Origin of the sequence: Streptomyces sp. NPDC045431 (assembly GCF_040646655.1) — a bacterium.
GTDB lineage: Bacteria > Actinomycetota > Actinomycetes > Streptomycetales > Streptomycetaceae > Streptomyces.
In genome coordinates this window covers 217,929-328,519 of record NZ_JBEZAQ010000003.1, presented here as the reverse complement: position 1 = coordinate 328,519, position 110,591 = coordinate 217,929, and the positions used below count along the sequence as shown (strand labels likewise).

Sequence of the window (110,591 nt, the reverse complement as noted above, 5' to 3'; positions counted from 1 at the left end):
CCGGCAGCGGTTGTGGGCGGGGACGACCCACTTCCGCATCGCGGAGGCCCACCTGTCGGCCCGGCGCGCGGCCCAGGCCGCCCAGCACGCGGAGCAGGCGCTCGCCATCGGCTGCATGGGCGGCGACCGCACCCGTGGCAACGTCCTGACCACGCTCGGGAAGGCGCTGGACAGCCTCGGCCAGATGGACCGTGCGCGCGCCTGCTGGCGGGAAGCGCTCGCCCTGCACGAGCAGTCGGGCGCTCCGGAGGCCGAGGAGGTCCGGGACCTCCTCGCCGACCTCACCATCGCCTGAGGCTCCGATCAGGGCGTTCATCAACTGTTTATCGCCCTCCGGCATGCTCGTCACCAGTCGATCCGTCGCGACGGGGGAGCGGACGGATCGCCGGGACCTCCAGCTCGGGGGGGCAAGCGGTCCCCTAACCTTCTGTCCGGCGGCCCTCGGGGGAGTCGCCGGGCAGAAGACAGCTCACACCAGCACAGCGATCCCACGGGGGAAACACCATGAGCGGCTCCGAGAAGAAGAACCTCGACGACATCACCACCATGGGCGACCACCACATGCCGGCGCCGCCGGCCAAGGAGCCCACCGTCACCACCCTGGGCGACCACCACATGCCGGCGCCCCCGGCGACCACCACCCCCACCACCACCACCGACGAAACCATCGTCACCATGGGGGACCACCACATGCCGGCGCCGCCGGCCAAGTAGACCTTCACCCACGGGGTGCGGCCGCGGCGGTGCGGAGGGGGAGCCGCCGCGGTCGCCGGACGTGGCACGGCACATGAGGGGCCGGACCTTCGGGTCCGGCCCCTCGGCGTTCCCCGTCCTGTGGCGGCGGCCGCGGGGCGGGCGTAGCGTCGGGGGCGAGAGCCTGACCGCAAGGAGGCCGACGATGATCCGCAACGTCATCGGCAGCGTCCTCGCTCTCGTCGGAGCGACGGCCGCCGTCTGGAGCCCCTTCCGTGCCTGGTACGACGGCCGTCTCGGACGCCACTTCCGCGTCGCCGACCTCTTCAGCGGCATCAGCGACAGCCGCTCGGAGCTGTGGGTCTCGATCCTGCTGCCGCTCGCCTTCGGCGCGCTGGTGGCGCTCGTCGGGGTCCTGCTGCGGTCGCGGGTGCTGGTCGGGCTGGCCGCGTGCGTCGTCCTGGGCTTCACCATCCTGTGGATGGTGCGGCAGGCGCAGGTCGCGGACGGGCTTGCGTTCGACGACCCCGGCAGCGCCGGGCTGGGCTGGGGCGTGGTCATCGCCCTGGTCGGCGGGGCGCTGTTGCTGCTCGGCGCCGCGGTGATGGCCGGCCGTCCGCGCCGGCGCCGCACGGCGTACGCCGAGGGCCCGCCCCCGCACGACGACGGGTACGACGCCAGGTACGACGACAGACACGGCGACGGGTACGGCGGGCCCGGCCCCGAAGGGCCGGGACCTCCGCACCGGGTCTAGGTCGTGTCCTAGGGGGCGCTCCGCCCGGTCGCCGTGCCCTTCACCGCGTCCAGCGCGTACACGCACCGGTCCTTGCTGCACGCGTAGACGACGCCGCCGCGCGCCACCAGCGAGCCGGTGATCTCGCCGCCCGTGGTGAGCTTCCAGCGCAGCTGGCCGCCGCTCGCGTCCAGGGTGTACAGGACGTGGTCCGCCGAACCGAAGTGGAGGCGGCCGTCGGCGACGACCGGGCTGCCGATGATGCTGCCGCCCGCGGCGAAGCGCCACTTCGGGGTGCCGGTGACCGCGTCCAGCGTGTAGACCGCGCTGCCGCTGCCGACGTGGATGTTCCCGTTCACGACGAGGACGGGCTCCGTCGCCGGGCGGGACTCGGTGGCGATGCGCCAGCGGTCCTTGCCGGTCGTGGCGTCGAGCGCGTACACCGTGCCGAGGTAGTCGGCGAGGTACACGCCGCCGCCGGTGACCGCCGGGCCCGGGGCGAAGGCGGGCGGCGAGAGGAAGACCGCCGGGGCCTCGAAGTGCCAGCGGACGTGGCCGGACATGTTGTCGACGGAGAGCACGCGGGTCCCGGCGGCGACGTAGACGTATCCGTCCTCCGCCGGGGTGACGCGCACCGGTACGCCGCCGCAGGAGGCGGCGTCGCCGATCGGGTACGACCAGCGCTCGGTGCCCGTGCGGGCGTCGAGCGCGCGCAGGCGGGCGTCCTGCCAGACGTAGACGGTGTCGCCGTGGAGGACCGGGCCGCCCTCGGGCGTCTCGAAGTCGGTCTGGGCTCCGGTGATCTCCCACAGCTTCGCGCCGTTGGAGGCCTCCCAGCCCTGGACGCCGCCGCCGCGCGTGGCGGTGACGACCGTGCCGCGGTCGACCCGGAGGGCGTACACCCAGGCGTCGGTCATCAGCCGCCACCGCTCGCTGCCGTCGAGGGCGTCGAGCGCGTACAGGGACGGCCCGTCGGAGGCGTGGATGCGGCCTCCGGCCACGGCCATGGACCAGGCCACGTCCCGCGTCTTGAACTGGCGGCGGCCACTCGCCACGTCCAGGGCGTGCACCTCGAAGGAGGTGACGTAGAGCAGGTCGCCGTCGACGACGGGCGTGCCCCACACGTCGTTCGACATGCGGAAACGCCAGGGGCGCCAGTGGCCGGGCCCGGCGTTCTCGGGCGCGGGCGGGGCGGCCTGCGCGGGCGGGGCCGACGGGAGCGGCGGGCCGCTGGGCGGGGCGGGGTCGGCGCCGTTCGTCAGGCCGCCGGGCGGGCGGACCCAGCCGGTGGTCGCGGGCCCGGCGGAGCCCGCCGCGGCGAGCGCGGTGCGCGTGTCGGAGACCCGGGGCCCGGGGCCGATGGGGACCCGGGCGCCGGGGAGCTGCACCGGTGCGGCGGGGGCGGGAGCGGCGGCCGCCCCGGCCGGCCGCGCGGGCGGCGCCATCTGGCCCGTACGGGGATCGACGGCGCCACGGCCCCCACCGCTGCGGCCGTCGGCGCCGTCGGCGCGCCAGGCCGCGTCCCAGTCCCGGCCGGGCGCGGGGGCCTGGGCGGGCGGCGCCTGCGGTGCGGGCGGGGCCGGGGGTGCGGGGGCCGGGGGCGGCGGGGTGCTCGGGCGGCCGCCCCGGCGGGCCTCGATCATCGCGGTCGCCCGGGCCGGCAGCCACGCCGACGCCGTACCGCTGTCGTCGCTGCCGCCGAAGAGGTGCGGCGCCAGCTGGGCCTGGAGGTCGGCGGGCGTGGGCCGCAGCGCGGCCTCCATCTGCATGCAGGACTCGATCAGCGGCCGCAGCTCGTCCGGCAGCCCCTCCAGGTCCGGCCCCTCGCGCAGCAGCATGAAGACCGTCTCCACCGGGTTCGCCCCGTGGTACGGCGCGTGCCCGGTCGCCGCGAAGACCAGGGTGGAGCCGAGCGAGAAGACGTCGCTCGCGCCCGTCACGCTGCGCGAGTCCTTCGCCTGCTCGGGTGACATGTACGCGGGCGTGCCCACGGCGACGTTGGTCATCGTCAGCCGGGTGTTGGAGACGCCGGACGCGATGCCGAAGTCGATGACGCGCGGCCCGTCCTCCACGACGAGCACGTTGGACGGCTTGAGGTCGCGGTGGACGAGACCGGCGCCGTGGATCGACTGGAGGGCCTCGGCGATACCCGCCGCCAGCCAGCGCACGGCCGGAGCGGGCAGGGGCCCGCACTCGTTCACTATCTCTTCGAGGGAGGGTGCGGGGACGTACGCCGTGGCCAGCCACGGCACCGCCGCCCTCGGGTCGGCGTCCACCACGGCCGCCGTGTAGAAGCCGGACACCGCCCGCGCGGCCTCCACCTCCCGCGTGAAGCGGACGCGGAACAGCTGGTCCTCGGCGAGCTCGGTCCGTACGGTCTTGATCGCCACGCGCCGCCCCGACGCCGAGCGCGCCAGATAGACCAGGCCCATGCCGCCGGCACCGAGCCGGCCCAGCACCTCGAAGGGACCGATCCGCCTCGGGTCGTGCTGCGTGAGCTGCTCCACTTGCCTGCCACCTCCCCGTAGGGGCCATCAAGGTACGGCCCCGTCGCCCCTGATTCTTCCTGTCCGAGGCGGTGGTTGCGAACCCGGGGGCGGATCGGGGTGTCTCACCTCGATCCGGACACCCGCGTGAGGGTTTCAGGCGGCCTTGGGCTCGGCGAGCACGGCGAAGACAGCTCCCTGGTCGTCGGCGAGGACCGCGATCCTGCCGTACGGGGTGTCGAACGGCTGTTCGGTGACGCGGCCGCCGAGGCGCTGGGCGGCCGCGGCCGTGTCGTCGCAGTCCTCGACGGCGAAGTAGACGAGGAAGTGGGCGGGCATCTCGGCCGGAAAGGCGTCGGTGATCACGCTGCGCCCGCCGATGGCGTTCTCGTCGCTCGCCTGCGTACCGGCGGGGGACCAGACGCGGAAGTCGATCGAGGCGTCGTCGAGGTCCCGCACCTGGAAGCCGAAGACGGTCTCGTAGAAGGAGTCGACGGGGTCCTTCTGCCGCGTGTAGACCTCGGTCCAGCAGAAGGAGTTCGGCTCGCCCTGCTTCTCGAAGCCGTTGTGCGTCCCGGCCTCCCACAGACCGAAGACGGCGCCGCCGGGGTCGACGGCGAGCGCCATCGTCCCGTACGCGCCGACGGGCACGGGGTTCGTCACGATGCGGCCGCCCGCGTCCAGGATGCGGCGGCTGGTGGCCGCGGCGTCGGGGGTGGCGAAGTAGACGCCCCAGACGGTGGGCATCCGGCCGTCCCGCTTGGGGGCGAGGCCGGCGACGCGCTGTCCGTCGCTGTAGGCGTTGGTGTAGCCACCGTGGGCTTCGTCGCCGCCGTCGAACGTCCAGCCGAAGAGGTCGCCGTAGAAGCGCTTGCCCGCCGCGAGGTCGGGGAGCAGCACGTCCACCCAGCACGGTGTGCCCTCTGTGAATGCGGCCATGGAGCTGATCCCTTTCCTCGTCGGGCCCCACAGTCAAGTTAACGGCGCGCCGCCGGTACCGCTCGCTTGTCCACGGGAGTTTTCCACAGCCTGTTGATAATCTTACTTGGCTGGAAACCGCCCTTCGAGGCGGACGGGAGGGGTCCGACCGCGCCCGGAGCCGCCCCCGGCGGAGAATCCCTGCCCACAGGCCCATATGGGCTCTCCATGGCCACCCGGGGACACCCGCGGACGGTGCGTGAAGGGCCCCGGGAGAGCCCCGCACCCCATTTGCAGTCGGCCGAATAGCGCCCTGATCCCCCCTCGGTAAGCTGACGGCATGACAGGACAAGTACGCACCGTCGACGGCCGTGTGGCCGGCCGACGCGGCCAGGCGACGCGGCAGAAGCTGCTCGACTGCCTCAGCGAGATGCTCCGCTCCTCGCCGTACCGGGACGTCAAAGTCATCGACGTGGCCCGGAAGGCGGGCACGTCCCCCGCGACCTTCTATCAGTACTTCCCCGACGTCGAGGGCGCCGTCCTCGAGATCGCGGAGGAGATGACGAGGGAGGGTGGGGCCCTCTCCGACCTCGCCTCCGGCCGCACCTGGGTCGGCAAGGCGGGATGGCAGTCGTCGGAGGAACTGGTCGAGGGCTTCCTCGACTTCTGGCGCAAGAACGACGCCCTGCTGCGGGTGGTGGACCTCGGCGCCGCGGAGGGCGACAAGCGGTTCTACAAGCTCCGCATGAAGATCCTCGGCTCGGTCACCAGCTCCCTCACCGACGCCGTCAAGGAGCTCCAGACCAAGGGCCGGGTCGACAAGGACGTCAACCCCGCGGCGATCGCCGGAGCCCTGGTCGCGATGCTGGCGGCGGTCGCCTCGCACCAGAAGGCGTTCCAGACCTGGGGCGTGAAGCAGAACGAACTCAAGCCGAACCTCGCGCTGTTGGTGCACCTCGGCGTCACCGGCAAGAAGCCCACGAAGTAGCACCCCTCCCGTCCCGTCTCCTGTCGTCGCCCGTCCTGTCACGCGCCGACGGCGGCCGGTCCTCGCGCCCGGCCGCCGCCGGCGTTCCTCTGGGCGACGCACACCGGCGCGGATGATGTCCCCATGACAGAGCACTTCCACGAAAGCCTCCGCTCGCTACGCGTGTGGGACACCGAGCTGCCCGCCTTCGACCCGGACACCGCGCCCGCGGCGCCGCTGCCGCTGTTCCACACGTGGTTCACGGCCGCGGCGGACGCCGGGCAGACCGAGCCGCACACGATGGCGCTGGCCACCGTCGACGCCGACGGGCGCCCCGACGTACGGACGGTGATGCTGCACGACGCCGACGAGCGCGGCTGGCACTTCGCCTCCCACTCCACCAGCGCCAAGGGCCGCCAGCTGGCGGCCACTCCGCACGCCGCGGTCCACTTCTACTGGCCGGTCCAGGGCCGCCAGGTCCGCGTCCGCGGCCGCGTGACCCTCGCCCCCGCCGAGGAGGCGTACGCCGACCTGCACGCCCGTACGACCGGAGCGCTGGCGGCCGCGCTGGTGGGCCGCCAGAGCGAGGTGCTGGACTCCCTGGCCACGCTCGCGGAGGCGGGCGAAGCGGCCTGGGCGCGGGCGGAGGCGGAACCGGACGCGGACGTGCAGACCTGGACCCTGTACGTACTCGACCCCGACGAGGTCGAGTTCTTCCAGGGCGACGCCCGCCGCCGCCACGTACGGCTCCGCTACCGGCGGCAGCGCACCGCTTCGTGGGAACGGGACCTGCTCTGGCCGTAGGTTCCGTCCCGAGCGGCGCAACCCCACGGTCCTCCCCGACGTCGGCATGTATGACCGCAACGACCGAGGGGGATACGCATGGCCGTCACGCTGGGCGAGGAGATCGCGCTGCTGTCACTGGACGACGAGTCGGGTGCCACGAAGGAACGGGCATCCGCCGCGTGGGCGGTCGCGGGCGGCATCCTGCTGGAGCTGGCCATGGCGGGGCGCGTCACCGTGACCGGCGGGCGACTGGCCGTGGTCGACGCCACGCCGACGGGAGACGCCCTGCTCGACGGGCGCCTGCGGCTGCTCACGGAGTGGACGCGGAGCAACCGCGGGCGCAAGGTCACCGACTGGCTGGCCAAGGACCAGTCGAAGGCCACGCAGGCGACGGTGGAGAGCCTGTGCGAGCGCGGTCTCGTGGTCGAGGAGCGGCACCGGGTGCTCGGGCTCTTCCCGGTACGGCGCTATCCGGAGGCCGACGGCTCGGTGGAGCGCGAGCTGCGCGAGCGCCTCGCGTCCGCGGTCCTGGAGGGCGCGCAGCCGGACGACCGCACCAGCGGCCTCGTCGCCCTGCTCCACGCGGCGCGCCTGCACCACCTGGCCTTCCCCGAGCTGCCGCGCAAGCAGGTCGAGGCCCGCATGGCGGAGATCGCCGAGGGCCAGTGGGCGGGCGACGGCGTCCGCGAGGCCATCCGGAACATGCAGGCGGCGCTGGTGGCCGTCACCGTGATCACCGCCGCCACCGCCGCGATCTGACGTCAGGCCGTCGCCGCCCCCGCGACGAACGCCGCCCACGCGCCGGGCGCCACCGCGATGGTGGGCCCGTCGGACACCTTGGAGTCGCGGACCTGGACGGCGTGGGGGCAGGCGGCGACCTCGACGCACTCGCCACCCGTGTTGCCGCTGTAGCTGGACTTGTGCCAGTCGTAGGCGACCTCGACGCAGTCGTCCTCCTCGTTGCTGCTGTAACTGCTCTTGAACCAGGCCAGTTCGGTCTTCACAGCTCCGCCGCCATCCTCTCGATCAGCTCCACGGACTCCCACGGCGTGAGCGCCTGTGCCCGTAGCGCGCCGAAGCGGTCGATGAGCTGGTTCACCTCTTCGGGCTTGGAGATCAAGGTACCGCCGAATTGTCCCCCGATGTACGCCAGGTTCCGTCCTTCCCGGGTGCTCAGCAGCTGCAGCGACCCCGCGATTACCGCGTGCTCGTACCGGTGGGTCGGCATGACCTGCAGGATCACATGCTTTCGTGTACGCAGGCACTCCAGCACATGCACGAGCTGCTCCTTGAGCACCGCGTCCCCACCGAGCGGTCGCTGGAACACCGACTCCTCGACCACGCAACTCATGGGGCGCCTGGGTTTGCGATCAAGCACGGCCTGCCGTTCCAGCCGAGCCTCCACATACTGCTCGATCATCTCCGGCTCGTATGCCGGAACCCGCATCTCGTACAGCGCACGCGCATAGGCCGGCGTCTGAAGCGCGCCGGGAATCACCATGCTCTCGTACGCACAGTAGCTCGCCGCCTCGACCGACGCGCGGACCCAGCTGAAGTACTTCGGCGAGTACTTCTCCTCCTCCATCATCTCGACGCAAGACGCCAGTACGCCCCCGGCGTTCAGCACCCGGTCCGCGTCCACCAGGAACGCCGTCGTCGGGATGCGTTCCGCCCGCTCGTACGCGCCCAGCAGCGACTCCGACATCAGGAGCCGTTCCGCGAGTTCCTTCTGGGTCATCCCCGCCCGGGTGCGGAACTTCTTGACGAGCTCGCCCACATGTTTCCGCGCGGGCGAGGGCTCGCTGTTCGATCCCACCGCCACCACCGTCCTTCCCACACCGGCCCGAAGTGGATCGCGTCCCTCTGGTCACGCTACGCATCCACCCCGATGCTCGTAGCCATGACCAGCGAAAAACTCCCCGATTGGGTACCGGCCTCCGGCATCCAACTGCGTCTGTCCGGCATCCACTTCGACGCGATCCGCGTGCGCGGCGTACGCGGTGAGGCCGTCCTGCACCACCTCGTCGAGGCCACGGTCGGGCGCCCCGGCCCGGTGGTGCGGGAGATCGCCGGCGGGCGGTGGACGTACTTCCTGATTCCGCCCGGCAGCAGCAAGGAGTACACGTGGCCGCCCGGCGCCACCTGCTTCGGGCCGTCCGCGCGGGATCAGTACATCGGCATCCCGGCGCCGCACGGCAGCACGTACCCGCTGGAGTGGCGCGGCGGGCCGCCCGTGGCGGGCGAGTTCGTCGACCCGGAGCTCCTCCACGAGGTGGTCACGGCGCAGCTGTGCGTGTCCCCCGACGCGTAAAGGCGCGTAGAAGAGGGACTCAGGCGTCCGGCTTGCGCGCCTCGATCAGGAAGCGGGACGAGTGCGCCACGAACGGCCCCTCCGCCTCGATGCGTTCGTGCAGCTCGCGCAGCTTGTCCCGGTACGCCTCGACGGTGAAGCCGGGCACCATCCAGATGACCTTGCGCAGGAAGTAGACGACCGCCCCGATGTCGTGGAACTCGGTGCGCAGCCGCTCGCTGCGCAGGTCCACGATCTCCAGGCCGGCCGCGCGGGCATCCGCGCTCTCGTCGTCGGGGTGGCGGGCCCGGCGGACCTCCTCGGGCTGGGGGCCCAGGAAGAACTCGACCAGTTCGAAGACGCTCGCGGGGCCGACGTGCTGGGCGACGTACGAGCCGCCGGGCCGCAGCACCCGCGCGATCTCGGTCCACCACACGGTCACCGGGTGGCGGCTCGTCACCAGGTCGAACGCCTCGTCGGCGAAGGGCAGCGGCGGCTCGTCCGGGTCCGCGACGACGACCACGCCCCGCGGGTGGAGCAGCCGGGACGCCTTGATGATGTTGGGCGGCCACGACTCGGTGGCGGCCATCGTGGGCGGGAACCGCTCGGCCCCGGCGAGGACCTCGCCGCCGCCGGTCTGGATGTCCAGCGCGGCGGACACGCCGGGGTCTGCGAGCCGCGCGCTCATCAGCCGCTGGTACCCCCAGGAGGGGCGCTGCTCGGTGGCCCGGCCGTCCAGCCAGGAGAAGTCCCAGCCCTCCACCGGTACGGCGTCGGCCTCGGCCACCAGGTCGTCGAAGGTGCGTGTCACGCACACCATTCTCCGGCCCGGCGGCCGAGGCCGCGAACTCTTATCGTGGTCGGCTATCGCCGTCGGATCAGGGGTTCAGCACCAGCATCGACGTGTCGTTCCGGTGGTTCGGGTCGAAGGGCAGGGGCTGGGTGCCGTACGGGGGCTTCAGGGCCACCGTGCCCGCGGAGCCGGTGATGACGGTGTCGATCCGCAGCTCGAAGGGGAACGTCACGGTCTGGTTCTCGGCCACCCACATGGGCAGGTCGCACACATAGCGCGGGGCACCGGTGCGCCCGCCCTCGTACCAGTCGCCTTCGAGGGTGCGGGGCTGGCAGACCTCCGGTACGGACGTGACGGTGGCACCCTTGGGGACGGTGAGGTCGACCGCGGCCACCGGGTCACCGGAGCGGAGGTTCGCGATCCACGCCGGGCCCCGGTTGCGGAAGGTCAGCGCCGCCTTGACGGTCTCGCCCGCCGCGCCGCTCGCCTTGGCGCCGCGGACGGCGAAGTCGGCGGTGTTGACGGCCCGGACGTCGACGCCCGTACCGTTGTCCCCGGGTGCCAGGTCCTCGACGCCGCCGCGCGCCTCGACGTTGATGTCGAGCCGCTCGCTGTAGGCGTACGGGGCCACCGTGGCGCGCAGCGGCTCGGGCAGCGTGAAGCTCGCGCCGGGCGCGAGGACGTCGTCGAACGCGCAGTCCACCCGGGTGAAGGGCGCGACGGTGCCGCCCTCGCCGACCGGGGTGCTGGTGCACCGGGGGTCGACCGTGCCGAGGTCGAGGCCGCGCGTCGCGTAGAAGGTGGCCTGGAGGCCGTTGGCGGGCTGGTTGCCGTGGTTGACGACGGAGAAGGGCACGGGCACGGTGCTGCCCGGCTGGACCCCCTCGGCGGACACGGGCCCCTCCAGGACGAGGTCGGGCCCGGTGCCCACCTTGACGGTGGTCTCGTACCCCTCACCCGCCGTGAGCTGACCGCCCTCCATCGTGGTGGCCGCCGTGGCGCTGTAGGTGATGCGCCCGCTGGCCCCGACCGCCGCGTCGGTGACGGCCCGGATCCGGAGGGGCACCTGGGTGGTGCCCGTGAGCGGCACCTCCGGCACGCTGCACACGGCAGTGGTGCCGGACGGCGCGCAGTTCTCGGGCCAGACGACCTCGGCGACGCCGGCCAGTCCGGAGACGTCGACGGTGAGGCGGCCGTCGGTCACCTGGAAGCCGCTGTGGTCGTGGTAGAGCCCGAGGCCCAGGGTGCGGGTCGCGGGCTCCTGTCCGGGGCCGGCCGCCGTGGGCACCACGGTCTCGTACGGTGCCACGATCCACAGCTGGTCGCTGTCGGCGAACGCCGGCGTGGCCATCCCCACGGTGACCAGCCCGGCCGCGGCCATGCACACGGCGCCGAGGCGCACGGTGCGGCCACGGACTCGCCTGGCGGAAGGGGTCGGCGTTGTCATGTGACTCCCTGCGGTGTTCGGCGGATCCGCTCGCCGGATCCGCTCCTGCTGCGATCCGCCGAGCGGATCACCGCAGTACTGGACCACCGAGACTACCGAACAGTTGTACGCATCGGCCGCAAGGGCTGGTTGACGTCCCGTCACGGGCGTCACGCCACGGCGGGGGTCTTCCGGCGGCGGATCACCAGGGACATCAGGGCCGCCGCCGCGCACAGGGCGCCCGAGGCGTACCAGACCACGTCGTACGAGTGGAAGACGTCGCGCGCCACACCGCCCGCGAAGGCCACCAGGGCCGCGCCGACCTGGTGGGAGGCGAGCACCCAGCCGAAGACGATGGCGCTGTCGTCGCCGTAGTGCTCACGGCACAGGGCGATCGTCGGCGGCACGGTGGCCACCCAGTCCAGGCCGTAGAAGACGATGAAGAACACCATCGGCGGGTGCACGGACGGCGCCAGCAGCATCGGCAGGAACAGCAGCGAGACACCGCGCAGCGCGTAGTACACCGCCAGCAGCCGCCGCGCCTCGAAGCGGTCGGTGAACCAGCCGGAGGCGATGGTGCCGACGACGTCGAAGACGCCGATCACCGCGAGCAGCGAGGCGGCGGCCGTGATGGGCATCCCGTGGTCGTGCGCCGCCGGGACGAAGTGCGTCTTCATCAGGCCGTTCGTCGAGGCGCCGCAGATCGCGAAGGTGCCGGCGAGCAGCCAGAACGGGCCGGTGCGGGCGGCCGAGAAGAGGATGGTGACGGCGCGGCGGGCCGCCCCCGGGACGGGCGCGGGCTTGGCGACGAACTCCGGTGCCCCGTACGGCGCGAGGCCCACGTCCGACGGGTGGTCGCGCAGCAGCAGCCAGACGAAGGGGACGACGGCGAGCGCGGACAGCGCGACCGTGACCGCGGCCGGGCGCCAGCCCTCGTGCTCCACCAGCCAGGACAGCAGCGGCAGGAAGACCAGCTGCCCGGAGGCCCCGGCCGCCGTGAGGACGCCCGTCACCAGGCCGCGCCGGGCCGTGAACCACCGGTTGGTGACGGTCGCGGCGAAGGCGAGCGCCATGGAGCCGCTGCCGAGCCCGACGAGGATGCCCCAGAACAGCACGAGTTGCCACGCCGCCGTCATCCACACGGTGAGCAGCGAGCCGGCCGCGATGACGCTCAGCGCGACGGCGACGACGCGGCGGATGCCGAACCGGTCCATCAGCGCCGCCGCGAACGGCGCCGTCAGGCCGTACAGCGCGAGGTTGACGGAGACGGCGAAGCCGATCGTGCCGCGCGACCATTCGAACTCCCGGTGCAGCGGCTCGATCAGCAGGCCGGGCAGCGAGGCGAAGGCGGCCGCGCCGATGATCGTCACGAAGGCGACGGCGGCGACGAACCACGCGCGGTGGATGCGGGGCGGGCGAGGAGGGCGGACGCCGGTACGGGGGAGGGCGTCGGGGGCTGCGACGTGTGCGGGCGTTGTCTGGGTCACGTCACCCACCTTGCCGGGCCGTTGAACCGCCGACCACTGGCCCGAATGACAGCTTTCACTATGATCGGGCCATGTCCCTTCCGCAGCGGCACCGCGTCGTCGTCCTCGCCCTCGACGGTCTCCTCCCCTTCGAACTGGGCATTCCCCACCGCATCTTCGGCCTCGCCAGGACCGACGAAGGCCGGCGCCTGTACGAGACGGTCACGTGCGGTGTGACCGGCGAGCCCGTGCAGACCAATGCCGACTTCGCCATCTCCGTCGCCCACGGACCCGAGCTGCTCGCCACCGCCGACACCGTCGTCGTCCCCGCCTCGTACGAACTGGGCCCGGTCTACGAGGAGGGCAGGCTCTCCGGTGAACTGGCCGCCGCGCTCGCCCACATCCGGCCCGGCACCCGCCTCGTCGCCATCTGCACCGGGGGGTACGTGCTCGCCGCCGCCGGGTTCCTCGACGGGCGGCCGGCCACCACCCACTGGGCGCACGCCGAGCACTTCCAGCGGCTCTTTCCCACGATCAGGGTCGACGCGGACGTGCTGTTCATCGACGACGGCGACGTCCTGACCTCCGCCGGGGTGGCCGCCGGTATCGACCTGTGCCTGCACATCGTGCGCCGCGACCACGGAGCGGCCGTCGCCAACGACGTCGCGCGCCGCACCGTCGTACCGCCGCACCGGGACGGCGGCCAGGCGCAGTACATCCAGCGCCCGGTGCCCGAACCGGCGCAGCGGCATACGACGGCGACCGCCCGCGCCTGGGCGCTGCACCACCTCCACAAGCCGGTGCAACTGCGCGACCTCGCCGAGCGGGAGGCGATGAGCGTCCGCACCTTCACGCGCCGCTTCCGCGAAGAGGTCGGCGTCAGCCCGGGCCACTGGCTCACCCAGCAGCGCGTCGAACGGGCCCGCCACCTCCTGGAGTCGACCGATCTCTCCATCGACCAGGTGGCCACGGACTCCGGGTTCGGCACCGCCCAGTCGCTGCGCCAGCACTTCCAGGCCGCGCTGGGCGTCCCGCCCACGGTCTACCGGCGTACGTTCCGCACGGGCGGAGACGGAACCGGGAAGGGTGGCGGCGCACTCGTGCGCGCCCCGAGCACGGCACGGCGGCCGCCACCGCGGCGATCCGCGTTCGCCGAGGACGAGGACACGGGTGTCGTCACGTCCTCGGCGTCCCCTCGCCGCGTATCGCCGATCCCAGAGTGATCAGGCGGCCACGCGACGTCAACGGCTATTCGAGGGGTGCACCGTGCGGGGCCTGGGTGTGACGGCGCACGAAGGCTCGAAAGCCCCCGGCTCACGCGCCCCTCGGGTCACCACGGGTGCGCCCCGGTCGACCTCGCACCAGATGCGTTTGCCGGCCCCCTCGGCCTGCCATCCCCACCGGTCGGCGAGGCCGTCGACCAGTTCCAGGCCCCGCCCGTTGGTGTCGTCGCCGTCGGCGTGGCGGGGGCGCGGCGGGCAGGAGCTGCGGTCGGCGACCTCCACCCGCACCGTCCCGGCCTCGGCGGAGCCGGCCCCGAAGAGCATGCGCAGCACGGCCGGACAGCCGGTGTGCACGACGGCGTTGGTGACGAGCTCCGAGATGAGCAGCACCAGCGTCTCGGCCAGCGGCTCGTCCTCCCCTATCCCGGAACCGGCGAGCCGGGACCGCGCCCATCTACGCGCGCGCCCCACCTCCGCGGGATCGGGTCCGATCTCCAACTGAACCTGAAGCACCTGCACCGCTCACACCATCCGAACCGGCGGACACATCGCCTCGCGCCTCACAGCGACCACAGCCGAAACAGCCGTCACTGAACGTGATTTCCCTGTGGGACAGCATGGTTGACGTACAGTCACCGCAACAAGCGCTTCGGGCATATTCCCGCGCGAAGGAGTACGGCTGGGGCATACTGTGCGACGCACACGGCGGGTAGTCGAACAGGGGCGCGCATCGGCGCCGGAACGCCCCGGTCTGTGCACCACTCGCATCTCACCGAGCGTACCGGAGCGGGAGGGCGGCCCGGGGTTGTGACGGGTGCGGCGAGGACACGACCCGGTATCGGCGCGCGGTCACTGGCGGTGACCGTCGCGCGCTCCCCCGGCCCGTCAGCCCTCCCGCGTGACGAAGTAGCGGGCGAAGGCGGTGACCGCCTCCTCCGGGTCGACACTCCCGCTGCGGTCCACGTCCAGCGACTCCGCCGTCAACGCCGCGGTGTGCGGCTCGACTCCGAGGACCCGCAGGGCGCGCTCCAGCCCGTCGACCTCCGCGCGGCCGTCGCCGTCACGGTCGGCGACCGCGAGCACGGCGCACACGAAGGGCCGGGCGATCTCGGCGAACCGGTCCGGGTTGTCCCGCAGGCGCTTGACGGCGCCGTGGACGAACTCCGCCCGCGTCACCCGCTGGTCGCCGTCGACGTCGGCGATGCCGGCCAGTCCCTGCCAGAACGCCTCCGCCCCGACCGACAGCGCCTGGCCCTTGTCCGAGCGGAACGGGGTGCCGAACGCGTCCAGCAGCCGGGAGGCCGCGGTGGTGAAGTCCTCGCGGGAGATATACCCGTTGCCGTCCTGGTCGAAGGCGTCGAACCGGTCGGCGATCCGGCGCTGGTACAAGTCCTCTGCGTCCATGCCCGGGAGGGTACGTCGCGAAGGGGTCGGCGTCACGCGGAGAGCGGCTCCGCCTCGTCGGCGGTGGCCGCGTCGACGTCCGCGTACACGGCGAACAGCCGCCGTACGCCCAGGGCCGCGAGGACCCGGTTGACGTGGGACCCGTCGACGGCGCCCTGCGCGGGGAGTATCAGGCGCAGCCGGCCGCGGCAGGAGTGCAGCAGGCGGCGGGCGGCGATGAGCACGCCGACGCCGCTGGAGTCGCAGAACAGCACCTGGGACAGGTCCAGGACGACATCGTGGCGGCCGGCTGCGACGGCGTCATGGACACGGCGGCGGATCACGGGCGAGGAGACCAGGTCCAGTTCGCCGCTGATGTGCAACACGGTCCAGGCGCCGTGCTCGGCTTCGTTCACCGTGAGCGTCGTCACGCGCCGCACCTTTCGTCGTCGAACCGGAGGCGTCGCTTCCTTTCGCGGGCTGCTGCCCAGCCCGCCCGCACTGAAACCCCCTTCGCACGGTCTGACGGTTTCCCGGGCAAAGGCGGGTGCGTTGTCCGTGACGCCCACTACATTCGAAAGGAGTCGGACCGGGAGGGCTCCGTATGGCGAAGGACACACCACCGCGCTGGGACCGCAGGATGCAGCAGCGCCTCGCGCGCGGCGAGGCGGCCGCACTGGGTGAGTTGTACGACCGGTTCGCCTCGCTCGTCCACAACACCGCGCACCGCGTCCTCGCCGACGAGGACGCCGCCGACCAGGTGACGCGCGAGGTCTTCGGCTACGTGTGGGAGAACCCCGACGCGTACGACCCGCGCCGCGAGGGCTCCATGCGCTCGTGGATAGCGCGGCTCACGCGCAGCCAGGCCGTGCACCGGCTGCGGCAGGCGGAGGTGGCGGCGTTCACGGAGCGCGGCGAGGGCACGCCGGAGGAGCTGGAGCAGAAGGTGCGGCGCGCGGCGGTGGCCGCCCGCGCGGACTACATCGTGCAGTCGATGCCGGCGCCGCTGCGCCAGGCGCTGGAGCTGGCGTACTTCCAGCGCCGGGACTACCGCCAGACGGCCGCCGACCTCGGCGTGACGGAGGACGAGGCCCGGCGCCGGCTGCGCCTGGGGCTGCAGTTGCTCTCCACGGCGAACACCCGGCCGGTGGACGGGCGGACGCTGTGACGGGGCCCCTGGACGGCGGCAGCCGGGACGACGGGGAGGACGAGGTGCGGGGCGCGCCGCGCATACCGGCACCGCGCCGGGCCGCCGACGACTACGACCCGCTGCCTCCGCCACCCGCACGGGAGCCCGGGCCCGTACCGGAGGCGGAGCCCGTACGGGAGACGGGTCCCGTGCCGGAGGCGGAGCCCGTGCCGGAGGCGGAGCCCGTACGGGAGACGGGTCCCGTGCCGGAGGCGGAGCCCGTAGCGGAGGAGGGTCCCGTACGGGAGACGGGTCCCGTGCCGGAGCGCGGGCCGGCGCCGTCGTCGCCGCCGGCGCTGCCGCACACGGTGCTCAAGTCGCTGCTGGGCGCGTGGGCGCTGGCGGCCTGCTCGGTCGAGGAGACGGCGGCCGTCGAGGCCCACCTGACCGAGTGCGCGCCCTGCGCGGACGAGGCGCTGCGGCTGCGCGACGCGGTGGCGCTGCTCCACCACGAACGGGACCTGGACCTCGACCCGCTGCTGCGCTCGCGGGTGCTGGAGAACTGCCTGGGCCGCCGCCCGGCCCGCATCCCGGTGCCCGACTGGGCCGGCCCGTACGACGCGGAGACCGCGCGGCTCGACGCGCTGCTGCGGGACATCGGTGACGCGGACTGGCACGCGCCGGTGCGGCTCAAGTGGTTCGAGCAGGAGCGGCAGGTCGGCCGCCGGACGACGGTGGCCGGGGTCATCGGGCACCTCCTGGCGGTGGACGGGCTGGTCGGATCGGCGCTCGGCCTGGGCGACCCGCTGGTGGCGGAGGCCCCGGGCAAGCCGCCGGGCCCGCCCGCGCCGGTCGACCCGTCGGAGCGCACCGAGGCGTACTGGCGCGCCGCGCACCACCCGCCCACGCGCGCGATCCGCGAGCCGTGGCGCGACCAGAGCCACACGCTGATCCGCACGGTCTCCTTCGCCGGGCACGGCGTCGGGGATCTGTCCGTGTCGTACGGCGACTTCGCGCTGCCGATGCGGGACTCGCTGCTCGACCGGGCCTTCGAGTGCTGGGTGCACGCGGTGGACATCGCCAACGCCGTCGACTACCCCTACGAGCCGCCCAGCGGTACGCACCTGCACAGCATGATCGACCTCGCGGCGCGCCAGCTGCCGGCCGCGCTCGCCCACCGCCGCCGGGCCGGGGTCGCGGCCCCGCCCCGCCGGCTGGTCGCGGCCGGCTCCCCGGGCCGCTCGCTCCACCTGGAGGTCGAGGGCTCCGGTGGCGGCCACTGGTACATCGCGCTGGACTCCCCGGCGGCGGTGGGGTGCGCCGAGGAGTCGGTCGCACTGGTGGCGCTGGACGCGGAGGAGTTCTGCCAGCTGGTGGCGGGCCACGTCTCCCCGGAGGAGGCGGCCGTGGGCCAGGACGGCGACCGCGAGGCCATCAAGGACGTGCTCTTCGCCGCGGCCTCCCTGAGCCGGCTGTAGCCGACCGGCCCGGGAGGACGTGCAGGGGTTCCCAGACGTGCAGGGGTTCCTACTCGAAGACGACCGTGCGGCGGCCGTTGAGCAGGATGCGGCGCTCCGCGTGCCACTTCACCGCGCGCGCCAGCGCCTGGCACTCGACGTCGCGGCCGATCGCCACCAGCTGCTCCGGGGTGACCTGGTGGCCCACCCGCTCGACCTCCTGCTCGATGATCGGGCCCTCGTCGAGGTCGGCCGTCACGTAGTGGGCCGTCGCGCCGATCAGCTTCACACCGCGCGCGTGCGCCTGGTGGTAGGGCTTGGCGCCCTTGAAGCTCGGGAGGAAGGAGTGGTGGATGTTGATGACGCGGCCGCTGAGCTGCTTGCACAGGTCGTCCGAGAGGACCTGCATGTACCGGGCCAGCACGACCAGCTCGACGTTCTCGCCGCGCACCAGCTCCAGCAGCTGCGCCTCCGCCTGCGCCTTGGTGTCCTTCGTGACCGGAATGTGGTGGAAGGGGATGTCGTACGAGGCGACGAGCTCGGCGAAGTCGGTGTGGTTCGAGACCACGGCCACGATGTCGACGGGCAGGGCGCCGATCCGGGTGCGGAAGAGCAGGTCGTTCAGGCAGTGCCCGAACTTCGACACCATCAGCACGACCCGCATGCGCTCGTCGGCGCGGTGGATCTGCCAGTCCATGTCGAAGGAGTCGCCCACCGCCGCGAAGCTGGCGCGGAGCTTCTCCACGGTCACCGGGGCCTCGGCCGTGAAGTGCACCCGCATGAAGAAGAGACCCGAGTCCCGGTCTCCGTACTGCTGACTGTCCTCGATGTTGCAGCCGGTGATGAAGAGGTAGCTCGACACGGCGTGCACGATGCCCTGTTTGTCAGGGCAGGAAAGCGTGAGGACGTACTGGTCAGTCATCCTCGCAGGATGCCACATTCCCCCGGCGCTCCCCGCCCCCGGTCCGGGAAACGGACGCCGCCCCCGCGCGAGACCGCGCTGTCGGCAAGACGCCCCCTAGGGGGTGTCTTGTCGATCAGGCCGGATCAGGGAGCGGCGTCTGGTGCCGTGGATCGCAAGGCGGAGGAGGGAGCCACTGCGGAGCATTGGCGACCGACGACAACGCGGCGAGGCGCGGTGCCAGGCGTCGCGAGCCCGGCAAGATCGGCAAGACGCCCCCTACGCCGCACCCGTCATGATCCGCAGCACGTCGAGCGAGCGCGGCGGCTCGTCCGGGTCGTCCCCGTCGTTCACGGCGAGCCGTACGTGCGCGTCCCGCGCCGCCCGCACCGCCTCCGGCCAGCCGTGGTGCGCCATGTACGTGGCGACCGGGGCGTCCGCCCCGACCTGGTGCATGATCCGCAGCACCCGCAGCACGGCCACGTCCACCAGCGCGGCCTCCGCCGAGTCCCGGAATATGGTGCCGACGTACTTCTCGGCGGACCAGTTGTCCAGCCAGGTGTCCTCCACCAGCCGGTACACGGCGTCGGTGACGTCCCCGTACCCCTCACGGCCGGCCAGCCAGCACTCCTGGTGGAACACCGGGTCGGAAAGCATGTGCAGCGCGGAGCGGACGTTGGTGCGCCAGCGCCACCACGGCATGTCGTTGAGCGGCATGCCGCCCATGGTGGAGGAGCGACGGCCGCGACGGGAAGAGTTCACGGAACTGGACACGTTTCGATCGTACGTTCCCCCGCAGTACGGACAGACCGCACCCCGTAATTCACCTCGTCGTCACCGAGCGTTGAACCTTCCACACTGCCGCGTTACCCATGGGGCGGAATTGTGCGGGGCATGACCGGTAGCGGTAACGGCAGGTTCGGCCTCACCCTCAAGGCCGCGACGGCACTCGTCTCGGCCTGTCTCGTCACCGGCTGCGGGGCGATCCCTGGAGCCACGGGGGGCTCCAGGGACCCCGTCACCGTGATGACCTGGGCGCCGGAAGGCACCCGCGCGACCAACATGCCCGGCATGCCCGCCATGGCCCAGGCGTACGCCCGCTGGGTCAACGCCCGCGGCGGCATCGACGGCCACGAGCTCCGCGTCCTGACCTGCAACGAGCGCAACGACCCGGCCGGCGCCGCCGCCTGCGCCCGGCGCGCCGCCGAGGAGGGCGCGGTCGCGGTCGTCGGCTCGTACAGCCAGCAGGGTCGCGCCTTCATGGCTCCGCTGGAGGCCGCCGGCATCCCGTACATCGGCGGGTACGGCGTCTCCGACGACGAGTTCACCAGCTACCTCTCCTACCCGGTGAACGGCGGGCAGCCCGCGCTGCTCGCGGGCAACGGCATGCAGCTCGCCGAGGCGTGCGAACGCGTCTCGCTCGTCCGGCCCGACTCCGTCACCGGCGACAACCTGCCGCACCTGGTCAACTCCGGCCTCGCCCACCGCCGTCACCGCCTGGCCACCGACATCCCGGCCGCCGAGGACGCCGGCGAGTACGCGGCCGAGGCGATGCGGTCCCGCGACCGGGCCGGTAAGAAGGGCGGCTGCGTCACCGCCGCGCTGGGCGAGCGCACCGCCAACTTCTTCGACTCCTTCCGCCGCCTGCCCTCCGACGGGCGCGACGTCAAGGTCTCCTCGGTCCTCGGCAGCGTCGACCAGCCGCTCGTCGACCGCACCGGCGGCGCGAACGGCCCCTTCGAAGGCGCCTACATCACCGGCTGGTACCCGGAGGCGGGCGATCCGGCCTGGGCCCCGATGCGGCAGGTCATCCGCGAGCACGCCTTCGGCGACAACCGCATCGACCCGGCCGACGCGGGCGTCCAGACCACGTGGATCGCGTACACCGTCCTGCGCCGGGTGATCGAGGCGCTCCGGACGGAGGAGATCACCGCCTCCAAGGTCACCCACGCCCTCGACCGCGGCGTGGAGGTCGACACCGGCGGCCTCACCCCCAGGCTGCGCTGGCGCTACGAGGACATGCTCGGCACGCCGGGCTTCCCGCGGATAGTGAACCGGGACGTCACCTTCCAGGTCGTACGCCAAGGGCGCCTGGTCGCGCAGAAGAAGGGCTTCGTCGACACGGGCCCGACCCTGCGCGAGGCACGCTCGCTCTGACGCCGGACGCCGCTCCCTGACGACCGCTCAGAGCTGCTCGGGCTGGCGCGCGGTCAGGCCGTAGGTGGCAGCGATCTTGTTCCAGAGGCCGGAGGCCTGCCGCTTGGCGGCCGTGGCCTCCCCGCTGGCCACGTTGGCCTGGGCGGTCTGCGCGGTGTTGCGCGCGCGGCCGTCCTTGCAGCCCTTCTTGTCCTTCACCTGTGTCGCCCAGGTCGCGTAGTGGTCGTCAGCGGACGCGGACGCCTGCCACGCCTTGGTGAGGGCGGCGGTCAGCGCGGCGTGGTCGGGCAGCTTGTCGACCTTGAGCCCCTGGAGCTTGGTCACCAGCCCCCGGCGCTGGCTCGCGGCACCGCGCAGGTCGCTGGCGGCCTGGTCGAGCTTGTCGCACCGCTTGATGTTCTCGACGGAACGGATCACCGCGCCCCGGCTGTCGCTGCTCTCGGCGAGCAGCTTGTCGAGCGCCTCGGCCTGCTCCTTGACCGGGTCGGCGGCGGCCTCGGGGGCGCTGCCGTCGGCGGGCGCGGGTGACGTGGCCCCGGCGACGCTGGTGTGGTCACCCGTGCCGCCGCCCGCGTCGCCGCCACCGCCACTGAGCAGCGCCCCGGCGCCGAGCCCGACGACCGCGCAGCCGACGACGACTCCGGCGATGAGCATCACCTTCGGCCGCCGCCGCGACGCGGGCCGCGGCTCGTCGTACGCCTCCTGGTACGGCGGCTGGTGCTGCGCGTGCTGCTGGTGTTGCGGGTGCGGCGTGTGCTGCGCGGGCTGCTGGTACGCGGGTGTCCGCGGGTACTGCTGCTGCGGCATGTGCTGCGTGGCGGCCGCGCCCGCGTCGTCGCGGAAGAGGTTGTCGAACTCGGCGGGCGGCTGCCGCTCGTCGGGCGTCCCGGGCCGGATGCCGTACGGCGCGCCGGACGGCTGCGGCGGGACGGGCGGCAGGTACGCCGTCGCCTCGGCGTCGGGCCCGGCGGGCGGCATCGGCCGGGCGACGGGCGGTATGTACTGCGTGGCGTCGGCGTCGGAGGCCCCGCGGGCGGGCATCTCCGGTGGCAGCGGCTGCGCGACCGTGCCGTACTGCGGCTGCGGCTGAGGCGGCTGCGGCGGCTGGTGCTGCTGTGGCGGCAGCGGGTGCTGCGGCTGGTGCTGCTGGTGCTGCTGGTGCTGCTGCGGCGGGTACTGCTGGTGCTGCTGCTGGTACGGCCCCGGCTGGTACGCCCCGGGCTGCTGCTGCGGCGGCTGGTGCTGGGGCCCCGGCTGCTGCGCCTGCGGAGGAGCCTCCTGCCCGCCGCCCGGCGGGCCCCAGGGGCCGCCCCACGGCTGGCCCCCGGCCGGTCCCGCACCCGCCTGCCCCGGACCCTGGCCCGCGCCCCAGGTCTGGCTGCCCTCGGCGGGCAGCACGACACCTTCGTGCGCGGGCCGCGCCGCCGGAAGGTGCGGCTCCTGACCCTGTCCGCTCTGCGTCACCGGGACTCCTACGTGTGTACCTACGGAATCGTCGGTTCACGCTACCGGGTGACTCCCGGCCCGCGCACACCTGTGTGGCGGCAGTAACAAGAACCCTTTCGCGGACGCTGTTAAGCCGTGGTGCCGGGCGGGCGTCAGGCCGCCTGGAGCTCCAGTCGCGCGCCGAATTCACGGACCGCCGGCTCGTCCGCGTACGGCTCCAGCCGGTGCTGGAGGTCCTCCAGGTACTCCGCGCCGCGCGTCGAGCGCAGCGTGCCGAGCAACTGCGCGGCGCGCGTGCCCGTGTGGCAGGCCTGTTCGACCTCACGCTGCTGGAGCTCGGCCGTGGCCAGCAGGACCAGGCCGATGGCGCGCCGCCGCGCCCGCGACTCCGGGTGCCCGTCGAGCGCGTCGCCCGCGGCCCGTGCCGCCTCCGCCGGGCGCCCCAGGTCCCGGTAGCAGTGCGCCAGTTCGTCGGCGAGGTACGCGTGGTCGAAGTGCGCGATCCACGCCGGGTCGTCGCCCGCCTCCGGGTCGGCCCGGTCCAGCGCGGCCACCGCCCGGCCCACCACCTCCTCGCAGGTGCGCGCGTCGCCGAGCAGCGCGTGCCCGCGCGCCTCCGCCGCCAGGAACATCGCCTCCGCCCGCGGCGGCACGTGCCCGCGCGCCCCCTCCTGCGCGGCCCGCGCCAGCTGGGCGATCTCCCGCGGGTTGCCCAGCTGGGCCGCCAAGTGGCTCATGGACGCGGCCAGTACGTACCCGCCGTACCCGCGGTCCCCCGCCGCCTGCGCGAGCCGCAGGGCCTGGATGTAGTACCGCTGGGCCAGCCCCGGCTGACCGGTGTCCACCGCCATGTACCCGGCGAGCTCCGTCAACCGGGCAACCGCGCCGAAGAGTTGCCGCCCGACGGCGTCCCGGTACGAGCCCGAGAGCAGCCCGGACACCACGCTGTTGAGGTAGTGCACGACCACGGGCCGTACGTGCCCGCTGCCGAAGCGGTGGTCCAGCTCCACCAGCGCGTCCGTCATCGCCCGTACCGCCTCGACGTCGGACGTCCCGACCCGCGCCCCGGTCTGCCGCGCCACATGGGCGTCGGCGCCCGTGATGAGCCAGTCGCGGCTCGGCTCGACCAGCGCGGAGGCGGCGACCGTCGAACCGGACAGGAAGTCGCGCCGGCCCACGTCGCTGCGCCACAGCTCGCAGACCTGCTCGATGGCGCCGAGCACCGTGGGCGCGAACTGCAGGCCCACACCGGAGGCGAGGTGCCTGCCGTTGGCCATGCCGATCTCGTCGATCGTGACCGTGCGGCCCAGCTTGCGGCCCAGCGCCTCGGCGATGATGCCGGGGGCCCGCCCGCGCGGCTGCTGGCCGCGCAGCCAGCGCGCCACCGAGGTCTTGTCGTACCGCAGATCGAGTCCGCGCTCCTGCCCGACCATGTTGACGCGGCGGGCGAGCCCGGCGTTGGAACACCCCGCTTCCTGGATGAGAGCCTGCAGCCGTTCGTTCGGCTGACGGGCGACGAGCGGCCTCGCTGCCATGACTACCCCCTGTTGCGCCGGTGATCAGTCCGTTGATCACTGCCCGGCTGATATGCGAAGAATGCAGAAGTTGACGTCGGATCGCTGCCTTGTGCCGAGACAGGCGTCATGCCATGCAATGCCGGTCAATGACGCGCATTGCCATGCAATGACGTGCAATACCTTGCAATGACAGGAGATTGCCATATGTATGGCACGGCTCCCACCGACTGTGGCTACCCGCCGCCCGCTCCCGGCCCTCCCGCGCGCCCCCGGTCGTGCATCCATGCGCCCCGGATGCCGAATCGATGCTCCTCCGCCTCCCCGCCCGCGCCCCGTAACCCCCCGGTTGACCGGTAGTTGAGCTGTCCGTGGAAGAGACCATCGGAGTCACGGACGCCGCGCGGATCCCCCTGCAGCGAGGCGAGCAGCTGCTGGACGTCGCCGTGCGGTACGCGGAAGAGCGGCACTGGGAGGTGTTCCCCGGCACCTGGCTGGAGCCGGTGGACGGTACGGAGCGGTGCTCGTGCGGCGAGGCCGCCTGCCCCGCGCCGGGCGCGCACCCGGCCCGGCCGGACTGGGCGACGCAGGCGACGGGCAGCGCCGTCGCGGCGCGCCGCATGTGGGGGAAGCAGCCCCGGGCGTCGATCCTGCTGCCGACGGGGCGGACCTTCGACGCGCTGGACGTGCCGGAGGCGGCGGGGTTCCTGGCGCTGGCGCGGATGGAGCGGATGGACCTCACGCTCGGCCCGGTGACCTGCACGCCGAACCGCCGGATGCAGTTCTTCGTCCTGCCGGGCGGCGCGGGCAAGGCGGCCGATCTCGTACGGAAGCTGGGCTGGTCGCCCACCTCCATCGACCTCGTCGCGATGGGTGAGGGGAGCTACGTCGCGGCCCCGCCGACCCGGGTCGGCGGCCACGGCGCGGTGCAGTGGGCCCGCCGGCCGACGCCCGCCAACCGCTGGCTGCCCGACGCCGAGGAGCTCATCAGCCCGCTGGCGTACGCGTGTGGGCGCGAGGCGGCCGCTGCCCGCTCCCGGAAGGCCTGACCAGCGGAAACTGCCGGTCTCCGCCCCTGCGCCGGCCCGGGCCCCGTCCGTAGGCTGACCCCGTTGCCAACAGGTACGTACATACGGGGACTACGGAAGGCAGTGACCATGCCGGACGACGACGAGATGAGGGGCGCCGCGCCCGCCGTGCGGGTCGAGGGTCTGTGGAAGAGGTTCGGCGACCACGTCGCCGTGGCCGGGATCGATCTGCTGCTGCCCGCGGGCCGGTTCATCGGGCTCGTGGGGCCGAACGGCGCGGGGAAGACCACGACGCTGTCCATGGTGACGGGGCTGCTGCGGCCCGATCAGGGCCGGGTGGAGGTGGCCGGGCACGACGTGTGGCGCGACCCGGTCGAGGTGAAGGCGCGGATCGGTGTGCTGCCCGAGGGGCTGCGGCTGTTCGAGCGGCTGTCGGGCCGTGAGCTCCTCGCGTACACCGGGCGGCTGCGGGGGCTGCCGGGGGACGAGGTGGACAAGCGGGCCGCCCAACTGCTGGACGTGCTCGACCTGGCGGGTTCCCAGCACAAGCTGGTCGTGGACTACTCGACCGGGATGCGCAAGAAGATCGGCCTGGCGGCGGCGCTGCTGCACAACCCCGAGGTGCTCTTCCTCGACGAGCCGTTCGAGGGCGTCGACCCGGTGTCGGCGCAGACGATCCGGGGGGTGCTGGAGCGGTACACCGCCTCCGGCGCGACGGTGGTGTTCTCCAGCCATGTGATGGAGCTGGTGGAGTCGCTCTGCGACTGGGTCGCGGTGATGGCGGCCGGCCGGATCCGCGCCCAGGGCACGCTCGCCGAGGTACGCGGCGAAGCGCCGTCCCTCCAGGCCGCGTTCCTGGAACTGGTGGGCGCGCAGGGGCGGGACGCGGGCGAGTCGCTCGACTGGCTGGGCGGTGGCCGGTGATCTCGGTCTTCGTACGGCTGAAGCTGTCGCTGCTGCGCAACGGGCTGCGGCAGTCGGCGGGGCGCACGGCCGTGTACGTCACGTCGATGGTGCTGACGCTGGTGTGCGCGGCGGGGCTGCTGCTCGGACTGGTGCTGCTGCGCGGGCACGCGCAGGCGGCCGCGGTGGTCGTGCCGCTGACGGCGTTGCTGGCGCTGGGGTGGGCGGTGGCGCCGCTGTTCTTCCCGGGCGGTGACGAGACGCTCGATCCGACGCGGCTGGTGATGCTGCCGCTGCGGCCGGCGTCGCTGGTGCGGGCGCTGCTGGTGTCGTCGCTGGTGGGCATCGGTCCGCTGTTCACGCTGTGTCTGGCGGTCGGCGCGGGGCTCGCGTTGGCGCACGGCGCGGCCGCCGTGGTGGTGGCGGTGCTGGCCGTACCCCTGGTGCTGCTGGTGTGCGTGGCGTTGGCGCGGGCGGTCGCGGCGGCGAACATCCGGCTGCTGACCTCGCGCCGGGGGCGGGACCTGGCGGTGCTGAGCGGCCTGCTGATCGCGGTGGGCGCCCAGGTCGTCAACTTCGGGGCGCAGCGGCTCAGTCGGTCGGGCGGCCTCGCGGAGCTGGAGCCGCTCGCGGAGGTGGTGCGGTGGGTCCCGCCGGCGTCGGCGGTCGGCGCGGTGGAGTCGGCGGGCGAGGGCGCGTACGGGGAGGCGGCGGCCGGGCTGCTGCTGGCCGTGGCCGCACTGGCCGGCCTGGTGTACGGGTGGCGGCGCAGCCTGGTGCGGCTGATGACGGCGCCGGACGGCTCGACGCTGGCGGCGGCCTCGCGCCCGTCGCGCCGCGAGTCGGCGGCTTCGGCGGGGTCTTCGACGCGGCTGTGGCCCGAGGGGCGTACGGGCACGGTGATGCAGCGGAGCCTGCGCTATGTGTGGCGGGACCCGAAGACCAAGGCGGCGTGGGTGACCTCTTTGGCGATCGGCCTCATCGTGCCGCTGTTCAACGCCCTGCAGGGCACGGGCTCGGTCTACTTGGCGTGCCTCGCGGCCGCGATGCTCGGCATCCAGATGTACAACCAGTTCGGGCAGGACACCTCCGCCTTCTGGATGGTGGCGATGGCGATCTCCTCGACGCGGGACGCCTACGAGGAGCTGCGGGCGCGCGCCGCCGCGCTGCTGCTGATCACCGTTCCGTACGTGGTGCTGGTGACGGCCGTGACGGCCGCGATCCTGGGCGACTGGGCCGTGCTGCCGGAGGCGTTGGGCCTGTCCTTCGGGGTGCTGGGCGCGATGCTGGGCACGGGCGCGCTGGCGTCGGCCCGCTTCCCGTACTCGATCCCGCAGGACAGCGGCTACAAGAACGTGGCGCCGGGGCAGGCGGGGCTGGCGTGGATGTCGCTGCTGGGCGGCATGCTCGCGGCGACGGTGCTCAGCGCGCCGCTGATCGCGCTCACGGTCACGCTGCACGTCACCGGCGCCGCGTCCTGGCTGTGGCTGCTGCTGCCGCTGGGCGTCGCGTGGGGGGCCCTGCTCACCTGGGCGGGGGTGCGGCTGGCGGCGCCGCGCACGGCGGAGCGCCTGCCGGAGATCCTGGCCGCGGTCAGCAAGGGCTAGCCGGCGCCGGGGCCGAGCCCGGCGAGGAAGGGCTCCAGCACCGCGCGCCAGGCGTCCGGGCGGTCGTAATGGAGGAGGTGGCCGGCGTCGGGCACCTCGGCGTACTGGCCGTGGGGCAGGACGCGGACCATCTCCTGCGCCTCCGCACGGCCGAGTTCGCCGTCGAGGCCCCGGACGACGAGGGCGGGGCAGGAGACCTGGGCGAGCGCGTCCCAGTGGGCGTCGTGGACCCAGGTCTCGCGGGAGGTGAGCATCTGGCGGCGGGAGAAGAGCGGGTACCAGCCGTCCTCGCGCTCGGCCATCACCTCGGCGAAGAACTCACCGCGCGCGGGGCTGGGGCGCTCCAGCCGGGGGTCGTCCTCGCCGAACCACTTGCGTACGTCGGCGAGGGTGGCGAAGGGGACGGGCCAGGAGCCGAACCACTGCTCCCACTCGCGCTGGGAGGCGGCACCGAGGGCGGAGGCCCGCATGTCGCAGATGACGAGGGCGCGGACCAGGTCGGGGCGCTCGGCGGCGAGCTGCCAGGCGGTGAGGGCGCCCATGGAGTGGCCGACGAGGATGGCGGGGCCCAGGCCGAGCTGCTCGATCGCGGCGGCGGCGTCGGCGACGTACGCCTCGCGGGTGAAGGGGCCGTCGGCGGGCTTGTCGCTGCGGCCGTGCCCGCGCTGGTCGAGCGCGACGGCGCGGTGCCGCTCGGCGAGCCAGCGGGCGGTGGTGGCCCAGTGCGAGGCGCGGCCCATCAGGCCGTGGAGGAGCAGGACGCCCGGGACCGCTTCGCCCGCCGCCTGGTCCTTGGGCGGGTCGGCGAACTCCCAGGCGGCGAGGCGTAAGCCGTCGGCCGCGGTCAGGTCGATGCGTCGCACCATGCGTCCTGGCACCCCCTTCTCTCTCGTGTGTCTCGCTGTCTCGTACCGACGCCCACAGTATCGAACTCGTATTCGAAAATCGGGTTCCGGGGCATAACACCGCTCGTTCGAGTGACGCCGCTCAAGGATTGACGGGCGTAACCGAGGGGAGATCTTCATCGGGAGGCGGGCCGCTCGGGGAAAACCGGCCCGAGGGGGATGACCCTGAGAGCTCGGGGCTCCGGGTCAGCACAGGGGAGGCAAGGCCCCGGCGCCGAGAGGCGCCGGGGCTTTCCGTATGCCCATGCCAGCGGGGCACGCGGCGTGCCCGCGCGCCCCGGATGCCGGTGCGGCGCATCACCTGCTCCCTCCCCGGGCCCGCGGCCCCGGCGCTCACGCCCTCAGGTCATATGCCGAGCCAAGCGTGGCACGCGGAAGGGTGCGTGCGCTGCGATTCCGGAAGTAACCGCAGGTAAGCCGCCTAGCGCTTGGCGACGAAGACGTGAGACGCGACGTCCGCGCCCAGCTCCGCGGCCTCGCCGCCGCTGCCGACCAGGACTCCGCCGGGGGACTCCGTCACGCTGACCACCGAGCCGGGCTGCACGCCCGCGCGGCGCAGCGTGTACATCAGCTGGGCGTCCGTCTGGATCGGCTCGCCGATCCGGCGCACCACCACGGTCTTGCCCTCCGCGCCCGCGTCGAGCTCGGCCAGAGACACCATGCCCTCGTCGAGGAACGCCTCCGCGCCGGCCTCCTCGCCCAGCTCCTCCAGGCCCGGGATCGGGTTGCCGTACGGCGACTCCGTGGGGTGGCGCAGCAGCTCCAGGACGCGGCGCTCGACGGCCTCGCTCATCACGTGCTCCCAGCGGCACGCCTCCGCGTGGACCTGCTCCCACTCCAGGCCGATCACGTCGACGAGCAGGCACTCGGCGAGCCGGTGCTTGCGCATCACGCGGGTGGCCAGGCGGCGGCCCTCCTCCGTGAGCTCCAGGTGGCGGTCACCGGCCACGGTGACCAGGCCGTCGCGCTCCATGCGCGCGACCGTCTGGCTGACGGTCGGCCCGCTCTGGTCGAGCCGCTCGGCGATGCGGGCGCGCATGGGCACCACACCTTCCTCCTCCAGCTCGAGGATGGTGCGGAGATACATCTCCGTGGTGTCGATCAGTCCGGACATACATGCCCCTCGATTCGTGCGCTGGCCCTGCCTCAATTCTGACGCATCGCACTGACAACCGTCTTCGGTAGGCGGGGAGCCGGTATTGACAGAGCAATGGTCCAGACCGCAACGTGAGCGCGGGACGACCGAGTGGCACGAGGAGAAGGGGCTCCGAGCCGTGGGCGAGAGCAAGCTGGCCGGCCGGTACTTCGACGCCGCGATCGACCTGCTGCGGCGGGTGCGGGACGAGGAGGCGGAGCACGTCGCCGCCGCCGGCGCCGCCATCGCCGACACCGTCGCCGCGGGGGGCCGCCTCTTCGCCTTCGGCGCCGGCCACTCCTCGCTGGCCGCCCAGGACGTGGTCTACCGGGCCGGCGGGCTCGCGCTGATGAACCTGCTCGCCGTGCCGGGCGTCGTCGGTGTCGACGTCATGCCCGCCACGCTCGGCTCCGCGCTGGAGCGCGTGGACGGTCTGGCGGGCGCGGTCCTGGACGCCTCACCGGCCCGCTCCGGCGACCTGCTGATCGTCGTCTCGCTCTCCGGCCGCAACGCCCTCCCCGTGGAGATGGCGATGAACGCGCGCGCCCTGGGCCTGAAGGTCATCGGTGTGACCTCGTTGGCGTACGCGGAGGAGACGAAGTCCCGGCACGTCTCGGGCACCTTCCTGAAGGACCACTGCGACATCGTGCTGGACTCCAAGATCGCGGTGGGCGACGCGGAGCTCACGCACGAGGGCGTGGAGGCGCCGTTCGCGCCGGCGTCCACGGTGGTCACCAGCGCGCTGATGCAGGCGGCGATGGCCGCGGCGGCCGAGGCCCTGGTGGCCCGCGGCATCGAGCCGCCGCTGCTCCGGTCGGGCAACGTCGACGGCGGGCACGAGTGGAACGGCCGCGTGATGAACGAGTACGCGGACCGGATCTTCTTCCGTCACTGAGCCTCCCGGCCCTCTCGACCCGCCCAGCCCTCCCGGCCCTCTCGACCCTCCCGGCCCTCCCGGCCCTCCCGGGCGAACGCGACCCGTACCGTCAGACCGCCCGACGGGGGCGGGTTCGGGGTGGCCGTGGCCGTCGCTCCGTGCGCGTGCGCGATCGACTCCACGATCGACAGGCCCAGGCCCGCGCCCTCGCCCCCGGAGTGGTGGAAGGGCTCGAAGAGGAGCGGGACCGCGTCCGGCGCGGCGGCGACGGGCGCGTACGCCGCCTCCGGCGGCCTGCCGTGGGTCGTCCCGCCCTGGGCGGTGGGCGGCGGCTTCGCCGCCACCCTGGCGATCGGCACGGTGGCCGGCCTCTACCCGGCGGTGCGGGCGGCCCGGCTGTCCCCGACGCTGGCGCTGCACGCGGCGTAGCCGCCGGGGCTCTCCGGCCGGGCCCTCCCCCGGGCCCGCCCCGGAGAGCCGCCTCAACCTCCCGGGCGTCCCCCCAGCGCCGACGCCAGGTCCACCGAGCCCGCCACGCGGACCGCCACGCTCTCCGCGTACGCCGCGTCCGGGCGTTCGAAGGCCGGTCTGGTCGCGCAGCGGAGGAAGGTCACCACACCCAGCGTGCGGCCCCGGCTGCGCAGGACCATGCAGAGGGCGTGAGCCGCGTCCCGGGGCCACTGGCGCTCCGCGGCCCAGGCCTCGGACGCGGCGCTCGCCCGTACCGAACCGGCGCGGTCCACCGCCTGGAGGGCCGGATGGCCGGGGCCGTACCGCACGGGAAGGCCCCCGCCCGCCACGCGGGCGACGGGACCGGGCGCGCCGGAGGGCGACGCCGCGGCGCGTACGAGGCCCTCGCCCCGCGCCGGGTCGGGGCCGACGAGGTCGAGCAGCACGTGGTCGGCGAATCCGGCGAGCGCGAAGTCCAGGTACACGGCCGCCGCCTGCATCGGGTCCTCGCACTCCGCCGCCGCGCCGCCCGCGCGGTGCAGCTGGCTGGAGCGGAACCGCAGCCGGTCGGCCTCCTGTGCCGCCAGCTTGTCCTCGGTCACGTCCTGGAACAGCCAGCCGACGCCCAGCGGTACCGGCTCCTCCGCGAGCGGGGACGCCAGCCGCAGGAAGCCGCTGCGCCAGCACCGTCGCCGCTCGCCCTCCGCCGTCCGCACCGTCACCCACAGCTCGGCGAGCCCCCGGGGCGCGCCCTGCGCCAGTACGTGCTGGAGCGCGCCCTCCAGCTCCTCCACGCCCTGCACCACCAGCTCGCCCAGCGGCCGCCCCAGCACCGCCGTGCGCCCGGCGCCCAGCGCCCGGGCGGCGTGCCCGTTGACCAGGGCCGGGCGCAGGTCGACGTCGACGAGCACGACACCCCAGGCGGCGTCCTCGAACAGCGCCTCGCTGAGCGCGATGGACCGCTCCAGGTCGATCTGCGCGTGCACATCGCTGAACGCGCAGTACACCCCCGCCGGCCGGCCGTCCGCGCCGCGCACACCGGCCGACTGCGTCCGTACAAGGACCCGCCCGCCGTCCTTGCGCAGCAGCGGGAACTCGTGCACCTGCCGACCGGCCGCCCGCATGACCCCGGCCAGCCGCTCCCACACCTCCGCGGCGTCCTCGGCCCGCGCGGCCCACCCGCCGAGCCCGGGCCGTCCGACGGCCTCCTCGGCGGTCCAGCCGAGGATCCGCTCGGCCTCGCGGTTCCAGTGGGTGATCACCCCGTCGGCGTCGAACGCACAGAGCGCCGCGTCCATCCCGTCCAGCAGCGCGGCGAGCAGCTCGTCCGATCCGCGCTCACCGGTCGCCGTCTCGCTCTTGGACGCAGTCATCCCGGCACCCCCTGCAGGACGTGTCCCAACCTGTTCTCCTGTACTCACCTGCGGTCATTGAACTGGAAGGTGACCCAGGACACAGCCCGTTCGCGAAAATGCGTTGTGCGGCCGCCGGACCGGTTCTTACTGTGTGGGCACACAGGAAAGGAGGTGATCCGGAAGTGGTTTCTTTTCGGATGCGTGAGGTGACTGCGGGCTGAGGCCTGTCGTCGCACTCTGTGCAAAAGCGGCAGGCCTCCTGCCGTAATCCCAAGCAGTCACCGGCCCGCGGGCTCGTCGGCACATCCGGCCGACCCCTCCGTCCAGGAGGGAACAGAGCCCGCGGGCTTCTGCGTTTCCCGGCCTCCGTCGTTTCCCTGGCTCCGTCTGAGTAGAAGCCGCACGCGGAGATGAGTACGCGGCCCGGTGTGGGCGGCCGGGCGCGGGCGGCAGCATGGCAGCCATGACGAACACGACCGCGGACACCGCCGGCTCCACAGCCGGCACCACCGGCACCACCGACCCCGCCGACCCCTTCGCCCCGTCCACGGGCGCCGTGCGCGTCTTCGCCGGAATCGGGCTCCTGCTCCTCGCCGTCGCCTTCGTCGCGACCCTCGTCATCGTCCTGAACCAGGCCTACAGCGGCGACGGCGGCAGTGGCCCGCTCATCGGAGCGGCGATGTGGTCGATGGGGCTGTCCGGCCTGGTGGGCCTGGCGGCGCTGTGCGCGCCGCGGGACACGCTGGACCACGCCGTACGCCGCGGGGCGGTGTTCGCGCAGTACGCGTTGGCCTTCGGCGGCCCGGTGCTGGCCGCGATCGACTTCGCCTGAGCGGCGCCCGCCCCGGTCGACGCGTCAGGGCGAGAGGCGCTCCACGCGCCAGGAGGCGTCCTGCCCGACGTAGCGCAGCCGGTCGTGCAGCCGGTTCTCGTGGCCCTGCCAGAACTCGACCGTCTCCGGGGCGATCCGGAAGCCGCCCCAGTGCGGCGGCACCGGCACCTGCTCGCCCTCCGGGTAGCGCGCCGCGAGCTCCTCGAAGCGGGCCAGCAGTTCCGCCCGCGAGGCGATCACGGACGACTGCTCGCTCGCCCAGGCGCTCAGTTGGGAGCCGTGCGGGCGGGTGCGGAAGTACGCGGCCGTCTCGTCGCGGCCCACGCGGGACGCCACGCCGGTGACGATGACCTGGCGGGCCACCGGGTGCCAGGGGAACAGCAGCGAGACGTACGGGTTGGTGTCGAGCTCCATGCCCTTGCGGGAGCCGTAGTTGGTGAAGAAGACGAAGCCCCGCTCGTCGTAGTGCTTGAGCAGCACCGTGCGCGACGAGGGGCGGCCGTCGGGCGAGGCCGTGGAGACGATCATGGCGTTCGGCTCGTGGATCACCCCGCTGCCGGCCACCTCCTTGAACCAGCGGTCGAACTGGTCCATCGGCTCGGCCGCGAGGTCCGACTCCAGGAACTGGGCGGTGCGGTACTGCTCGCGCATGTCGGCGGGATCGAGAGCTGCTGGGTCGAGAGCGTCTGTCACAGAGGCCATCCTGCCTCAGGGGGTGGCTCGTGGATCAGGCCGGGCCGACCAGTCTTCCCGGCACCCAGTGCCACTAATCCTTCCTTCCCGGTTCGGCGGAGTGTGCCGGATGTCACGCTTCCCCGCATCGGGGGAACCCGACAGACTCATGCGCTGGGTCACTGTTCCCTCCCTACGACGGTGCTGGATGACCACCTGCCGTACGGGGTATCACCGCACCCCCGGAAAACACACCGGAACTCTCACCGGAAGACTCACCTCACGAGGAGCCGCCTGATGTCCGACTTCGTACCCGGACTCGAAGGAGTCGTCGCGTTCGAGACGGAGATCGCCGAACCGGACAAGGAAGGCGGTGCGCTGCGCTACCGCGGCGTCGACATCGAGGAACTCGTCGGGTCCGTCTCGTTCGGCAACGTGTGGGGCCTGCTGGTCGACGGGGCGTTCAACCCCGGTCTGCCGCCGGCCGAGCCGTTCCCGATCCCGGTGCACTCCGGCGACATCCGTGTCGACGTGCAGTCGGCGCTCGCCATGCTCGCCCCGGTGTGGGGCCTGAAACCGCTCCTCGACATCGACGAGGAGCAGGCCCGCGACGACCTCGCGCGGGCGGCCGTCATGGCGCTGTCGTACGTCGCGCAGAGCGCGCGCGGGCAGGGCCTGCCGATGGTGCCGCAGAGCGAGATCGACAAGGCGCAGTCCGTCGTCGAGCGGTTCATGATCCGCTGGCGCGGCGAGCCGGACCCGAAGCACGTCAAGGCCGTCGACGCGTACTGGACGTCCGCCGCCGAGCACGGCATGAACGCCTCCACCTTCACGGCCCGCGTCATCGCCTCCACGGGCGCCGACGTGGCCGCGGCCCTCTCGGGCGCCGTCGGCGCCATGTCCGGGCCCCTGCACGGCGGGGCCCCGTCCCGCGTCCTCGGCATGATCGAGGAGATCGAGCGCACCGGTGACGCCGGCGCGTACGTCCGCCAGGCCCTCGACAAGGGCGAGCGCCTGATGGGCTTCGGCCACCGCGTCTACCGCGCCGAGGACCCGCGCGCCCGCGTCCTGCGCCGTACCGCCAAGGAGCTCGCCGCGCCGCGCTTCGAGGTGGCGGAGGCGCTGGAGAAGGCCGCCCTGGAGGAGCTGCACAACCGCCGCCCGGACCGGGTCCTGGCGACGAACGTGGAGTTCTGGGCGGCGATCGTGCTGGACTTCGCGGAGGTCCCGGCGCACATGTTCACCTCCATGTTCACCTGCGCCCGCACGGCCGGCTGGAGCGCCCACATCCTGGAGCAGAAGCGCACCGGCCGCCTGGTCCGCCCCTCCGCCCGCTACGTGGGCCCGGGCCCGCGCAGCCCGCGCGAGATCGCCGGTTTCGACGACATCACCGGCTGACGCCGGTACCGATACGGCGACGGCGCCGGCCCCCGCGCGGGGGCCGGCGCCGTTCGCGTACGTACGCGGGCTCAGAGGCTGATGAGCCGGACACGGTCACCGCAGAGGCGGGACATGTCGTCGATGTCCGACGTCATCATCATGACCGGGCCCGGCTGGCGCCGCGCCATCTCGGCGACCGTGGCGTCGATGGCGTACTTGTGGCCGTGCAGGCCGGTTTCCTTGAGCAGCCGGGCGGCGGCCTTGGCGGACTGCTCGGTGACGGGCTCGACCTTGCAGCGGGACAACAGCCACTGGAGGCGCGGGAGGTTCACACCGTCGTACATCACCTCGACGATGGTGTTGGCGCAGACCACGAGCCTGGCGCCCACGTCGTAGAAGACCTGGATCTTCGTCGTGACTTTCCGGTCCCGGGCGATCCAGGCCGACAGTCCCTCCGAGTCCAGGACGACGGAACTAACGTGGTCGCTCAAGCCGCCCTCGCAGAGTGGTGTCGGCGTCGGCATCGAGCTCCCCGAAGATCTCCGCGCGTGCCTCAGCGAGTTCCTCCTCGGTGAAGGCGCCGTACTCTTCCTGATAGAGCCGCAGCTCCTCACCCAGCAGGTCGTGCCTCACCCGTTCGGCCACGGCCTCCGCCACGAAACCGGACACGTTGTCCGTCGACTTCTTCAGTATCTCCACCAGGGCACTGGGGAGCGTCACGGTGATGCGTGTGGTCTCAGCCATGCGACAAGCCTACCGGAGGCGCGCATACCGCGATATGCACGATCGGGTGAACTCTCCCGTCAGCCCAGCACCTCGTCCAGCAGCTTCCCCCACTGCGCCACCACCCGGTCCCGTCGGGCCCGGTCGTCGGTCAGCAGGTTGGCGAGGCCGAGGCCGCGGGCCATGTCCAGGAAGCCCTGGACCGTCTCGCGGACGCCGGGGCGGGACTCGTCGGCGGCGAGAAGCTCGACCGCGATGCGGTGGGTCTCGCGGCCGACCTTGGCCTCCAGTTCGGTCACGCGGGCGCGCAGCTGCTCCTCGTTGGAGGCGGCCACCCACAGGTGCAGGGCCGCCCGGAACAGGGGGCCCGTGTAGAGGTCCACCAGGGCCGCGACGACCGCCGCGCGGCCCTGCACGGGCAGGGCGCGCAGGGCCTGGGAGCGCTCCTCGGCGACGTACTCGACGGCCGCCGTGAAGAGGTCCTCCCGGGTCGGGAAGTGGTGCTGGGCGGCGCCGCGCGAGACACCGGCGCGTTCGGCGACGACGGAGACGGTCGAGCCCGCCCAGCCGCGCTCGGCCAGGCAGGCCACGGCCGCCTCCAGGAGCCGCTGCCGGGTGGCCCGGCTGCGGTCCTGCTTCGGCGCCTTCGAAGCGTTCGGCGCCTTCGCGGCGGTGGTAGCGGTCGTACCGGTGGTCACAACACCCATGCAGCGTCCCGTCGCTCCAGGAAGGCCGTCATCCCCTCGCGGGCCTCCGCCGAGGCGAAGAGCGAGGCCGAGCGCTGGACGAGATCCTCCGCGTCGCGCTCGAAAGTTTCCAGCACCCTAGCCGTGACCAGCCGCTTGCTCTCCGCCAGCCCCTGCGGCGACGCCCGCCGCAGCCCGTCCAGCACGGGCGTGAGCGCGCGGTCCACGTCCTCCCCGACGACGGTCACCAGGCCGATCCGGGCCGCCTCCGCCGCGTCGAACCGCTCGCCCGTCAGGTAGTACCGGCTCGCGGCCGCCGGGTCGAGGCGCGGCAGCAGCGTCAGCGAGATGACGGCCGGCGCCACCCCGAGGCGGGCCTCCGTGAGCGCGAAGTCCGCCTCCGGCGCGGCCGCCACGATGTCGCACGCGCCCACCAGACCCAGCCCGCCGGCCCGTACGTGCCCGGTCACGCGCGCCACCACCGGCTTGGGCAGCTCCACGATCGCCCGCAGCAGCGCCACGAAGGTGTACGGGCTGGGCGGCGCCTTCAGGTCGGCGCCCGCGCTGAACGTCGGCCCCGCGTGCGTGAGCACCACCGCCCGGACCGCCGGGTCCTTGCCGCAGGCGTCCAGCGCCTCCGCCAGCTCGCCGACGACCCGCGCGGACAGCGCGTTGCGGTTGTCCGGGGAGTCCAGCGTCAGGGTGGTGATGCCGCGCTCGTGCGCGGTGGTGACGAGGCTCGTCATGCGCCCTCCCGTTCCCTCTCCCTCAGTTCCCGGCGGAGGATCTTCCCCGACGCCGCCCTCGGCACGCCCTCGATGAACTCGACCCGCCGGATCTTCTTGTACGGGGCGACCTTGCCGGCCACGAAGGCCATGACCTCGCCTGCCGTCGGTTCCGTGGCGCCCGGCCGCCGTACGACGTACGCCTTCGGCACCTCGTCGCCGTCCTCGTCGTACACGCCGATCACCGCCGCGTCCGCGATGCCCTCGTGCGTCAGCAGCAGCGCCTCCAGTTCGGCCGGCGCGACCTGGAAGCCCTTGTACTTGATCAGCTCCTTGACGCGGTCGACGACGTACAGCCAGCCGTCGGCGTCGACGCGCCCCACGTCGCCGGTGTGCAGCCATCCCTCCGCGTCGACCATCGCGGCCGTCGCGTCCGGACGGCCCAGGTAGCCCTTCATCACCTGCGGCCCCCGGATCCAGATCTCGCCCTCCTCCCCCGCGCCCAGGTCCTTGCCGGGGTCGTCGAGGGACACGATCCGCATCTCGGTGCTCGGCAGCAGCTTGCCGACGGCGCCCGGTGGGGCGTCGGGGGCCGTCAGCGGCACCACGTGCGTGGCGGGCGACAGCTCCGTCATGCCGTACGCCTGCCGTACGGGTGGCAGCCCGAGCCGCGCCGCGCAGGCCCGGGCGAGGTGCCCGTCGAGCGGGGCGGCGGCGCTGAGGACGTACTCCAGCGACGACAGGTCGTAGCGCGTGACCGCCGGGTGCCTGGCGAGCGCGAGGACCACCCGCGGGGCCACGTACAGGCCGTTGACGCGGTGCTTCTCGATCGTCCCGAGGAACTGCTCCAGATCGAAGCGCGGCAGCACGACCACGGTGGCGCCGTGCCGCAGCGGCGCGTTCATCAGCGCCGTCAGGCCGTAGATGTGGAAGAACGGCAGGACGGCGAGGATCCGGTGGCCGGGCCCCACCGGCACCAGCGGGTCCAGCTGCGCCAGGTTGGTGGCGATCGAGCGGTGGGTGAGCATGACGCCCTTGGGGACGCCGGTCGTGCCGGAGGAGTACGGCAGCACGGCGACGTCCTCGTCCGGGTCGATCGCGACGGACGGTTCCGGCGCCGTCGAGCCCAGCATGTCCAGGACGGAGCGGTGCCCTTCCGCCTGGTCGCAGACGAAGATCTCGCGGACGTCCGTTCCGCGCGCGGCGCGCCGGGCCGTCTCCAGGAGCGGCGAGACGGTGACGACCCAGCGGGCGCCGGAGTCCCGCAGCTGCTTGGCGACCTCCTCGGCCGTCGCCAGCGGGTGGAGGGTGGTGACGGACGCGCCGGCGCGCGTCGCCGCGTAGAAGACGGCCGGGTAGACGACGGTGTTCGGGCTGTGCAGCGCCAGCACGTCGCCCTTGCGTACGCCCGCCTCCGCGAGCGCGGCGGCGATGCGGCGGTGGTACGTGTCGAGCTGGGCGTACGTGACGGTCAGCTCGCCCGCGCCGTCGACGAGGGCGACGGTGTCGCCGTACGCGCGGGCGTTGTCCAGGACGGCGTCGTGGATGGGGAGGGACAGGGTCGGGACGTCCGCGTACTCGCTGTGGAACACCATCAACGGCTCCTGTCGGTACGGCGTCGGTGATCAGTACGACTTGGGCAGTCCGAGCGTCTGGTGGGACACGTAGTTCAGAATCATTTCCCGGCTGACGGGGGCTATCCGTGCCACACGTGAGGCGGTGATGAGCGAGGCGAGGCCGAACTCGCGTGTGAGGCCGTTTCCGCCGAGGGTGTGCACGGACTGGTCGACGGCCCGCACGCACGCCTCGGCCGCCGCGTACTTGGCCATGTTGGCGGCCTCGCCCGCGCCGATGTCGTCGCCCGCGTCGTACAGGTGGGCCGCACGCTGCATCATCAGGCGGGCCAGCTCCAGTTCGATGTGGACCTGGGCGAGGGGGTGCGCGATGGCCTGGTGGGCGCCGATGGGCGACTTCCACACCTGGCGCTCCTTGGCGTACGCGACGGCCCGCGCGACCGCATACCGGCCCATGCCGATGGCGAAGGCGGCCGTCATGATGCGCTCGGGGTTGAGCCCGGCGAAGAGCTGGAGCAATCCGGCGTCCTCGTCACCGACGAGCGCGTCCGCCGGGAGCCGTACGTCGTCCAGGGTCAGCTCGAACTGCTTCTCGTGGGCGTGCAGTTCCATGTCGATGGGGTGGCGGCCGAAGCCGGGGGTGTCGCGCGGGACGACGAACAGGCACGGCTTCAGGCTGCCCGTGCGGGCGTCCGCCGTGCGGCCCACGATCAGCGTCGCGTCGGCGATGTCGACACCGGAGATGAACACCTTGCGGCCGGTCAGCACCCAGTCGTCGCCGTCGCGGCGCGCGGTGGTGGTGATCCGGTGGGAGTTGGAGCCCGCGTCCGGCTCGGTGATGCCGAAGGCCATGGTGCGGCTGCCGTCGGCGAGGCCCGGCAGCCAGCGCCGCTTCTGCTCGTCGGTGCCGAAGCGGGCGATGACCGTGCCGCAGATCGCCGGGGACACCACCATCATCAGCAGCGGGCAGCCCGCCGCGCCCAGCTCCTCCAGGACGATGGACAGCTCGGCCATGCCACCGCCCCCGCCGCCGTACTCCTCGGGGAGGTTCACCCCGAGGTAGCCGAGCTTGCCGGCCTCCGCCCACAGGGCCTCGCGGTCGTGCTCGCGCCCGTGGCGCCGCCCGAGGGCGGCGACGGCGGCGCGCAGGGCCTGGTGCTCCTCGTTCTCGGTGACTCCGGTCATGCCTGTTCCTCCTGTACGTCCTGTACGACGGCGAGCAGGGCACCGACCTCGACCTGGTGGCCGAGGGCGGCGTGGAGCGCGGTGAGCGTGCCGGAGGCGGGAGCGGCGATCCTGTGCTCCATCTTCATGGCCTCCAGCCAGACGAGCGGCTGCCCCGCCTCGACCCGGTCCCCGGGCGCCACGTCGGCGACCCGGACGACGGTGCCGGGCATCGGCGCGAGCAGCGAGCCGGGCGCGGCGCGCTCGGCGGGGTCGGTGAAGCGGGGAGGTGCGGTGAGCCGGAACGGCCCCGCATACACGGTGCCGTCGCCGTACGCGGCGACCTCGAAGCGCCGGACGACGCCGGCCACGTCGAGGCGGACGTGGTCGGGCGACACGTCCACCACACGCGTGTGCGGGTGGGACTCGACGGTGAACCGGCCGTCACGGGTGGGGCGGTAGCGGATCTCGTGATCGCCGTAGCGGGCGGTCTGCGGCTGCGACGGCACGTTGCGGAAGGCGCCGAAGCGCCCGGAGTGGCGTGCGGCCTCCGCGAGGGCGGCGGCCACGGCCGCCTCGGCCTCCCCGGGCTCGGGGGCGGTGAGTCCGGGCAGGTGCCGCTCATAGAACCCGGTGTCGAGCCGCCCCGCCACGAAGTCCGGGTGCCGCAGCGACCGCACGAGCAGCTCCCGGTTGGTGGCGGGCCCGTGCACGCGGGCGCGCGCCAGGGCGTGGGCCAGCTTGCGGATCGCCTCCTGCCGGGTGGGCGCGTGGGCGATCACCTTGGCCAGCATGGCGTCGTAGTGGACGCCGACGGCGTCCCCGGCGGCGTATCCGGCGTCCACGCGGAGCCCGTCACCCGCCGGGAGGTCCAGCGCGTGCAAGGTGCCCGTCTGCGGGGCCCACGCGCGGGCCGGGTCCTCGGCGTAGAGGCGGGCCTCCACCGCGTGGCCCGAGGGGGTCGGCGGTTCGGGCGGAAGCGCTCCGCCCTCCGCGATCCGGAGCTGGAGGGCGACCAGGTCGAGGCCGAAGACGGCTTCCGTGACGGGGTGTTCGACCTGGAGGCGGGTGTTCATCTCCAGGAAGTACGCCCGGTCGCCGGAGACCAGGAACTCGACCGTGCCCGCGCCCACGTATCCCACCGCCCGTGCCGCCGCCACCGCCGAGGTGTGCAGCGTCTCGCGCAGGGCGGTGCTCAGGCCCGGCGCCGGGGCCTCCTCGACGACCTTCTGGTGCCGCCGCTGGAGCGAACAGTCGCGGGTGCCGAGCGCCCACACGGTGCCGTGGGTGTCGGCGAGGATCTGCACCTCGACGTGGCGGCCCCGCTCGACGTACGGCTCCGCGAACACCTCGCCGTCGCCGAACGCCGAACGGGCCTCGGCGGTGGCCGCCGCCAGCTCGCCGGGGAGCGCGGCCAGGTCCCGGACGACCCGCATGCCCCGGCCGCCGCCGCCCGCCGCCGCCTTGAGCAGGAGCGGCAGGTCCTCGGGGGTGGCCGTCGCCGGGTCGACGGGGTCCAGCAGCGGGACGTCCGCCGCCGCCATCAGCTCCTTCGCGCGCGTCTTGGACGCCATCGTCTCGATCGCCTTGGGCGGCGGGCCCACCCACGTGAGACCGGCGTCCAGCACCGCACGCGCGAAGTCGGCGTTCTCGGACAGGAAGCCGTACCCGGGGTGGACGGCGTCCGCGCCCGCCGCGAGGGCGGCCTTCACGATCAGGTCGCCGCGCAGGTAGGTGTCGGCGGGTGCCGCGCCCGGCAGCCGTACGGCCGTGTCGGCCTCCCGTACGTGCAGGGCGGACGCGTCCGGGTCCGCGTACACCGCCACCGTGTCGACGCCGAGCGAGCGGCAGGTGCGGAAGACGCGGCAGGCGATCTCCGCGCGGTTCGCCACAAGGACGGAAGTAATCATCAGGGCCTCACATCCGGAAGACGCCGAAGCCGCCGCGCGCGCCTTCGACCGGGGCGGTGTGGATCGCCGACAGGCACAGGCCGAGGACGGTGCGCGTGTCGCGCGGGTCGATGACCCCGTCGTCGTACAGCCGCCCCGACAGGAACAGCGGCAGCGACTCCGCCTCGATCTGCTGCTCCACCATGGCGCGCAGCGCGGCGTCGCCCTCGTCGTCGTACGGCTGCCCCTTGGCCGCCGCCGACGCGCGGGCGACGATCGACAGGACGCCGGCGAGCTGCTGCGGGCCCATGACGGCGGACTTGGCGCTGGGCCAGGCGAACAGGAAGCGGGGGTCGTAGGCGCGGCCGCACATGCCGTAGTGCCCGGCGCCGTACGAGGCGCCCATGAGCACGGAGAGGTGCGGGACGCGCGAGTTGGACACCGCGTTGATCATCATCGCGCCGTGCTTGATGATGCCGCCCTGCTCGTACTCCCTGCCGACCATGTAGCCGGTGGTGTTGTGCAGGAACAGCAGCGGGATGTCCCGCTGGTTGGCCAGCTGGATGAACTGGGCCGCCTTCTGGGACTCGGCGGAGAACAGCACGCCCTGGGCGTTGGCGAGGATGCCGACCGGATAGCCGTGCAGCGTGGCCCAGCCGGTGGTGAGCGAGGGCCCGTACAGCGGCTTGAACTCGTCGAAGTCGGAGCCGTCGACGATCCGGGCGATGACCTCGCGCGGGTCGAAGGGGGTCTTCAGGTCCCCCGGCACGATGCCGAGGAGCTCCTCCGAGTCGTACGTCGGCGGCTCGGCCGGGCCGGGATCGGGGTGCGCCTTGCGGTGGTTGAGGCGGGCGACGATCCGGCGGGCCTGGCGGAGGGCGTCCGGCTCGTCGACGGCGTAGTGGTCGGCGAGGCCCGACACGCGGGCGTGCATCTCGGCGCCGCCGAGGGACTCGTCGTCGCTCTCCTCGCCGGTGGCCATCTTCACCAGCGGCGGCCCGCCGAGGAAGACCTTCGACCGCTCCTTGATCATGACGGTGTGGTCGGACATGCCGGGCACGTAGGCGCCGCCCGCCGTCGAGTTGCCGAAGACGACGGCGACGGTCGGGATCCCGGCGGCGGACAGGCGCGTGATGTCCCGGAAGAGCGCCCCGCCCGGGATGAAGATCTCCTTCTGGGAGGGCAGGTCGGCGCCGCCGGACTCGACGAGCGCGATGCACGGCAGCCGGTTGGCGTACGCGATCTCGTTGGCGCGCAGGGCCTTCTTCAGCGTCCAGGGGTTGGACGCGCCGCCGCGCACGGTCGGGTCGTTGGCGGTGATCAGGCACTCGACGCCCTCGACGACGCCGATGCCGGTGACGATCGACGCGCCGACGGTGTGGTCGCTGCCCCAGGCGGCGAGCGGCGACAGTTCGAGGAACGGCGCCCCGGGGTCGAGGAGCAGCTCGATCCGCTCGCGGGCGAGCAGCTTGCCCCGCGCGCGGTGGCGTTCGACGTACTTGGGTCCGCCGCCCGCCAGTGCCTTGGCGTGCTCGGCGTCGAGTTCGGCCAGCTTGGCGAGCATGGCCTCGCGGTGCGCAGCGTAGTCGGGCCCGGCGGTGTCCAGGCGCGAGGGGAGCACGGTCACAGCAGGGCCTCCGGGATGTCGAGGTGGCGGGCGCGCAGCCATTCGCCGAGGCCCTTGGCCTGGGGGTCGAAGCGGGCCTGGGCGGCGACGCCCTCGCCCAGCAGGCCGGTGACGACGAAGTTCAGCGCGCGCAGGTTCGGCAGGACGTGCCGTACGACGGGTAGGTCGCGTGCCTCCGGGATCAGGTCGCGGAACCGGTCGGCGGTCAGCTCGTGGGCGAGCCAGCGCCACGCCTCGTCCGTCGGCGCCCAGACGCCCACGTTGGCGTCGCCGCCCTTGTCGCCGCTGCGGGCCCCGGCGACCAGCCCGAGCGGCGCGCGCCGTACGGGCCCGGGCGGCAGGGGCTCGGGGAGGGGCGGTTCCGGGACGGGCTCCAGGGGATGGGTGCGTACGGGGGCCGGGACGACCTCGTGGTGCCCGTCCGGCAGCACGGCGGTGTGCGGGACCGTGCCCGCGTCGACGTACTCCGCCTCGAAGACGCCGTACGGGGTGCCCTTGCCGGGGGGCGCGGTCACGTGGAAGCCGGGGTAGCTGCCGAGCGCCAGCTCGACCGCCGCGCCGCTGACCGCCCGTCCCACGACGTCGGGGTCGCGGTCGCGGACGACGAGCCGCAGCAGGGCGCTGGCCGTCTCCTCGGTGTCGGCGTCCTCCCGGTCGGTCCGGGCCAGCTCCCAGCGCACCTCGGCCGGTTTCACGGGGAGCGCGTCCTCGACCTGGGCGCGCACGAGCCGGGCCTTGGCCTCGATGTCGAGGCCCGTGAGCACGAACACGACCTCGTTGCGCCAGCCGCCGAGCCGGTTCAGTCCGACCTTGAGCGCCGGAGGCGGCGGCTCGCCCCGTACGCCGGAGATCCGGACCCGGTCCGGTCCGTCCGGCGCGAGGTGCGCGGTGTCCAGCCGGGCCGTCACGTCGGGGCCCGCGTACCGGGCGCCCGCCGTCTCGTAGAGCAGCTGCGCGGTGACGGTGCCGACGTCCACGAAGCCGCCCGTGCCGTCGTGCTTGGTGATGACGGCGGTGCCGTCCTCGTGGAGCTCGGCGAGGGGGAACCCGGGGTGCCGTACGTCATGGTGGGCGAAGAAGGCGTAGTTGCCGCCCGTCGCCTGGGTCCCGCACTCCAGGACGTGCCCGGCGATCACCGCGCCCGCGAGCCGGTCGTAGTCCTCGGGGCCCCAGCCGAACCACCAGGCGGCGGGTCCGCTGACAAGCGCCGCGTCCGTGACCCGGCCGGTCACGACGACGTCCGCGCCGCCGCGCAGGCAGGCGGCGATGCCGCCCCCGCCGAGGTACGCGTGCGCCGCGAGGACGCCGTCGCGCGGCGCGGGCAGCCGGTCGCCCTCGACGTGCGCGACCCGCACCCCGGGCAGGCCGAGCCGGGCGGCGAGGGCGCGCAGGGCGTCGGCGAGGGACGCCGGGTTGAGGCCGCCGGCGTTGGTCACGATCTTCACGCCGCGCTCGTGGGCGAGGCCGAGGCCCTCCTCCATCTGGCGCAGGAAGGTCTTGGCGTATCCGAGCGCCGGGTCCTTCATGCGGTCGCGGGCGAGGATGAGCATGGTCAGCTCGGCGAGGTAGTCGCCGGTGAGGACGTCCAGCTCGCCGCCGGTGAGCATCTCGCGTACGGCGTCGAAGCGGTCGCCGTAGAAGCCGGAGGCGTTGCCGATCCGCAGCACGCTCACTGGGAGGCTCCCTTGGCGGCGCGGCCGGGTCCCGCCGGTCCGGCGAAGGCCTGCGCGATGTCGAGCCAGCGGTCGGCCTCGGCGCCCTCGGCTCGTACGGCCACGTCGTCGCGGTGGGCCCGCTGGGTGACCAGCAGGCAGAAGTCCAGGGCGGGCCCGGTCACACGCTGGCCGGCGTCCTCGGGCCCGTACGTCCACAGCTCCGTGCCGTCCGGTGCGGTGAGCTCCACCCGGAAGGGCCCGGCGGGCGGGGTCAGGCCGCGGACGGCGTAGGCGTAGTCCCGGGCGCGCACGCCGATCCAGGCGACGTGCCGGAGGCGCGCGGTCGGTTCCCGTACGGCTCCGAGGGCGTCGGCGACGTCCTGGCCGTGCGCCCAGGTCTCCATCAGGCGGGCGGTGGCCATGGACCCGGCGCTCATGGGCGGCCCGTACCAGGGGAAGCGGGCGCCGGGGGGCGCGGCGCGCAGGGCGTGCTGGAGGCGCTCGCGCCCCTCGCGCCAGCGGGCCAGCAGCTCGTGCGGGGGCCCGGCCGCCCCCTCCTCCGCCCCCTGGTCGACGAAGGTGTCGGGCGCCTTCGCCGCCTCGGCGGTGTGCGCCGCGAAGGCCTCCGGGGCGGTGACGGCGAGCAGCGCCGCGGCGTCGGTCCACGCGAGGTGGGCGATCTGGTGGGCGATGGTCCAGCGGGGCGCGGGGGTGGGCGCTGCCCACCGGTCCGGTTCCAGGGGCGCGACCAGCCGGTCGAGCTCCTCGCTCTCGTCACGCAGGTCGTCCAGCAAGGCGTGGGACACGGGGCGCTCCCTCCGGGACACGGGCACGGAAAACGCGGTGCGTGCCCCGGAGCATGACAGCGCCCGGAGAAACAAGCAAGCGTGCTTGCTTTACTTTCTCGCGCTACTTCTTCGCCGCCCGCGAGCGGACCGACCCGATGCTCGCCGCGATGACGAGCGCGATGGCCAGCGCGTCGACGAGCGACATCGCCTGGCTCAGCACCAGGAACCCGGCGGTGGCGGCGATCGCCGGCTCCAGGCTCATCAGGATCGCGAAGGTCGGCGCGGGCAGGCGGCGCAGCGCCAGCAGTTCGAGGGTGTACGGCAGGACGGACGACATCAGCGCGACGGCGAGGCCCAGGCCGATGGTCGACGGCACAAGGAGCTTGCTCCCGGCCTCGGCGATGCCCAGCGGCAGCGTCAGCACCGCCCCCACGGCCATGGCCAGCGCCAGCCCGTCGGCCTGCGGGAAGCGCCGCCCGGTGCGCGCGCTGAAGAGGATGTACGCGGCCCACATGGCGCCCGCCGCCAGCGCGAACACCGCGCCCAGCGGGTCCAGCCGGTCGAAGCCGCCCCCGCTCAGCAGGACCACCCCGGCCAGCGCGAGCCCGGCCCACACGACGTTCACCAGCCGCCGCGAGGCGACCACCGACAGCACGAGCGGCCCGAGCACCTCCAGGGTGACGGCGGCGCCGAGCGGGATGCGGTCGATGGACAGGTAGAAGAGGACGTTCATCGCGGCCATGGCGGCGCCGAAGGCGACGACCGTGCCCCAGTCGGCGCGCCGGTACCCGCGCAGCCGGGGCCGGCAGACGAGCAGCAGCACGACGGCGGAGAGCAGCAGCCGCAGCGTGACGACCCCGATCGCCCCGGCCCGCGGCATGAGCAGCACGGCGACGGCCGCCCCGAACTGCACGGACAGCCCACCGGCCACCACCAACGCGACCGGCCCGAGCGCGCCGCGCCTCCCGGACCCCCCTTCGGGGTGCGCGGCGGAGACCTCGGGGAGCGCGACGGCGGACGCGTCGGCGACCGCCACGTCCGGGCGTGCGGTGTCGTTCACCGGGAGAACCTCGACTTCTTTCTCTTCGACAAGTGCATCAGGGTGCACCCCCAGTCAAACACACTGCACCAAAAGATGAGCCCTCCCTTTTCCACCGTAAGCGTCGTGGGCGGCGGCCTCAGCTCCCGAGCCCCGCCGCCCTCACCTCCGTCAGCCCCTCCGCCAGCACCTCCGCCAGGTGCCGCCCCCGCCGCCCCGCCAGCTGGTCCAGCTGGGTGCGGCAGGAGAAGCCGTCCGCGAGGAGCTCGGTGCCGGGGGCGGCGGCGCGGAGGGCGGGGAGGAGCTGGTCCTCGGCGCAGGCGACGGAGACGGCGTAGTGGCCGCGCTCGAAGCCGAAGTTACCGGCGAGGCCGCAGCAGCCGCCCACCAGGTCGCCGGTCAGGCCCGCGCGCTCGCGCAGGCGGCGTTCGGCGGCGTCGCCGAGGACCGCGTGCTGGTGGCAGTGGGTCTGGCCGGTGACCGGGCGGTCCAGGCGCGGGGGCCGCCAGTCGGGCGCGAGCTCCTCCAGGGCCTGGGCGAAGGTGCGTACGGAGTCGGCCAGGCGGCGGGCGCGCGGGTCGTCGGGGAGCAGCTCCGGCAGGTCGGTCCGCAGGGCGGCGGCGCAGCTCGGTTCGAGGACGACCACGGGGCTGCCCAGGACGGGCTCCATGCTGTCGAGGGTGCGGCGCATCACCGTACGGGCCCGGTCGAGCCGGCCCGTGGAGACGTACGTCAGGCCGCAGCACACCCGGCCGGGCGGGAGCGCCGGGCGCAGCCCCGCCGCCTCCAGGACCGCGACGGCCGCGCGGCCCACGGACGGCGAGAGGTGGTCCGTGAAGGTGTCCGGCCAGAGGAGCAGGTCACCGGCCGTGGCGTCGCCGTGGCGCGCGAACCAGGCGCGGAAGGTCCGGGGCGCCAGCCGCGGGAGGTCACGCTCCGGCGCGACGCCCGCCATCCGCTTGGCCAGCGCCGCCAGCGGCCGCACCCGGGCGGTGGCGTTGAGGACCCGGGCGAAGGGCGCGGCGAGGCGGAGCCACTGCGGCAGCCCGCCCATCGCGTAGTGCGCGGCGGGGCGGAGCCGTCCCGCGTAGTGGTGGTGCAGGAACTCCGCCTTGTACGTCGCCATGTCGACGCCCACCGGGCAGTCGCTCCGGCAGCCCTTGCACGACAGGCACAGGTCGAGCGCCTCGCGCACCTCCGCCGACCGCCAGCCGTCGCGCACCACCTCGCCCGCCAGCATCTCGTGCAGCAGCCGGGCGCGCCCGCGCGTCGAGTGCTGCTCCTCGCCGGTCGCGCGGAAGGAGGGGCACATCACGCCCGCGCCCTGGTTCGGCCCCGCCACCCGGCACTTGGCGACGCCCACGCAGCGGCGCACGGCGGTGGCGAAGTCCCCGCCGTCATGCGGGTAGCCGAAGGCCACGTCCACGGGCTCGCGCGGCAGGACGTCGAAGCGGAGGTTCTCGTCGAGGCGGGCAGGCCGGGCGAGCATGCCCGGGTTCATGCCGCCGTCCGGGTCCCACAGGTCCTTGAACCGGCCGAAGAGGCCGACCAGTTCGTCCCCGTACATCTTCGGCAGCAGCTCCGCGCGCGCCTGTCCGTCGCCGTGCTCGCCGGAGAGGGACCCGCCGTGGGCGACGACGAGGTCGGCGAGCTCCTCCGAGAACCGCCGGAAGCGCCGCACGCCCTCCGCCGACACCAGGTCGAAGTCGATGCGGACGTGCACGCAGCCCTCGCCGAAGTGGCCGAACGGCGTGCCGCGCAGCCCGTGGCCGGCGAGCAGCGCGCGGAAGTCGCGCAGGTACGGGCCGAGGCGCGCGGGCGGGACGGCGCAGTCCTCCCAGCCGGGCCACGCCTCGGTGCCGTCGGTGGTCCGGGTGGCGGTCCCGGCGGCGTCCTCGCGCACCCGCCACAGGGCGCGCTGCGCGGCCGGGTCGGTGACCACGGTGGCGTCCACGGCGTCGGCGGCGCGCACCAGCGCCTCGGCGTGCGCCCACGCCTCCGCCGGGGTCGCGCCGCCCGTCTCCACGAAGAGCCAGGCGCCGCCCCGGGGCAGCGCTCCGCGCGCGGCCGGGTCCCGGACCAGGTCCTCCGCCATGCCCTCGACGGTGAGCGGCCCGTGCGGCAGCAGTCCGGACGCCGCTTCGGCGGCGGCGCTCTCGTCGGCGTACCCGAGGACGGCCAGCGCCCGCGCGGGCGGCGACTCGACCAGCCGTACGGTCGCCTCGGTCACCACCCCGAGGGTGCCCTCGCTGCCGCAGAAGGCGCGGGCGAGGTCGGTGCCGCGCTCGGGGAGGAGGGCGTCGAGGGCGTAACCGGAGATGCGGCGCGGCATCCCGGGCGGGAAGCCCGTACGGATGGCCGCCAGGTGCCCGCCGACCAGCTCCGCCAGCCCGTCCGGCGCGCCGTCCCAGCCGCGCCCCAGGCGCCGTTCGGGGCCGCCGCCGTACGTCACGACCGACAGCGCGCGGACGTTGTCGGCGGTGGTGCCCCAGGCCACCGAGTGGGAGCCGCAGGCGTTGTTGCCGATCATCCCGCCGAGGGTGCAGCGGCTGTGCGTCGAGGGGTCGGGGCCGAAGGTCAGGCCGTACGGGCGGACCGCCGCGCGCAGGTCGTCGAGGACCACGCCCGGCTGGACCACCGCCGTGCGCGCCTCGGGGTCCACCGCGAGGACGGAGCGCATGTGCCGGGTGAAGTCCAGCACCACTCCGGTCCCGGTGGCCTGCCCCGCGATCGACGTCCCGGCACCGCGCGGGACGACGGGCACGCCGTGCGCCCGGCACACCTCCAGCGCGGCGGCCACGTCCGCCGCGTCGCGCGGTGCGACGACCCCGACGGGGACGCGGCGGTAGTTGGACGCGTCCATGGTGTGCAGCGCGCGGGCCGCGGCCCCGAAGTCCACGTCCCCGCGCAGGGCGGCGCGCAGCGCCCGCGCGACCTCGGCCGCGGCTTGGCGGGTGTGCCGGTCGGTCATGGGTCAGGATCCCCCCGCGTCCGCAGGGGCGCGATCATCAAGCGTATGAGTCATGAAAGAAATCCTCATCCGACCTTTCCCAACTGATCGTCAACTCTCCTATAGTGGCCAGAAATTTGCCGCACCCCCGGCACCCCGGATCCCGCCCCCGCCCCGAGGACTGACGACGTGCGCCTTTCCCCCCTCCGCTCCGTACGGGCTCCGCTGGTGTGGGGCCCGGCCGCGGCCGCCGTGCTGACGACGGCCGCGTACGCCCTCGGCACCACCCGCCGGCTGCGTACGGACAACGCGGCGCTCGCCGCCGAGGCCGCCCGCGCCCGCGAGGCCGTGGAACGCGCCCGCGAGGAGGCGGAAGGCGCCCGCGAAGCCGCCGAGCAGGCCCGGCGGGAAACGGAGCGGGCCCGCGCGGAGGCCCGGCGCAGCGAGCGGAACCGGGCCGCCGCCGTGGCCGCCTGCGCCAACGCCGCCGGGCGCATGCAGGCCCTCGCCACGAGCATGCTGGCCGACCTGCGCGAGATGGAGCACCGGCACACCGACGAGGACGTCCTCGCCGACCTCCTCCACCTGGACCACCGCACCGCGCAGGCCGGGCGCCTCGCCGACTCCGTGGCCGTCCTCACCGGCGCCCGTTCGGGCCGCCGCTGGGCGAAGCCGATCGTCATGGAGTCCATCCTGCGCGGCGCCATGGGCCGTATCGGCGGCTACCAGCGCGTACGGCTGCACTCCACCACGGACGCGGCGATCGCCGGCCACGCCGCCGAGGGCGTGATGCACGCCCTCGCCGAGCTCCTCGACAACGCCGCCACCTTCTCGCCGCCCACCGCCGAAGTGCACGTGTACGTCGAGGAGGTCGCCACCGGCCTCGTCGTCTCCGTCGAGGACAGCGGCCTGGTGATGAGCGAGGCACAGCTGCGCCGCGCCGAGCGTGCCGTCAGCGCGGACCACGCCACGGACCCCACCGACCTGACCGCCCTGTCCGGGACGAGGCTCGGCCTCGCGGTCGTCGGCCGGCTCGCCCGCAAGCACGGCCTGACGGTCTCCTTCCGGCCGTCCGCGCGCGGCGGCACCGGCGTGGTGGTGACGGTTCCGCAGGAACTGATCACGCGCGTACGCGTCCCGGAGGCGAAGGCGAAGGCGGAGCCGAAGCCGGAGCCGGAGCCGACGCCGACGCCGAAGCCGGAGACCCCGGCCGAGCCCGCCGCCCCCGAACTCGGCGAGAGCGGCCTGCCCAAGCGCCGCCGCGGCCGTACCCTCGCCGCCGCGCACCGCACGCCGACGGCCACCGAACCCGCCGCGCACCGCACGCCGACGGCCACCGAACCCGCCGAACCCGCCGGGCCGGCCGCCACCACCCGGCCGGTCGACGCGACCGCCGCCACCCGCTTCCACAGCTTCCGCCAAGCGGTACGCACGACCACGGAAGGCACCCCCGAATGACCACTGCCACCACCGACGAGAAGCTCAACTGGCTGCTGGAGGGCCTCCTCGAGCGCACCCCCGGCGCACGCCACGCCCTCGTCCTGTCCCGCGACGGCCTCAAGTTGTGCCGTACCCCCGAGCTCTCCGTCGACCGGGCCGACCAGCTGGCCGCCATCGCCGCCGGCATCCAGTCCCTCTCGCACGGCGCCTCCGTCGAGTTCGGCGACGGGAGCGGCGGCGTACGGTCCGCGATGGCGGAGTTCCACGGCGGCGTCCTGCTCATCGTCGAGGCGGGCGAGGGCGCACACCTCGCGGTGGTCGCCGCCGAGGACGCCGACGTCGGCCTGGTGGGGCACGCCATGAGCGAACTGGTCGAGCAGCTCGGCGAGCACCTGCGCGCCGAGCCCCGCACCCCGTGAGTCCGGGCGGCCACCGGGACGAGTCGCCGGACCGGCTGTACACCCTCACCGGAGGCCGCGCCCGCTCCGGGCCGGACTCGCCGTTCGACCTGGTCACCCTCGTCGTCGCCGAGTCCGACCCGGTGCCCGGCATGCAGTCCGAGCACGCCGCCATCCTGCGCATGTGCCGCCGCCCCACGGCGGTCGTCGAGGTCGCCGCCGAACTGGGCCTGCCGGTGAGCATCGTCCGCATCCTCCTCGCCGACCTGCTCGGTACGGGGCGGATCAGCGCCCGCCACCCCCGTACGCCGACGAACCCGTCCGCGTACGTCCTCCCCGACCCCGACATCCTGGAGCAGGTGCTCGTTGGACTACGCAGCCTCTGACGCCGCCGCCGACGCTTCCCCCGACGCCTCACCACGGGCACCGCTCTCCAGCACCGCCGACAACGGTCTGAAGATCGTCATCGTCGGCGGTCTCGGTGTCGGCAAGACCACCCTCGTCCGCTCCGTCAGCGAGATCCGGCCCCTCGACACCGAGGAGACGATGACCCGCGCGGGCGAGCCCGTCGACGACGTCACCGCGGTCGGCACCAAGCGGTCCACCACCGTCGCGTTCGACTTCGGCCGCATCACGCTCGACGCCCGCAACGTCCTGTACCTCTTCGGCGCCCCCGGTCAGGAGCGCTTCTGGTTCCTGTGGGACCGCCTCTTCTCCGGCACCCTCGGCGCGGTCGTCCTGGTCGACACCCGCCGCGTCGCCGACTCCTGGTACGCGATCGACCGCCTGGAGCACCACGGCACCCCGTTCATCGTCGCCTGCAACGACTTCGGCGGCCCCGTCCACACCGAGGCGCAGATCCGCGAGGCGCTCGATCTCGCCGACCACGTACCGCTGGTGGAGTGCGACGCCCGCGACCGGTCCTCCAGCAAGTACGTCCTGATCAACCTCGTCGAGCACCTCCGCAGCCTGCACCGGGAATCCAGACCATGACCGCACCCGCCCCCGCACCCGCCCCGGTTCCGCTCTCCGGGCCCCGCTTCCAGACCGACCCCGCCCGCCTCTACCGCGAGCTGCGGCGCGACCACGGCGCCGTCGCCCCGGTCCTCCTCGACGGCGACATCCCGGCCTGGCTGGTGCTCGACTACCGCGAGCTGCACCGCGTCACCGGCGACCCGGTCCTCTTCAGCCGCGACTCGGCCCTGTGGAACCAGTGGGACCGCGTCCCCGCCGACTGGCCCCTGCTACCCATGATCGGCCGGGACCAGCCGTCCATCCTCTACACCGTCGGCGAGCGCCACCGGCAGCGCGCCGCGATGGTCGGCCACGCGCTGGAGTCCGTCGACCCCTTCACCCTGCGCCGGTACGCCGAGGAGTACGCCGACGGCCTCATCGACGCGTTCTGCGGCAAGGGCGAGACCGAGCTCATCGGCCGGTACGCCATGCTGCTGCCCGTACGCGTCCTGGTGAAGATCTACGGCGTGCCCGACGACCAGGGCCCCGGTCTCGTCACCGCGCTCAACGACATGATCGACGGCCGCGAGCGGGCCCTGGCGGGCCAGCGCCACCTGGCCAGGGCGATGTCCGCGCTGCTGGCCGCCAAGCGGGAGGCGCCCGGCGACGACGTGGCGTCGCGCATGCTGGCCGACCCGTCCGGCTTCACGGCCGAGGAGATGGCGCAGGACCTGATGGTGATGATGGCGGCCGGGCACCAGCCGACCGCCGACTGGATCGGCAACTCGCTGCGCCTGATGCTGACCGACGACCGGTTCGCGGCCTCGCTCTCCGGCGGCCGGCACAGCGTCGCCGAGGCCATGAACGAAGTGCTGTGGGCCGACACCCCGACGCAGAACGTCGCCGGACGGTGGGCCTCCCGCGACACCCGCCTGGGCGGCCGCGACATCAAGGCCGGGGACCTGGTGCTGCTGGGCCTGGCCGCTGCGAACTCCGACCCCCAGGTGCACATCGACAACTCCGCCCTCACCGGCGGCAACGCCGCGCACTTCTCCTTCGGGCACGGCGAGCACCGCTGCCCCTTCCCGGCGCAGGAGATCGCCGAGGTCATCGCCCGTACCGCGATCGAGGTGCTGCTGGACCGGCTGCCCGACCTCGACCTCGCCGTACCGGCGCAGTCGCTGACCCGGCGCCCCTCGCCCTGGCTGCGCGGCCTGACCGAGCTGCCCGTGACCTTCACCCCGACCCCCGCCCTCGGAGGCACCGCATGACCGCCGAACCGACCGTCGCCGAACCCATCCCCCTCGACCCGTTCGTCACCGACCTCGACGGCGAGAGCGCCCGGCTGCGCGCCGCCGGTCCGCTGGCCCGCGTCGTCCTGCCGGGCGATGTGCCCGTGTGGGCGGTCACGCACCACGCCGAGGCGCGCGAGCTCCTCACCGACAAGCGGCTCGTCAAGGACATCAACGTGTGGGGCGCCTGGCGGCGCGGCGAGATACCGCCGGACTGGCCGCTGATCGGGCTGGCCAACCCCGGCCGTTCGATGCTCACCGTGGACGGCGAGGACCACCGGCGGCTGCGTGCCCTGGTGGCGCAGGCGCTCACGCCGCGCCGCGTGGAGCGGATGCGAGAGCGGATCACCGAGCTGACGAACGGCCTGCTGGACGAGCTGGACCGGATCGCCGCGGGCGACCCGGGCGGCACGGTGGACCTCAAGGCGGCGTTCGCGTACCCGCTGCCCATGTACGTCATCAGCGATCTGATGGGCATCGATCCGGCGGACCACCCGCGGCTGAAGGTCCTCTTCGAGAAGTTTTTCTCGACGCAGACGCCGCCGGAGGAGGTCCTGGCGACACTCGGCGAGCTGGCCGGGATGATGGCGAAGGTGGTGGCCGCGCGCCGCGCCGAGCCGGGCGACGACCTCACCAGCGCGCTGATCGCCGCCTCGGAGGACGGCGACCACCTTGACGACGAGGAGATCGTCTCCACGCTCCAGCTGATGGTGGCGGCCGGCCACGAGACGACGATCTCCCTCATCGTCAACGCCGTGGTGAACCTCTCCACCCACCCGGAGCAGCGGGAACTGGTCCGTTCCGGTCAGGTCGGCTGGGACGCCGTCATCGAGGAGACGCTGCGCTTCTCCACCCCCACCTCGCACGTCCTGATCCGGTTCGCGACGGAGGACGTCGAGGTCGGCGGCCGCGTCCTGCCCGCCGGCGAGGCGCTGATCGTGTCGTACGGGGCCATCGGACGCGACGAGCGGCAGCACGGCCCCACGGCGGGCGTCTTCGACGTCACCCGCTCCCCCATCCGGCACATCTCCTTCGGGCACGGCCCGCACGTCTGCCCCGGCGCCGCCCTGTCCCGGCTGGAGGCGGGGGTGGCGCTGCCCGCCCTGTACGAGCGCTTCCCGGGGCTGACGCTCGCCGTGCCGGCGTCGGACCTGCGCAACAAGCCGGTGCTCACGCAGAACGACCTCTTCGAGCTGCCGGTGCGGCTGGCCTGAACCCCCGGCCGCCCGTCCGCCCGTCTCATTTTCGTGTCTCACCCGACGGACACGGCGTTCCGCCGTGTCCGTCAGCGGTTAGGCTCCGGCCGTGGCTGAGATCCAGATTCCCACCGACATCAAGCCCGCCGACGGCCGTTTCGGCGCGGGCCCCTCCAAGGTGCGTACGGAGGCGCTGGACGCCCTGGCCGCCACCGGCACGTCCCTCCTCGGTACGTCGCACCGTCAGGCCCCGGTCAAGAACCTGGTCGGCGAAGTCCGCGAAGGCGTACGCGCGCTCTTCTCGCTCCCCGACGGGTACGAGGTGATCCTGGGCAACGGCGGCTCCACCGCCTTCTGGGACATCGCGACCCACGGGCTCATCGAGTCGAAGTCGCAGCACCTCTCCTTCGGCGAGTTCTCCTCCAAGTTCGCGAAGGCGGCCAAGCTGGCGCCGTGGCTGGAGGAGCCGACCGTGATCTCCTCCGACCCGGGTACGCACCCCGAGCCGCGGGCCGAGGCGGGCGTCGACGTGTACGCGTTCACGCACAACGAGACCTCCACCGGTGTCGCCGCCCCGATCAAGCGCGTCCAGGGTGCCGACGAGGGCGCGCTGGTCCTCGTCGACGCGACCTCCGGCGCGGGCGGCCTGCCGGTCGACATCACCGAGTCGGACGTCTACTACTTCGCGCCGCAGAAGTCCTTCGCCTCCGACGGCGGCCTGTGGATCGGCGTGTTCTCCCCGGCGGCGCTGGAGCGCGCGCAGCGGGTGCACGCGTCGGGCCGTCACGTCCCGGAGTTCTTCTCGCTGCCGACCGCGATCGACAACTCGCTGAAGAACCAGACGTACAACACCCCGGCCCTCTCCACCCTCTTCCTGCTCAACGAGCAGCTGAAGTGGATCAACGGCCAGGGCGGCCTGGACTGGTCGGTGCGCCGCACCGCCGACTCCTCGCGCACGCTCTACGGCTGGGCGGAGGAGTCCAAGTACGCGGCTCCGTTCGTCTCCGACCCGGCGAAGCGCTCGCAGGTCATCGGCACCATCGACTTCTCGGACGAGGTCGACGCGGCGGCGGTCGCCAAGGCGCTGCGCGCCAACGGCATCGTGGACACCGAGCCGTACCGGAAGCTGGGCCGCAACCAGCTGCGCATCGCGATGTTCCCGGCCGTCGAGCCGTCGGACGTCGAGGCGCTGACGAAGTGCATCGACTACGTCATCGAGAAGCTCTGACGGTACGCATACGTGTGAGGGCCCGGCGCGGGAAGGCGCCGGGCCCTTCCGCATGCGGCCGATAACCGCTCTATCGGCTCCGGTTGCCCGTCCTTACCATCCGTAACGCGCAGATTGGCATGCGCACACCATCCACGGTTGGACCCCCCACTTCGACCGAAGGCAACCGATCGGAGAACCATGTCCAGAGCAGCACGAGCGACCGCCGTCGGCAGCGCGGCCGCGGCCTTACTGGCGTCCGTAGCCGTCTCCCCCGGCGCCTCCGCCGCCACGACGCGGGCCATCGTCGCCCCGCCCGACAAGATCGTCATCGAGATCGCGACCGTCAACGGCTCCGGCTGCCCGCTCGGCACCGCCGCCGTCGCCGTCTCACCCGACAACACCGCCTTCACCGTCACGTACAGCGACTACCTCGCCCAGGTGGGCGTGGGCGCCGAGCCGACCGACTTCCGCAAGAACTGCCAGCTGAACCTGGTCGTCCACGTCCCGCAGGGCTTCACCTACGCCGTCGCCAGCGCCGACTACCGCGGCTACGCCAGCCTCGCGGCGGGCGCCTCGGCGGTCCAGAAGGCGTCGTACTACTTCCAGGGTTCGCCCAGCACGGTCGCCAAGTCCCACCCGTACAAGGGCCCGTACGCCGACAACTGGCAGGCGACGGACTCCACCGACTGGGCGCAGCTGGTCTGGGCGCCCTGCGGCGAGAAGCGGAACTTCAACATCAACACCGAACTGCGGGTCAGCGCGGGCACCTCGGACCCGACGAAGACCAACAGCTTCATCGCCATGGACTCCACGGACGGCGACATCAAGACGGTCTACCACCTGGCGTGGAAGCAGTGCCCGAGGTAAACCGCCTCGGGTAAACCCCCCGGTAGACCGCCCACCGGCCGGGCGGGCCCGCGCCCCCTCCGCGGGCCCGCCCCCTCGTCACCGCGAGAGCCGCTGGAACCGGCGCACCGCCAGCGGCAGGAAGACGGCCGTGATCACCAGCGGCCACACCACCGCCATCAGCACGGCGTTCTCCTGGATCCAGCTGCCGTCGCCGCCCACCGGGTTGCCGAACAGCTCCCGCGTGGCCGCCGCCGTCGAGGAGATCGGGTTCCAGGCGGCGAGCGTGCCCAGCCAGTCGGGCATGGTCCCGGGCTGGACGAACACACTGGAGATCATGGTCAGCGGGAACGCCACCGCGAACAGCCCGCCGGCCGCCTCCGGGTTGGGCACCAGCAGCCCGAGCCAGATGCCGACCCAGGTCAGGCAGTAGCGCAGGAGCAGCAGCAGCGCGAAGCCGGCCACCGTCCCGAGGAACCCGCCGTCCGAACGCCACCCCATGGCGAACGCCGTCGTCGCCAGGATGGTCAACTCGGCCCACGCCACGATCAGATCCGTCACGCCGCGGCCGGTGACCACCGCCGACGGGGCCATGGGCATGGAGCGGAACCGGTCGATGACGCCCTTGTCGGCGTCGGTGACCACGGCCGTCGCGGTGTTGATGAAGCCGAAGGCCATCGTCATCACGAACATGCCGGGCATCAGGAAGTCCCGGTAGTCCGCGGCCCCGCCACCGCCCGGCGGCTTCATCGCGCCGCCGAAGACGTACCCGTACAGCAGGACGGACAGGATCGGGAAACCGAGCTGCCAGGCGATGAGGACGGGCTTGCGCTGGTAGTAGGTCAGCTGGCGGCGTACGACGTTCCAGCAGTCGGCTATCGCCCAGTAGGCGCGGCCGCGCCCGGCGACCGGCTCCAGGGTGTCCGTGCTCATGCCACCGCCTCCTTCTCCTCGGTCGCGTGACCGGTCAGGCGCAGGAACACGTCGTCCAGGCTCGGCCTGCGCAGCCCGATGTCCTCGACCCGGACCGCCTCGTCCTGCAGCGTCCGCGCCACCTCGGTGAGCGCCGCGACCCCGTCGGCGACGGGCGCGTGGACCCGCCGCTCCAGGTCGTCGACGCGCGGCTCGCCCGCGCAGACCCGGGCGACGGTCTTGGCGACCCTCGGCAGGTCCGCCGCGTCCACGGCCACCACCTCGATGCGGTCGCCGCCGACCTGGCGCTTGAGCGCCTCGGGGGTGTCGTCGGCGATGGCGCGGCCCCGGTCGATGACGGTGACGCGGGAGGCGAGGCGGTCGGCCTCCTCCAGGTACTGCGTGGTCAGCAGGACGGTCGTGCCGCCCGCGACCAGGTCGCGCACCGCCTCCCACACCTCGCCGCGCCCGCGCGGGTCGAGCCCGGTCGTCGGCTCGTCCAGGAACAGCACGCGCGGCGCCAGGATCATGGAGGCCGCCAGGTCCAGGCGCCTGCGCATGCCGCCGCTGTAGCCCTCCACGCCCTTGTCGGCGGCCTCGGTCAGGCCGAACCGCTCCAGCAGCTCCGCGGCGCGCTGCCGAGCCCGCCGTCCGCCCAGGTGGAACAGCCGCCCGAACATCTCGAGGTTCTGCCGGCCCGTGAGGACCTCGTCCACGGCGGCGTACTGGCCGGTGAGCCCGATCAGGCTCCGTACGCGCCGGGGGTCGCGGCCCACGTCGACGCCGGCGACCTCGGCGCGCCCGCCGTCGAAGCGGCGCAGGGTGGCCAGCACCCGCACCGCCGTGGTCTTGCCCGCACCGTTCGGCCCGAGGAGGCCGTGCACGGTGCCGGGGCGGACGGCGAGGTCGAAGCCGTCCAGTGCCCTCTTCTCCCCGTACCGCTTCTCCAGGCCCTCGGCCCGTACCGCCCAGTCGTCCATGACACCCTCCCCGTCGAGAAACTGAGTACACCGTACCCAAGCGAGCGTACACCGTACCCAGTTTCTGTCGAGCGAGAAGGGCGGGGGTCCGGCGGGGAATTACGCTGGCCCCATGAGCAGCCAGAAGACCACCGGCGGCGGCGTCACGGCGACGACCGGCAGCGGCGACATCACCCGCAGCCTTGAGCTGCTCTGGGACGCCGGGGAGCCGCCCGCGCGCGGCGCGCGGGGGCCCAAGCGCGGCCTGACCCTCGACCGGATCGTCACCGCCGCGGTCGAGGTCGCCGACGCGGAGGGCCTCGACGCCGTCTCGATGCGCCGCCTCTCCACCGAGCTCGGCGCCGGCACGATGTCGCTGTACCGGTACGTCCCCGGCAAGGCGGAGCTGCTCGACCTGATGCTCGACCACGTCCAGGGCGACGCCCTGGACTCCCCCGCCCCGCCGCCCGCCGACTGGCGCGCCGCCGTGGAGTTCCTGGCCCGGGAGCAGCTCGACCTCTACCGCCGCCACCCGTGGCTGCTGAAGGTCAACCAGGCCCGTACGGTCCTCGGCCCGAGCGCGCTCCGGGAGTTCGAGCGGTCCCTGCGGGGCCTGAAGGGCATGGGGCTGAGCGATCCGGAGACCCTCTCGGTGATCATCACCGTCCAGAGCTTCGCCGCCGGTATCGCGCGCCTGGAGGCGCAGGCGGTGGAGGCCGCCAAGGAGACCGGAGTCAGCGACGAGGAGTTCTGGACGCGCCAGGGCCCCTTCCTGGTCCGCGCCATGGAGAGCGGGGACTACCCCCTGATCGCCGCCCTCTCCGAGGACACCTTCTCGCCCGACGTCGACCACTTCGGCTTCGGCCTGCGCGCCCTGCTGGCGGGCTTCGAGGCCCTGGTGTCCGCCCGCCCCACTCCGCAGGCCGCACCGCCGGACGACGCCGCCTGACCAGGTGCGCCGGCCTCGCCTGCGGCTGTGCGTAAGCGAGTTGGCCGCCCAGGCGCAGGTGAGTACGCGTACTCATGCCCCGAGGTGGCCGCTCTCCGGATGATGTGTGCATGCGAAAGAACACTCTCCCGAAGTCCGTGCTGGTGGCCGCGCTGGGCTGCCTCCTCCTGTCCGCCTGCGGCACCCAGAAGGCCGCCACCGACCAGGCGGCCCCCGCGGGCAGCGCCGCCTCGGCGCGTGCCGTGCCGAGCACCTCGCCCTCGCCCAGTGCCCCGTCCGGCCATAGAGATCCGGAGATGCGGTTCATCGACTTGATGGGCCAGACCCTGCAGGCCTGCTCCCCCGACGCCCCCAGTGACAAGGGTGGTGGCGAACCGCCTGTGCCCGACGGCCTGGTGCTCGAGGAGGAGCCCACCCGGATCTACGGGCCGGGCGAGACGCCCCCGCCCGTCCCGGGCGACGCCGAGGACGTCCCCGTTCCCCTTCCCTCCGACGCCCCCGAGCCGCCGAGCCCCGCCCCCGGTTCCCGCAAGCCCGCGCCGGTCGAGGTGCCCCTGACCGGTGTCGAGCAGTGCTTCGCCGACCAGCACGCGGACCGCGTCGGCAAGGCGTTCAACACGAGGACGACCGACTACGACGCGATGCGCACGAAGCTGATCGCCCTCGACTACCCCGCCTCGCGGGTGCACCGGATGCCGGACCACGGGGGCGCTCCCCGGGTGCGGGTCGACCTGCGCTTCATGGGCAGCCACGCGGCCCTGGAGGTCACCGGAACCGGCAGCGGAGTGATCGTGGAGACGTTCGGCGCCCCCGAGACGGAGGACGTGAAGCTGACCGACGTCAAGCGCAAGCCCCGGCTGGACACCACCCAGTGAGGACGGAGCCGGCGGTCAGCGACGGGACGAGGGACGCGTGGGCGGCGTGATGCGCACCCGCTTCTCGGCGGGCGCCTGCTCTATGTCGTCGAGCTGCGCGGTGATCGTGGCGCGCAGATCGTCGTCGTCCTCGAAGTGGTGGTCCTGGAAGAGCGTGTAGCCCGTCCACATCAGGTTGGCGCACACCCGCGGCGGCACCCCGCCGGTCCGGGCACCCATGCCGACCAGCGCCACGGACCCGATGGAGCCCGGCGACTGCTCGTTCTGCCGGTGGATCGCCTGGAACGCGGCGGCGCACGCGAGCGCGACGTTCAGGGTCTCGCTCACGTCCTGCGCGGACCGCTCCATCGTCGGCGTGGAGATCAGATACTTCGGGTTCACCGCCCCGGACGGCACGCACACCGCGCTGCCCACCGGCAGCCTCCCCGCGAACCGGTCGCGGATCGCCCGCTGCACCCGCAGCTGGATGCCCGCTCCGAGGTACCGCTTGACGACGGCGTCGACGCCGCCGTCCATCCGCCCCCGGGAGTTGGTCGGGCTCACCCACGCATCGACCTGCTCATCGAGGATCGACCCCCTGCGGATCTCGACCTCGGGCGTGTCGGCGAACGCCGCCCGCCACGCCTCCACCACATCCGCGTTGACATCGGTCAGCACGACCCTGAGCGGCGCCTGCACTCGGTCCACGGTCATCGTCCACTCCCCCATCGAGCAACGGTTCTTCCACTGCCCACGACGCTAGCGCCCGCCACTGACAACCGGCCCTTTTACTGAGGTATGTGATGGTTCGTCACCAACGTCCCACTGTCACTGCCCGGTGCTAGCGTCCCGCTCCAGTTTCGCGACCGACGAGATTCGGAGCCCTTCACCATGAGCGATTCCCCCACCCCGGCCACCCCCTCCACCCCGGACCCGGCCGACCCGCTGGCCCTCGCCGAGCTGTTCAAGGGCGGCGGCGAACCGTGGCTCCCGCTGCTGAAGCCCGTCATCGAGGCGCAGCCCGGCGCGGCCGGCTTCATCGGCCCCGACCGCAGCCCCGAAGTCGTTCCCGTCCGCGAACTGACCTTCCAGGCGCTCAAGCCCCACCCGCCGCACAAGTGGAAGGTCGTCGTCTTCGGCCAGAACCCCTACCCGCGGCCGGAGAGCGCGACCGGCATCGCCATGTTCGACAACACCTTCCACGACTGGAAGGACAGCCAGTTCGGCAGGGTCGTCAGCATCCGCTGCATCATCAAGGCGGCCGCGATGTGGAAGTACGGGATACCCAAGAAGACGCCCATCGCCGACGTCCGCGCGCTGCTGGCGAAGCAGGACACCGTCCAGCCGCCGGAGTGGTTCCAGGCCATGCTCACGCAGGGGGTGCTGCTGCTGAACGCCGCGCTCACCGCCAGCGGCGACCGGTCGACGGGGCCCGACCGGCACACGGCGTTCTGGCGGCCGGTCGCCGAGCGGATCGTCGAGGAGATCCTCAAGGCCAAGCAGGACGCCGCCGAGGAGGACCGCGGTGTCGTCTTCGCCTGGTGGGGCGCGCACGCACGCAGCCTGAAGAAGATCGTCCTCCGGCTCCAGGAGAAGTACCCCGACCTCGACGTCCGCCACATCGACCACGCCAACCCGGCGGCGCAGGGCGACCTCTTCTGCGAAGGCGATCACTTCGCGACCGTGAACGACGCCCTCGCCTCACTCGGTGCCGACCCGATCGACTGGCTCCCGAGCAAGGGGTGGGACCAGCGCGCCGCGGCGGACGCCGACGGGGGCGGGACCGCGGACGACGGCACCGCCGAACGCATGGGCGCCTTCATCGCGTCCACCATGGAGCTGCACCAGCTCTATCTGGACCGCCTCTCCAGCGTCAAGGACGAGGGCCTCGTCCTCCCCGCCATCACCGGCGTGTTCGACACCCCGCTCATGGACTTCCGCGACGCCGTCGCCCCGGTCGCCCGGCTGCTGTCCGGCCTGGACCGGCACGTCCGGCTGTCCCACGAATTCGGCAAGCGGCGGGCGGACGAGGCGCCCGACGGCCTCTCCGCCGACGCCATCGCCGCCCTCTACCTCTACACCTGCGAGTCGGCGTTCTACCGCGAGATCAACGCCATCCTGCGCGCCCCCGACCGGTCCAGGCTCGTCCCGTACCTGCCCTATCTGCGCCTGCTGTTCTCGGCGGTGTCGGGCCTCCCGGCCCGCACCGAGCCGCTGTGGCGCGGCGTGGCCCTGGACCTGCGGGCGCAGTACCCGCTCGGGCGGACGGTGACCTGGTGGGGCGTGTCCTCGTGCACGTCCGAGCTCGGCGTGGCCCGGTCGTTCCTCGGCAGCCGCGGCAAGCGGACGCTCTTCGAGGTCCAGCCCGTCCGGGCCGTGGGCATCCGCAGCTTCTCGGCGTTCACCGGCGAGGAGGAGTACATCCTCGCGCCCGGAACCCAGCTCAAGGTCACCGACGTGAAGACCGAACGCGGCGGCCTGTGCACCGTGCGACTGACCGAGCTGGAGGAGCAGCCGCTCGTCTCCTGAACAAGCCGGCGCCGCCCTACCCGCGCGGGCGCCGCCGCCTCAGCCAGAAGGCACCCACCGCGACCGCGCCCAGCACGAGCACACCCAGGGTGGCGTTCCCGCCCTCGCCGGACGAGCCGCCCGAGCCGTTCGAACCGTCCGCCGAGCCGCCGCCGCTGCCGCCGCCGCCGTTGCCCGAAGGGGAGCCGGGAGCCTGCGTCCGCCCCTGCCCGGCGTCGGCACCGGCTCCGGCACCCCGCTCCACCGGCACCCGGACGACCTCGCTCCCCTCCCCCTCCGACCCGATCATCAGCGCCTTCCCGTCCAGCGTGTACGTCACCGACTCCGACTGCCGCTGCAGCGGTGCGGACACCCGCCGCTCCTCCCCGAGCCGGCCCCCGCCCTCCCACGCGTACGCCCGCGCGCTGAAGTAGCTCCGCAGCACCAGCTCCGTCCCGTCCGGCGAGAAGGCGCCGTCCGTCACCCACGGCACCTCGCCTACGCGCCGGAAGACGTTGGCGCCGCCCGCGGAGAGCCGCGCGGGCCCTTCGTACAGGCCGCCGCCGTCCTCGTTCTTCGACGCGATGTAGACGCGGCCCGTCTTCGGGTGCACCATCAGCGCCTCCGCGTCGCGCGCCCCGTCGGCGTACCGGACGGTGTACTGCGTGGCGTCGACCGTCCGGTCCCCGAGCTCCTTCGGCTCGGGGAAGCGGTAGATCCACACGTGGTCCCAGGAACCGTTGAGGTTGTCCCCGATGTCCCCGACGTACACGGCACCGTCCGGGCCGACCGAGATGGCCTCCATGTCGCGCGGGGTGCCGATCCCGCGCAGGGTGACCGTGGCGACCGTCCGGCCGGTGCGGCCGTCGACGGCGAAGACGCGCGGCCCGTCCTGGTCGTTGTGCGTCCAGTAGACGCCCGGGTGGGCGCGGCTGGCCGCGAGCCCGCTGGACTCGGTGATCCGCGGGTCCTGGAGGGTGAACCCGCCGTCGTCCGCCACCGCCGGGACGGCGGCCGCCACCACGAGCGCACCCGCCGCGAGCGCACCCGCCACCGAAGCCATCCGCAAGAACGCAGCCATACGCCCCAGTGTCCATGGTCACAGCGCCCCCGCGCTCCCCGGCCGGGGGTCGGGTCGGGGATGATGGCCGTATGCGTTTCATGTTCGTCGGCGACAGCCAAACCATCGGACGCGCCGGCGACTACACCTGGCGCTACCGGATGTGGCAGCACCTCAACGCCACCTTCGGCGGCCCGTACGCCATCGTCGGCCCGCGCACCGAGCTGTACGACACCTCCGCCGACGCGCCCGTCTCCCACGCGTACGGCGACCCGGGTTTCCCCGCCAAGGCCCAGCGCCACCTCGCCGGCTGGGGCGAGGGCTGGCTCCACATGGCGCCCCTCATCCGCGGGGCCGTCGCCTCCACGAAGGCGGACGTCCTGCTGGTCGCCCTCGGCCTGATCGACCTCGGCTTCTACACCAACAGCGACCAGACCGCCGAGAACGTCCGCGCCTTCCTCCGGGAGGCGCGCGCCGCGAACCCCCGCGTCCGCGCCGTGCTCCTCCCGGTCATCCCGAACGTCCGCGCCCGCGACGAGCCCGACTTCGCCGCCGAGTGCGCCCGCTTCAACGAGCTGCTCGCGAAGGCGGTCGCCGACCTCGACCAGCCGGGCTCGCCCCTGCTGCTGGCGACGCCCCCGGAGGCGTACGACCTCCACACCGACACGTACGACGGCACCCACCCCGGCCCGTCGGGCGAGCACAAGCTGGCGGCGGCCTTCGCGACGGCGATGCACCAGGCATGGGACATCGGCGGCCCGTACGAAGCAGCCCCCACCCCCTGGTAGAGCGCTCCTGACAGGGCCGCCACAGAAGCGGACTGCTACCCTCCGGGTCCATCGTGCGCACCACCCCCGCGTGCGCGTTCCTTGGGGGGAACAGATCTCCGTGCCCAACTCCGCGTCACCGCTCTTCTCGGCGCGCCCGCGCTTCGACGCGCACCTCGCCATGCCCGTCCTCGACACCCTCCGCACCGCCGTGGCGGAGCGCGACTGGCCGGCCGTCGCCCGCTTCTTCGCCGGTCTGACGCACGAGGACGAACGCGCCTACGCCTGCTCGTACGTCGCGGGCCTCGACGGCTGCGAGGCGTTCCTGGAGCAGGCCGTCGCCGACCACCCCGGCGACCCGCTCCCCCGCTGCCTCCTCGCCGACCGCCGCGTCCGCATCGGCTGGGGCATCCGCTCCGACGCCCGGGCCCAGCACGTCTCGCGCGAGCAGTTCGACCAGTTCCACGCCTGGCTGCGCCGCGCCGAGGGGCTCCTCATCGAGGTCTGCGCCGAGTACCCCGACTACGCCCTCGGCTGGTACCTGCGCCTGATCACCGCGCGCGGCCTGGAGCTCGGCCAGAGCGAGACCCGCCGCCGCTACGACCGGCTCGCCGAACACCACCCCCACCACTACCCGGCGCAGACGCAGCTCCTCCAGCTGCTGTGCCCGAAGTGGGGCGGCTCCTGGGAGGCCGCCTTCGGCTTCGCGAAGGAGTGCGCGGCCGCCTCCCCGGCCGGCGGGCACAACGCCACGCTGGTCGCCGAGGCGTACCTGGAGCAGTGGCTCGACCTCTCCCCGCGCGAGGGCGGCCGCCGGCTGGCCGAGCCCGCGGTCCGCGACGAACTGACCGCGGCCGCCGCGCACTCCGTCCTGCACCCGCACTACCGCCCGGGCTTCCACTGGGTCTCCGCCCACGGCCACTTCGCCGCCGCCCTCTCCCTGGGCCGCCACTACGCCGAGGCCGCCCCGCACTTCCGCGCCCTCGGGGACAACGCGACGAGGCACCCCTGGGACTACCTCGACGACGACCCGGCGGCCGCGTTCCTCCGGCACCGCAAGCACGCACTGGCGAAGGGCTGACCCGATGACCCCGATGGATCCGATGGGCCGGCTCACCGACACCCCCGTCGCCGGCATACGCGAGACCGTGATCGACGGCGTACGCACCGTCGTCGCGCACCGCCCGGGCCCGGCCTCCGCCGGTCTGCTCTTCCGCGTCGGCAGCGCCGACGAGACGCTCGCCACGCGCGGCATCACGCACCTCGTCGAGCACCTCGCCCTGCACCGCCACGGCATCGACGGCGTCGGCCCGCACCACTACAACGGCACCACCGACGCCACCCACACCCACTTCCACGTCACCGGCGACCCGGCCGAGGTCGTCGCGTACCTCAACGACGTCTGCGCGGCCCTGCGCGACCTGCCCGTGGAGCGGCTGGAGACGGAGAAGGAGATCCTGCGCACCGAGGCCGCCGGGCGCGGCACCGGCCCGCACTCCGACGTCCCCCTGTGGCGGTACGGCGCCCAGGGCCACGGCCTCGCCTCGTACCACGAACTGGGCCTGCCCCGGCTCGACGCGGCCGCGATACGCCACTGGGCGGCCACCCGCTTCACCCGCGAGAACGCCGTCCTGTGGATCAGCTGCGACAGCCCGTCGGGGGACCTGCCCGAGGGCCTGGACGTGCGCCTGCCGTCCGGCCCCCGCCACCCGATGCCGGCCGTGACGTCCGCCCTGCCCCACACCCCCGCCTTCTTCCACGGCGACGACGGTGTCGTCGTCCTCGACGCCGTGGTCCGCCGCTCGACCGCCGCCGGCGTCTTCTCGGACGTGCTCGGCAAGGCGCTCTTCCGCGAGCTGCGCCAGAAGGGCGGCCTGTCGTACACCGCCGACAGCGACTACGCGCCCCGGGACGCCGACTTCGCGACGATCACGGCGCTCGCGGACGCGCTGCCGCGGAAGCAGGACGCGGTCGTCGGCGGCTTCATCGACGTCCTCGCCGCCCTGCGCGCCGGGCGCGTCGACGAGGCCGACTTCGCCGCCGTACGCGCCGCCCGCCGCAAGATGTACGAGGTCCCCGACCTCGCCGCCGCCCAGCTGCCCGCGTACGCCCTCGGCCTGCTCACCGGCCATCCGCTCCCCGGCAAGGACACCTATCTCGCCGAGCTGGACGCCCTCACCCCCGCCGACCTGCACGCCGTCGCCCAGGAGGTGTGGGCGAACGCCCTGCTGAAGGTGCCCGGCGGCCGGGGCGCCGACTGGGCCGGGTTCCACGAGGCGCCGTCGCGGTCGGCCGAGGTGCTGGAGGGCCGCCGCCATCCCCACCGCACCGACTCGCGCGCGGCGCTGGTCGTCGGCGCGGAGGGCGTCAGCCTCGTCTCGCCCGGGAACCAGGCCAGCGTCCGCTACGACCAGTGCGCGGCCGTGCTGGCCTTCCCCGATGGTGCCCGCCACCTCATCGGCCTCGACGGGATGAGCGTCTCCGTCGAGCCGACCCTGTACGAGGTGACGCCCGCCGCGCTCGCCCCGATCGACGCGGCGGTCCCGCCGCAGGTCGTCGTCCCGATGCCGGTGCGCTCCCCGGACCGCATCCCGCAGCCCGAAGCCCGCCGCCCGGAGCCGCCCGTTCCGGGACAGCGCGCCTCGAAGGCGAAACTGTGGGTCCTGGGCGTGCTGGCGCTGTTCTGGAGCCTGGTCGCGGTGACCGGTACGGCGGACGAGTTCGACCCGTCGGTCGCGGCGGGCCCCGACTGGGGATTCCTCTTCACGGTGTGGCTGCTGGAGGCGTTCCTCGTGGCGGCGCTGGCGGTCACCGCCCGCCGCCACTGGAAGTCCCGCCGGGCCGCCCGCCGCTGAGCTTGGCGATCTCCCGCCGACGTCACCACCGGCCCGTTCGAACCGGGCGCCTCCTGGTGTGGGCGGGCTTCGCGCTGTTCGCCGTGGCCGACGTCGCCTCCCGGCTGCTCAAGCCGGTCGCGGCGCGGGTGCCGTACCGCGTCCAGCGGACGCTCACCACCCTGCGCGCCACGTGCGACCGCCCCTCCACGGTCGCCGTCGCCCTCGACGGCCTCACCGCCTCCGAGGAGCCCGAACTGCTGGCCCTGGTCACCCCCGAGACCTGGAAGGCGCGGCAGAGCCCGTACGGCAACGGGACCGGCGCCGCCGTCAGCGGCACCCTCGCGCCCTGGTGCGGCGCCGCCGCCGACTGGGGTTCCCCGGGCGACGGCGCCGCGGGCGCGGCCTCAAGCTGCGGTGGTGGTGGCGGGGGCGGTGGCTGCGGCGGCAGCGGCTGACCCGGGGAGCTGTACGACGCGCCGGCGGCGGGTCGGCAGGCCCGCGGTCGGGTTGGCGACGCCCCAGGCCGCTCCCTTGCAGATCAGCTCCTTGTAGAGCGCGGCCACGCGGCCCGTCAGGGCGCCGTCCTTCGTCTGGTCGTCGGCCGTGACGAACTGGATCAGGCCCTCCTTGCGGCCGAGCGAGACGCACTGCTGGAAGTACCGGATGGGGACGCGGGGCACCTTGACCCCGGCCAGGCGGGCGGCGATGGCGTCGGCGGCCTGCCAGGCCATGGGGACGCCCGAGGCGCAGGACATGCGCAGCGGCTTGTCGTTGGGCCCGATGGCCATCGCCGCGTCGCCGACGGCGTACACGTCCGGGTGGGAGACCGAGCGCATGGTGGCGTCGACCACGATCTGGCCCCGGTCGGTGAGTTCGAGGGCGGTGGCCTGGGCGATGGGGTGGACGGCGAAGCCGGTGGTCCACACGGTGACGTCGGCGGGGAGGGTCCGGCCGTCGGCCGTCGTGACCTGGTCCGCCTCCACGGCGTTCACCGCCGCGTACTCGTGGACCGTGATGCCGAGCTTGTCCGCCACCTTCCGCAGGTGGCCACGGCCCTTCTTGGAGAGCCAGTCGCCGAAGGCGCCGTGGGTGGCCAGGGCGACGTCGAGGTCCGGGCGGGCCTCGGCGATCTCGGTCGCGGCCTCCAGGCCGGTCAGGCCGCCGCCGACCACGACCACGGGCCGGCCGGCGTCCAGGGCGGCGAGGCGGTCGCGGAGGCGGAGGGCGCCGGGGCGGCTGGAGACCTCGTACGCGTGGGTGGCGGCGCCGGGCACGCCGCCGTCGTTCCAGCCGCTGCCGAGGGCGTAGACGAGGGTGTCGTACTCCAGGACCTCGCGCTCGGAACCGTCCGCCGGAGCGACCGTGACCGTCTTGCGGTCGGCGTCCACGGCGGTGACCTTCGCGAGCTTCAGCGCCACGCCCGTGCCCGCGAACATCTCGACGAACGGGCGGGGCTTGAGCTCCTGCCCGACGGCGAGCTGGTGCAGCCGGACGCGCTCGACGAAGTCGGGCTCGGGGTTGACGAGGGTGATGCTGACGTCCGCGCGGTGCAGTCGCCGGGCGACGCGGCCGGCGGCGACGGCTCCGGTGTAGCCGGCTCCGAGGACGACGATGCGGTGCTGCATGGGCCTGCTCCTGTCTGCGAGGTTCCGCCGCTGTCTTGCGCGGTTTCGCCCCTTGAACCGGGCAGCCCGGCGTTTCCTGACAGGTTCGGGATGTGAACCACGTCACATCCCGCCGGAGTCGGGTCAGAGCGTGAGGAGCGGGGGCTCCCCCTGGTGCGCGGCGGTCCACAGCTCCGTCGCCCGGACGAGCTTGTCGGGGTTGACCTGGCTGCGGACCGCGACGATGCCCTCCGCGGTGACCTCCAGGCAGGTGACCGCGACGACCCGGCCGTCCACGACCACCACGATGGCGGGTTCGCCGTTGGCGGTCGTCGCGTGGATCTCGGGCGTTCCGCCGACGAGGGCCCGCTTGGCCTGACTGGGCTTGAACAGCCCGCGCAGGAACTTCGCGACCGCGAGCGCGCCCTCGAAGCCCTTCGCACGCGCCGGGACCTTCCCGCCGCCGTCACCGGCCGCGATGGCGTCCTCGGTCAGCAGGCGTACGAGGGGTTCGGTACGGCCGCTGGTCGCCGCCGCCAGGAACTCGTCGACGATCCGCCGGGCGGCGGCCTCGTCGATCTCGGTGCGCGCCCTGCCGTCCGCGACGTGCTTCTTGGCCCGGTGGTACGTCTGCTGACTGGCGGCCTCGGTGATGTCGAGGATCGCGGCGATCTCCCGGTGCGGGTAGTCGAAGGCCTCCCGCAGCACGTACACCGCCCGCTCGCCCGGCGACAGTCGCTCCAGCAGGACGAGGACGGCGTACGACACCGACTCGCGCTGTTCGGCGGTGTCGGCCGGGCCCAGCATCGGGTCCCCGGCGAGGAGCGGCTCCGGGAGCCACCTGCCCACGTACGTCTCCCGCCGGGCGCGCGCCGAAGTGAGCATGTTCAGGCAGAGGTTGGTCAGCACCTTCGTGAGCCACGCCTCGGGCACCTCGATCCGCGCCACGTCGGCGGCCTGCCAGCGCAGGAACGTTTCCTGCACGGCGTCCTCCGCCTCACTCGCCGAGCCGAGCAGCCGGTAGGCGATGGCCTCCAGCCGCGGCCTGGCGGCCTCGAACCGGTCGACGTCACTCGTGATCAGGGCCATGCGCGCGATCGTAGCCGTCCCGGGCCGCGACGGCGGGGGTGTTTCGGCGGACCGCTCCGGCCGCTCGGGCCGCCTCACCAGGTCGCGTACCCCGAGAAGGGCCGTACGCCGTCGCCCCAACGGACCGCGATCAGCAGGTCCTTGTACGTCAGGAGGCCCGCCAGCTCCGCGTTGCCGTCGTCCGCGTCGCGGTTGAAGGTGCGCACGTCCCGGCGCTCGCCGGTGACGGCGTCATGGACGTACAGCTGATCGTGGCCCCGCCTCTCACGGGTCAGGACCGTCACCCGGCCGCCGCCCGCGTGCAGCGCCGTGACCCCGCCGGACACGGAGTCCCGCCACACCCTGTCGCCGCTGGTCAGGTCGTAGGCGACGACCTCGCCTCCGACGTGGGTGAAGAGCTTCCCGCCGTCGACGGCCACCCTTTCCCGGCTGCCCACCGGTATGCCGGCGTTGTCGCCGACGGCCTCGATCAGCGCCTGACGGCGGCCGTCGGGCCCGAAGGAGGCGAATGAGTCCGTCCCGTGCGACTCCAGCGACTCGACGTCGAGCACCACCGGTTCGGCGGACAGGAAACCGACGGACACGTCCGTGCCGATCGGGCGCCGGTCACCGAGGGCGACCGTCCACCGCGCCGTGCCGTCGGCCGGGTCGAACGCGGCGAGCTTCATCTCCTCGCAGGCGAGCACCGCGAGGACCTGCCGGGCCGAGGCGGCGACCCCACGCGGCACGCAGCCCTTCGGTACGGCGGCCTGCCAACGCTTGGCGCCGGTGCGCAGGTCGAATCCGCCCACGGCCCGATCGGCGGGGCCACCGAGCACGGCGAGTCCGCCGCCGACCGCGACGATCTCCTCCGTGTCGGTCCGCGGGCCACCGCCCGTCGTGCGGCTGGTCCGCCACAGCTCGCGGCCGTTCCTCAGGTCGATCGCGGCGACAGTGGCGCAGTCCTTGCCCGCGTCGCCATGGGCGACCAGCGCGACGGAGTCGGCCGCGACGCGGCTGGTCGCGCAGATCTCCGCCGTCCTGGGCGGGTTGTACTCCCAGCGCCGCTTCCCCGACCCGGCGTCGAAGGCCGTGACGGCGTCGTAGCGACTGCGGACGACGGTGTCCCCGACGAGCCAGGCCGCGTTGCCGTGCCCGGCGGCCGCGCGGTCGTGCGGAGTGTTCCAGACGCGCTCCATCGAGTCGCCGGGCATGTAGCCCAGTTCGGAGGCGATGACGGAGGCGAGACCCCCCAGGAGGCCGAGCGGCACCACGATCACCACCGCGAGGGCGATCGCCCTCCTCCACCACCCCGGTGCCCCGTCATCGCTCGTGCGCGTCGCCATACGGATCCCCACCCCTGGTCCAGCAGTTCGAAGGCCTCAGAGTAGGGGGCGGCCTACGCACCGGCGGACGCCTCCCGCGCGACGAGGGCGCGCCAGGAGGGGGCGGGGCGCGGGGCCGCTGCCGCCGCGGCGGCCTGCCGGCAGCGCCCGCACTGCGTCTCGTCGCCGACCGGCCGGAAGAGGTGCTCGTCGCCCGGCCCCTCGCAGACGACCATCTGGCGCGGCCCCGCGGCGGCTTCCGCGGCGACGGGCAACTTCTCCACCAGGCGGTGCCGCAGGAATCCCACCGCCGAGCGGACGCCCCCGGGCGGCAGCCCGGACGTCAGCGCCCGGTGCAGTTCGGACGCCGACAGGCCGCGCCGCAGCCACTCGGCCGCCGCGTCGGCGAGGCCGCGTGCCTCGCGGACGCCGAGCAGCAGGTCGGGGTGCGTATGCCGCAGCGAGAGGAGGACCCGCTCGGCCTGGGCGAGCTCCGGCGCCGAGGCCGGGGCCGGGGCCGGGGCCGGGGCTTTGGGTGGGCGGTGGGGATCGTTCTTCTCTCCGTCTTCGTCTTCCGGAGGGGAGCCGCCGACCACCCGGGGTGCCGATTCACCGACGGTCGGTTCCGGCGCACTCGGCGGCGCGACCGGAGGCACTTCCTCCGGAACGTCGTCCCGCACCCGCGCCGCCTCCTCCCTCGTGAGGGTGACGTTCGAGCAGAGCTGCTCGGTGGCCCACCGGCCCCGATGGTCCTGGAACTGCCACTCGTGGACGAACCCGCCCTCCACCAGCAGTCGCTTGGCCTTCTGGTACGCCCGGGGCCTCAGGCCCAACTCGGCGGCGTGCTCGCTGAGCGGCTTGTCGACCTTGCCGTCGGGGAGCCCCTGGACGTGAATGAGCAGGATCTTCGCATCGCTGTTCAGATACGGATGCCGTACGACGTCGTGCGAGACCTTGGTGTAGCGCCGAACGGGCGCGATAACATGCCGAAGCATTTTCGGTGGCTGCTTCCACTGGGAGTGAAGGTCCTCGGATCGGTGTTGGCGCACCGCCGGGGACCGCTCCATTTATCCACGGAGCGTGATGACGCGGTCACCGTACCGCACCAGCCGCCATTTCGTACAACAAGTCCGTTTCGGCGGACGGCACTTCACACCACAGGTCAGCGCACGGTCTACCCGAACTGCCCGGGCTGGTAGTCGCCGGCCGGGTTCCGGACGATGACGTTCAGGCGGTTGAAGGCGTTGATCAGGGCGATGGTCGCCACCAGCGCGGTGAGCTGCTCCTCGTCGTAGTGCTTCGCGGCGTTCGCCCACGCCTCGTCCGTGACGCCGCCGGCCGCGTCGGCGATGCGGGTGCCCTGCTCGACGAGCTCCAGCGCGGCGCGCTCGGCGTCGGTGAAGACCGTGGCCTCCCGCCAGGCCGCGACCATGTTCAGGCGCAGCGGGTCCTCCCCGGCGTGGAGGGCGTCCTTGGTGTGCATGTCGACGCAGAAACCGCAGCCGTTGATCTGGCTCGCGCGGAGGGTGATCAGCTGCTGGGTCTCGGTGGGCACGGACGCGCCCTCCAGGACCTTTCCGGCCGTGGCGAGGTGCTTGACGAACGTGGCGGCGACCGGGCTGGCGAAGAGGTTCAGTCGGGCTTCCATGGTGTGCTCCTTGGCCGTTGCTGGCGGATACACCTCTGGGACGAGGCGGCCCTGGCCGACTGTGACATGGACGGGTGTGACGTGCGTCTCCCCCGCCGGGGCCACCGCCACCGATGACTTTGCCCGTGACCGACGGTCGAATGACCGAGACCGACACGGAACACCGGAGGAGCCCGCCATGCGCACCCTGATCAGCACCGCCTTCGTCTCCCTCGACGGCGTCGTGGAAGCCCCGGGCGGCGAGCCCGGCTACCGGAACTCCGGCTGGACCTTCAAGCACGTCGAGTTCCTGCCCGAGGCCTTCGACATCAAGGGCCGCGAGCAGAAGGAGGCCACCGCGATGCTGATGGGCCGCACCAGCTACGAGGCGTTCAGCGGGGTGTGGCCCGACATGGAGGACTTCGCCGACTACAAGGCGATGCCGAAGTACGTCGTCTCCACCACCCTCACCGAGGACGCCCTGGTCCCCCACTGGGGCGAGACGACGATCCTGCGCTCCGTCGACGACGTGGCCGCCCTCAAGCAGACCGAGGGCGGCCCGATCATCGTCCACGGCAGCGCGACCCTGAACCACGCCCTGTCGGACGCGGGCCTGATCGACCGCTACCACCTGCTCGTCTTCCCGCTCCTGCTCGGCGCGGGCAAGCGCCTCTTCAGCGCCACGGACAAGGACGTCCAGAAGCTGAAGCTGGTCGAGCACGAGGCGTACGCCAACGGCCTCCAGAAGCAGGTCTTCGACGTCGTCCGCTGACCAAGCTTCGTCGCCCTTGGTCAGACGGCGGAATCGTCGAGGGGTCAGATCGCGGCTCCGGTGCGCTGGGCGAAGCCGCGCAGGCCAGGGACCTCGCCGTTGAGCGCCAGGAGCTCGGACGTGATCGCGCGGACTTTCGGCCGACGCGCCTCCTCAGGGGCGTACTGCTCCATGGCGCGCAGGGCGGCGAACGCGCGCTCGGGCTCGCCCATGTCGCGCCAGACGCGCGCGACGTCCATGCATACCCGGCCGCGGCGCTCGGCGTTCGGCAGACGGCGCGGATCGATCCGCGCGGCATACTTCAGGGCCTGGTCGCCGTCGCCGAGGGCGTGGTGGACGGAGATGCGGAAGACGCGGGTCTGGTCGATGCCGAACACGCCGGGGATGTAGAGGCGCTGGGCGGCGGTCTCCTTGCGGGTGGCGGTCTCCTCGGCTTCGCCGATCAGGTCGACGGCCTCGCTCCGCCAGCCTGCCTGGGCGGCGCTGTAGCTCGCGGTCAGCAGGAGGGTGCCCTTCATGGCAAGCTCGTCGGGCCGTGCGCTGAGGCGGGTGGTGGCCTGGTGGAGGTGGTCGATGGCTGCGCGGTACTCGCCGGCGCGGCGCATGGTGATGCCCATGGAGTGGGCGGCCTCGCCCATCACGACGGGGTCACCAGTGCGCTCGGCTTGGGCGCGGGCCCGGTCGGCGGCGATCCACGAGTAGCCCTGGTAGTTCTTGATCGCGAGCTGGGCGAGGAGGACGTAGGCGCGTGCGGCGACGTCGTGTGCGCGGGCGGCGAGGGCGGCCGCGAGCAGCGGGGGAACGGCGCGACCGAGGTCGGCGTAGCGGGCTTCGTGGAAGAAGCCGCGGGCCTGAAGGAGCGAGGCATTCAAGGTCTCGCGCGTGGCCGGCCTTGGGTCGGGGAGGTGGAAAAGGGCCCGCTCGACGAGCTCCTTCGGCTCAGCGGCCACGGCCGTGGAGGGGAGGGCGAGAGCCGCTCCCATGCCGAGGCCGAGCGCGAGAACTCCTCGTCGATCCACGTGGTCCCCTTCGCCTACGTCGTCAGCTGAAAGGCCCAGGACATCACATAACGCGGCCAGCGTGGCTGCATCCGGCGTGATCTTGTTGCCTTCGACCCGGGAGATCCACGAGGCCGAGTAACCCACCCGTTCGCCGACCGCCGTTTGAGACATGCGCTTGGCTTGCCTCGCCAGCCGCAGCTTCTCGCCCAGCTCCATCGTCATGCACACAGTGTGCCGATCCGCGCACAGGCTTTGCAGACCTTCGGCGAGACATAGCTCGATCGGCGACAGCAGTCGTTGACTGGGTGCCAGAGCCCGCTGTGGTCAGGGCGTTCCGGCGGAACGGTGCGGATCACTTACCTCCGCCGCGCGTCCGGGATCGAGTGGACGACCACGGCCGACAACGTCCAGGCCGCGCTGATCCCACGAGCCCCACAAGCCCCACGAGAAGGAGTGACGCCATGCGCTTGTTGCACGACGTGGACCGCAATCGCGCCATCGCGCTGTTGAACCAGCTCGTCACCGTCGGCGTCGACTTCAAGCTCGACGACCAGGTGACCCATAAGCGTCTCGCCCCCGCCGAGATCCGCGACCTTCTCGTCACGGACCTGCCCGAGCAGCCGACCGGCGTCACCGCGGTCGTGCAGGAACTCGTGGACACCGTCCTGCCGATGTGCAACAACGAGGCGTCCCCCCGCTTCCTCGGCTTCGGGCACACCGGCGCCGACGTCGCCGCGCTCGCCGGCGGCCTCATCGCCCTGTTCGCCCAGCAGAACCTGATCAACCAGTCGTTCGCCGCGCCGTCCGCGACATTCACCGAGATCGCCGTCATCCGGTGGCTCCGCGCCCTGATCGGCTACACCAACCCGGCCGTTCCCGAGGTGAGGACGGTGTGGGACGTCGGCGGCGTCACCACCTACGGCGGCACCGGCTCCAACACCACGGCGATGATGCTTGCGCGGGAGAACATCGCCCCCGGCACCATGCACCAGGGCGTCACCGACGCGGCCCGGATGCACATCGTCGTCCCGGCCGGGATCGGCCACTACAGCGTGAAGAGTGCCCTGGAGTGGATCGGCTGCGGCGGCCGGATCATCGAGGTCCCCACGCGCGGCTACCGCTACGACCTGGCGGCCCTGGAGCGCACCCTCACCGAACGACGGGGCGAGGTCATGTCCGTCGTCGCCTACACCGGCGACAGCCGCACGCACACTGTTGAGAACCTGCGCGCCGTCCACGGCATCACCCGCGCCGCCGACCCCCGCATCTGGCTGCACGCGGACGCCTGCTGGGGGCTGATGTGCGCCTTGACGCCCGAGCTCGTCGGCAAGCTCGACGGGATCGAGGACTTCGACTCCGTCACCGTCGATCCGCACAAGGTCATGGACATCCCGTACGCCATGTCCGCGCTCCTCGTCCGAGACCCGGCCGCCCTGCGGCTGATCTCCTCGTACTCCGACCTGATCATGCAGGAGGACTTCGCCTTCGGGCAGGTCACCCCGTTCATCGGCACCAAGGAGTGGTCCTCGGTCAAGCTGTGGGCGATGATGCGCGCCCACGGCCGCAGCGGGCTCGCCGACCTCATGCGCCGCCGCCTGATCACGACCCGCACCTTCACCGGGCTGGTCGACGACAACCCGCGGCTTCTGCGGCTGAACGACCCCGACATGACCGCCGTGGTGTTCCTGTACCTGCCCACCGGACACGACCCCGCGCGGCCGGACGTCGAACGGATCAACGCCATCAGCAAGCGCATCCACGCCCGCATCCTGGAAGAGGGCCGGTGGCACTTCCACCAGTTCTCACTCCCCGACGACACCGGCCGCCTCCAGCGCGGCGTGACACTGCATCCGCTGCGGTTCATGGGCAACAACCAGCGGATCACCGAAGGCCACATGCGCGACGCCCTCGCCTACGTCACCGGCCTCGGCCACGCCCTGGAGCACCAGTGAACGCCGCCCTGCTCACGACGGCCGCCGCCCTGCACCCCACCAGCGACGGGTACGCCCTCGCCTACGGCTCCCACGCCACCCACCCGGGGCCGACGTCCGACCTCGACCTCCTCTACACCGGAAACCAGCCCCTTGCCCACGACCGGCTCGCCCAGCTGATCGACGACGTCAAGCATCTCCACGCCGAGCACGGCCTCACCCTCGACGAGGAGGTCAGCTACACCACGAAGCTGTACGCCACCGCACAGGAGATCGAGAGCGCCGCCCGCCTCGACGGCTTCACCGGCGTGAGCGACTATGCCACTCCCGTCGGCAACCCTCAGATGCTGAACTCCCCGGCGTTCAAACGGCGGCTCCTCCTCAACGCGCTCACCACCCCGCACGTCTTCCTCACCGGCGACGTCCACACCTACCGGCGTCACGTCGCGGAGGCCGAGCGCGGCTGCGCCCTTCTCGCCCTGCGGATCACCGGGTCCGGAAAGATCAGGCTCGCCGACGCCACCAGCGCCCTACTGTCGTCTCCGGAAGGTCTGACCGAGAAGCGGTTCCTCGGCTACCGGCCCGGCCCCCACCTGTACGCGGTCCTGCGCCGGGGCCTTGCCGCCCTCGCGTACGAGCACCTGGTCCACCTCGACCACGACGCGATCACCTGGAGACCGACGTGACCACCCGAACCTGGGACGACCTCCCAGCCCTCCTCCGCCACCGCATCGCCGACCATTTCCACCCCACCGGCCCGGTCGAGCCCATCGCAGGCGGCTTCACCCCCGGCGTCCGCGTCCGGATGCTTCCGGCCGCCGGCGGCGAGGTGTTCATCAAGGCCATTCCCGCCCACGATCCGCTCGCCGACATGTACCGCACCGAGGCCGCCATCAACCGCGCCCTCCCCGACGGACTCGGCCCGCGGCTGCTGACCACCCTGGACGCGGACGGCTGGGTCGTCCTCGCCTTCGCCTACGCCGAGGGCCACCACCCGGACCTCTCCCCCGGCTCGCCCGACATCCCCGCCGTACTCGACGCCGTCGTAGCCCTCCACACCGCGCTCACCCCGTGCCCGTACCCGGGCACGCCCGAGTTCACGGACCATCCCGTCGTCGAGCGCGCGGCCGCGCATCACGACACGATGCGCGGCGACACCCTGCTCCACTGCGACATTAGGACGGACAACATCCTCATGGGCGAGCACGGCCCGCTGTTGGTCGACTGGGCCCTCGCCCACCGCGGCGCAGCATGGCTCGACGCCGCCCTGATGGTCCCCCAGCTCATCCTCGCCGGCCACACCCCCGAGGAAGCCGAGAAGCACGCCACCCACATCCCGGCCTACCGGGACGCCCCCGAAGAAGCGGTCACGGCGTTCGCCGCCTCGATCACCGGCTACTGGGAGCAGCGCGCCCACGAGGGTGTCGAGGAGCTGCAGAGGTACCGCCGACGAGCCCTGGAGGCCGGGCGGGCATGGGAGGCGTTCCGCCGCTGAGCACCGCCTCCACGGACTTATGCGCGTACCTCCATCCGCTGTGCCCCGCTCACGAGGTGCCGCCGCTCCGGGGCGCCCTTCGCACGGCACGCGGCCTCGCGGTACGCGGCCGCGGCGAACGGCCGGGGAAGCCGGACCGCCGGCTGCGGCAGCCCGCGCGGCGCGGGTTGCCGCCGGTCGCCCGTGCCCGAGCGACTAAGAGCGCCTGCGGCCCGTCGTCGAGGCGAAGCCCAGCCAGGTGTGGCGGTTGCCCCACCAGCACCAGCCCACCTTCGGGGCGTCGCGCCGCTCGCGGCCGTCGCGGCCCGTGCCGTTGCTGATCCAGATGGCCGGGGTGCGGGCGTCGAAGGTGCCGTTGGCCTTGCGCAGCCGCGAACCGATCGTCATGAAGCAGTGGTTGCGCTCCAGGGCCTCGGGCTGCTGGAGCACCCAGTGGATGCCCTCGGTGAGGACCAGCGGGGTGCGGTCCTTCGCGGTGAGGGCGGGCAGGGCCTCCTCGGGGCTCCAGTTGGCCATGTCGTCGCCCCGGTCCGGGGCGGTGACGAGGTAGAGGGGCGTGTCGGGCAGCTCGACGGTGTCGAGCGGGGTGAAGTCGTCGACGTCGGGCATGTCGACGACGACGAACCCGGGCTTGTCCGCGCGGCGGAGCAGCGGCGCGAGGGCCGAGGCGGGGACGCGGCTCGGGTGGACGGCGAGCAGGACGTCACCGTCGCCGCCCACGCCGTTGGCGCCTTCGGCGTAGGCGCGCAGCTCCTCGGGGGACAGCCCCGCGAGCTCGTGCACCCCGAGCTCGATCAGGCGCTCCGCCTGGGCGGTGAGCGGCGGGAGCGGCGGGAGCGTGGTCACGGTGGTGGTGGCGGGTACGGTTTCGGGCACAGCACTCCCTCAGTCGGCTGTTCGAAGCGGTGGCCCCGAGTCAACGACGCGCCTGCCGCGCATGTTCCCGTTCACCCGCCGCGTGGCGCGTTCACGGCACCCGGCGGGCCATGAAGAGCGCCTGTTCACCGGCCGACTGCGTCCCGTCGTACAGCGTGGTGTCCAGCCCACAGAAGGTGAAGCCCATCTTCAGGTAGGCGTGGATGGCGGGAGCGTTGATGTTGGTGACTTCGAGCCACAGGTGCCCCGCTCCGCACTCCCTCGCGAAGTCGACGGCGTGGTCCATCAGGGTGCGGCCCACGCCTCTTCCCCGCCACGCGGGCGCGACCTCGATGTCGCGGATGGTCAGCCGCGCGTTCCAGGGGTCGAAGGAGGTCTCCACGAACCCGCACAGTTCGTCTCCGTCACAGGCGACCACCGTCCGGGTCAGTTCGGGGTCGCCGCCGTCCTCGCCGTCGTCCTCGTCCTCGTCCGGGAACACCTTGTGCAGGGGCTCCGCCAGCGGTGTCCGACGGATACCGAACCCGCCTTCGGTGACGGTCACTTCGAAGACGGCGTCCGTCGTGAACGACCCGTCGAGGTCCGCCAGGGCCGCGCCGTCCTCGGGACGCGCCAGTCGGTAGACCACGGTGCCGGCCGCCGCGCCGGGCCCTCGTGCTTCGTCTGCGGTCATCTTCATGAGCCGACCGTACGTCCGATGCAGCGCTGTGCCCGCCCCGCGAGGTGCCGCCGCTCCGGGCCGCTCGTCGTACGGCGCGCGGCCTCGCGGTACGCGGCAGCGGCGCCCTCCCGGTCGCCGAGCAGCTCCAGCAGGTGCGCCCGCGTCGCGTGCAGCCGGTGGTGCCGGGCCAGGCGGCCGTCGGCCTCCAGCTCCGCGAGCAGGTCGAGGCCGGCGCCCGGGCCGTGGACCATGGCGACGGCGACCGCACGGTTCAGCGTCACTACCGGGTTGGGTCCGAACCGCTCCAGCAGCTCGTACAGCGCGAGGATCTGCGGCCAGTCGGTCGCGTCGGTGTCCCGCGCCTCGTCGTGCACCGCCGCGATGGCGGCCTGCAGCTGGTACGGGCCCACCTGCCCGCGCGGCAGGGTCCGGCTGATCAGGCCGACACCCTCCTCGATGAGACGCCCGTCCCACCGGTCCCGGTCCTGCTCCGCCAGCGGCACCAACTCCCCCGACGGCCCGGTGCGCGCGGGTCGGCGCGCGTCGGTCAGCAGCATCAGCGCCAGCAGCCCTGCGGTCTCCGTGTCGTCGGGCACCAGCCGGTGCAGCAGCCGGGTGAGCCGGATCGCCTCCGTGGACAGCTCGGGCGCGGTCAGGTCGGCGCCGCCGGTGGCGGTGTAGCCCTCGTTGAAGACCAGGTACAGCACGTGCCGTACCTCGCCCAGCCGCTCCGCGAACACCGCCCCCTCCGGCATCGCCAACGACGCCTCCCCGGCCGCCTTGATCGCCTGCTTGGCACGGCTGACGCGCTGCGCCATGGTCGCCTCCGGCACCAGGAACGCCGCCGCGATCTGCGCCGTGGTCAGCCCGCCGACCGCCCGCAGCGTCAGCGCGATCCGGCTCGCCGACGACAGCGCAGGGTGGCAGCACAGGAACAGCAGCGCCAGCGAGTCGTCCCGGTCCCCGGCCGGTACGGCGTCGGCGGCATGGCTCAGCAGCTCCGCCTGCGGCGTGGCCAGCGCGAGGCTCTCCTCGCGGCGCCGCCGGGCGCTCTCGCTGCGTACCTGGTCCACCAGCTTCCGCGAGGCGACCGTCACCAGCCAGCCGCGCGGGTTCGCAGGCACCCCCGCCTCCGGCCACTGCACCGCCGCCGCGAGCAGCGCCTCCTGCACGGCGTCCTCGCACGTGTCGAAGACGCCGTACCGGCGCACGAGCGCGCCGAGGACCTGCGGCGCCAGCTCGCGCAGCAGGTCCTCGACCCCTTGGTGCGCGGTGCTCACACGTCCGCCGAAGCCGTGGACTCGTGCAGCACCGGCCACAGCTCCACCGGCTCCACGTCCGCGAACGGCATGTCCGCCGCGATCTCCTGCGCCCGCTCCAGGCTGTCGCAGTCCAGCATGTAGAAGCTGGCCAGGTACTCCTTCGTCTCCAGGTACGGCCCGTCCGTGACCGCCGGAACCCCGCCCTCACCGCGCCGCACCAGCTGCGCGGCCGCCGCGTCCGCCAGCCCGTACGCGCCCAGCAGCTCCCCGCTCGCGCGGTACTTCGCGTTGAACGCCTCCTGCTTGGCGATCGCCTCCGGCCACGCCTCGGCCGGGAAGGAGTCCCACTTGGCCTGGTTGCCGTAGATCATCGCGACGTACTTCATCTCGGGTGTCCTCCCCGTCCCGCGCACCCCGTCGGCGCGCTGTCACCCCTTGGTCGGAGCGGGGAGCGGGTCCTCGACATCCGACGACGACTTTCTTCCGAGATTTTCCCCGGGATTTTCGCCTAGCCGATGGCGCGGGAGACCGAGATACCTTTCGTGGCGCCGCCCGAGTAGAGACCTGCGTGACCGTTCACTTGGAAGGGTCTGAGGCCGGGGTCCGTAGCCTTGTCCTTGCCGGTGCGGGCGTCGAGGATGACCGGGCCGTTGTCGGTGGACGCGTATACGGCACCGTGCCAGGCGGTCCCGATTTCCGGCGTCAGCCGCGTCTCGTCACTCTCGTCGATCGCCCACAGTTCCTTGAACGACTGGGCGTCCAGCGCGAACACTCGGCGGTCCCAGCCCTCCTCGGCCTGACAGACGATCGTGGCGCGCTCGTCGTGCTCACAGGAAAGATCCAACAGAGCGTCCAGCGCCTTGGCGTCGACGCCGGCGGGCGGCTTGCCGGTGGAGACCTCGAGCAGCGCCGAGATGTCCTGGTCCCGGACGAAGGGCGCGTCCACCTCCGCCGTGAACAGACCCGCGCCGACCGGCCTCAGGACCGTCCTGTTCAGTCGGTCCATGTACGTCCACGTCCTCTTGCCGTCGGCGATCCGGAGTCCCTCCACGCTGGCGCCGCCGCCGAGGGCACTGTCCGCGCCGCCTCGCCCGACAACCGTGCCGCCGTCAATGAACCCGGCGTAGAAGCCCTTGGCCGTCCAGGAGGTCTGTCGCGTGGCGAGCGTGATCCCGAGGGTTGCCGCCTCGCTCTCCACGCCGAGCCGGACGACGGCGGTCGTGCCGTCGGAGCCGACCAGGACTGGGTCCCCGTCCTCTTGACCTTCGGGCCTGTCGATCGTGGCCGTCCACAGCCGTTTCCCGGAGTCGGCGGCCACGGCCGTGAGCTCGATAACGGGCCGCTCGGGCGTGGTGCCCGACCCCGGCACAGTCACGGCGAAGGCGGCCAGCACGGTCGGCTTACCGTCAAGTTGGACGAGGGTCGGGCCGGCCACGTCGCCGGTGCCGTAGTCGTCGTCCTCACTCGCCCGGCCCTGCGGCTGCACACTCCACAGGGCCTTGCCGCTGAGCGCATCGACGGCCTTCACCTCGTTGTCCGACGCCGCATACACGGTGGTGCCGTCGAGCCGGACGGCCCAGTTACCCTCGTTGTATCCGCCGGCGACCGGGTACGTGGCCGAGCTCTCGAACTTGAGTGGCGGGTCATAGGACTTGGTCGTCGGCGTGGCGGTCTTCGTGCCGCCCGCACCCGGCTTCGGCGCACCTGCCCTCGGCCCGTCGTCTTCGCCCGAGCCGACTGAACAAGCCGTGACCAGGCACAGCACCAGGCCGAACGGCATCAGACGTCGAGACGTCCGCGATGTTCGACGCATTACGTCACCCCCGTGTGTTCATCCGCAATGATCGTAACCAGGGCTTCCGGCGGACGGTGTCTGAACCAACGCCCCTTTATGGCATGGACATTGAGCGCACCCGGTAACACGACCTACCTGGCCGGACTCCACATCGCAGGCTTCCACTCCTGGACGAGGAGCCCGAACACCACCTCGTCGAGGAACTCGCCCATCGCCCAGTGCGAGGAGCGCAGCAGCCCCTCGCGGACGAAGCCGTTGCGCTCCGCCGCGCGCAGCATCGGCGTGTTGTCCGCCAGTGTCTCTATCTGCAGCCGCTGCAGCCCGCGCACGACGAAGCCGTAGTGGCACAGCACGGCGACCACATCGGTGCTGTACCCCTTGCCGCGCGCGGACGGCAGCAGCCCGAGCCCCAGGTGCGCGGACCGGTGGTGGTTGTCGATGCCCCACAGCGCGGCGGTGCCGATCAGCGCGCCGCCCCGCAGCTCCACCACGGAGAACTGGACGCGCCCCTGCTCCTTGTCGTCCACGACGAGCCGCGGGTCGTTCGACCCGGGCGTGATCGGCCGCCACGGGACTCCCTCCGCCCGCGAGGCACCGGCCACGTCGTCGTAGAGCTCGGTCCGCAGGACCGGGATGTCCGCCTCGTACCGGGCCCTGAGCCCGATCTTGCCGCCTCGTAGCATGCGAATTTCCTATCCGGCCGGATTGGCCGACGGCAAACCAATAAGCGGTCGCCTCGCGTGCCCCGTGGCACACTGCCCCGTCGACGAAAGGGTGGGGCTGTGCAGGGGTTCAGCAGGGTGGGAAGCGTCATGGCGGCGGCGGCCGTACTGATGGTCGCGGGCTGTGGGGGCGGTGACACCGACGAGGCCGTGCCGCCGGACCCCAAGGCGAAGCCGTCGGCGTCCGCCGCCGCGTCGCCCCGGGCGGCAGAGAAGACCAGGGACGACGTGGTGGAGGACTTCCGGTACGCCACCAAGGGCCTCGCACAGGACTTCCGGGACGGGCCGGTGGACCCGCGGAACCAGCACTGCGTCACCAACCTCGCCGTCCTGACCCGTGCCGTTCCCGAGCGTTCGGATCTCGTGACGGTCGTCCACAAACTGCAAGAGCGCGGGTGGAAGCTGTTGATGCCCGAGAGCGAGATCCGCGCCGACGACACCGCGATCTACCTCAATGCGGGCCCCTGGCGGGCCATCATGGGCGGGGGGCCGGTCCCGGCGGAGCTCGAAGCTCAGGCGGCCGACAATCTCGGCGCGATCGGCCTGACGGGCAACGGTAGGTGCCAGCACCCTGGGCTGGACCATCAACCTCCCACCCAACCCAGCCACCCGTAGGCACGCCATGGGCACCTCGTGGCCACTTGGACCGGTGAGGACCGGCTTCAGGCCACTGTGCCCGTCACCGCCCGGACCACCGTCTCGTGCAGCAGGTCCGGCTCCACGAACGGTGCCTCCGCCGTGGGTCGCGACCGCCAGTCCAGCGGCCACGTCAGCCCGTCGAGCGCGGGCACCCCGACGAACGCGGACTCCCGCCCGTTCCGGCTCAGCGCCCTCGCACCCGCCGGCCAGGCGTACGCGCGTGCCGTCTGCGGCGGCAGGAGGAAGTAGAGGTTCTGCTCCCCGGCGAGCTCCCGGACGATGGGCCCCGCCTGGAAGGCGGTGAACTGCATGAGCTCGTACGCGATCTCCTCGCCGAGCATCCCGCCGATGCGTACGGCGTCGAAGTGGATGCCCGCGTGCCGCAGGGCGTGCCCGGATGCGGGTACCCAAGAAGGCACCCTGTCAAGCGAATTGCGCTGATTCATGCGGCCAGCTTGGCCTTCCGGTTCTACTGTGACCAGCACCACAGCCGGTCTGTGAGGGGCTGTGTGAACAGGGAGGACGTACGTGAAAGTCGGGAACAAGGGAACCCCTGGCGCCGCGAAGGCGTTCGGCAGGCTGCTCCGCTTCTACCGGGAGCGAGCGAAGGTCTCGCAGGAGGCGCTGGGCCTCCACACCGGTTACTCCAAGTCCCAGGTCGCCATGATCGAGCGCGGCGAGCGGCGCCCAAGGGGCAACTTCGTCGAGCTGTCGGATGAGTTCCTGGGTGCACAAGGTGCACTGATCGAGGTAGCGCAGGAGCTGAAGGCGAGCGGCGTGGCCGCTTGGTTCGAGGACTACTTGGAGGAGGAGGCGAAGGCTGCGGGGGTTCACAAGTACGAGAACCAAGTGATCCCAGGGCTGCTTCAGACCGAGCCCTACGCTCGCGCGGTCTTCGGCTGCGCATGTCCTCCCCTGGACGACGAAGAGATCGAGGCAGGCGTCGCAGCGCGGTTGGCGCGTCAGGCGCTGTTCCACCGCAAGCCCACGCCGCTCATCAGTTTCGTCCTGGAGAAGGCAGCACTGACCAAACCGCTCGGTGGTGCGGCGGTCCTGCGAGACAACCTGCTGCACATCCTGAAGATCGGGCAGCTACGGAATGTGCAAATCCAAGTGATGCCGGAGGACCGGCAGACCCATGCCGGTCTGAACGGCCCCTTCACGTTGCTGGATACAGCCGAGCGGCGAGGACAACTGGTCTATGTCGAAGGACAGGGCGGACGGTACTTTCTCAGCGAACAACCGGACCTTGGAGACGTGTTCGCTCGGTACAGCTCCCTGCGGGCACAAGCCCTCAACCCGGAAGACTCGGCCGAACTCATCGAACAGGTGGCACGAACGCTATGAACAGCGACCTCAACTGGTTCAAGTCCAGCTACAGCAGCGGTCAGGGTGGCGACTGCGTCGAGGTCGCTCTCTGCTGGACCAAGTCCTCCTACAGCGGCGACCAAGGCGGCGACTGCGTCGAGGTCGCCGCCTGCCCCCACACCGTCCACGTCCGCGACTCCAAGGACACCGCCCTCCCCGCCCTCACCGTCTCCCCCACCGCCTGGTCCGCGTTCCTCGCCGCCACCCACGACGGCTGAACCGAAGGCGCTCCTGACAGGGGCCCGGGCACGCCCACATGATGCGGGCATGGACGACATCCGAGAAGCGCTCTGGAACGCCACCGTCCGTCCCGCCGCGTACGCGCCCGGATATGAGCCCGGGGGTGAGCAGTACCAGGCCGCCGTACTGGAGCAGTACAAGCTGTGCGTGGAGATGGCCGACCGCACCAGCTCCCGCCGCAACCTCACCAACACCTTCTTCCTCTCCCTCAACAGCGTCATCGCCGCGATGCTGACCGGCCTGGGCGGCGGGGGCCTCACCCACGCACCGCTCTGGGCGCTGCTGGGCGGGTTGGCGATCCTGTTCGCCCAGTGCGTCGCCTGGTTCGTCACCATCCGCTCGTACCGGCTGCTCACCGCAGCGAAGTACGCGGTGATCGGGGCGTTCGAGGAGCGGTTACCGGCGTACGCGTACTCCCGCGCCGAGTGGCAGGCCCTCGGCGAGGGGAGGGACTGGCGCAAGTACCTGCCGCTGACCCACGTCGAGCAGTGGGTGCCGTTCGTGTTCGCGCTGACGTACCTGCTGGGGTTCGCGGCGGCCGTCGCCTGACGCCGGACGGCGGCGGTGTCAGTGGGCTCTGCCATGATGCGCGGCACCAGCGAGGGCACGGGAGCGGACATGGTGGAGCAGGCGGTACGGGCGCTCGTCGAGGCGATCGTCGCGGAAGCGCCGAGCGGCTGGGCGCACGCCGTGATGCACGGCCGGATCGACCGGGGCGATGTCACGGTGACCGGCGGCTACACCCCGCGAGAGAACCCCTGGGACAGCCGCATGCCCCACCCCCTGGTGGAGCTCATGATGCTGGGCGAGGCGTTGCGGCAGGAGCGGGGGTGGGAGTCCGTGAGCGTGGAGGTCCGGTGCCTGCCGACCGGCGCGTACCGGTTCGCCGCCTTCGACGACTCCCTGACCTGGGTGACCGGGGAGGGCAGCGGCTACCAGCTGGTCCTCGACCCCGACTACCGGCTTCCTCAGCCCGGCGCGCACCAGGATCCCGGCACGGCGGCTCCGGCGGGGGACCCGGAGCTGGCCGTAGCCCGGTTCCGTACGTACCTCGAACGGCGTGCCGCGATCCTCGGGCACGCGGAGGAGCTGCCCCCGCCCGCCACCGCCGCCGAACTCGACGAGGCCGAACGCCGCCTCGGCCGGCGCCTGCCCGCCGACCTGCGGGCGCTGTACGCGGTCGCCGACGGCGACGGGGACCTCGGGCTGTTCCGCGGCCACGCCTGGGTGCCGTTGAGGCGGCTCGTCGCCGAGAGCACCGGCCCGTACGCGGTCGAGCGGCCCTGGTTCGGCTGGGACCTGGAGTGGGACGGCGTCGTCTTCGACACCACGCCCGCGGACACCGTGCGCCGCTGCGGTGCCCATCCGGGGTGGCTGCGCTTCACCACCGCGTACGACGGCAACTACCTGGCCGTCGACACGGTCCCGGCCCGGGACGGGCGTCCCGGCCAGGTCATCCACACGGGACGCGACTACGACCGGGGCCCCTCCTACGTCGCCGACTCGGTCACCTCGCTCCTCGGCCACTACCTGGACCTGCTGGAGCAGGGCGCGTACGAGCAGCGCGGCGACCGCATCGCCCTGCTCGGCACCGGCCGCGAATCGGCACCGCGGGACATCGTCGGGGGCATGCCGGACGAGGTGCCGCCCAGCCTCCAGGCGCTCCACATCAACGACGCCCCCGACGTCGTCGACCTCGCCCCGCTGACCGCCGCGCCCCGGCTGCGCCGTCTGCACCTCAACCGCTCCACCACCGGTGACCTGACCCCGGTGCGCGACCTGCCCGTCGAGTCCCTGCGCGTCACGCTCGTCGACGGCGATCTGGCGCCGCTCGCCGGGCACGCGCACCTCACGTCGCTCGGTCTGACCACCACGGCCCCGACCGACCTCACCCCGCTGCGCACCGTCCCCCACCTGCGCGGCCTCGACCTCTCCGGGGCCGACACCCCCGACCTGACCGCCCTGGCCGGGCTGCCGGAGCTGCGCTACCTCGCCCTCACCGGCCGCCAGTGGGCCGCCCTGCTGGACGCGGGTGCGGTGCCTCCCGCCCTCGCCGCCGCGCAGCTCGCCGACAGGGACGCCACCCTCGACGACGCCCTCGCCTGGGCGGCCCGCCTGGGCCTCGACACCGCGAACGCCCTGCATAGCGCGGGCACCCACGACAGCCTTGACCTCAAGTGAACTTGAGTTTCTACGGTGAGTCCCACCGAACGCGCACCACCCGCGCACCACCGGAGGGACCAGCCATGCAGTACACGCACAGCGACGACGAACTGATCAAGCAGCCCATCGGCTACTGGAGTTGGGCCGCCTACAAGGCCGTCGTCACCCGCACCCGCGCCGCCCTCGACGAGATCGGCACCACGCAGCCCCAGTGGTGGGTCCTCGCTCAAGTGGCCCGGGCCGACAGCCCGAAGACCCGCACCGAGGTGTCCCGCATCCTCCGTGACTACCTGGACACGGGCGCGGCGGCCATGGAGGCGGAGATCGACACCACCATCACCCAGGGCTGGATCACCGAGGACCCGGAGGGCCGTCTCGCCCTCACCCCGGAAGGCAGCGCCTTCTACGCCAAGGCCGCTGTCCTGCAGGAAGAGTTGTGGGAGGAACGGCACGCGGACATCTCCGACGAGGAGTACCTGACGACCATGAAGGTGCTCCAGCGCTTCATCCACAACACGGGCGGGCGCTTCTGGCACCACTAGCGGCGCCGGCCGCCTCCGCCCGAGCCGCCTCAGCACCAGATCGGCTCCTGCACAAAGTCCCCGGCCGGCTGCTGCGCGGCGGCCACGGAGACGCGGGGTGCCGGGTCACGGAGCACCTGGTCGGCGGGGCCCGCCGTCAGGGCGGCGAGCAGGGCGGCGGCGGTGGCGGCGACGAGCTTCGTAACGGCCTTACGGCACATGGGAGAGCCTCTTCATCTGGGAAGGGAGAGCGGGGAGTTGGCCGGTTCTTTCCGTCCCGGCGCATCGCCATCGTGCCGAGCCGCAGAGGCGGCTGTCGCTTGATTCCGCTGGCACAAAGCTTTCCGACACATCCGTGCCAGCGTGTCCGCCGCCCCCGGACATGCGCATGCGGGGGCACACTCCTGACACAGTTGGTCCACGTAATGGACACTGTTTGTGCAGGCAGCGATGGATGTGGACAATCCACGTGCAAGATCGCCTCTGAGGGCCCGCCTTGCCGCCAGCGTTGTCGGCCGACCATGCGCGCCGCTCCGTTCCGCGACCTGGGGGGACTTCCCGTGCTCGTTGCTCTCGGGCTGACAGAGCGGTCCGACACGCTCTACCGGTTCATCCTCAAACGGCCTGATCTCACCGTCGCCCACCTCGCCGAAGCACTGGGCCGGCCCCAGGAGGACATCTGCGAGGACCTGGAGGAGCTGACACGGCTCTCCCTCCTCGCACCGTCCTGGCGCGGTGACGGCCGCCTGCGGGTGGTCAACCCGAAGGCGGCGCTCGACGCCCTGCTCGCCCACCAGCAGGCGGAGATCGCCGAGCGGCACCGGGCGCTGGCCGAGAGCCAGGCGGCGGCGGGCGCACTGCTGTCGCAGTACGCCGAGCTGCATCCGGCGGGCGAGACCCACGAGGCGGAGCGCCTCCAGGGGATCGATGCCGTATGGGCGAAGATGGAGCAGCTGAACGACAGCACCCGGTCCGAATCCATGGCGTTCGCGCCCGGCGGGGCGCAGACCTCGGAGGCCTACAAGGCCAGCGAGCCGCTCTCGGAGGCGCTGCTCGCGCGAGGGGTGCGGATCAGGACCATCTACCTCGACTCCATCCGCAACGATCCCGCGAGCGTCGAGCACGCCCGCTGGCTGACCGAGCGCGGCGGGCAGGTGCGGACCGTCTCCGCCCTGCCGATGCGCATGTACATCGCCGACCGGAAGTCGGCGATGGTCCCCATCAACCCGGCCGACAGCGCGAAGGGCGCGGTGCTGCTGCGCGAGCCGGGGGCCGTGGCCGCGTTCTGCGCGCTGTTCGAGGCGGTGTGGGCGACCGCGACGCCGTTCGGTGAGCCGCCCCGGCGCAGCCTCGACGACCCGGGCTCGCAGCCCCGGGAGCTGCTGCGCCTGCTCGCCCAGGGGTACACCGACGAGGCCGCCGCCCGTCGGCTGGGGATCTCCCTGCGCAGCGAACGGCGGCTGATCTCGGAGCTGATGGAGAAACTGGACGCGCAGAGCCGCTTCCAGCTGGGACAGCGGGCCGCCGAACACGGCCTGCTGTGACGCCCGTTGGTCAGCAGGCGCAGGACGCGCCCGTGACGGGCGCCGTCAGCGGGTCCGGCGCGGACCGGCGCACGCCCTGGGCGTCCTCGACCGGGAAGCCCTCGCGGGACCAGTACTCGAAGCCGCCGAGCATCTCCTTGACCCGGTAACCGGCGGTGGCGAAGGCGTGCGCGGCGCGGGTCGCGCCGTTGCAGCCGGGGCCCCAGCAGTAGGTGACCACCACGCTGCCGGGCGGGACCAGCTCGGCCGCGCGGTCCGCGATGTCGTCGGTGGGCAGGTGTACGGCGCCGGGGATACGGCCCTGGGCCCACGCCTCGGGGCCACGGGTGTCCACGAGGACGAAGGAGGCGGCGCCGGACTCGATGTCGGCGTGCACATCGGAGGCGTCGGCCTCGAAGGTGAAGCGGCGGTGGAAGTGCGCGGCGGCGGTGGCCGGGTCAGCCGGCGGGACGCGCAGCACCTTCGAGGGGGCGGTGGTGGTGGTCATGGTCTTCCTCCGTGGGATGGGTGACGGGGCGGCGCAGGGCCGCGAGGGCGAGCAGGGCGTAGAGGGCGGCGGTGGCGGCGCCCGGGCCGAGCAGCAGCGCGGGCACGCCCCACCGGGCGGTGTGGGCGAGGCCGAGGACGGCCAGGGCGACGAGCGCGGCGACGACCGCCCCGCGCCGGCCGCCGGGGGCGGAGGCGGAGGTGTCGTCGGCCGCCTGGTGACCGGACGTGAGCTCCGCCCAACGGGCGCCCGTAGCCCGCAGGTTCGTCCGGCAGTACGTCCAGCAGACGAGCGCCGAGACCAGGGCGAGCGGGGGGAACAGCAGCGCGGAGACGGCCGGGGGCGCCGGGGCGGGGGGTGCGAGCAGCAGGGCGTACAGCGCGGCGGCGAGGCCCACGCCCAGCAGGGTCCCGGCCAGCACGCGGCGCTTGGCGCGCGCGGCCGGTACGGCCGACTCCAGGCCGACCCAGCCGAAGAGCAGGGGCACGGCGAGCAGCGCGGGATGGGCGCTCGGCGCGTGGCCGGCCGGCGCCGGGAGCCCGCCCAGCGCCCACCACGCACCGGCCAGGACCAGGACCGCGGCCAGCCGGACCCGGCGGAGCAGGTACGCGCCCGACCGGGCGGCCACGGCGGCGGTGACGAGGACGACCGCGGCCACGGCGTACGGCACCGGTGTGCCCACCGGCCCCCACGCCCGGGCCGCGAACTCGCCCGCCGACAACGCCACCGCCGCCTGGCCCGTGGCGAAGCCGCCGAAGTACAGCGCGGTGACGGTGCGGCCCGCCCCCGGACCGAGCCGGTCGCGGACGAAGGCCACCGGGCCCGCCGCCCGCGTCCCGCCGGAGGCGGCGAGCAGCAGGCACCAGCCGGCCAGGGCGGCGGCCAGCGCGACGGCGACGGCCGGGGCGTGCGGAGCGGGGGCCAGCGCCGCCGGGAGCAGAAGCGTCCCGGCACCCAGCACCGCCACGAGGGTCCGTACGGCCGCGGCACCGCCGGACGCGGCACCAGCGGACGCGGCACCGGCGGACGCGGCACCGGCGGACGCGGCACCCGCGGACGCGGCACGGGCGGACGCGGCACCCGCGGACGCGGCACCGGCCGACGCGGCACCGGCCGACGCGGCACCCGCGGACGCGACACCGCCGGACGCGGGACCTGCCACCGGGTGGCCCTGCGTCACGACAACTCGTGGAAGTACAGCGGCACATCGGTCGGCAGCACGGTGCCGGCAGGCACCAGGGCGCCGTCCAGCGCGGACCACTCGGGCATCCGCGTCCCGGCGTCCACCGCCACGCCCAGCTGCGCCGCGAGGAACGCCGACCAGCCCGGCATCAGCGGCGCGGCCGCCACCGCGACGGCGGCGAGCAGCTCCACCGAGGCGGCGAGCCGTCCCGCGTACCGCTCGCGCGGTCCGGCGGCGCCCAGCAGCGCCAGCTCCTGGAGGTCCGCGACGGCCCGGTCCACCACCGCGGCGATCACGGCGGCCGCGCGCTGCGGCGAGAAGGTCTCGGCGGCGAGCGCGCCGTCCACGAGGCCCGGCAGCGCGGCCCGTTCGGCGGCGAGAGGACCTTCGGGGGCGGCCGTGGGGACGGCCGAGTCGAAGTCCTTGGCGAGCAGGTCCAGCACGGTGTCGGTCCACGCCTCGAGGCCGCCCGCCAGCACCGTGCTGACCGTGTCGGTGAACTCCTTCATGGAGAAGTTGTTCTGCTCCCGCTCCGGTCCGGTCAGGCACAGGTGGAAGCGCAGCGCGTCCGCGTTGACCCGGCGCAGGAACTCGCCGCCCCAGATCGCGTGGCCCCGGCTGGTGGAGAACTTCTCCCCCTCCAGGCGGTAGAACTCGTTGATCACCACCTGCGCGGGCAGGGTCAGTTCACCCTGGGCCATCAGCAGCGCGGGCCAGAGCACGGCGTGCGAGAACGAGCAGTCGAAGCCGATGAAGTTCACGATCCGGGTCTCCGGGTCGGTCCACCGCCGCTGCCACGCGCCCTCGTCGCCGTCGGCCTCGCCGAGCCGGGCGGTGGCCGCCACGTACCCCCAGATGCCGCTGAACCAGGTGTCGAGGATGTGGCCCTCCCAGCCCGGGAGCGGGACGGGGATGCCGTACGACGCCTCGCGGCTGATCGCGGTGTCGGGCAGCTCGCGCGAGAACAGGCCCTCCAGGTAGGCGCGCAGCCGGGGCCGCCACTCGGCGCGGGACTGGGCGTCGTCGTAGTACTCCTGCAGCCGCTCGCGGTACTGCTCCAGCGGGAAGACGATGCGGCGCATGGTGCGCGTGCCCGGCGTGGTCCAGCAGGCGGTGCACCGGGGGTCGGCGAGCCCGGCGGGGTCCTGCGGCAGGCCGCACGCCTCGCAGTAGACGCCGTCGGAGGGCTCGGCGCAGAACTGGCAGGCGCCGCGCACCTCGGCCTCGTACAGGTAGCGGTCGCACGGGGTGCAGTGGAAGACCGGCAGCTCCTGGACCTCCAGGGCGCCCGCCTCCCACAGCTCCAGGAAGAACCGCTGCACGAACAGGGTGTGCGCCTCGTCGGTGAGCGGGCGGGTGAACCAGTCGTGGTGCATGGCGCCCAGCGAGAGGGTCTCCTCCATGCGGTCCCCGAAGAGGCGGGCGGTGCGGTGGGCGGTGGAGCCGATCTCGGCGGCCCGGCGCGGCACGTAGCAGGAGTGCTCGTCGGAGTAGCCGACGTACTGCACGTCGTGGCCGCGGCGGCGCAGGTGGCGGGTGAGGACGTCGGCGCCGAGGAACGGGCCCGAGAGGTGACCGAGGTGGAGGTCGCCGTTGGGGTTCGGCGGCGCGCTGGTGACGACGTACGAGGTCATGAGGTGGGAGTTCCTTCGGAGAGGCCCTCGGGGAGGACGAGAGGAGCGGTGTCGAGCGGGGGCAGGGCGTCGGAGGTGGCGGCGACGACCCGGGTGCGCGGCGGCAGGTCGTCCAGGACGACCGAGTGCGCGCCGATGCGGGAGTCCTCGCCCACGGTGACCGGGCCGAGGACGCTGGCCCCGGTACCGATGACCACCCGGTCGCCGATGACGGGGTGGCGGCGGGCGCCGGCGGGCCGGCGCAGGTCCTTCCACCAGCCCACCGACCCCAGCGTGACCTGGTGGTACAGCATCACGTCGTCACCGATGACGACGGTCTCCCCGATGACGACGGCCGTGCCGTGGTCGACGAAGAACCGGCGGCCGATGCGCGCGCCCGGGTGGATCTCGATCCCGGAGACCGCGCGGGCCAGCAGCGACAGGGCGCGGGCGGTGACCCGGTGGCCGCGCCGCCACAGCCGGTGCGCGACCCGGTACGTCCAGAGGGCGTGGATGTGCGGGTAGAGCAGCACTTCGGCGCGGGAGGTCGCGGCCGGGTCCTTCGCGAGGACGGTCTCGACGTCCTCCCGCAGCACCGACCGGACGTGCCTGAAGGTGGTCCGTCTACATGTGGTCATAGGGGGCCTCCGGGCGGATCGGGTGGCCGGCGAGGAAACGCTGCGGCCGGTACGGCTCCAGGAGCTCCTGGACGGCCTTGCCGGGTACGGCGCCGCCCTCCACGATCTCCTTGGCGGCGAGTTCGGCGACGGCCGGCGCCAGCTTGAAGCCGCCGCCGCTGAAGCCGAGCGCCAGGTAGAGGCCGTCGGGTCCGGCCGCGCCGACCACCGGCCGCTTGTCGGGCGTGTAGCCGTCGAGGCCGGACCGGGTGCCGGCGAGCGGCGCGGTGGCGGCGGCGGGGACGCGGTCGGCGATGGCGTCGATGGCCTGCTCCAGCTCGGCGGAGGTGAGCGGCTCGACGTCCCGGCCCAGCACGGTGTCGGGCTTGCTCGGCACACCGAAGTAGAAGCGGTCGAGGCCGTCGGGCCGGAAGTAGCTGCCGGTGGTGTCGTCGATGCAGGTCGGCACGGAGGCACCGGAGCCGCGCCGCCCGGCGCCCGGCAGTTCGGCCTGCGCGAGGCCGATGCGGCGGGCGGTGACCGGGATGTGGATGCCGAGGTACTCGGCGGGCGCCGAGCCCCAGGCCCCGCCGGCCAGCACGACGAGCGGCGCGTCGATCCGGCCGATGGAGGTCAGCACACCGGTGACGGTGCCCGCGTGCTCCAGGACCTTCACGGCCCGGATGCCCTCCGAGGGCGAGACGCCGAGCCGGTACGCCGCCGTCAGCAGCGACGCGGAGGCGGCCATGGGGTCGGCGTAACCACCCTCCGGCTCGTACGCGGCGAGCGCCACGCCTTCGGTGCGCAGCCCGGGGTAGAGCTCCTTGAGCTCGGACCGGCCGATGACCTCGACGCGCCGGTAGCCGGCCGCCTCGGTGGCGACGGCGGCGTTCTGGCGCAGGTCGTCGGCGTGGTCCTCGCCGACGATCATGACGAAGCCGGTGCGGCGGTATCCGCAGTCGCCGCCGATGGCGTCCGACCACTGCTCGAAGACGGGCAGGCTGCGGGCGGCGAGCCGGGTGTCGCAGGCGGCGGTGTGGTGCAGCCGCAGCAGGCCGCCGGAGCGGGAGGTGGCGCCCTGGGCGTTGACCCGGCCCTGGTCGCACAGCACGATCCGGCCGATCCCCGCGAGGGCGAGCTGGTGGGCGATGGCCGCCCCGATCACCCCGCCGCCGACGATGACGGCGTCGGCGTGGGCGTGCACGATGGGACTCATCCCCACACCGCCTCGCCGGCGATCGGGGAGGCGTCGTCGATGCCGAACCGGGCGGCCCACTTGGCGCGTTCACGGGCTATGGCCTCGGCGCCGCCCCACCAGATGGTGACGAACCGCAGCCGCGTGTCGCCGTCGTTGGTCAGGTCGTGGTCCTGGAACGGCGTGATGAAGACCGTCTCGCCGGCGCGCACGCGGCGCGTCTCGTCGCCGATGCGCATGACGCCGCTGCCCTCGACGATGAAGAACATCTCGTTCTCGTCGTGGTGGTGCGGGGTGGAGGTGGCGCCGGGCGCCACGTCGACCCAGGCGCCGCCCCAGCCCGGCGTCTCGACGGCCTCGGGCCAGGGGAAGATGCGCCGGCCGCTGACGTTGTAGGTCTCCTCGAAGACCATGTCGTCGTCGCCGGTGGTGAAGACGTGCATGTGCGGGTGTCCAATCAGGCGGCGACCGGCGCGCGGAGCCGGCTGCGCAGGTCGCGGTGGATGGTGTCGGCCTTGGCGGCCATCTGGCTGAAGGAGGTGGCGCTGCCGATGCCGTGCCGCCACTCGGTGAGGCCGTCGAGATAGATGCCGACCTCGCACTCCTCGGTGGTCTCGGCGCGGTAGGCGCGGGTCACCTCCGGGCGTCCGGCGGCGTCCCGCCGCAGGTACGGGGAGAAGGCGGCGAGCTGGCGCGGGAAGGCGGGCTCCCGGTAACCGGTGCACAGCACCACCGCGTCGGCCTCGATCAGACCGCGCTCGCCGGTGAAGACCTCCTCGGTGCGCAGCCGCACCGCGCCGTCGTCGGTCCGCTCGACGGCGGTGACCTCGGTGCGCCGGTGCATGCGGAGGCGGTCGCGGCCGCTGAGCCGGTCCTCGTACACCGCCTGGTAGAGCGCGGTGGACACATCGGGGTCCACGGCCGCGTAGTTGGTGGCGCGGGCCTGGTCCAGGGCGCGTGCGCGCTGCTCGTCCTCGAGGCCGTAGAAGTAGTCGGTCTCGGCGGGGAAGTAGACCTCGTTGGAGAAGTGGCCCAGCTCGTACATCCGGAAGCCAGCGTGCCGGACCACCGAGTGGATGCGGGTGCCGGGGTCGGCGGCAGCCAGGTGCAGGACGATCTCGCCCGCGGTCTGCCCGGCACCGATCACCGCGACGCTGCGCAGGGGCTTCTCGCCCAGGGCGGCGAGGCTCGGCAGCAGGCGGCTCGCGTGGAACACCCGTTCGCCCAGGTGCGGGCGGAAGGTGTCGGGGACGTACGCCTCGTGGCCGGTGGCCAGGGCGACGTTGCGGGTGTGGAAGGTGTGGGTGGCGCCGTCGCGGGTGTCGCGGGCGACGACCCGGGCGGTGCGCACCCGGCCGTCGGCGTCGGTGACGGGTTCGACGGCGAGGACCTCGCGGTGGTAGTCGACGGGGCCGCGCACCTGCCCGGCCGCCCATTGCACGTAGTCCGACCACTCCAGCCGGCTGACGTAGCCGCCCATCAGCGTGAACGGGTAGAAGCGCCCGCTCTGCTGCAGGTAGTTGGGGAAGGTGAAGCGGCTGCGCGGGTCGCGCGGGGTGGCGAAGTCGCGCAGGAAGTGGTGCTGGATGTCGGTCCCGGGCAGGACCAGGTTGGGCTGCCAGGCCGAGTCGGCGGCCTTCTCCAGGTAGCGGGCGGCCAGCGGCCCGGACCCGGTGGCGTCGTCGTGGTCCTCGACGGCCGCGGCGAGCGCGATGCCGGAGGGGCCGAAGCCCGCCACCACCAGGTCGTGGACCCGTTCGTCGGTGTACGTCATCGGGTGCTCCCCGTGGTCGGCTCCAGCGGCTCCAGCGCCGCGGACAGGGCCTCCCGCAGGATCAGCCCGGCGGTGTCTATCTCCTCGGCGGTGCAGTTCAGCGGCGGCAGCATGCGCACCACGCAGTCGTCCCGGCCGCCCAGCTCCAGGATCAGGCCGCGGCTGACGGCCTCCCACTGGACGCGCTTGGCGAGCGCGGTGGCGGGCAGCCCGGTGACCGGGTCGGCCAGCTCGACGCCGGCCATCAGGCCCAGGCCGCGCACGTCGGCGACGTACGGGCTGAGCGCGCGCAGGCCCTGGAGGTGCACCATCAGCTGGTCGGCCCGGGCGCGGACGTTCTCCAGGACCCGGTCGCGCCGGACGACCTTGAGGGTGGCGACGCCGGCGGCGAAGGCCGGCTGGTTGCCGCGGAAGGTGCCGGTGTGGGCGCCCGGTTTCCAGGTGTCGAGCTTCTCGTCGTAGAGGATCACGGCGGCCGGCAGGCCCATGCCGCTGAGCGCCTTGGACACGCACACCACGTCCGGCTCGATGCCGTACTGCTCGAAGGCGAACCAGGTGCCGGTGCGGCCGCAACCGCTCTGCACCTCGTCGACGATCAGCGGGATGCCCAGCTCGCGGGTGACCTTGCGGACGCGCTGCACGAACTCCACCTCGGCGGGGATCACCCCGCCCTCGCCCTGGACCAGCTCCATCAGCACGGCCGCCGGCAGGGTGATGCCGCCGTTGACGTCGGTGAGGGCGCGCTCGAGGAAGGCGGCGCAGTTGACCTCGCAGCTGTCCCGCTTGAGGCCGAGGGGGCAGTTGTGGCAGTTCGAGTACGGGAAGAAGTGCACGCCCGGCATCCGGCCGCGTACGGGCTCCTTCTGCTCGACCAGGCCGGTGACGCTCATCGCGGCCAGCGTCGCGCCGTGGAAGCCGCCCTGGAAGGTGATGACCTCCTCGCGGCCCGTGGCGGTCTTGCACAGCTTGAGCGCCGCGTCGACGGCGTTGGCGCCGGTCGGGCCGCAGAAGTGGATACGGGTGCGCTCCCGCATCGGCTCCGGCAGCATCCCGATGGTCAGCTCGGTGAACTCGTCCTTGACGGGCGTGGGGAAGTCCAGGCCGTGGACGAACTCGTCGAGCTGCCGGTGGGCGGCGGCGAGCGGCTCGGGGTGGTTGTGGCCGAGGGAGAGCACCCCCGCGCCGCTGAGGAAGTCGAGGAAGACGTTGCCGTCGAGGTCCTCGACGTAACTGCCCCGGGCGCGGCGGATGGCGAGGGGAAGCTTGCGGGGGTACGAGCGCGAGTTGGACTCGCGCCGCTCCTGGCGGGCGAGGAGCTCGGCGCTGCGCGGGCCCGGCAGGGCGCCGGTCACGCGCGGCCCGGCATAGCGGGGTGCCGCGGCCTCCGCGGGGATCGCGTGGCCGACGGTGGGGGCGGTCATGGTGGTGGGGACCTCTCGTGTCAGGCGGCGGCGAGGGCGGCGGCGCGGTCGGTACGGGTGGGGGCGGTACGGCCGGGGGCGGACGCCAGGCGGCCGGCCAGCGCGTCGGCGAGGGTCGCGGCGCGCAGCGACAGCAGGCTGAAGGACCCCGCGTCGCCGATGCCGTGGCTGGACTCGCACAGGCCGTTCAGGAACAGCGGCGGGGTGCCGTCGGCGACCGGCCGCAGCGCGTAGTCGGCGTCGACCTCCAGGCGGCCGTCCGGCTCGGTGGCGAACCGGTCGGCGAGCGACGCCATCAGCGGCGGGCACAGCTCCTCGTCCGGGCCCGGGCCCATGTTGCGGAAGCCCGTGGCGAGGACGGCGAAGTCCACGGTGTCGGTGATCGTCTCCCCGGTGTGGCGCTCCAGGAAGTCCAGCGCGATCCGGCCGTCGCCGGTCTCGGCGACCCGTACGGCCTCGTGGTTGCCGCGGACGAACACCCGCTGGTCGCCGTCGAGCTCCTGCTCGTACATGGTCAGGTAGAGCTCGCGCAGTACGTCGCCGTCCGCCGACGAGTAGTTGGTGGGGTGCATGTAGGCGTCGAGGGCGCGCTTGCCCTCGCGGGAGGCACGGAAGTAGTAGTCGGTGAACTCGGGGAAGTACCCCTCCTCGCTGAAGGGGCTGGTGTCCTTCAGCCGCAGCGAGTGGGAGCGGGTGTAGGTGGTCACGCGGGTGCGCGGGAAGCGGCGGCTGAGGTCGAGGGCGAGCTCGACGGCGCTCTGGCTGCCGCCGATGACGGCCACCGACTCCGGCTCGCGCCCCTCGCCGGTGCCCCCGGTCAGCTCGGTGAGGCGCGGCAGGTACTGGGTGAGGTGGAACACGCGCCGGCTGCGCACGGTGTCGTACGGGGCGGGGACGTACGGGGTGCGGCCGGGGCCCATCACGAGCGTCCGGCCCAGGTAGCGGCGGCCCGACACGGTGGTCACCTCGTACAGCGACTCGCCCGCCACCTCGGTGATCCGGACCCGGTCGGCCCGCTGGTCGCAGTCCACGAGGTGCGAGAAGAAGCCGGCGGCCCAGCGGATGTAGCCGGCGTACTCCTTGCGCAGCGGGAACTCCGAGGGGAGGTTGAGGTGGCGCAGCAGCCGGCCCTGCTCGTGCAGGTAGTTGAGGAAGCTGTAGCGGCTGCGCGGGTTGCGCAGGGTGACCAGGTCGCGGCTGGGGTGGTTCTGGATGTCGGAGCCGTCGAGCAGCATGCCGGGCTGCCACTCCGGGCTGGGCCGGGCCTCCAGGAATCTGGCGGTGAGCGGCGAGTCGCGTTCCTCCAGGGCGATGGCGAGGGCGAGGTTGGCCGGTCCGAAGCCGATGCCGAGGATGTCGTGGACGTCGGGCGTGCCGGGCGTGGTGGTCTCGCTCATCGTGCGGTGCTCCTTGCGATCGCGGGGGCGGTGGTCGTCGTGGCGGTGGTGGTGGCGGTCACCGTGGTCAGGGTCGGGTTGCCGTCGAAGTCGATGCGCAGGCCGCTGATCCGGTCGGCGGCGTACACCCGCTGGTCGGTGCGGTACCAGAGGGGGATCAGGGCGAGGTCGGCCATGGCGGCGCGGTCGGCGCGCCGCCAGGCGTCGGCGCGCTCGGCCGGGTCGGTGGACGCGCGGGCCCGGGCGACGAGGGCGTCGAACTCCGGCTTCTCGTAACGGCCCTCGTTGTCGCCGTGGGCCGTGCCCCGCTCGTCGGGTGCCGTGCAGGACGAGTGCAGCAGCGGGAAGAGCATGTTGTCGGGCGTGGGGTAGTCGCAGGCCCAGCCGGCCCGGCACAGGCCGGCCGCGGCGATCGAGGTGCGGTGGTCGACCAGGCCGCGCCCGTCGGTGCGCAGCAGGTCGACGTGCCAGCCGAGGACGTCCTCCAGCCCGCGGGCCAGGGCGTGCACCCAGTCGTCGTGGCCCGCCCCGGTGTTGTAGGCGAGGTCGACGCGGGTGCCGGGCGGCAGGCCGGCCCGCAGGGCGGCGGCCCGGGCCCGTCCCGGGGCGTACGCGGTCCAGTCCTCCTCCCACTCCCCGCGCGGGGTGTGCGCCGTCCCGAACCAGGGCGACAGCAGGGAGTGGGCGGCGGTGCGCCGGCCGTGGAAGTACGTGTCGATCAGGGCGTGGCGGTCGATGGCGGCGGAGACGGCGCGGCGGGCGTCCACCGAGTCCATCGGCGCCTGGTGGCAGAAGGGGATCAGGTAGAACAGCCCGGCGCCGTCCCTCTCCAGGAAGCCGTCCAGGCGTGCCGCCTCGGCCGTGCGGGACGGCGGGACGCGGGCGTAGTCGTACGTGCCGGCCAGGAACCGCTCGTACTCGTCGTCCAGCGCGGTGACCGGGTCGAGGATGTCGATGTGGACCTCGCGCACCTCGGGTGCGGGGCCAAACCAGCGCTCGTTGCGGCGCAGCCGGATGGACTCGCCGTGCCGCCACGGACCGGCCATCACGAACGGCCCGTTGCCGATCGGCAGGTCGTTGTACGCGGGGTTCAGGGCCGGGCCCGCGCAGGACGGGACCGGGCTGAAGATCGGCTGGAGGGTCTTCAGGTCGAACTGGACGTCCGGCTCGGACAGTTCCACGACGAGCGTGGCGTCGTCGACCGCGGTGAAGGACCGCACGCCCGCCAGGTGGTAGGCGGTCTCGGTGTTGGCCTCCGGATCGAGGGCGCGCGCCCAGCCCCGGACGAAGCTGTGCGCGGTGACCGGCTCGCCGTCGCTGAAGACGGTGTCGGTGCGCAGCGTGAACGTCCAGGTGAGCGCGGCGTCGTCGGTCCACCAGCGGAGGGCGGTGGCGGGGACGAGCGCGCCGTCGTCGTCCAGCGCCAGCAGGCCCGTGAACAGGGCCTTGCAGACGAGGATGCCTTCGCCCTCCTGGGCCTTGTAGGGGTCGATCGCGGTCGGTTCGGTGATGCCCATGCGGAACACGGGGTCGTCGGTGTGCACAGTGATCGTTCTCGCTTCGGCTCTCAGGCGGGTACGACGACGACGTCGAGGCGTTCGTCGAGTTCGGCGGCGATCCGCTCCACCCGGTCGATGTCGGCCGGCTCCCGGTACGGCGCAGCGACCGCCAGCGAGCCGGCTATCTCGTACCAGCCCTCCGGTGCGCGCCGCAGCCGGTCGCCGGGGCGGGAGGCGGGGATGTACGAGCGGAAGTAGGGCGAATGGAAGGCGTCCCCCGGGTTGTTGCGCACCAGCCTCCCGGTCCGGTACGCGAACTTGATGCAGGTGGCGGCGCGGGGCTCGGCCGCGCGCCGGACCTCGCCGTCGAGGACCGCGGCCCGGGCGGCCGTGTCGTCGCCGGCGAGCACGGCCTTGGCGTACAGCCGGACCGCGTCGATGCCGTGGACCTCGCGCAGGTTGCGGTAGTTCTGCCCGCCGCTCATCCGGGTGGCGAACTCGACCACCCGGTAGCGGCCCTGGTCGTCCTGCCGGAACTCGGCGTTGAACAGGCAGTGCTCGACGCCGAGCGCGGCGACGATGCCCTCGGCGACCGTGACGAGCTCCGGCTCCTCCTCCGGGGTGCGGAAGGGCAGCGTGTAGAAGTCCTCCTCGAAGTACGGGCCGGGCATCTGCATCTTGTTGGTGACGCCGACCAGGTGGAACCGGCCGGAGAGCACCACGCCGTCGAGGGTGACCTCCTTGCCCGGCAGGAACTCCTCGAGAAGCGCGATGTCCGGGCCGTCGCTGGGGAAGTAGCCGCCCCACTCCTCCACCAGCCGCGCCACGTCCTCCAGCGCCGCGCGCAGCGCGTCGCGGTCGTGGACGAGCGTGACGCCCATGCTGGCCGCCAGCGCGCTGGGCTTGACGATGAAGGGGTAGCGGAACCCCTCGGCGGCGGCGAGCCCCTCCTCGACGCCGGTGACGGCGACCGCACGCGGCCCGGGCAGGCCGTGCTCCTCCAGGAACTCCCGCTGGAGCCGCTTGTCGCGCGAGATCTCGTCGGCCTCGGGGCGCGGCCAGGCGTGCCCGAGGAGCCGGTTGGCGAGCGAGGTGACCACGATGTCGGAGTCGTAGAAGGTGATCGCGGTGGCGATGCCCAGCCGGCGCGCGGCGGCCGCGCAGAACTCGGCCAGTCCGGTCGTGTCCAGGTCCTCCGGCAGACGGACCACGGAGGCGAACCGGCCGTCCTCCTCGGCCCGGGCGACCTGGGTGGCCAGGTGGATCTCCAGGCCCATGCGCTCCAGCGTCTCGATGTGCTCGCGGTGCCACGCGTACGTGTTCCGCATGATCAGCAGGATCTTCATGCCGCTTCCTCCTCCTGCCGCCGCCCGGGGGCACGGGTGACGACGGTGACCTTCTCGGTGAGCCGCTCCGCGGTGGCGACGGCGGCGGCGGTGTCGGCACCGGTGGCAAGCACCTGGCCGACGCGGTCCCAGTTGCCGCGCAGCTCGCCCACGGTGTCGCCGGGCGCGACCGTGGTCTCCACGTCCAGGACGCCGTCGAGGGCCCTGGCCTCCTCGGCGCCCTGGATCTCCACGACCGTGCCGGGGCGGGCGGACAGGAAGCGGGTGGCGGCCGAGCGGCGGGGGACGGGCCGCTCGGTCAGCGCCGGGATCAGCCCGAACTGCCAGGCGACGATCCACTCTTCGACGTCGATGCCGTACGCGGCGTCCAGCAGGTCGAAGATCCGGTCACCCCCCATCCGGTTGTGGCCCTCGATGATCTGCGGCCCCGACGGGGTCAGGCGCAGCTCGGTGTGGGCGGCGCCGTCGGTCAGGCCGACCGCGTCGAGGAAGCGGCTCACGCTCTCCTCCACGCGCCGCTCGTCGTCCGGCGCGAGCCGGGCCGGCAGCGCGTGCCCGAGCTCGATGAAGCCCTCGCCCGCGCCCGGCGCGCGGTCCGGGCCGGCGTCCGGGTCGACGTCCGGGCCGTCACCGCCGGTGAGCTTCTCCGTCACCGCGAGCACGATGTGCCGGCCCGCGAAGGAGAACGTCTCGACGCTGTACTCCGGACCGGAGATGTACTGCTCGGCGATGAACCGCCCGATCGTGAAGAACGACCCCCACTGGAGGTCGGTGCGGGCGCGCAGCGCCTCCACCTCGGCCCACGCCGCCGCGGCCTGCTCCGGCCCGTCGATCCGTACGACGCCGAGGCTGGCGGTGGCGTCCACGGGCTTGAGCACCAACGGGTAGCCGTGCGCCGCCCCGAAGGCGACCAGGTCGTCCGCGCCGGCGACCTCGGCGGCGGCCACCGACAGCTCCCGCACCAGCGGGTCGGGGTGCGCGCCGAGGTGGCGGCGCATCGCGTGCTTGTCGCGGAGGAGTTCGGCGGTGCGCTCGGTGGTTCCGCCGAGCCCCAGGTGGTCGCTGATGCGGGCGGCCGGCACGAGACCCGGCTCCGTGATGGACACGACGCGGGTGAACCCGTACGCCTGGTGGGCCGCCTCGACGAGCGGGCGGGTGGTGTTCCAGTCGGTGTAGTCGGCGATGATCACGGCCGCGGCGAGCCGGGCGGCCTCCGGCACGAACTGGTCCGGGTGCTGGATCAGTACGAACCGGATTCCGAGCGCCGCGGCTTTGCGCAGCGTCTGTATGCGGCCGCCGACGACGAGAAGCGTTTTGTCGGTCAGGTGAGCGGTCATGGATATGACTCTGCGACATCGAATGGGGCCCCGGAATACGTTTCCGGTGGCACAAGAATGCCCCGGCACGAAATACCACCGAGGTCACCGGCGGGCCCGGTTCCGGCACGTTCGTGCCAGGCACAACCGTGCATCCGCACCGCCATTGCGCCGCACCGGACGCGCCCCCATGCTCGGCGCCATGCCTCGGATCGCCTTCACCACCTTCGCGGTGCTCAAACAGCCCTACCCGCACCTTTCCAACACCGATTTCAACGAGCTGGAACCGCTGGTTTTCGGCGCCTCGGAAAGCAGCCCCGGATTCATCGCCCGGGCCGAGGCCGTCGATTCGACGGACACCAAGTGGACGAACTTCGGCCGCGACTACGGTGCCTGGGGGAAATTCGAGGCCCCCTCCTTCTACACCGGCGGCAGGGACGACGACACCGACACCCGGGCCTCCACCCTCTCGCTGTGGACCGACCTGTCATCGGTACGGGCCTACGCCTACAGCGGCATCCACCGGCAGGCGCTGCGCGACCGGCGGCGCTGGTTCGTCTCCCTCCCCCACCGGCTCTACGCGGCCTGGTGGGTCGCGGACGACGTGATCCCGACCTGGCGCGAGGCCTGCCTGCGCCTCGAGATCCTCAACGAGTTCGGGCCCACCGCGCACGCCTTCGACTTCAAGCACCCCTTCGACCCCGACGGCAACCCCCTCTCCCCCTCCGAGGCCTCCCATGCCTAGACCCGCGTCCCGTCCCGCCGCCACGACCGCCGGCGCCGCCCACGGCCCCTCGCCGAACGCCAAGGTGCTGCTGATCGTCCTCAGCGCGGCCGCCTTCCTGCTGACCCTGGCCGGATCGGCGCTGAAGAACACCGTCCAGGTGTACTTCGTGCCCATGGCCGACACCTTCGGCGGCTCCCGGGGCGCGCTCGCCTGGGCCACCACGCTCTTCGCCGTCACCGTCGCCGTGGCGTCCCCGCTCGTCGGCGCCCTGGCGGACCGGCTGGGCGGCGCGGCCACGCTGGCGCTGGGCACCGCGCTGTCGGGCGTGGCGCTGATCGGCTGCGCGCTCGCCGGCGAACTGTGGCTGTTCGTCGCGGTGTACGCGCTCATCGCCGCGCTGGCCTCGACCATGCTGTCGTACGTACCGCTGGGCGTCCTGGTGGACGAGCTGTTCCGGGACGGCCGCAAGGGCCTGATGTACGCGCTGCTCACCAACGGCGCGGCGGTCGGCTTCGTGGTGCTGGTGCCGCTCTGGTCGTGGCTGGGCACGTGGTCGTCGTGGCAGGACGTGCTGCTCGTGGTGGGCCTGGTCTTCCTGTGCGTCCTGGCCCCGCTGGCCATGCTGGTGGCCCGGGGGTCGAACCGGGTCGCCGCGCGCCCGGAGGCGGAGGACACCGTCTCGTCCGATCCCGGACCGCGGGCGCTCCGGCGGCTGTCGTTCGGCGAGCGGCTGCGGCTGACGGCCGGGAACCCGGACATGCGGCGCCTGTCGCTGGCGCTGTTCGCCTGCGGGGCCACGATGGCCTTCATCGACGTGCACTTCATGCCGCTCATGCACGACCACGGCCTCGGCCACACGGTCAGCTCCACGGCCGTGGCGCTGCTCGGCGTCTTCGAGATCGCGGGCGGCCTGCTGGCCGGCTGGCTGTGCGACCGGGGCTGGATCAAGGGCGTCCTGCTCAGCGCGTACGCGGTGCGCTGCGTGGCGATGGTGCTGGTGGCGCTGAACCCCACCGGTGCGGTCGTCATCGCCTTCGGCGTGGTCTTCGGCGTGAGCTACCTGGCGACCGTCATCGCCACCACCATGTGGGCCGCCCGCGTCCTGCCCGTGGAGGTGCGGGGCTTCGGCATGGGTCTGGTGTGGACGGTGCACGCCCTGGGCACGGCGCTGACCAGCGAGGTCGGAGCGGTCATGGCCGACGCGACGCACGACTACTCGGTGGTGGCGCTGGGCTGCGCCGGCCTCGCCGCGGCGGCCTGCGTCCTGGTGCTGGCCGGCCGGGTCCCCGAGGCGGCGCAGACCGGCGAAGCCGACGCGACCGATACCGGCACGTCCGGCCCCGATGCCGGCTCGTCCGGTCCCGGCGGCGGTACCGGTACCGCCGCCGCCTCCGAGGCCGACGCCCCCGCCGACGCGGACACCGCCCACCGGGCGGAGCCCGCGGGAGCCCGCTGACGGCCGCGCACCCCTCACCCCTTTCTCCAAGGAGCAACAGTCATGGCGGATTCCGCCCCGCTGCACAGACGGCTGCGGGAACTTCCCCGGAGCGCCTGGGTCATCTTCTCGGGCATGTTCCTGATCAAGTTCGGGAACTTCCTCAACGTCTTCCTCGTGCTCTTCCTCGTCTCGCGCGGTTTCTCCGCGTTCCAGGCCGGTGCCGCCCTCGGCCTGGTGGGGGTCGGCGCGTTCATCGGAAACGCCGTCGGCGGCACGGTCGCCGACCGGTTCGGCCGGCGGACCACCATCGCCGTGTCGATGTTCGGCAGCAGCGCCGCGACGGTCGCCGTCCCGCTGACGGACGGCCTGCTGTCGACCACCCTGCTGGTGACGCTGGTCGGCGTCTTCGCCCAGTTGTACCGGCCGGCGGCCGGCGCGCTGCTGGTGGACGTGGTGCCGGAGGCGCAACGCGTCATGGCGTTCGCCGTGCTGCGCCTCGCCATCAACGTGGGCATGGCGATCGGCCCGCTCGTCGGCGGTCTGCTCAGCGGCCACTCGTACACGTACGTGTTTATCGGCGACGCCCTGTTCTCCCTCGCCTTCGGCGTGCTGGCGCTGCTCACCCTCCCGGGCGGCCGTCCGGCGCCGGCCGCGGTCCCCGGGGCGGCGGCCCCCTCCCGCAAGGGCGGGTACCGCGAGGTCTTCTCCGACCGGCCGTACCTGCTCTTCCTCGGCTCGATGGTCGCCGCGACCTTCGTCTACGGGCAGTCCACCGCGACCCTGCCGCTCCACGTGCGGGACGCGGGCTTCGACAACAGCGTCTACGGTCTGCTGCTGGGCCTCAACGCGCTGCTCTGCGTGGTGATCGAGCTCCCCCTCACCAAGCACACCGAGCACCGCACCCCGCGCCGGGTGATCGCGGCGGGGCTGCTGCTGCTCGGCGTCGGCATGGGTCTCACCGGTGCGGTGGACGCGGTGTGGCTGCTGGCCCTGACGGTGGTGGTGTGGACGGTCGCGGAGACCGTCTACACGCCGATCGCCAACGCCTACCCCGCCGAGTTCTCCCCCGCCCATCTGCGCGGCCGCTACCAGGGCGCGGAGGGTCTCGCGCACACCCTCGGCGGCGCGCTCGGCCCGGCGGTCGGCGGTCTGCTCTACGGGATCTCGGCCCCGCTGCACTGGGTGGTCTGCGCGGCCGTCGCCGTACTGGGCGCGCTGCTGGTCCTGGGCGCGAAGCCCCGCACCCCCGCGCCCGCCGCGACCGACCCCTCCCAGGGCCGGCCCGCGGCCGCCCCCACCGATCCCGCACAGGCCCGGCCCGCGGCCGCCGCCCCGATCACCGTCCCCGTGGAGCCCGCCACCGCGCCCACGGGCCCCGCGTAGCCGCCGGGCGACCGGCCGCATCCTCTGCACCGGAGCCACCACCGCCCCGACGCGGCAGGCGCTCCCCCACCACCGAAAGGTATGCCAGCACATGAGCACGACCACCACACTCGACAGCGTCCTCGGCGACGCGGACGTCCACCGGATCGACATCCCGTCGGCCACCGAGGACCCCGCGGCGTACGTCACCGCGCTCCTCGAAGTCGCCGGTGAACGCGACCCGTTCGAGGTCCTCGCCAAGACGCCCGTCTGGGCCCGGCAGCTCTTCGCGGACCTGCCCACCGAGCTCGCCGAGACGGCCCCGGAGCCCGGCGAGTGGCCCGCCGCCTTCACCGTCGGCCACCTCTTCGACGTGGACATCGTCTACGGCTTCCGCTGGCGGCTGGTGGCCACCGAGGACAACCCCGTCTACCCCGGTTACGACGAGCAGCTCTGGGCGCCGCTGCCGCGCCTTCCGTTCCGGCAGATGCTCGACGCGTGGACCGGGCTGCGCGCCTCCAACGTCGCCCTGCTGGGGGCGCTCCCGCCGGAGGCCTGGCAGCGCACCGGCCGCCACGGCGAGCAGGGCGGCGAGACGATGGAGGTCATGATCCGCAAGGTCGTCGGCCACGACATCGCGCACATCAACCAGATCTACCGGGCGATCCGCATGGTCCGCCGCGCGGCCGGCCTGGACGTGGCGGAGCTGGACGCCACCTACCTCTCCCTCGGCCTGGCATAGCCCCACGCCCCTCACCGCACCCGCCTCCCCGTGTCCGGCGCCTCACCGCGCCGGCCGTGGGGAGGCCTCGTCATCGGGCTTCCCGATAATACTTGATACCTTCCCGAAGGAATGCTTTCCTGTCGAGGAACCGACACGCGAGAGACGGGGGATCCATGGTTGCGCGCACACGGTGGCAGCCTCTCGCCGACGAGTCCCGGAGCGGGGCCCCGACGGCGCACGGGGTGGGGGAGCTGCTGCGGGAGGCCTCGCGGATTCCCTCACTGGCCATCAAGTACCGGTCGTTCCTGGACGAACCGGGGGCGGAGCCGCCGCTCGACGCACTGCCGGTGCTGCGGCGGGAGGAGCTGTCGCGGGCGGTCGAGGAGGTCATCGACCTGAACAAGCTCGGCCGCACCTGGGGCGAGGCGTCGTCGCTCTGGGCCGTGGGGGGCTCCCTGGGCTCCCCGGGGCTGAGCCTGCTCCCGGAGGACCTGTACGTCGCACAGGTGCGGCGCAGCTGGAGCCCGGTCGGCCCCGCGGACGTGGTGGCCAATCTGCACCCGCTGGAACGGATGCGCCCCGACCACCAGTTCTTCCACCGGTTCACCACCGAGTCGGGCGCCACCGCCCTGCCCTTCGGCCGCCTGCCGAGCGGGAAGCACGACGACTGGCCCGACCTCTTCGCCCGGCTCGGCGTCACCGCCATCGCCGCGCCCGCGGAATCGGTGTGCCGGCTGCTCGGGGACGCGGTCGCCGGGCGCCCGCTGCCCTGGCTGCGGACGCTGCTGCTCGGCGGCGCGGGGCTCGACCGGACACCGGACCGGGCCGTCGCCGACTGCTTCCCGTACACCGAGGTGTGGCGGCTGTACGGCTCTCCGGCCACCGGGCCGATCGGGCAGCGGGGGCCGCTGTGCCTGGCCGACGTCTACCACCCGCTGGAGCACCAGCACGTGGAGGTCGTGGACGGCCGGCTCCTGGTGACGACGTTCGACCCGGGCCGGAAACCGCCGCTCATCCGGTACGACACCGGCGACCGGGGCGAGTACGCGCGCTGCGTCTGCGGCCGGCCCGGCCCGGCGGTGCGCCTGTTCGACCCCTCGTCACCCTTCTTCCGGCTCCACGGCCGCACCGTGTCGGCCCAGGAGCTGGTCGAACTCGCCCTCGGCACGGGGGACGTGGTGGCGGCGCACGTCGCCGTCGACCGGGCGGGGCACGAGGAGCGGGCGCAGCTGCGGGTGCGGCTGGCGCCGGGCGTACCGGACGACTCCTACACCCTCGACTGGATCCGCTACCAGGTGCTGGAGAACCACCTCGTCATGACGGGCTGCGTGCTGGAGCACCCGGACGCGTTCGAGGTCGTCACCGCCGACGAGTCCACCGGCGCTTCCGCCGGGTCCGCCCTCGTCCACGAGACGTTCTGACCCACCTCAAGCAGGCCCCCGTACCACGCCGCCTGGCAGCCATACGAAAGGAACCAAGCATGTCCGAACACAGCACGCGTACGCAGCAGTCGCCCCTCGCGCAGGCCGATGACGAGATCCTCGTCGCCGTGCGGGCGGTCGCCCCCGAGCACGACGAGGTGATCAAGGCGGAGCCGCTGCCCGAGGGCTGGATGCCGGGCTGGGACGTCGCGGGCGTCGTGCTGCGGGCGGCCCCGGAGGGCTTCGGCCCCAAGCCCGGCGACCGGGTGGTCGGCCTGGCCACCGGCGCCGAGTGGGCCCCGTGCATGGCGCTCGCCACCGAGTACGCGGTCGTGCTGCCCGACCACGTGAGCTTCGAGCAGGCGGCGGCGCTGCGGGTCGCGGTGCTGACGGCCCTGCGCCTGGTGCGCGGCGCCGGTCCGCTGGCGGGCCGGCGGGTCCTGGTCACCGGCGCCGAGCACGGCATCGGGCGCCTGCTCGTCGAGCTGGCGGCGGCCGTGCGGGCCGAGGTGACGGCGGTCGTGCAGGACCCCGCCACGGCGG

General features: G+C 73.1%; 109 protein-coding genes and 2 pseudogenes (2 of these 111 cut by a window edge). 50 read left to right on the top strand and 61 right to left on the bottom strand.

Features of this window, described 5'->3' with window-relative positions; translation table 11 throughout:
- From AB0A69_RS10095 to AB0A69_RS10085, 3 genes are all read left to right on the top strand, one after another.
- Window positions 1-295, top strand: partial view of a BTAD domain-containing putative transcriptional regulator gene (locus tag AB0A69_RS10095; protein WP_361417819.1) — the end only. It extends 2,663 nt beyond the left edge of the window; the window shows 295 of its 2,958 coding nt (coding positions 2,664-2,958); its start codon lies beyond the left edge, outside the window; its stop codon occupies window positions 293-295.
- A 209-nt stretch (window positions 296-504) separates the two neighbouring features.
- Window positions 505-714 (top strand): hypothetical protein, encoded by a 210-nt coding sequence (locus tag AB0A69_RS10090; protein ID WP_361417816.1) that lies wholly within the window; start codon window positions 505-507, stop codon window positions 712-714.
- Between the two features lie 184 nt (window positions 715-898).
- A complete protein-coding gene (locus AB0A69_RS10085; RefSeq protein WP_361417813.1) occupies window positions 899-1,447 on the top strand; it encodes a hypothetical protein in 549 nt (182 codons plus the stop codon).
- Window positions 1,448-1,455: 8 nt separating this feature from the next.
- Here the strand turns inward: AB0A69_RS10085 and AB0A69_RS10080 are convergent, their stop codons facing one another.
- Window positions 1,456-3,933: a PQQ-binding-like beta-propeller repeat protein gene (locus AB0A69_RS10080; protein WP_361417810.1), complete on the bottom strand. Its 2,478-nt coding sequence runs from the start codon at window positions 3,931-3,933 to the stop codon at window positions 1,456-1,458.
- 135 nt (window positions 3,934-4,068) lie between these two features.
- A complete protein-coding gene (locus tag AB0A69_RS10075) occupies window positions 4,069-4,851 on the bottom strand; it encodes a VOC family protein (protein WP_361417807.1) in 783 nt (260 codons plus the stop codon).
- Window positions 4,852-5,170: 319 nt separating this feature from the next.
- Between AB0A69_RS10075 and AB0A69_RS10070 the strand changes: the two genes are divergently transcribed.
- From AB0A69_RS10070 to AB0A69_RS10060, 3 genes are all read left to right on the top strand, one after another.
- Window positions 5,171-5,818: a TetR family transcriptional regulator gene (locus AB0A69_RS10070; protein WP_361417804.1), complete on the top strand. Its 648-nt coding sequence runs from the start codon at window positions 5,171-5,173 to the stop codon at window positions 5,816-5,818.
- 123 nt (window positions 5,819-5,941) lie between these two features.
- Window positions 5,942-6,601 (top strand): pyridoxal 5'-phosphate synthase, encoded by a 660-nt coding sequence (locus tag AB0A69_RS10065; RefSeq protein WP_361417801.1) that lies wholly within the window; start codon window positions 5,942-5,944, stop codon window positions 6,599-6,601.
- 78 nt (window positions 6,602-6,679) lie between these two features.
- Window positions 6,680-7,342 carry a GPP34 family phosphoprotein gene (locus AB0A69_RS10060; RefSeq protein ID WP_361417798.1) on the top strand — a complete coding sequence of 221 codons (663 nt, stop codon included), beginning with the start codon at window positions 6,680-6,682 and terminating at the stop codon, window positions 7,340-7,342.
- Window positions 7,343-7,344: 2 nt separating this feature from the next.
- Here the strand turns inward: AB0A69_RS10060 and AB0A69_RS10055 are convergent, their stop codons facing one another.
- Together AB0A69_RS10055 and AB0A69_RS10050 are read right to left on the bottom strand one after the other, a co-directional pair.
- Window positions 7,345-7,587 carry a DUF397 domain-containing protein gene (locus tag AB0A69_RS10055; protein ID WP_361417795.1) on the bottom strand — a complete coding sequence of 81 codons (243 nt, stop codon included), beginning with the start codon at window positions 7,585-7,587 and terminating at the stop codon, window positions 7,345-7,347.
- Window positions 7,584-8,399 (bottom strand): helix-turn-helix transcriptional regulator, encoded by an 816-nt coding sequence (locus AB0A69_RS10050; protein WP_361417792.1) that lies wholly within the window; start codon window positions 8,397-8,399, stop codon window positions 7,584-7,586. The genes AB0A69_RS10055 and AB0A69_RS10050 overlap by 4 nt, the downstream gene beginning before the upstream one ends.
- 84 nt (window positions 8,400-8,483) lie before the next feature.
- Between AB0A69_RS10050 and AB0A69_RS10045 the strand changes: the two genes are divergently transcribed.
- A complete protein-coding gene (locus AB0A69_RS10045) occupies window positions 8,484-8,894 on the top strand; it encodes a hypothetical protein (RefSeq protein WP_361417789.1) in 411 nt (136 codons plus the stop codon).
- A gap of 19 nt (window positions 8,895-8,913) precedes the next feature.
- Here AB0A69_RS10045 and AB0A69_RS10040 read toward each other — a convergent pair whose 3' ends face one another.
- From AB0A69_RS10040 to AB0A69_RS10030, 3 genes are all read right to left on the bottom strand, one after another.
- Window positions 8,914-9,693 carry a class I SAM-dependent methyltransferase gene (locus AB0A69_RS10040; RefSeq protein WP_361417786.1) on the bottom strand — a complete coding sequence of 260 codons (780 nt, stop codon included), beginning with the start codon at window positions 9,691-9,693 and terminating at the stop codon, window positions 8,914-8,916.
- A 58-nt stretch (window positions 9,694-9,751) separates the two neighbouring features.
- Window positions 9,752-11,113, bottom strand: coding sequence for a hypothetical protein (locus AB0A69_RS10035; RefSeq protein WP_361417783.1), 1,362 nt, complete (start codon window positions 11,111-11,113; stop codon window positions 9,752-9,754).
- Window positions 11,114-11,262: 149 nt separating this feature from the next.
- Window positions 11,263-12,579, bottom strand: coding sequence for an MFS transporter (locus AB0A69_RS10030; RefSeq protein ID WP_361417780.1), 1,317 nt, complete (start codon window positions 12,577-12,579; stop codon window positions 11,263-11,265).
- Between the two features lie 71 nt (window positions 12,580-12,650).
- Between AB0A69_RS10030 and AB0A69_RS10025 the strand changes: the two genes are divergently transcribed.
- Window positions 12,651-13,781 carry a helix-turn-helix domain-containing protein gene (locus tag AB0A69_RS10025; RefSeq protein WP_361417777.1) on the top strand — a complete coding sequence of 377 codons (1,131 nt, stop codon included), beginning with the start codon at window positions 12,651-12,653 and terminating at the stop codon, window positions 13,779-13,781.
- An 18-nt stretch (window positions 13,782-13,799) separates the two neighbouring features.
- Here AB0A69_RS10025 and AB0A69_RS10020 read toward each other — a convergent pair whose 3' ends face one another.
- The 3 genes from AB0A69_RS10020 to AB0A69_RS10010 form a co-directional block, all read right to left on the bottom strand.
- Entirely contained in the window at window positions 13,800-14,300 is a 501-nt protein-coding gene (locus tag AB0A69_RS10020; protein ID WP_361417774.1) for an ATP-binding protein, read from the bottom strand.
- A gap of 366 nt (window positions 14,301-14,666) precedes the next feature.
- Window positions 14,667-15,185, bottom strand: a complete 519-nt coding sequence (locus AB0A69_RS10015; protein WP_361417771.1) for an EF-hand domain-containing protein — start codon at window positions 15,183-15,185, stop codon at window positions 14,667-14,669.
- Between the two features lie 32 nt (window positions 15,186-15,217).
- Window positions 15,218-15,595, bottom strand: coding sequence for an STAS domain-containing protein (locus tag AB0A69_RS10010; RefSeq protein WP_361417768.1), 378 nt, complete (start codon window positions 15,593-15,595; stop codon window positions 15,218-15,220).
- Window positions 15,596-15,768: 173 nt separating this feature from the next.
- On the opposite strand from AB0A69_RS10010, the gene AB0A69_RS10005 reads away from it, so the two are divergent.
- Both AB0A69_RS10005 and AB0A69_RS10000 read left to right on the top strand, forming a co-directional pair.
- On the top strand, window positions 15,769-16,332 hold the full coding sequence (locus AB0A69_RS10005; RefSeq protein ID WP_361417765.1) for a sigma-70 family RNA polymerase sigma factor: 564 nt from the start codon (window positions 15,769-15,771) through the stop codon (window positions 16,330-16,332).
- On the top strand, window positions 16,329-17,771 hold the full coding sequence (locus AB0A69_RS10000; RefSeq protein ID WP_361417762.1) for a maleylpyruvate isomerase N-terminal domain-containing protein: 1,443 nt from the start codon (window positions 16,329-16,331) through the stop codon (window positions 17,769-17,771). Before AB0A69_RS10005 ends, AB0A69_RS10000 begins: the two co-directional genes overlap by 4 nt.
- Window positions 17,772-17,820: 49 nt before the next feature.
- On the opposite strand, the gene purU is transcribed toward AB0A69_RS10000, so the two are convergent.
- On the bottom strand, window positions 17,821-18,672 hold the full coding sequence (gene purU, locus AB0A69_RS09995) for a formyltetrahydrofolate deformylase (RefSeq protein WP_361417759.1): 852 nt from the start codon (window positions 18,670-18,672) through the stop codon (window positions 17,821-17,823).
- A gap of 258 nt (window positions 18,673-18,930) precedes the next feature.
- Entirely contained in the window at window positions 18,931-19,377 is a 447-nt protein-coding gene (locus tag AB0A69_RS09990) for a hypothetical protein (RefSeq protein ID WP_361418429.1), read from the bottom strand.
- A 168-nt stretch (window positions 19,378-19,545) separates the two neighbouring features.
- Here AB0A69_RS09990 and AB0A69_RS09985 point away from each other — a divergent pair, with 168 nt between their 5' ends.
- Window positions 19,546-20,808, top strand: a complete 1,263-nt coding sequence (locus AB0A69_RS09985) for an ABC transporter substrate-binding protein (RefSeq protein WP_361417756.1) — start codon at window positions 19,546-19,548, stop codon at window positions 20,806-20,808.
- A gap of 27 nt (window positions 20,809-20,835) precedes the next feature.
- On the opposite strand, the gene AB0A69_RS09980 is transcribed toward AB0A69_RS09985, so the two are convergent.
- A complete protein-coding gene (locus AB0A69_RS09980) occupies window positions 20,836-22,272 on the bottom strand; it encodes a hypothetical protein (RefSeq protein WP_361417753.1) in 1,437 nt (478 codons plus the stop codon).
- Between the two features lie 134 nt (window positions 22,273-22,406).
- On the bottom strand, window positions 22,407-23,789 hold the full coding sequence (locus tag AB0A69_RS09975) for a transcriptional regulator (RefSeq protein ID WP_361417750.1): 1,383 nt from the start codon (window positions 23,787-23,789) through the stop codon (window positions 22,407-22,409).
- Between the two features lie 350 nt (window positions 23,790-24,139).
- Here AB0A69_RS09975 and AB0A69_RS09970 point away from each other — a divergent pair, with 350 nt between their 5' ends.
- The 3 genes from AB0A69_RS09970 to AB0A69_RS09960 all read left to right on the top strand — a co-directional run bounded on the left by AB0A69_RS09970 (window position 24,140) and on the right by AB0A69_RS09960 (window position 27,306).
- Window positions 24,140-24,817: a bifunctional DNA primase/polymerase gene (locus AB0A69_RS09970; RefSeq protein ID WP_361417747.1), complete on the top strand. Its 678-nt coding sequence runs from the start codon at window positions 24,140-24,142 to the stop codon at window positions 24,815-24,817.
- Between the two features lie 108 nt (window positions 24,818-24,925).
- Window positions 24,926-25,720 (top strand): ABC transporter ATP-binding protein, encoded by a 795-nt coding sequence (locus tag AB0A69_RS09965; protein ID WP_361417744.1) that lies wholly within the window; start codon window positions 24,926-24,928, stop codon window positions 25,718-25,720.
- Window positions 25,717-27,306, top strand: coding sequence for a transporter (locus tag AB0A69_RS09960; RefSeq protein WP_361417741.1), 1,590 nt, complete (start codon window positions 25,717-25,719; stop codon window positions 27,304-27,306). The genes AB0A69_RS09965 and AB0A69_RS09960 overlap by 4 nt, the downstream gene beginning before the upstream one ends.
- Here AB0A69_RS09960 and AB0A69_RS09955 read toward each other — a convergent pair.
- Complete coding sequence (locus AB0A69_RS09955; protein ID WP_361417738.1) at window positions 27,303-28,172, bottom strand: alpha/beta hydrolase; 870 nt, start codon at window positions 28,170-28,172, stop codon at window positions 27,303-27,305. The two genes, AB0A69_RS09960 and AB0A69_RS09955, sit on opposite strands and share 4 nt — an antisense overlap.
- A gap of 460 nt (window positions 28,173-28,632) precedes the next feature.
- Complete coding sequence (locus AB0A69_RS09950) at window positions 28,633-29,325, bottom strand: metal-dependent transcriptional regulator (protein WP_355355346.1); 693 nt, start codon at window positions 29,323-29,325, stop codon at window positions 28,633-28,635.
- Window positions 29,326-29,485: 160 nt separating this feature from the next.
- Here AB0A69_RS09950 and AB0A69_RS09945 point away from each other — a divergent pair, with 160 nt between their 5' ends.
- A complete protein-coding gene (locus AB0A69_RS09945) occupies window positions 29,486-30,241 on the top strand; it encodes an SIS domain-containing protein (RefSeq protein ID WP_361417735.1) in 756 nt (251 codons plus the stop codon).
- Window positions 30,242-30,321: 80 nt separating this feature from the next.
- Here the strand turns inward: AB0A69_RS09945 and AB0A69_RS09940 are convergent.
- Window positions 30,322-30,471: pseudogene (locus tag AB0A69_RS09940) on the bottom strand (ATP-binding protein); the annotation flags it as partial.
- On the opposite strand from AB0A69_RS09940, the pseudogene AB0A69_RS09935 reads away from it, so the two are divergent.
- Window positions 30,464-30,652: pseudogene (locus AB0A69_RS09935) on the top strand (ABC transporter permease); the annotation flags it as partial. The pseudogenes AB0A69_RS09940 and AB0A69_RS09935 sit on opposite strands and share 8 nt — an antisense overlap.
- A 53-nt stretch (window positions 30,653-30,705) precedes the next feature.
- Here the strand turns inward: AB0A69_RS09935 and AB0A69_RS09930 are convergent.
- Window positions 30,706-32,046: a PAS domain-containing protein gene (locus AB0A69_RS09930; RefSeq protein WP_361417732.1), complete on the bottom strand. Its 1,341-nt coding sequence runs from the start codon at window positions 32,044-32,046 to the stop codon at window positions 30,706-30,708.
- A gap of 445 nt (window positions 32,047-32,491) precedes the next feature.
- On the opposite strand from AB0A69_RS09930, the gene AB0A69_RS09925 reads away from it, so the two are divergent.
- Window positions 32,492-32,860, top strand: coding sequence for a hypothetical protein (locus AB0A69_RS09925; RefSeq protein WP_361417729.1), 369 nt, complete (start codon window positions 32,492-32,494; stop codon window positions 32,858-32,860).
- 24 nt (window positions 32,861-32,884) lie between these two features.
- Here AB0A69_RS09925 and pdxH read toward each other — a convergent pair whose 3' ends face one another.
- Window positions 32,885-33,562 carry a pyridoxamine 5'-phosphate oxidase gene (gene pdxH / locus AB0A69_RS09920; protein WP_361417726.1) on the bottom strand — a complete coding sequence of 226 codons (678 nt, stop codon included), beginning with the start codon at window positions 33,560-33,562 and terminating at the stop codon, window positions 32,885-32,887.
- A 267-nt stretch (window positions 33,563-33,829) separates the two neighbouring features.
- On the opposite strand from pdxH, the gene AB0A69_RS09915 reads away from it, so the two are divergent.
- Window positions 33,830-34,930, top strand: coding sequence for a citrate synthase 2 (locus AB0A69_RS09915; protein WP_361417723.1), 1,101 nt, complete (start codon window positions 33,830-33,832; stop codon window positions 34,928-34,930).
- Window positions 34,931-35,001: 71 nt separating this feature from the next.
- Here AB0A69_RS09915 and AB0A69_RS09910 read toward each other — a convergent pair whose 3' ends face one another.
- The 12 genes from AB0A69_RS09910 to AB0A69_RS09855 all read right to left on the bottom strand — a co-directional run bounded on the left by AB0A69_RS09910 (window position 35,002) and on the right by AB0A69_RS09855 (window position 49,753).
- Window positions 35,002-35,403 carry a PIN domain-containing protein gene (locus AB0A69_RS09910; protein ID WP_361417720.1) on the bottom strand — a complete coding sequence of 134 codons (402 nt, stop codon included), beginning with the start codon at window positions 35,401-35,403 and terminating at the stop codon, window positions 35,002-35,004.
- Window positions 35,387-35,656 carry a hypothetical protein gene (locus AB0A69_RS09905; protein WP_361417717.1) on the bottom strand — a complete coding sequence of 90 codons (270 nt, stop codon included), beginning with the start codon at window positions 35,654-35,656 and terminating at the stop codon, window positions 35,387-35,389. Before AB0A69_RS09905 ends, AB0A69_RS09910 begins: the two co-directional genes overlap by 17 nt.
- 59 nt (window positions 35,657-35,715) lie before the next feature.
- The gene (locus AB0A69_RS09900) at window positions 35,716-36,342 is read right to left on the bottom strand and encodes a TetR/AcrR family transcriptional regulator (protein WP_361417714.1); all 627 of its coding nucleotides are present in this window, start codon (window positions 36,340-36,342) and stop codon (window positions 35,716-35,718) included.
- Window positions 36,330-37,067, bottom strand: a complete 738-nt coding sequence (locus AB0A69_RS09895; protein ID WP_361417711.1) for an enoyl-CoA hydratase family protein — start codon at window positions 37,065-37,067, stop codon at window positions 36,330-36,332. The genes AB0A69_RS09900 and AB0A69_RS09895 overlap by 13 nt, the downstream gene beginning before the upstream one ends.
- Entirely contained in the window at window positions 37,064-38,641 is a 1,578-nt protein-coding gene (locus tag AB0A69_RS09890; RefSeq protein ID WP_361417708.1) for a 4-coumarate--CoA ligase family protein, read from the bottom strand. The genes AB0A69_RS09895 and AB0A69_RS09890 overlap by 4 nt, the downstream gene beginning before the upstream one ends.
- A gap of 30 nt (window positions 38,642-38,671) precedes the next feature.
- Window positions 38,672-39,805, bottom strand: coding sequence for an acyl-CoA dehydrogenase family protein (locus AB0A69_RS09885; RefSeq protein ID WP_361417705.1), 1,134 nt, complete (start codon window positions 39,803-39,805; stop codon window positions 38,672-38,674).
- Window positions 39,802-41,694 (bottom strand): biotin carboxylase N-terminal domain-containing protein, encoded by a 1,893-nt coding sequence (locus AB0A69_RS09880; RefSeq protein WP_361417702.1) that lies wholly within the window; start codon window positions 41,692-41,694, stop codon window positions 39,802-39,804. Before AB0A69_RS09880 ends, AB0A69_RS09885 begins: the two co-directional genes overlap by 4 nt.
- Window positions 41,695-41,701: 7 nt before the next feature.
- Complete coding sequence (locus AB0A69_RS09875; protein WP_361417699.1) at window positions 41,702-43,300, bottom strand: carboxyl transferase domain-containing protein; 1,599 nt, start codon at window positions 43,298-43,300, stop codon at window positions 41,702-41,704.
- Window positions 43,297-44,973 (bottom strand): acyclic terpene utilization AtuA family protein, encoded by a 1,677-nt coding sequence (locus AB0A69_RS09870; protein WP_361417696.1) that lies wholly within the window; start codon window positions 44,971-44,973, stop codon window positions 43,297-43,299. Before AB0A69_RS09870 ends, AB0A69_RS09875 begins: the two co-directional genes overlap by 4 nt.
- Complete coding sequence (locus AB0A69_RS09865; RefSeq protein ID WP_361417693.1) at window positions 44,970-45,761, bottom strand: TIGR03084 family metal-binding protein; 792 nt, start codon at window positions 45,759-45,761, stop codon at window positions 44,970-44,972. The genes AB0A69_RS09870 and AB0A69_RS09865 overlap by 4 nt, the downstream gene beginning before the upstream one ends.
- Window positions 45,762-45,864: 103 nt before the next feature.
- Window positions 45,865-46,803 (bottom strand): EamA family transporter, encoded by a 939-nt coding sequence (locus AB0A69_RS09860; RefSeq protein WP_361417690.1) that lies wholly within the window; start codon window positions 46,801-46,803, stop codon window positions 45,865-45,867.
- 118 nt (window positions 46,804-46,921) lie between these two features.
- A complete protein-coding gene (locus AB0A69_RS09855; protein WP_361417687.1) occupies window positions 46,922-49,753 on the bottom strand; it encodes an FAD-binding and (Fe-S)-binding domain-containing protein in 2,832 nt (943 codons plus the stop codon).
- Window positions 49,754-49,921: 168 nt separating this feature from the next.
- On the opposite strand from AB0A69_RS09855, the gene AB0A69_RS09850 reads away from it, so the two are divergent.
- The 8 genes from AB0A69_RS09850 to AB0A69_RS09815 all read left to right on the top strand — a co-directional run bounded on the left by AB0A69_RS09850 (window position 49,922) and on the right by AB0A69_RS09815 (window position 57,089).
- Window positions 49,922-51,190, top strand: a complete 1,269-nt coding sequence (locus AB0A69_RS09850; protein WP_361417684.1) for an ATP-binding protein — start codon at window positions 49,922-49,924, stop codon at window positions 51,188-51,190.
- Window positions 51,187-51,591, top strand: a complete 405-nt coding sequence (locus tag AB0A69_RS09845; protein ID WP_361417681.1) for a roadblock/LC7 domain-containing protein — start codon at window positions 51,187-51,189, stop codon at window positions 51,589-51,591. Before AB0A69_RS09850 ends, AB0A69_RS09845 begins: the two co-directional genes overlap by 4 nt.
- Window positions 51,588-51,956, top strand: coding sequence for a DUF742 domain-containing protein (locus tag AB0A69_RS09840; RefSeq protein ID WP_361417678.1), 369 nt, complete (start codon window positions 51,588-51,590; stop codon window positions 51,954-51,956). Before AB0A69_RS09845 ends, AB0A69_RS09840 begins: the two co-directional genes overlap by 4 nt.
- A complete protein-coding gene (locus AB0A69_RS09835; RefSeq protein WP_361417675.1) occupies window positions 51,937-52,563 on the top strand; it encodes an ATP/GTP-binding protein in 627 nt (208 codons plus the stop codon). Before AB0A69_RS09840 ends, AB0A69_RS09835 begins: the two co-directional genes overlap by 20 nt.
- Entirely contained in the window at window positions 52,560-53,795 is a 1,236-nt protein-coding gene (locus AB0A69_RS09830; RefSeq protein WP_361417671.1) for a cytochrome P450, read from the top strand. The genes AB0A69_RS09835 and AB0A69_RS09830 overlap by 4 nt, the downstream gene beginning before the upstream one ends.
- Window positions 53,792-55,030 (top strand): cytochrome P450, encoded by a 1,239-nt coding sequence (locus AB0A69_RS09825; protein ID WP_361417668.1) that lies wholly within the window; start codon window positions 53,792-53,794, stop codon window positions 55,028-55,030. Before AB0A69_RS09830 ends, AB0A69_RS09825 begins: the two co-directional genes overlap by 4 nt.
- Before the next feature lie 91 nt (window positions 55,031-55,121).
- The gene (gene serC / locus AB0A69_RS09820; protein WP_361417665.1) at window positions 55,122-56,240 is read left to right on the top strand and encodes a phosphoserine transaminase; all 1,119 of its coding nucleotides are present in this window, start codon (window positions 55,122-55,124) and stop codon (window positions 56,238-56,240) included.
- Window positions 56,241-56,420: 180 nt separating this feature from the next.
- Entirely contained in the window at window positions 56,421-57,089 is a 669-nt protein-coding gene (locus AB0A69_RS09815) for a DUF4360 domain-containing protein (protein ID WP_361417662.1), read from the top strand.
- 78 nt (window positions 57,090-57,167) lie between these two features.
- Here AB0A69_RS09815 and AB0A69_RS09810 read toward each other — a convergent pair whose 3' ends face one another.
- Together AB0A69_RS09810 and AB0A69_RS09805 are read right to left on the bottom strand one after the other, a co-directional pair.
- Window positions 57,168-58,001: an ABC transporter permease gene (locus AB0A69_RS09810; protein WP_361417660.1), complete on the bottom strand. Its 834-nt coding sequence runs from the start codon at window positions 57,999-58,001 to the stop codon at window positions 57,168-57,170.
- The gene (locus AB0A69_RS09805) at window positions 57,998-58,960 is read right to left on the bottom strand and encodes an ATP-binding cassette domain-containing protein (RefSeq protein WP_361417657.1); all 963 of its coding nucleotides are present in this window, start codon (window positions 58,958-58,960) and stop codon (window positions 57,998-58,000) included. Before AB0A69_RS09805 ends, AB0A69_RS09810 begins: the two co-directional genes overlap by 4 nt.
- A 112-nt stretch (window positions 58,961-59,072) precedes the next feature.
- Between AB0A69_RS09805 and AB0A69_RS09800 the strand changes: the two genes are divergently transcribed.
- A complete protein-coding gene (locus tag AB0A69_RS09800) occupies window positions 59,073-59,888 on the top strand; it encodes a TetR/AcrR family transcriptional regulator (RefSeq protein WP_361417654.1) in 816 nt (271 codons plus the stop codon).
- 110 nt (window positions 59,889-59,998) lie between these two features.
- Window positions 59,999-60,763 carry a hypothetical protein gene (locus AB0A69_RS09795; protein WP_361417651.1) on the top strand — a complete coding sequence of 255 codons (765 nt, stop codon included), beginning with the start codon at window positions 59,999-60,001 and terminating at the stop codon, window positions 60,761-60,763.
- A gap of 15 nt (window positions 60,764-60,778) precedes the next feature.
- Here AB0A69_RS09795 and AB0A69_RS09790 read toward each other — a convergent pair whose 3' ends face one another.
- Window positions 60,779-61,456 carry a macro domain-containing protein gene (locus AB0A69_RS09790; RefSeq protein ID WP_361417648.1) on the bottom strand — a complete coding sequence of 226 codons (678 nt, stop codon included), beginning with the start codon at window positions 61,454-61,456 and terminating at the stop codon, window positions 60,779-60,781.
- A 177-nt stretch (window positions 61,457-61,633) separates the two neighbouring features.
- Between AB0A69_RS09790 and AB0A69_RS09785 the strand changes: the two genes are divergently transcribed.
- A complete protein-coding gene (locus tag AB0A69_RS09785; RefSeq protein WP_361417645.1) occupies window positions 61,634-63,271 on the top strand; it encodes an ADP-ribosyltransferase domain-containing protein in 1,638 nt (545 codons plus the stop codon).
- Between the two features lie 16 nt (window positions 63,272-63,287).
- On the opposite strand, the gene AB0A69_RS09780 is transcribed toward AB0A69_RS09785, so the two are convergent.
- Window positions 63,288-64,331 (bottom strand): WD40 repeat domain-containing protein, encoded by a 1,044-nt coding sequence (locus AB0A69_RS09780; RefSeq protein WP_361417642.1) that lies wholly within the window; start codon window positions 64,329-64,331, stop codon window positions 63,288-63,290.
- 71 nt (window positions 64,332-64,402) lie between these two features.
- Between AB0A69_RS09780 and AB0A69_RS09775 the strand changes: the two genes are divergently transcribed.
- The 4 genes from AB0A69_RS09775 to AB0A69_RS09760 all read left to right on the top strand — a co-directional run bounded on the left by AB0A69_RS09775 (window position 64,403) and on the right by AB0A69_RS09760 (window position 68,369).
- Window positions 64,403-65,098, top strand: coding sequence for a GDSL-type esterase/lipase family protein (locus AB0A69_RS09775; RefSeq protein ID WP_361417639.1), 696 nt, complete (start codon window positions 64,403-64,405; stop codon window positions 65,096-65,098).
- A gap of 100 nt (window positions 65,099-65,198) precedes the next feature.
- Window positions 65,199-66,158, top strand: a complete 960-nt coding sequence (locus AB0A69_RS09770; RefSeq protein WP_361417635.1) for a hypothetical protein — start codon at window positions 65,199-65,201, stop codon at window positions 66,156-66,158.
- A gap of 4 nt (window positions 66,159-66,162) precedes the next feature.
- Window positions 66,163-67,932 (top strand): insulinase family protein, encoded by a 1,770-nt coding sequence (locus AB0A69_RS09765; protein ID WP_361417632.1) that lies wholly within the window; start codon window positions 66,163-66,165, stop codon window positions 67,930-67,932.
- A gap of 56 nt (window positions 67,933-67,988) precedes the next feature.
- A complete protein-coding gene (locus AB0A69_RS09760) occupies window positions 67,989-68,369 on the top strand; it encodes a hypothetical protein (RefSeq protein WP_361417629.1) in 381 nt (126 codons plus the stop codon).
- Here AB0A69_RS09760 and AB0A69_RS09755 read toward each other — a convergent pair.
- The 5 genes from AB0A69_RS09755 to AB0A69_RS09735 all read right to left on the bottom strand — a co-directional run bounded on the left by AB0A69_RS09755 (window position 68,319) and on the right by AB0A69_RS09735 (window position 73,559).
- Entirely contained in the window at window positions 68,319-69,539 is a 1,221-nt protein-coding gene (locus AB0A69_RS09755; RefSeq protein WP_361417626.1) for an FAD-dependent oxidoreductase, read from the bottom strand. The genes AB0A69_RS09760 and AB0A69_RS09755 overlap by 51 nt on opposite strands.
- Before the next feature lie 123 nt (window positions 69,540-69,662).
- Window positions 69,663-70,607 (bottom strand): RNA polymerase sigma-70 factor, encoded by a 945-nt coding sequence (locus AB0A69_RS09750; protein ID WP_361417623.1) that lies wholly within the window; start codon window positions 70,605-70,607, stop codon window positions 69,663-69,665.
- 74 nt (window positions 70,608-70,681) lie between these two features.
- Window positions 70,682-71,932, bottom strand: coding sequence for a PQQ-binding-like beta-propeller repeat protein (locus tag AB0A69_RS09745; RefSeq protein ID WP_361417620.1), 1,251 nt, complete (start codon window positions 71,930-71,932; stop codon window positions 70,682-70,684).
- 53 nt (window positions 71,933-71,985) lie between these two features.
- The gene (locus AB0A69_RS09740; RefSeq protein ID WP_361417616.1) at window positions 71,986-72,906 is read right to left on the bottom strand and encodes a hypothetical protein; all 921 of its coding nucleotides are present in this window, start codon (window positions 72,904-72,906) and stop codon (window positions 71,986-71,988) included.
- A gap of 179 nt (window positions 72,907-73,085) precedes the next feature.
- Window positions 73,086-73,559, bottom strand: a complete 474-nt coding sequence (locus tag AB0A69_RS09735; protein ID WP_361417614.1) for a carboxymuconolactone decarboxylase family protein — start codon at window positions 73,557-73,559, stop codon at window positions 73,086-73,088.
- A gap of 178 nt (window positions 73,560-73,737) precedes the next feature.
- On the opposite strand from AB0A69_RS09735, the gene AB0A69_RS09730 reads away from it, so the two are divergent.
- Entirely contained in the window at window positions 73,738-74,310 is a 573-nt protein-coding gene (locus AB0A69_RS09730; protein WP_361417611.1) for a dihydrofolate reductase family protein, read from the top strand.
- A gap of 44 nt (window positions 74,311-74,354) precedes the next feature.
- Here the strand turns inward: AB0A69_RS09730 and AB0A69_RS09725 are convergent, their stop codons facing one another.
- Window positions 74,355-75,533, bottom strand: a complete 1,179-nt coding sequence (locus AB0A69_RS09725; protein WP_361417608.1) for a helix-turn-helix domain-containing protein — start codon at window positions 75,531-75,533, stop codon at window positions 74,355-74,357.
- A 239-nt stretch (window positions 75,534-75,772) separates the two neighbouring features.
- Here AB0A69_RS09725 and AB0A69_RS09720 point away from each other — a divergent pair, with 239 nt between their 5' ends.
- From AB0A69_RS09720 to AB0A69_RS09710, 3 genes are read left to right on the top strand one after another with little or no spacing between them, the layout of a single operon-like run.
- A complete protein-coding gene (locus AB0A69_RS09720; RefSeq protein ID WP_361417605.1) occupies window positions 75,773-77,263 on the top strand; it encodes a pyridoxal-dependent decarboxylase in 1,491 nt (496 codons plus the stop codon).
- Window positions 77,260-77,928 (top strand): hypothetical protein, encoded by a 669-nt coding sequence (locus AB0A69_RS09715; RefSeq protein ID WP_361417602.1) that lies wholly within the window; start codon window positions 77,260-77,262, stop codon window positions 77,926-77,928. The genes AB0A69_RS09720 and AB0A69_RS09715 overlap by 4 nt, the downstream gene beginning before the upstream one ends.
- Window positions 77,925-78,737 (top strand): hypothetical protein, encoded by an 813-nt coding sequence (locus AB0A69_RS09710; RefSeq protein WP_361417599.1) that lies wholly within the window; start codon window positions 77,925-77,927, stop codon window positions 78,735-78,737. Before AB0A69_RS09715 ends, AB0A69_RS09710 begins: the two co-directional genes overlap by 4 nt.
- A gap of 195 nt (window positions 78,738-78,932) precedes the next feature.
- On the opposite strand, the gene AB0A69_RS09705 is transcribed toward AB0A69_RS09710, so the two are convergent.
- From AB0A69_RS09705 to AB0A69_RS09680, 6 genes are all read right to left on the bottom strand, one after another.
- Window positions 78,933-79,613, bottom strand: coding sequence for a DUF5701 family protein (locus AB0A69_RS09705; protein ID WP_361417596.1), 681 nt, complete (start codon window positions 79,611-79,613; stop codon window positions 78,933-78,935).
- Between the two features lie 91 nt (window positions 79,614-79,704).
- The gene (locus AB0A69_RS09700) at window positions 79,705-80,292 is read right to left on the bottom strand and encodes a GNAT family N-acetyltransferase (RefSeq protein ID WP_361417593.1); all 588 of its coding nucleotides are present in this window, start codon (window positions 80,290-80,292) and stop codon (window positions 79,705-79,707) included.
- Window positions 80,289-81,554 (bottom strand): DUF6596 domain-containing protein, encoded by a 1,266-nt coding sequence (locus tag AB0A69_RS09695; RefSeq protein ID WP_361417590.1) that lies wholly within the window; start codon window positions 81,552-81,554, stop codon window positions 80,289-80,291. Before AB0A69_RS09695 ends, AB0A69_RS09700 begins: the two co-directional genes overlap by 4 nt.
- Window positions 81,551-81,922: a YciI family protein gene (locus AB0A69_RS09690; RefSeq protein ID WP_361417587.1), complete on the bottom strand. Its 372-nt coding sequence runs from the start codon at window positions 81,920-81,922 to the stop codon at window positions 81,551-81,553. The genes AB0A69_RS09695 and AB0A69_RS09690 overlap by 4 nt, the downstream gene beginning before the upstream one ends.
- A gap of 122 nt (window positions 81,923-82,044) precedes the next feature.
- A complete protein-coding gene (locus AB0A69_RS09685) occupies window positions 82,045-83,316 on the bottom strand; it encodes a hypothetical protein (RefSeq protein ID WP_361417584.1) in 1,272 nt (423 codons plus the stop codon).
- Window positions 83,317-83,462: 146 nt separating this feature from the next.
- Window positions 83,463-84,014: a GNAT family protein gene (locus AB0A69_RS09680; RefSeq protein ID WP_361417581.1), complete on the bottom strand. Its 552-nt coding sequence runs from the start codon at window positions 84,012-84,014 to the stop codon at window positions 83,463-83,465.
- 129 nt (window positions 84,015-84,143) lie between these two features.
- Here AB0A69_RS09680 and AB0A69_RS09675 point away from each other — a divergent pair, with 129 nt between their 5' ends.
- Window positions 84,144-84,668, top strand: coding sequence for a hypothetical protein (locus AB0A69_RS09675; protein ID WP_361417578.1), 525 nt, complete (start codon window positions 84,144-84,146; stop codon window positions 84,666-84,668).
- 47 nt (window positions 84,669-84,715) lie between these two features.
- Here the strand turns inward: AB0A69_RS09675 and AB0A69_RS09670 are convergent, their stop codons facing one another.
- The gene (locus AB0A69_RS09670; RefSeq protein ID WP_361417576.1) at window positions 84,716-85,138 is read right to left on the bottom strand and encodes a hypothetical protein; all 423 of its coding nucleotides are present in this window, start codon (window positions 85,136-85,138) and stop codon (window positions 84,716-84,718) included.
- 82 nt (window positions 85,139-85,220) lie between these two features.
- Here AB0A69_RS09670 and AB0A69_RS09665 point away from each other — a divergent pair, with 82 nt between their 5' ends.
- From AB0A69_RS09665 to AB0A69_RS09645, 5 genes are all read left to right on the top strand, one after another.
- On the top strand, window positions 85,221-86,039 hold the full coding sequence (locus AB0A69_RS09665) for a helix-turn-helix transcriptional regulator (RefSeq protein WP_361417573.1): 819 nt from the start codon (window positions 85,221-85,223) through the stop codon (window positions 86,037-86,039).
- Entirely contained in the window at window positions 86,036-86,278 is a 243-nt protein-coding gene (locus tag AB0A69_RS09660) for a DUF397 domain-containing protein (RefSeq protein WP_361417570.1), read from the top strand. Before AB0A69_RS09665 ends, AB0A69_RS09660 begins: the two co-directional genes overlap by 4 nt.
- 49 nt (window positions 86,279-86,327) lie before the next feature.
- Window positions 86,328-86,849, top strand: coding sequence for a hypothetical protein (locus tag AB0A69_RS09655; RefSeq protein WP_361417567.1), 522 nt, complete (start codon window positions 86,328-86,330; stop codon window positions 86,847-86,849).
- A gap of 15 nt (window positions 86,850-86,864) precedes the next feature.
- Window positions 86,865-88,481, top strand: a complete 1,617-nt coding sequence (locus AB0A69_RS09650; RefSeq protein ID WP_361417564.1) for an SMI1/KNR4 family protein — start codon at window positions 86,865-86,867, stop codon at window positions 88,479-88,481.
- Window positions 88,482-88,546: 65 nt separating this feature from the next.
- A complete protein-coding gene (locus tag AB0A69_RS09645) occupies window positions 88,547-89,005 on the top strand; it encodes a MarR family winged helix-turn-helix transcriptional regulator (RefSeq protein WP_361417561.1) in 459 nt (152 codons plus the stop codon).
- Between the two features lie 29 nt (window positions 89,006-89,034).
- On the opposite strand, the gene AB0A69_RS09640 is transcribed toward AB0A69_RS09645, so the two are convergent.
- On the bottom strand, window positions 89,035-89,205 hold the full coding sequence (locus tag AB0A69_RS09640; protein WP_361417558.1) for a hypothetical protein: 171 nt from the start codon (window positions 89,203-89,205) through the stop codon (window positions 89,035-89,037).
- 339 nt (window positions 89,206-89,544) lie between these two features.
- On the opposite strand from AB0A69_RS09640, the gene AB0A69_RS09635 reads away from it, so the two are divergent.
- The gene (locus tag AB0A69_RS09635; protein WP_361417555.1) at window positions 89,545-90,528 is read left to right on the top strand and encodes a LuxR C-terminal-related transcriptional regulator; all 984 of its coding nucleotides are present in this window, start codon (window positions 89,545-89,547) and stop codon (window positions 90,526-90,528) included.
- A 10-nt stretch (window positions 90,529-90,538) separates the two neighbouring features.
- Here the strand turns inward: AB0A69_RS09635 and AB0A69_RS09630 are convergent, their stop codons facing one another.
- From AB0A69_RS09630 to AB0A69_RS09575, 12 genes are read right to left on the bottom strand one after another with little or no spacing between them, the layout of a single operon-like run.
- Window positions 90,539-91,015, bottom strand: coding sequence for a rhodanese-like domain-containing protein (locus tag AB0A69_RS09630; RefSeq protein WP_361417552.1), 477 nt, complete (start codon window positions 91,013-91,015; stop codon window positions 90,539-90,541).
- Complete coding sequence (locus tag AB0A69_RS09625; RefSeq protein WP_361417549.1) at window positions 90,966-92,195, bottom strand: hypothetical protein; 1,230 nt, start codon at window positions 92,193-92,195, stop codon at window positions 90,966-90,968. The genes AB0A69_RS09630 and AB0A69_RS09625 overlap by 50 nt, the downstream gene beginning before the upstream one ends.
- Window positions 92,192-93,832 (bottom strand): class I tRNA ligase family protein, encoded by a 1,641-nt coding sequence (locus tag AB0A69_RS09620; RefSeq protein WP_361417546.1) that lies wholly within the window; start codon window positions 93,830-93,832, stop codon window positions 92,192-92,194. The genes AB0A69_RS09625 and AB0A69_RS09620 overlap by 4 nt, the downstream gene beginning before the upstream one ends.
- Window positions 93,829-94,449 carry a serine O-acetyltransferase EpsC gene (gene epsC, locus AB0A69_RS09615; RefSeq protein ID WP_361417543.1) on the bottom strand — a complete coding sequence of 207 codons (621 nt, stop codon included), beginning with the start codon at window positions 94,447-94,449 and terminating at the stop codon, window positions 93,829-93,831. The genes AB0A69_RS09620 and epsC overlap by 4 nt, the downstream gene beginning before the upstream one ends.
- Window positions 94,436-95,644: an FAD-binding oxidoreductase gene (locus AB0A69_RS09610; RefSeq protein WP_361417540.1), complete on the bottom strand. Its 1,209-nt coding sequence runs from the start codon at window positions 95,642-95,644 to the stop codon at window positions 94,436-94,438. The genes epsC and AB0A69_RS09610 overlap by 14 nt, the downstream gene beginning before the upstream one ends.
- Window positions 95,641-96,066, bottom strand: a complete 426-nt coding sequence (locus tag AB0A69_RS09605; protein WP_361417538.1) for a cupin domain-containing protein — start codon at window positions 96,064-96,066, stop codon at window positions 95,641-95,643. Before AB0A69_RS09605 ends, AB0A69_RS09610 begins: the two co-directional genes overlap by 4 nt.
- Window positions 96,067-96,080: 14 nt before the next feature.
- Window positions 96,081-97,397, bottom strand: a complete 1,317-nt coding sequence (locus tag AB0A69_RS09600) for a SidA/IucD/PvdA family monooxygenase (protein ID WP_361417535.1) — start codon at window positions 97,395-97,397, stop codon at window positions 96,081-96,083.
- Window positions 97,394-98,818: a diaminobutyrate--2-oxoglutarate transaminase family protein gene (locus AB0A69_RS09595; protein ID WP_361417532.1), complete on the bottom strand. Its 1,425-nt coding sequence runs from the start codon at window positions 98,816-98,818 to the stop codon at window positions 97,394-97,396. The genes AB0A69_RS09600 and AB0A69_RS09595 overlap by 4 nt, the downstream gene beginning before the upstream one ends.
- 20 nt (window positions 98,819-98,838) lie before the next feature.
- Window positions 98,839-100,215, bottom strand: a complete 1,377-nt coding sequence (locus AB0A69_RS09590; protein WP_361417529.1) for a SidA/IucD/PvdA family monooxygenase — start codon at window positions 100,213-100,215, stop codon at window positions 98,839-98,841.
- Complete coding sequence (locus tag AB0A69_RS09585) at window positions 100,212-101,759, bottom strand: ABC transporter substrate-binding protein (RefSeq protein ID WP_361417526.1); 1,548 nt, start codon at window positions 101,757-101,759, stop codon at window positions 100,212-100,214. Before AB0A69_RS09585 ends, AB0A69_RS09590 begins: the two co-directional genes overlap by 4 nt.
- Window positions 101,760-101,782: 23 nt before the next feature.
- Window positions 101,783-103,060, bottom strand: coding sequence for an ATP-grasp domain-containing protein (locus AB0A69_RS09580; RefSeq protein WP_361417523.1), 1,278 nt, complete (start codon window positions 103,058-103,060; stop codon window positions 101,783-101,785).
- Complete coding sequence (locus tag AB0A69_RS09575; RefSeq protein WP_361417520.1) at window positions 103,057-104,397, bottom strand: ATP-grasp domain-containing protein; 1,341 nt, start codon at window positions 104,395-104,397, stop codon at window positions 103,057-103,059. Before AB0A69_RS09575 ends, AB0A69_RS09580 begins: the two co-directional genes overlap by 4 nt.
- A 181-nt stretch (window positions 104,398-104,578) precedes the next feature.
- On the opposite strand from AB0A69_RS09575, the gene AB0A69_RS09570 reads away from it, so the two are divergent.
- The 6 genes from AB0A69_RS09570 to AB0A69_RS09545 all read left to right on the top strand — a co-directional run.
- Window positions 104,579-105,121 carry a DUF3291 domain-containing protein gene (locus AB0A69_RS09570; protein WP_361417517.1) on the top strand — a complete coding sequence of 181 codons (543 nt, stop codon included), beginning with the start codon at window positions 104,579-104,581 and terminating at the stop codon, window positions 105,119-105,121.
- The gene (locus tag AB0A69_RS09565; RefSeq protein WP_361417514.1) at window positions 105,114-106,559 is read left to right on the top strand and encodes an MFS transporter; all 1,446 of its coding nucleotides are present in this window, start codon (window positions 105,114-105,116) and stop codon (window positions 106,557-106,559) included. Before AB0A69_RS09570 ends, AB0A69_RS09565 begins: the two co-directional genes overlap by 8 nt.
- A 42-nt stretch (window positions 106,560-106,601) precedes the next feature.
- The gene (locus AB0A69_RS09560; protein ID WP_361417511.1) at window positions 106,602-107,924 is read left to right on the top strand and encodes an MFS transporter; all 1,323 of its coding nucleotides are present in this window, start codon (window positions 106,602-106,604) and stop codon (window positions 107,922-107,924) included.
- A 91-nt stretch (window positions 107,925-108,015) separates the two neighbouring features.
- Window positions 108,016-108,645 carry a DinB family protein gene (locus AB0A69_RS09555; RefSeq protein WP_361417508.1) on the top strand — a complete coding sequence of 210 codons (630 nt, stop codon included), beginning with the start codon at window positions 108,016-108,018 and terminating at the stop codon, window positions 108,643-108,645.
- A gap of 155 nt (window positions 108,646-108,800) precedes the next feature.
- Window positions 108,801-110,048 (top strand): hypothetical protein, encoded by a 1,248-nt coding sequence (locus AB0A69_RS09550; protein WP_361417505.1) that lies wholly within the window; start codon window positions 108,801-108,803, stop codon window positions 110,046-110,048.
- A 59-nt stretch (window positions 110,049-110,107) separates the two neighbouring features.
- Window positions 110,108-110,591: the 5' portion of an alcohol dehydrogenase gene (locus AB0A69_RS09545; RefSeq protein WP_361417502.1), read on the top strand. It continues 362 nt past the right edge of the window; 484 of the gene's 846 nt are visible here — the first part of the coding sequence; it begins with the start codon at window positions 110,108-110,110; the stop codon falls past the right edge of the window.

Excerpts from the sequence above, each read along its gene's own strand:
- AB0A69_RS09550 (WP_361417505.1), top strand. The coding sequence starts at position 108,801 with ATGGTTGCGCGCACACGGTGGCAGCCTCTCGCCGACGAGTCCCGGAGC.
- AB0A69_RS09950 (WP_355355346.1), bottom strand. The coding sequence starts at position 29,325 with ATGTCCGGACTGATCGACACCACGGAGATGTATCTCCGCACCATCCTC.
- AB0A69_RS09900 (WP_361417714.1), bottom strand. The coding sequence starts at position 36,342 with ATGGGTGTTGTGACCACCGGTACGACCGCTACCACCGCCGCGAAGGCG.
- AB0A69_RS10085 (WP_361417813.1), top strand. The coding sequence starts at position 899 with ATGATCCGCAACGTCATCGGCAGCGTCCTCGCTCTCGTCGGAGCGACG.
- AB0A69_RS09560 (WP_361417511.1), top strand. The coding sequence starts at position 106,602 with ATGGCGGATTCCGCCCCGCTGCACAGACGGCTGCGGGAACTTCCCCGG.
- AB0A69_RS09825 (WP_361417668.1), top strand. The coding sequence starts at position 53,792 with ATGACCGCCGAACCGACCGTCGCCGAACCCATCCCCCTCGACCCGTTC.
- AB0A69_RS09855 (WP_361417687.1), bottom strand. The coding sequence starts at position 49,753 with ATGACCGACCGGCACACCCGCCAAGCCGCGGCCGAGGTCGCGCGGGCG.
- AB0A69_RS09930 (WP_361417732.1), bottom strand. The coding sequence starts at position 32,046 with ATGACTGCGTCCAAGAGCGAGACGGCGACCGGTGAGCGCGGATCGGAC.
- AB0A69_RS09890 (WP_361417708.1), bottom strand. The coding sequence starts at position 38,641 with ATGGTGTTCCACAGCGAGTACGCGGACGTCCCGACCCTGTCCCTCCCC.
- AB0A69_RS10070 (WP_361417804.1), top strand. The coding sequence starts at position 5,171 with ATGACAGGACAAGTACGCACCGTCGACGGCCGTGTGGCCGGCCGACGC.
- AB0A69_RS09740 (WP_361417616.1), bottom strand. The coding sequence starts at position 72,906 with ATGCTTCGGCATGTTATCGCGCCCGTTCGGCGCTACACCAAGGTCTCG.
- AB0A69_RS09680 (WP_361417581.1), bottom strand. The coding sequence starts at position 84,014 with ATGCTACGAGGCGGCAAGATCGGGCTCAGGGCCCGGTACGAGGCGGAC.
- AB0A69_RS09700 (WP_361417593.1), bottom strand. The coding sequence starts at position 80,292 with ATGAAGATGACCGCAGACGAAGCACGAGGGCCCGGCGCGGCGGCCGGC.
- AB0A69_RS09925 (WP_361417729.1), top strand. The coding sequence starts at position 32,492 with ATGACGAACACGACCGCGGACACCGCCGGCTCCACAGCCGGCACCACC.
- AB0A69_RS09730 (WP_361417611.1), top strand. The coding sequence starts at position 73,738 with ATGCGCACCCTGATCAGCACCGCCTTCGTCTCCCTCGACGGCGTCGTG.
- AB0A69_RS10075 (WP_361417807.1), bottom strand. The coding sequence starts at position 4,851 with ATGGCCGCATTCACAGAGGGCACACCGTGCTGGGTGGACGTGCTGCTC.
- AB0A69_RS09670 (WP_361417576.1), bottom strand. The coding sequence starts at position 85,138 with ATGAATCAGCGCAATTCGCTTGACAGGGTGCCTTCTTGGGTACCCGCA.
- AB0A69_RS09790 (WP_361417648.1), bottom strand. The coding sequence starts at position 61,456 with ATGACCGTGGACCGAGTGCAGGCGCCGCTCAGGGTCGTGCTGACCGAT.
- AB0A69_RS09785 (WP_361417645.1), top strand. The coding sequence starts at position 61,634 with ATGAGCGATTCCCCCACCCCGGCCACCCCCTCCACCCCGGACCCGGCC.
- AB0A69_RS09645 (WP_361417561.1), top strand. The coding sequence starts at position 88,547 with ATGCAGTACACGCACAGCGACGACGAACTGATCAAGCAGCCCATCGGC.
- AB0A69_RS09765 (WP_361417632.1), top strand. The coding sequence starts at position 66,163 with ATGACCCCGATGGATCCGATGGGCCGGCTCACCGACACCCCCGTCGCC.
- AB0A69_RS09895 (WP_361417711.1), bottom strand. The coding sequence starts at position 37,067 with ATGACGAGCCTCGTCACCACCGCGCACGAGCGCGGCATCACCACCCTG.
- AB0A69_RS09965 (WP_361417744.1), top strand. The coding sequence starts at position 24,926 with ATGCCGGACGACGACGAGATGAGGGGCGCCGCGCCCGCCGTGCGGGTC.
- purU (WP_361417759.1), bottom strand. The coding sequence starts at position 18,672 with ATGACTGACCAGTACGTCCTCACGCTTTCCTGCCCTGACAAACAGGGC.
- AB0A69_RS09830 (WP_361417671.1), top strand. The coding sequence starts at position 52,560 with ATGACCGCACCCGCCCCCGCACCCGCCCCGGTTCCGCTCTCCGGGCCC.
- AB0A69_RS09780 (WP_361417642.1), bottom strand. The coding sequence starts at position 64,331 with ATGGCTGCGTTCTTGCGGATGGCTTCGGTGGCGGGTGCGCTCGCGGCG.
- AB0A69_RS09620 (WP_361417546.1), bottom strand. The coding sequence starts at position 93,832 with ATGACCTCGTACGTCGTCACCAGCGCGCCGCCGAACCCCAACGGCGAC.
- AB0A69_RS09595 (WP_361417532.1), bottom strand. The coding sequence starts at position 98,818 with ATGACCGCCCCCACCGTCGGCCACGCGATCCCCGCGGAGGCCGCGGCA.
- AB0A69_RS09990 (WP_361418429.1), bottom strand. The coding sequence starts at position 19,377 with ATGGGCGGCATGCCGCTCAACGACATGCCGTGGTGGCGCTGGCGCACC.
- AB0A69_RS09800 (WP_361417654.1), top strand. The coding sequence starts at position 59,073 with ATGAGCAGCCAGAAGACCACCGGCGGCGGCGTCACGGCGACGACCGGC.
- AB0A69_RS09605 (WP_361417538.1), bottom strand. The coding sequence starts at position 96,066 with ATGCACGTCTTCACCACCGGCGACGACGACATGGTCTTCGAGGAGACC.
- AB0A69_RS09720 (WP_361417605.1), top strand. The coding sequence starts at position 75,773 with ATGCGCTTGTTGCACGACGTGGACCGCAATCGCGCCATCGCGCTGTTG.
- AB0A69_RS10035 (WP_361417783.1), bottom strand. The coding sequence starts at position 11,113 with ATGACAACGCCGACCCCTTCCGCCAGGCGAGTCCGTGGCCGCACCGTG.
- AB0A69_RS10060 (WP_361417798.1), top strand. The coding sequence starts at position 6,680 with ATGGCCGTCACGCTGGGCGAGGAGATCGCGCTGCTGTCACTGGACGAC.
- AB0A69_RS09575 (WP_361417520.1), bottom strand. The coding sequence starts at position 104,397 with ATGACCGCTCACCTGACCGACAAAACGCTTCTCGTCGTCGGCGGCCGC.
- AB0A69_RS09735 (WP_361417614.1), bottom strand. The coding sequence starts at position 73,559 with ATGGAAGCCCGACTGAACCTCTTCGCCAGCCCGGTCGCCGCCACGTTC.
- AB0A69_RS09675 (WP_361417578.1), top strand. The coding sequence starts at position 84,144 with ATGGCGGCGGCGGCCGTACTGATGGTCGCGGGCTGTGGGGGCGGTGAC.
- AB0A69_RS09630 (WP_361417552.1), bottom strand. The coding sequence starts at position 91,015 with ATGACCACCACCACCGCCCCCTCGAAGGTGCTGCGCGTCCCGCCGGCT.
- AB0A69_RS09845 (WP_361417681.1), top strand. The coding sequence starts at position 51,187 with ATGACCACTGCCACCACCGACGAGAAGCTCAACTGGCTGCTGGAGGGC.
- AB0A69_RS09815 (WP_361417662.1), top strand. The coding sequence starts at position 56,421 with ATGTCCAGAGCAGCACGAGCGACCGCCGTCGGCAGCGCGGCCGCGGCC.
- AB0A69_RS09555 (WP_361417508.1), top strand. The coding sequence starts at position 108,016 with ATGAGCACGACCACCACACTCGACAGCGTCCTCGGCGACGCGGACGTC.
- AB0A69_RS09955 (WP_361417738.1), bottom strand. The coding sequence starts at position 28,172 with ATGGTGCGACGCATCGACCTGACCGCGGCCGACGGCTTACGCCTCGCC.
- AB0A69_RS09885 (WP_361417705.1), bottom strand. The coding sequence starts at position 39,805 with ATGACCGGAGTCACCGAGAACGAGGAGCACCAGGCCCTGCGCGCCGCC.
- AB0A69_RS09690 (WP_361417587.1), bottom strand. The coding sequence starts at position 81,922 with ATGAAGTACGTCGCGATGATCTACGGCAACCAGGCCAAGTGGGACTCC.
- AB0A69_RS09905 (WP_361417717.1), bottom strand. The coding sequence starts at position 35,656 with ATGGCTGAGACCACACGCATCACCGTGACGCTCCCCAGTGCCCTGGTG.
- AB0A69_RS09610 (WP_361417540.1), bottom strand. The coding sequence starts at position 95,644 with ATGAGTCCCATCGTGCACGCCCACGCCGACGCCGTCATCGTCGGCGGC.
- AB0A69_RS09640 (WP_361417558.1), bottom strand. The coding sequence starts at position 89,205 with ATGTGCCGTAAGGCCGTTACGAAGCTCGTCGCCGCCACCGCCGCCGCC.
- AB0A69_RS09805 (WP_361417657.1), bottom strand. The coding sequence starts at position 58,960 with ATGGACGACTGGGCGGTACGGGCCGAGGGCCTGGAGAAGCGGTACGGG.
- AB0A69_RS09915 (WP_361417723.1), top strand. The coding sequence starts at position 33,830 with ATGTCCGACTTCGTACCCGGACTCGAAGGAGTCGTCGCGTTCGAGACG.
- AB0A69_RS09565 (WP_361417514.1), top strand. The coding sequence starts at position 105,114 with ATGCCTAGACCCGCGTCCCGTCCCGCCGCCACGACCGCCGGCGCCGCC.
- AB0A69_RS09725 (WP_361417608.1), bottom strand. The coding sequence starts at position 75,533 with ATGACGATGGAGCTGGGCGAGAAGCTGCGGCTGGCGAGGCAAGCCAAG.
- AB0A69_RS10045 (WP_361417789.1), top strand. The coding sequence starts at position 8,484 with ATGACCAGCGAAAAACTCCCCGATTGGGTACCGGCCTCCGGCATCCAA.
- AB0A69_RS09810 (WP_361417660.1), bottom strand. The coding sequence starts at position 58,001 with ATGAGCACGGACACCCTGGAGCCGGTCGCCGGGCGCGGCCGCGCCTAC.
- pdxH (WP_361417726.1), bottom strand. The coding sequence starts at position 33,562 with ATGGCCTCTGTGACAGACGCTCTCGACCCAGCAGCTCTCGATCCCGCC.
- AB0A69_RS09660 (WP_361417570.1), top strand. The coding sequence starts at position 86,036 with ATGAACAGCGACCTCAACTGGTTCAAGTCCAGCTACAGCAGCGGTCAG.
- AB0A69_RS09750 (WP_361417623.1), bottom strand. The coding sequence starts at position 70,607 with ATGGCCCTGATCACGAGTGACGTCGACCGGTTCGAGGCCGCCAGGCCG.
- AB0A69_RS10015 (WP_361417771.1), bottom strand. The coding sequence starts at position 15,185 with ATGGACGCAGAGGACTTGTACCAGCGCCGGATCGCCGACCGGTTCGAC.
- AB0A69_RS09880 (WP_361417702.1), bottom strand. The coding sequence starts at position 41,694 with ATGATTACTTCCGTCCTTGTGGCGAACCGCGCGGAGATCGCCTGCCGC.
- AB0A69_RS09655 (WP_361417567.1), top strand. The coding sequence starts at position 86,328 with ATGGACGACATCCGAGAAGCGCTCTGGAACGCCACCGTCCGTCCCGCC.
- AB0A69_RS09685 (WP_361417584.1), bottom strand. The coding sequence starts at position 83,316 with ATGCCGTTCGGCCTGGTGCTGTGCCTGGTCACGGCTTGTTCAGTCGGC.
- AB0A69_RS10040 (WP_361417786.1), bottom strand. The coding sequence starts at position 9,693 with ATGGTGTGCGTGACACGCACCTTCGACGACCTGGTGGCCGAGGCCGAC.
- AB0A69_RS09975 (WP_361417750.1), bottom strand. The coding sequence starts at position 23,789 with ATGGCAGCGAGGCCGCTCGTCGCCCGTCAGCCGAACGAACGGCTGCAG.
- AB0A69_RS10065 (WP_361417801.1), top strand. The coding sequence starts at position 5,942 with ATGACAGAGCACTTCCACGAAAGCCTCCGCTCGCTACGCGTGTGGGAC.
- AB0A69_RS09570 (WP_361417517.1), top strand. The coding sequence starts at position 104,579 with ATGCCTCGGATCGCCTTCACCACCTTCGCGGTGCTCAAACAGCCCTAC.
- AB0A69_RS09795 (WP_361417651.1), top strand. The coding sequence starts at position 59,999 with ATGCGAAAGAACACTCTCCCGAAGTCCGTGCTGGTGGCCGCGCTGGGC.
- AB0A69_RS09580 (WP_361417523.1), bottom strand. The coding sequence starts at position 103,060 with ATGAAGATCCTGCTGATCATGCGGAACACGTACGCGTGGCACCGCGAG.
- AB0A69_RS10005 (WP_361417765.1), top strand. The coding sequence starts at position 15,769 with ATGGCGAAGGACACACCACCGCGCTGGGACCGCAGGATGCAGCAGCGC.
- AB0A69_RS09755 (WP_361417626.1), bottom strand. The coding sequence starts at position 69,539 with ATGCAGCACCGCATCGTCGTCCTCGGAGCCGGCTACACCGGAGCCGTC.
- AB0A69_RS09600 (WP_361417535.1), bottom strand. The coding sequence starts at position 97,397 with ATGACGTACACCGACGAACGGGTCCACGACCTGGTGGTGGCGGGCTTC.
- epsC (WP_361417543.1), bottom strand. The coding sequence starts at position 94,449 with ATGACCACATGTAGACGGACCACCTTCAGGCACGTCCGGTCGGTGCTG.
- AB0A69_RS10025 (WP_361417777.1), top strand. The coding sequence starts at position 12,651 with ATGTCCCTTCCGCAGCGGCACCGCGTCGTCGTCCTCGCCCTCGACGGT.
- AB0A69_RS09745 (WP_361417620.1), bottom strand. The coding sequence starts at position 71,932 with ATGGCGACGCGCACGAGCGATGACGGGGCACCGGGGTGGTGGAGGAGG.
- AB0A69_RS09775 (WP_361417639.1), top strand. The coding sequence starts at position 64,403 with ATGCGTTTCATGTTCGTCGGCGACAGCCAAACCATCGGACGCGCCGGC.
- AB0A69_RS09985 (WP_361417756.1), top strand. The coding sequence starts at position 19,546 with ATGACCGGTAGCGGTAACGGCAGGTTCGGCCTCACCCTCAAGGCCGCG.
- AB0A69_RS10090 (WP_361417816.1), top strand. The coding sequence starts at position 505 with ATGAGCGGCTCCGAGAAGAAGAACCTCGACGACATCACCACCATGGGC.
- AB0A69_RS09590 (WP_361417529.1), bottom strand. The coding sequence starts at position 100,215 with ATGAGCGAGACCACCACGCCCGGCACGCCCGACGTCCACGACATCCTC.